Source organism: Novosphingobium sp. 18050, from assembly GCF_902706195.1.
GTDB lineage: Bacteria > Pseudomonadota > Alphaproteobacteria > Sphingomonadales > Sphingomonadaceae > Novosphingobium.
On record NZ_CACSJO010000012.1, the window covers coordinates 1 to 113,395 of the forward strand.

A 113,395-nucleotide genomic window follows, 5' to 3' on the forward strand; every position below is an offset into this window, starting at 1 on the left:
CTGCGCCCAAAGCGAGAAAGGAGAAGCCCGCATCTTGAACCTGCCGGTCAACGGCAGCACATAACTCATACCCACCCGGGTCAATTCTCAATGGTAATCCCGGGTCACATCTCAGTGGCAATCAACAGCCGAATGCGCTTGTTCTTCGCCAACCGTCTACATCCGGCGCATTTGGGGGCCAGATTGGGGGCCACATTAATTCTTGTGCCAAAGAAAACGTCCAAAAAGCTGGTCTTCTGGGCCATATTTCGATTCCCTCACGCTCCAATTCTCGATCTCAGCACATCCCATACAGCTTTGTAAACCGCTGAATTTTGAGGTATTTTTGGGTCATCCGGGCATTGTCGCGGCGATCGCTGGCGGCGTCCACTTCCTTCTGCTCGACGCGCAGGCCCCGGACCATGCGCAGGGCGCCGTCGCGCACGTCGAAGACGCGGTAGTAAGTCCGGCCGAAAATCCGCGTATATTGCCTACCGCGTTCTGGCGAAAAGCACTCAGGCGCTTTCTCACAGAAGGCCTCACGCCGAGACGCCAGTTATCGATTCGCTATGATATCAACGCTCGACAGGCTTTCCTCACCGCGCGTTGATAAAGGCCGAGCAGTGAGATCAGCCCGGCTTTTTTTCGGAAAACTCCCGACCCGCGACGCGCAGCAAAGGACACGTCGAACGACAATCCGAACTTGGCCGTCAGTTTTTTAAAATGCCGCTGCAACCAATGCAATTATCGCAACCCATAATGCGGCGTTAAACACCAGTATTACAGGGAGATCAAAGTATGGAGCATCGACGATCAACTCTCTGTCGTTAGACATAGCGAACCCATTTTCTGCGCCGTGCGTGGCAACCTCTCGATTCAAGAACCACGACTGCCCTGCAAAGTTTCTCATTTTCAGCGCAGGTTCAGCTTCGCGCGGCCTGCGAAATACTAATGCCGCGCAGGCTGCATCGCATCGTGCCACTCAGGGACAACGCCTAGGTGAATTCTCGCACAGCCCGATATTTCGTGTATTGGTACATGCTTAATGACTGGCGATGCCTGAGAAATGACGCAATCCGACGCTCTTTCCGAAAAAGTTTACATCGAGCTGGTTCGCAGTCTTTATGCGAACGTTCTGCCATCCAAGATCATGCTGGGGATCACCGGCCTGTACGTCTCGCTGATCGGACGCAGCGCGGGCAGCACTTTGCTGTGGGCCGTTGGGCTGGCCACCTTCTTCGCCTGCCTTATCCGCGTGGGCATCACCATCAGCCTGCGCAACCGGGCAATGACGGCGGCGCTCGATCGCCGATCGGCACGGCGGCTGGAGTTGAGCTACGCCGGACCGTATTATCTTTATGCAGCCCTGCTCGGCGCGCTTGGCGGCATCGTTTTCGCGGGGCCGGACCTTTCGTCGCATATGCTGACGATCTGTGTGCTCGTGGGCTATTGCGCCGGCGTAGCGACGGGCACCGGGCTGCGGCCGCTGGTTGCGATACCCAGCATGGTCATGGCGCTTGGGCCCTCCATCGCGGTGTCCGCGCTGCGGCTCGAGCCAGTCCATGCCGGGATGAGCCTGATCGCAGCGGCGTTCCTCTCCGGGGGGGCACAGTCGGTTCTTACCCAGCACCGGATGGTGATGACCGAGATCGGCAAGCGGCTTACCTCGGTGTCCCTGGCCCGGCGTGACGGGCTGACGGCGCTGCCCAACCGCCTGGCCCTGCGTGAGTATTTCGACGAGAATGCCTCACTGCTCGGCACCGGAAGCGTTGTGGCGGTACACTATCTCGACCTCGACGGGTTCAAGCCGGTCAACGACCGCTACGGCCACGCCGCCGGAGACGAACTCCTTGCCGCCGTGGCCGAGCGGCTGCGCGGTGCGGTGCGCGCCGGCGACATCGTCGCGCGGCTCGGCGGCGACGAGTTCGGGATCGTCCAGTTCGGCCTCAACCGGCACGAGGAAGCGGAACTGCTGGCACGGCGCATCATCGCGGCCATTGCCCAGCCCTTCCAGATCGGCGCGGACGGCATCAGCATCTCCGCCTGCGTGGGCACTGTCGTCTCCAGCGAGAGCGGGACGGACCTAGAAACCCTGCTACGCAACGCCGACGCCAAGCTCTACCAGGCCAAGCGCGAGCGCCCTGCGGCATCGCAGGTGCTGAGTTCGATGCTGTAAAGGGTCAGCCCTCGCGGATCATCCCGAAGCCGTAGAGCAGGTGATCCAACTGACCATCGGGGACGGGCGGGAAGGCCAGTGCATCGCCGCCCTCGCGGATGGCATCAATCTGGTCCGCCACGTCTTCCAGCGACCATTCGGGGCGGTAAAGGCCTGCGTTTTCGGTAATCCGGGCGCGGCCTAGGCGGCCTCCCATCGCTACGTACATTTCGCCGGTGGCCTGGCAGTCCTCGTGGCACAGATAAGCGACCATGGGGGCGACCTGCTCGGGCTCCATCGGCGGAAATTTGCTGGTGTCGATCCCTTCGGACATGCGGGTGACGGCAGCCGGGACGATGAGGTTAGAGCGAACGTTGCTATGCTGCCCTTCGATCGCGGCGGTGTTCGACAGGCCCATGAAGCCCGCCTTGCAAATCGCGTAGGTGACATTGTCGGACTTGCCGTAGAGCCCGTTGATCGAACTGGTCAGGACGATGCGGCCAAAGCCCTGCGCCATCATGTGCGGGAAGGCCTCGCGCACGACATGATAGGCGCCCTTCAGGTGCACGTCGAGAACCGCCGAGAAGTCCTCGTAACCCAGATTGCAAAGCGAGCCCCGCCGCACGTTGCCGGCCGAATGGATCAGAATGTCGATCCGCCCGAAGGCGTCCAGCGCGGCGTCGATAATGGCCTTGCCGCCTTGGGGTGTGGCGACGCTGTCGGTGTTGGCGATGGCCTCACCGCCAGCCGCGCGGATTTCGGCGGCGAGCGCTTCGGCAGGGCCTTCCAATGTGACATCGCCCGCCATCGACACACCGGGATCGTTGACCACGATCTTGCAGCCCCGGCTCGCCAGCAGCATTGCATGCGCCCGGCCAAGACCGCGGCCACCCCCGGTAATCACGGCGACGCGGCCATCGAAACGAAGCTCTGACATGATTATCTCTCTCCCGCTCCTGCTCGCAATGACGCAGGTTCGGCTATCAGGCAACGATACCCGACGCCCTTAACGCCGCGATCCGCTCGGGCGATAGATCGAGTACCTCGCCCAGGATCGCGTCGGTGTGCTGGCCCAACACCGGAGGCGCTTCGGGTACGGGTTGATCGGCATCGGTGAAACGGATCGAGCGGTTGACGATGGGGATGGCACCAAGCGCCGCGTGCTGCGCCTCCACCACCATCCCGCGCGCCATGGCCTGCGGCTGGGCCAGGGCTTCGGTAACGCCAAGTATCGGGGCATGCGGCACTTCCGCCGCCGTGAATATTTCCACCAGTTCGTCGACGCTATGGAGCGAGGTGAATGCCGCAACGATGGCATTGACCTCCTCGCGCGCATCGCGCCGCTTTTCCAGCGTGTCGTAGCGCGGGTCGGTGGCAAGGTCCGGCTGGCCGATGGACTTGCATATGCGGCCCCAGAACCCCGGCGTCAGGCAAGCGATGACGATGGAGCCCTCCCGCGCCGGAAAGATACCGTAGGGCACCAGATTGGGATGCTGCGAACCTACCCGCTGCGGGTCACTGCCGGTGAAGAAGGCAAGCTGGGCGATATAGCCCAGCATGCCCATCAGCCCGTCCATCAGACTGACGTCGATATGCCGGCCAAGCCCGGTCCGCTCCCGCTCGTAGAGCGCGGAGAGAATCCCGATCGGCCCGTTGATCCCGCCCACCAGATCACCCAGCGGAATGCCCAGCTTGGTAGGCAGCCCGTCCGGCTCGCCGTTCATCGACAGCGCGCCCGACATCGCCTGAAGCACGATGTCGAAGCTTGGCCGATCCTTCAACGGGCCGGTCTGGCCGAAGCCGGAAATCGAACAGTAGACGAGGCGCGGATTGACCTTGTGGAGTTCTTCCCAGCCCAGTCCCAGCCGCTCCATCACGCCGGGCCGGTAATTCTCGACCAGCACGTCGCAGTGCGCTGCGAGGTCCTTGACGAGGGCCAGTCCCTCCTCGCTCTTGAGATCGACGACGATGGACTTCTTGCCGCGATTGACGGCGAGGTAATAGTGGCTTTCCCCATCCCGGATCGGCGGGAAGCTGCGGGTTTCGTCGCCGGAACCGGGCGGCTCGATCTTGAAAACCTCGGCGCCCATGTCGGCAAGAGCAAGGCTGGCCGCAGGCCCGGCAAGCACGCGCGTGAAGTCGATCACACGAACGCCTGCAAGCGGGCCAGCCCAAGTCGAGGTCATAGAAAGACTTCTCAGTTCAGATGCGGGGGGTTTTCCCAGTCGAAATGCCTGGCCCCCTCGCGCTCCCATTAATGTCGAGGCTGCACCGCGCAGCTACGAGGTGCAAGTTCGACAAGTCCGGGAGCGCGAGGGCGATGGCCCTCGCACCTTCCCTTTTACCGTCAGCCCTTGCTCGGCAGTTCCGCCACCGAAGTGCCGAAGGCCGAAAGCTCACCGCGATGCGTGGTCGCCTTCTGGGCCACCTCGACGTAGCACTTGCCGTTCTCGACGAACTTGCGCGTCACTTCGCCGGTGAGGACCATGGCATCGCCGTCCGGGTTGTGGCGGCGGATCTGGCAGTTCGACTTGTGCAGGAAGCCGTCATCGCCGATCCAGTCGGTCATGTGGTGGGTCAGCCACGAGCAACGCTCCGGGCCGTAATCATAGGCGCCCGGCGCGCCGACTTCGAGAGCGAAGGCTTCGTCCCAGTGTACGCGCTCGGGGCAGTCCGGCACGTTGAAGCGGTTGCGGATGCCCAGGCCCGGGTGGGCCTTCTGCATCTTGTAGGCGAGCTTGTTGGCGCGGATGTAGAGGCCGCCCCAGCCCTGCGCGTAGCAGATGAAGCCCGTGACGGTCATCGGGCCCTTCATCATCGGCGGCAGCTTGTCGCCCACGTTCACGTCCTCGAAGTAGCGCGGGATCGCACCGCGCGTCTCTTCCTGGTCGTAGATTTCGTAGAACTCGTCGAGCTGCTCCTGGGTGAAGGGTTCGACGCGGCCGCGGGCCTCGGTGTATTTGGTGCCGCGCTCACGCGCTTCGTCGCGGTCGGTGCGGAAGACCCAGCTGTCGGCGCCGGCAACGTGGTCGCCCGACTGGTTGAAGAAGTCGACATGGTAGATCTGCTGGAACGAGCGTCCGGCGAACTTGGTCTGGTGTTCGACCAGGTCCTTGAGCGAAGCCACGGCACTGATCGTGTCATTGCGCAGCACCGGCTTGTGCCAGGTCCAGTCGGCACCCGCCCACATGGCGTGGACGCCCGACAGACCGCCGCAGTAGCCCGAGATGATACGGCTGGTGGTGAACAGGAACGAGGGCAGCGCGACGACGGTGCCGTACTTGGTCTTCGCCGCATATTCCGGGTCGCACCACAGCGGGTTATCGTCGCCGATGCCGTGGGCGTAGTGGCGAATGGCATCGCGGGTGGCTTCGTAGTTCCAGGGCTCGACGGTGTTCTCGATCTTCACGCCGATGCGCTTGCGCAGATCGTCGAGGCCCTCCTCGGTGATCTTGGGGAACTTGTTCTTCGGTTCTGCTGTGGTAGCCATTTCTCTACTCCTCAAACTTTCGAATCTTGTCAGGCGACGGCTTCGGCGGCTTTCGCCGCTTCGCGGTCGCGCAGCATCTTGCGGTGGACCTTGCCTGCGGGGTTCTTGGGCAGTTCATCGACGAACTCGACGATGCGCGGGAATTCGTGCTGGGCCAGGCGCTCACGGGTGAAGTCCTGCAGTTCGCGCACGAAGGCGTCGTCGCACGCGCGGTTGGCGACGACGAAGGCCTTCACCACCTGTCCGCGCTGCTCGTCGGGGACTCCGATCACGCCGCATTCCATCACGTTGTCGTGGCGCAGCATGGTGTTCTCGATCTCGACCGCGCTCATCGTCCAGCCGGCAGAGATGATCACGTCGTCAGCCCGGCCGCAGTGGTAGAAAGTGCCATCCTCATCGGTGCGGGCGCGGTCCTTGGTTGTCATCCACCCGCCCTCTTCGCCCTTTTTGGCTCTCCAGAGCATCAGTTCCCCGATCTCGCCGGGGTCGCAGATGGAGCCGTCGGCCCGGTGGACTTCCAGTTTCTGGCCCGGAACCGCCTTGCCCAGCGACCCCGGTTTTACCGTGAAGTCGGCTGCGCCGGGGTAGTTCACCAGCACCACGCCGATCTCGGTCGTGCCGTACATCGAGCAGGCGGGGACCTTGAACCACGCGTCGATCCACTCCAGCGTCGCCGGGTCGATCGGCTCTCCCGTGAAAGACAGCTTCTCGAAGTGAAACGCGAAGTCCGCCGCTTTCCCGCTGTTCTTCATCATGCGGTAATGCGTCGCGGCGGCCGACATGTTGGTGATGGCAAAATCGTCCAGCGCCTTCATCAACCGCACCGGATCGAAGCGGCCCGCAAAAGTGCCCGTGGTCACACCCAGCGCCAGCGGAGCCAGCGTGCCGTGCCACAGCCCATGCCCCCATGCGGGGCTTGAGGGGCAGAAGAATTCATCCCCCGGCCGGATGCCGGTGCCGTAAAGCGCCGCAAACATCAGCGTTACAAGCGTACGGTGCGAATGCTTGACCGCCTCGGGCAGTTCGCGCGTCGTTCCGCTGGTGTACTGGAACACCGCCATGTCATTGGCGCGGGTCCTGGGTACATAAGTGGTCGGCAGGTCCGCCAGCGAGGCGAGAAATACCTCGTCCGCCACGACCACGCGCGGCCATTTTTCTCCATTGGGGCCATCCACCGCGATCGAGCGGGCAAGATCCGCCTTTTCGGCATTGGTAATGAGGATCGAAGGTTCGCAGTCCCCCACCCGAAGCCGCAGCGCGTCCGGGCCGAACAGGGTGAACAGCGGCACCGAGATCGCCCCCGTCTGCATCGCCCCGAACAGGCAGACATAGAACGGCAGCGACGGCTCCAGCATGAAGGCAATCCGCTCGCCTGGCTGCACGCCCTCGGCATCGAGCCAGTGCGCAAACCGCGCCGCGCCGGTGGAAATCGTATCGAAACTGAGGATTTCGTCACTGCCGTCGGCATGGGCAATGCGCACAGCCGGACGGCCGGAGCCGTCAGCATGGCGCGTCACGCATTCATGCGCGATGTTGAGATGCTCCCGGTCGCCGTCAAACAACTCCCACAGCGCCGCCGACGAGGCACGGGCCTGCGCATCGGCATAGCTTGTGTAGTCGGTAAGCCCTGAGATCACCTTGGCCATCAACTGTCCCGTTCCCTCCTCTCGAATCGCGCCGAAAGGAATTTTCCTTGTGTTCAGCAAAGTCTGGCATGGGTTGCTTGTTTTTGTAAATATTGAATGTTATTCTATATATTGAATGACAAACCTCGACGACACCGTGAAGGCCAGCAAGGCCCCAGCCATCGCCCGTGCGGCCGCCGTCCTGCGCCTGCTCGGCAAACGCGGCTCCCCGATGGGGGTCCAGTCCATCGCCCGCGAACTCGGGCTGGTTCCCAGTACCTGTCTCTATGTGCTGCGCGCCCTGGTGGCCGAGGAACTGGTGGCTTTCGACGGCGACACAAAGCGCTACGCCCTCGATGCCGGCGTCCTCACGCTGGCCCGCGCATGGCTGCGACGCGACCAGTTCAACGACCTCGCCCAACCCGCACTCGACCGGCTGGCGCGCGAATTCGGGATCACCACTCTGGGGGTGCAGGTCTTCGGGCTGGATCACATCATCGTGACGGCGATGTCGCAGTCAGGGCAGAACTTCCAGCTCTCCACCCAGGTCGGCAGCCGCTTCCCGGCGCTGGTCTCCGCCACCGGCCGCTGCATCGCCGCCTTCGGAAACTACCCGGAAGGCGACCTCCGGCCCCGCTTCGAACACTTGCGCTGGGACGAAGCGCCCTCTTGGGAGAACTGGTGCGCCCAAGTCGAGGAAGCACGCGAAACCGGCGTCGCGGTGGACGCCGGGAACTACATTGCCGGCGTCACCGTGATCGCCGCTCCGGTATGGAAAGGTACAGGATCACCTAGCCACGCACTGGTCGCGATCGGGATCGGGGCAGCGCTGCGCAGCGAATTACCTCGATTAAAGGAGGTTCTTCGAGGGGCGGCAAGGTCCTTGAGCGAACAGTTGGAAGGGTGACGACCTGGGGCCATTGCCCCAGCCCCCGGGAACGTCGATGTCACGCGCGCAGCAGCCTCCCCCGCCCACGGTGAGCCGGGAGACAGTACAGCCTGCGGCAAGGAATGCGCGAGGTGGCTGCGCGCATGACGACGACAGTAACGGGGTCTGGGGCAATGGCCCCAGGTTTTCCCCTTCAAAACACCTTCACCCTCACATCAAACGCGGGTCAACGACCGTGCGAACCGGAGTCCCAGGCCCCGACAGATTGGCGATCGCTTCGGCCACTTCGCCCAGGCCAATCCTTCCCCCCAGCCACGGCGTTACGTCGATGCGGCCATCCGCGATGCTGCGCAAAGCGAGTTCCATGTCCTGCGGTTCCTCACCGCCGGCGAACTGGATGTTGAGACGCTTGTTCTGCGCGGCGAAGACATAAAGTGGCTCGGGTTCCATGCAGTAGCCGCCCATGACGATGCGCCCGTCGAAGGGGGCGCTCTCGATGATCCGCTGCAGCATTCCGGGCACGCCGACGTTTTCGTAGACGAGATTGACGCGCCGGCTGCCCAGGTCCGGCAGGGGGCCGTAGGGGTCTGTCTCGCGCGGATCGATGGCGATGTGGGCACCCATGCGCAGCGCCAGTTCGCGGCGGTCGGCATGGAAATCGGCGGCTACGATCGGGGCAACGCCCGCCAGCGCAAGGCCGGCTATCACGCCGAGTCCGATCGCACCGCAGCCAAGCACCAGCGCGACATCGTCCTTGTCCGGGCGCCCGCGCCTTGCGTGTTCGAGGCCTACGGCAAGGGGTTCTATCATCGCGGCGTGATCGTCGGGCAAGCCTTCGGGCACTTCGAGGAGGAAGTCCTCGTCGAGCAGCATCAGTTCGCCGCATCCGCCCGGGCAGGTATGGCTGAAGCCGACCACCGCATGTGCCCCGCCCTGCCGCATGATCGGCACCGAGGTGACCCGCCGCCCCGGTGTGACAGCGCGGCGACTGCCTGCGCCGTAGTCCAGCACTTCACCCACGAACTCGTGCCCCGGCACGAAGGCGCGGGTGTATTCCAGCGCGGCATAGGGCCCACCCATGCGACGCGAGAGGTCGATGATGTTCTGGCCGCCGGAGATGAAATGCGCGTCCGATGCACAAAGGCCGCAGGAGTGCGTGCGCACGAGGGCTTGCCCCTTGCCCGGTTCGGGGTCGGGCAGTTCGCGGACGTGGACCTGCCCGTTTTCGATGCAGGCGGCTTTCACGCCGAAATCGCCTTGCGCAGCGCGGGCATCGTCTTTTCAAGCAGCTTCAGGCTCTTCCAGCCCTGCTGCGGCGAGAGGCCGCCGAGGAGGGGCTGGAATCCGATGTTGCCGCCTTCCATTTCGGCCACCTTTTCCAGCAGCATCTGCGGGGTCCAGGCAGCGAACATCCCGGCGTGGCGCAGCACGGCCGGGTCGGTCAGGCCCTTGAAGGGCGAGCTGGATGCATTGCCTTCGGCCTCCGCCCACTTGGCATATTCGGTGATGACGTGGACGGCGTGGGGGGCGATGGCCTCCCACCCCTCATCCGGATCTTCGCATAAGTGGATCGCCAGCGGCATGCCGGGCCGAGGGCGAAAGTACGTGCGCGGGCGATTGCCGAGGCGTTCGCATTCGGCGAGGTAAATGTCGACGAGGTCGCCCTTCATCGGCCCGAACCCGACGCCGAACTTCGCTGCGCGCCGAGCCGAGGCCGGCACGCCGCCGCCGACGAGGACGATGTCCTCCGGCTCCTGCACTGGCAGCGGGCGCACGAAAATGGGGCGCGTTCCGGCATCACTGGTATGCTCGAAACGCTCACCCTTGAGGGCGCGCAGGATGATCTCCAGCCCCTCGTCCATCAGCTTTGCGCGGTCGCCCAGCGACTTGCGGAACATCGCGAATTCATAGGGGACATAGCCCGCGCCGAAGATCACGCCGAGACGGCCGTTCGACATGTTGTCCACCACCGCGATCTGTTCGGCCAGTTCCAGCGGATCGTGCAGCGGCAGGATCACCGCGCCAAGGAGGAAGCGGATCCGGCTGGTCACCGCCGCCATGCCGCCTGCCAGCGCGAAAGGCTGCGGCAGGTAGCCGTCGTCCGACCCGTGGTGCTGCATGAGGCCGATCTGGTCGGCGCCGATCCTGTCGACGAAGGCGGCCATCTCGATTGCGGCACGGTAGAGTTCGTGCGTCGGCGTGGCCCAATCTGGCGAACGCATGTCGAACGAGACGGAAATCTTGCAGTCCTTCACGACCGGCTCTCCAGTATGGCGTAAGACGGGTCGTCCTTCCCGCGCGTGGCGGTTTCATGCTTCTTCATCGGCGTGACCTCGCTGATCGCATCGAATTCGATGACGGTCTGGCGCCGGTCGATCGCCCAGTGGCCGCCCCGTTTCGACCAGGTGTCGCAGTAGCGCGCCCAGTTCTCGATCTGCATGGTGCGCCCCTCGCGCTCCATGCGCAGGGTGGCGGTGACATAGGCCTCGCTGGAAGCGCGCGTGCCCGCCAGTTCGATCAGGATATTGGAAACCTGATGAGTGTGGTGCAGCAGGTTCCCGTGCGCCTCGCATATCCAGTCGATCGCGCCGCGCCCCGGTCCGCTATACCCATGCGGGCCATAGTCGGCAGTGGCATCTTCGTGAAACACGCTGTGGCCGAGCGGCACGTCGAGCCGGTCGACGCTGCGGCAGTAGCGGTAGATCTGCTCGGTGATCGCCTGCTTGTCGGCAAGCTCGGCAAGGATATCGGTCACTGCGTCATCCCTTCACGGTGTAGGCAGCCGAAATCGCGGCGATCTGGCGAATGCGGGCCCGGCGCTGGGCAGCGGAGGAAGCGGACATCACCGCCTCGTCGTCGGCCTCGCCCCAGTTGCACACCGGGCCGAAAGGCAGGCGTTCGAGGCCAAGGCGGGCCACGTCGTCGGCATCGGCAAGCCCGGCCGGGACCGCCATGCCGCGCGCCTCCATCAGTTCGCGGTGGGCAGGCGTATCGGTTCGACCAAGCACATAGCTGAGGACATCGACCCCGTGCGGCTCCAGTTCGGCCCAGAGCGCTTCGCTCAGCACCAGATCGAACGCCTTGGTCGCGGCATAGACGTTGATGCCGGGCAGGCCGCCGTAACAGGCGCCCGATCCCACCACCATCAATCCGCCCCGCCCGCGCTGCCGCATCGGCGCGGCAAAGGCATGAAGCGCGCGCATCGTCGTCATGACATTGCGCATGACCAGCACGTCCCAGTTGGCGACGGCATTATCGAGGAACATCGCGCCGTTGGGATCGGCACCGGCGTTGAGGATCAGCAGCCCCACCTCGCGCCCCTCCGCCGCGCCGAGCAATTGCTGCGCGGCATCCTCGGCGGCGAGGTCGATGGTGGCGGTGATGCACTGCGTCCCGTGCGCCGCGCGCAGTTCCTGCGCCAGCGCGGCGAGCGGCCCTTCGCGCCGGGCGACGAGGATAAGGTTCAGGCCCTTCGCGGAGAGTTGCCGCGCGAAAGATGCGCCGGTTCCTTCCGACGCCCCGGCGATCAACGCCCAGGGGCCGTAACGGCGCTTGAATTCCAGGTCGTCCATCGCCTTGGTTCTCCCATTCCGCGCCCGGTTTTCCGCTGGCGTCTCGGCATCAAATTCAGTAAATACAGAATATGTCGAACATCAAGCCCACAAAGCAGGACGAAGCCTTTCTTGACGCCATGGCGATGTTGATGACCCCCTGGGGCTGGCCGCGGCCGGTCGGGCGCATCTACGCCTATCTCCTGCTGCGCGAGGAACCGGCGACGCTGGACCAGATCGCGGCGGACCTTGGCATGAGCAAAAGCAACGCAAGCGTCGCCGCCCGCACGCTGGAGCATTGCGGCAATGCCCGCCGTCAGGGCGAACCGGGCAGCCGCCGCATCTATTATTCGGTGCCGGGAGAGTTCAGCGGGCCCTTCGTCGCCAAGGCCGAACTGCTGGAGCGGCAAGTGCGAATGTTCAAAGGCCAGCGCGGCCGCGCCGTCCCGGACGTCGTCGCCGAGCGTTTCGATCGCATCTCCGAATTCTACACCGCCATGCGGGTGGCTATCGAAGGCGTGATCGCCTGTCAGGCCGGCTCCGCGATCCGTTCGGCGGCGGCAGCGGACGAGGACGAGAGCCCGGCGCGCAAGACCGCCACCCGCGCGCGGTAGGCGGCAACGCCGGCTTCTTTGACCGGGCCATAGCCGGCGATCAGGTCGGCCGAGGCTGCAAGTTCTATCGCGGCCTCCATCGACTGCGGCGTCACGCTGGCCGCGAGGTCCTCAATGAGGGCGCGGTATTCGCCGGGTAGCGCGCGTTCCATGCGCCGCTCAGCCGTGAAACCGAAGGGGTCAAGCGCCGTGCCGCGCAGGACTTTGAGCCGTGCCAGCACCTCAAAGACCGGAAATATCCAGCCGCCGAACGCGATCTTGCGCGGCCTCCCGGTGCGTGCATCCCTGCGCCATGCCAGCAGTGGCGGCGCAAGGTGGACCCTGAGCCGAGGGCTGCCGGCAAAAGTATCCGCCAATCCCTGACGAAAGGCGGGAGTGGTATAAAGGCGGGCTACTTCGTACTCGTCCTTGTAGGCCATCAACCGGCCAAGGCCGCCAGCAACCCGGGTCAGGAACGGCTGCGCATCAGTAATCCCGCGCGCGGCCAGAGTAGCTTCGATATCGCCAAGGAAAGCGCGGTACTGCGCGGCATAGCCCTCGTTCTGATAGGCTGTGAGCAGGCGGGCACGGTGCTCCACCAGCGCAGCATAGCCAGTTCCTTCCTGCGGCGCAGCGACAGGAAGGAACTCGCAGTCCACCCCCGCCGCCGCCAGCCTTCCCAGCGCGAGCGCCGCCAGGTTCGGGCGAACGGCCACACCGTTCAACCGCACCGCCTGCTCGATCGAATCCAGCCTGACCGGCAGCAGCCCCTTCTGCGCCGCGAAGCCCAGCATCATGAGGTTGGTGAAGATCGTGTCTCCCAGTAACCGGTTCGCCAATGTCCCGGCGCGCAGCGAGGCCACGTTCGCGGGATCGACGCGGCGGCCGATGGCAGTCACGAAACGGGTGGCAGCCAGATCGAGGTTTCGGTTCCGCTGAAACTCGCCGGTGGGAACGACGTCCTCATTGGCCAGCACGCGCGTTTCGGGCCGCGTCAGCGCCAGCACTTCCGGTCCAGCTGCGACGACGAGGTCGCAGGCGATCAGCACATCCACCTGCCCCGCACCCAGCCGCGCCGAGGGGATCGCGGCGATGTCCGTGCCGATACGGATATGGCTGGTCACCGCGCCGCCCTTCTGGGCCATGCCGGTCTGATCCAGCACCTTGGCCGCTTTGCCTTCGAGATGCGCGGCCATGGCGATGACCGCTCCAACGGTGAGCACACCCGTCCCGCCGATGCCCGCCACTGCGAGCGCGCAGGAGCCTTGTTCCATTTCCAGCACCGCCGGGACCGGCAAGACTGCTACGTGCGCCGCCAGCGCCGCATCGTCGATCCCGCGCTTCGCCAATGCTGCGCCCGAAACTTCGACGAAGCTGGGGCAGAAGCCCTTGATGCAGGAATAATCCTTGTTGCAGGTCGACTGGTCGATCGCGCGCTTGCGGCCAAGTTCGGTCTCGATCGGCACCACCGATAGACAGTTGGACTGCACCGAGCAGTCACCGCAGCCTTCGCAGACCGCCGGGTTGATCCAGAGCCGCTTGTCGGGGTCGGGATAGCCGCCCTTCTTGCGCCGCCGCCGCTTCTCGTTGGCGCAGGTCTGTTCGTAGACGATGGCCGATGTACCCAGCGTCTCGCGAAGTTCGCGCTGCACGGCGTCGAGGTGGTCGCGGTGCAGGACGCGGGTGCCGCGCGGCAGGTCGGCGTGGGCGAAACGGGACGGGTCCTCGCTCACCAGCACCACCGGATCGACGCCCTCGGTAACCAGTTCGCGCACGATCTGCTCGGGTGTCAGCGCACCTTCGGCGGGCTGGCCGCCGGTCATCGCCACGGCATCGTTGTAGAGTATCTTGAAAGTGACCCGGCTTTTCGCGGCTACCGCCGCGCGGATCGTCAGCAGGCCCGAGTGTGTGTAAGTGCCGTCGCCGAGGTTCTGGAACATGTGCGGCGTATCGACGAACGTCTGCGCGCCGACCCAGGGCATGCCCTCCTGCCCCATCGACACGGTCTGCATGGTATTGCGATCGGGCATGTAGTGGGCAAGGCCGTGGCACCCCGTCGCCCCCATCGCGGCGCTCCCTTCGGGCACCAGCGTCGAGGTATTGTGCGGGCAACCCGAGCAGAAATAGGCCGGCCGGATCGCCAGTCGCTGCAACGCGCCGGCCCCGCCTTCGAGCACGCAAAGGGCAGCATCACGCGCCGCTGTCTGCTCGTCCAGAATACCCAGAGCGGCGAGGCGGCTCACCAGAGCCCGGCGCACGCCCGCGGGGTCCAGCACCCCGGTTTCGCGCAGGAGCGGTGTGCCGTCGGGGAGAGTCTTGCCGGTAAGCACGGGCGCGTCGGCGCGGCCGTAGAAGATGCGGGCCAGCTGGTCCTCGATGAAGGCGCGCTTCTCCTCCACCACCAGGACTTCGGCGCTGCCGCCGCAAGCCTCGCGAACGAAGGCGGCGTCGAGCGGCCAGACGAGGCCCAGTTTCACCACGCGCAGGCCCAGGGCGCGGCGGCGCCCGTCGTCCAGCCCCAGGTCGGTAAGGGCCTGGCATACGTCGAGCCAGGCCTTCCCTGCGCTCACTATGGTCAGGCGGCGAGTGGAGGCATCGTGGCTCACCCGGTCGAGGCGGTTGAGCGCGGCAAAGTGCGGGACGATCGGCAGGCGCTGCTCGATCACGGCTGTCTCCTGATCCAGCGCCGACATGCCGAGCCGCAAGTTGGGGGAAATGCCGGGGATTTCAGGCATATGGATGGGGAAGGCGTCGCCGGGCAAGGTTACGGTAGTGGTCAGGTCCAGCGTGTCCGTCACCGCTTTCAGGCCCACGTAGAGCCCGCTGGCGCGTGAGAGCGCCCAGCCCAGTTGGCCCATCGTCAGGATTTCGTCGGTCGTCGCGGGATAGAGCACCGGCGCCATCGCGGTGACCAGCACGTGCTCGGACTGGTGCGCGGTGAGCGAGGACTTTGCGGCATGGTCGTCGCCGCACAGCAGCAGCGCGCCGCCCTTGCTGTGCGTGCCCTCGAAGTTGGCGGCCTTGATCGCCTCGCCCGCGCGCTCGACGCCCACGCCCTTGGCGTACCACAGCGAGAACACGCCATCGACACGGGGCTTGCCGTACCAGCCCAGTTGCTGGGTGCCGCGCACCGAAGTCGCCGCCAGTTCCTCATTGAGGCCGGGTTCGAAGCGGATGTCGTGCTCGCCCAGCAGCGTCTCGCTCGCCCAGAGCTGCGCGTCGAGCGTGGTGATAGGCGAGCCGCGATAGCCGGTGACATAGCCCGCAGTGTTCAGCCCTGCCGCCCTGTCCCGCCGGGCCTGATCGAGCAGCAGGCGCACCACGCCCTGCAGCGCCGAGAGCATTACCTGCCCTTCGGTCTGCACATATTTGTCATCAAGCGTGACGACCGATCTGGTCACTCATTTCCCCGCAGGTTTTCTGTTCCTGCGCCCGGCCTTTCAGATGCGGGCGGCCCGCGCAAGCGAGGCCTGGGTCTTGCGCCGCGCCGGTCAAGTGGCGTTGCGGGAGGGGGTCTGCCGGGCGGAGAGGACGGGCCCCCTATCCGCCAATCTTCGCTGCCAGTTCCGGCACGTCGGCCAGCGCACGCAAAGCGTCGTTGAGGTGGGTGCAGCCTTCCGGCCCGCGTAGCTGCGTCAACACCTCGTCGCGAATGTGGCCTAGGCCCCGGCCCACAAGACGCTGGGTGTTGTAGATCGCACCGGGGCATTCCGAGAACGGCAGGATGCGCGCCTCTGGCTCGATCGACAGCACTTCGAGCGTGGCAAGATCCGCCGTCGCCCGCAGGAGGTATTCGTGGATCGCGACGCGGCTGCCGTCGATGCGGGCGGCGCTGTCCTGAAACGCGGAATCGATGCGGATCACCCCGGCTGCCTCGTCTCTGGTCACGTCAATGCGGCGGGCACGGCGAAAGCCTGCGCCTTCGTGATCGGACAGCATGTGCCAGCCCTGCGGATCGAGCGGATTGCGCACATCGCCTGCATTGGCGCTGGCGACATCCTCCGGCGGGCCGCCGGGCTGGACGCCGCTGTTGCCTTCCTGCAAGCCCCAGCACACGTTGACCCGCTGGGCCATGAGCTGCTCATGCTGCTCCTCGCCGATGCGTTCGCGCAGCCGCTCGGCCCAGTCGGGATAGAACTGCGACCACGCAAAAGAGCTGACCAGCGCGGTGCCCGAAAGATCGTCAAGCACAAGATAGAGCGGGTGCGCCAGATCGGGCATGATCTCGCGTAGCAAGGCCCGCAAGTGGCCGCCTGCACGGGCACCGATCAGCCGCTCCGACCCGGCGGGAGCGGGGTCGGCAGTGATGGCGGTGATCGTCTTGTCCTCGGTCATCCGCACGTCGAAGCGCGCCTCGGCCAGGGTCAGGCCTTCGGTGCCCGCCAGCGGCGTCCACAAATCGCGCGCCGCGCCGATGAAGAGGCGCTGGCCCTCGATCCCGTCCGGCCACGACACGTCGATGCTGGTGGTGCGCCGCACCGAACCGGCGATGCGGGCCGGGGCGGGATTGGCGGTGCTGCGCGGCGGCGAAGCCAGAGGCGAGGACGGAGTCATGGTATTCATGCGAATCACGCTGGACCCCGCCGCGCGGCCAATCAAGCCTCGGGTGCGACGCGTACCAGCAGCTTGCCCACGTGATCATGGCCCGAGAACACGCTGGAAAAGGCCTGCGGGGCGGCTTCGATGCCCTCAACCATGGATTCGGCAAAACGGATTTTTCCTGCCTTCATCCACCCGGCGATGTCCTCCAGTCCCTTCTGGCCGCCGAAGATCCCCGCGAATCCCTTGATCTCAAGGCCCTTGGCCATGATCTGGCGGTAGAAGCCGGGCAGATGATCCGGGCCGGGGCCTTCCATGCCTACGCCGTAATAGGCGATGAAACCGCACATCGGCATACGCGCGCCTCGCTTGAGATGCGGCATCACCGCCAGCGTCACATCCCCGCCCACGTTGTCGAGATAGACATTCGCGCCTTCGGGCAGTGCGGTCTTGAGCTGGTCCGCAAAGTCCGGCGCCTTGTAATCGGCCACCGCGTCGAAACCGAGGTCCAGCAGCGCCGCGCACTTCACGGTGCCTCCGGCTATGCCGACCGCGCGGGCGCCCAGCACTTTCACGATCTGCCCCGCAATCGAGCCCACTGCGCCGGCAGCGGCGGAGATCACAACGGTCTCACCCGCCGCGACCCGGCCGACCTTGACGATGCCTTCATAGGCCGTCTGCCCGGGACCGCCCAGCGCGCCCAGCGCAGTGGAGACCGGCGCCAGTGCACGATCGACCTTGCGCGGGGGCCCGCGATAATCACTCTGATCCGGTGCGACGACGCTATATTCCTGCCAGCCGCTACGCCCCTCCACCACGTCTCCGGGGGCGTAATCGGGATGGTTGGAGGCCGCCACCTCGCACACGGTGGGACCGATCATGACTGCGTTTGGCACCATCCGGCTCGCACCCGAGAGTACCTTTTCGTCGAGCGAGAAACGGATCAGCGGGTCAAGCGCGATGTAAAGCGTCCTGAGCAGGATTTCCCGCGCCCCCGCCTCCGGGACCGGCACCTCCTCGATGCGGAAATCGGAAGGGCCGGGATTGCCGCAGGGATAGGCGGCGAGGACGACCTGTTTCATCGTATTGCTCATGGCTTCAACCTCCAGCCTTTCGCCCGGCGGACAGACCGCCGTCGACGGGCAGGTTCACCCCGGTGATGTTCGAGGCAAGGTCGGAGGCAAGGAACAGCGCCGCCGAAGCCGTATCGCGCGGGTCGATGGCCCGGCCCAGCGGATGCGCCTTGCCCATGCCTTCGAGGATGCGGCCGCGGTGTTCGCTGTCGGGGTCCATCCCGGCGTAATGGGTGAGCATCCCCGCCGGGCACACCGCATTGACGCGGATACCCTTGTCCGCGACCTCTATCGCCAAAGCGCGGGTAAGCTGAACGACCGCGCCCTTCGTCGCGCCATAAAGCACGCCGCCATACCCCATCAGCCCCGCGACCGAGGCGGTGGAGACGATGGCGCCGCCGCTGCCTTGCACCTCGAACTGGCGGATCGCCGCCTGGCAGCCGTAGACGACGCCGTTGATATTGACGTCCTCCACGCGCTTCATCTCCTCGGGATCGCACTCGACGAGGGAGCGCAGCCCCCTGCCGGGGACCGGGCTGATGGTAATGCCGGCATTGTTGTAAATCACGTCGAGCCGCCCGAACGCGGCCACTGCCGCCGCCACTGCTGCATCGACGCTGGCCGGGTCGGCGACATTGCAGGTGACAGCCACTGCCTCGCCCCCGGCGGCCTTGGCCAGCGCTGCGGTTTCCTCGGCATTGGCGCCGTTGATGTCGGCGGCGATGACCTTGGCGCCATGCTCGCAGAACAGCAGCACCGCCGCGCGGCCCACGCCGGAGCCCGCACCGGTGACGAGCGCCACTTTGCCCTGAACCAGTCCTTCCATCGTCCCTCTCCCTTATGTGCCCTGATCGCTCACCCGCCGATGTTCAACGTCGTGACCATCTGGAATTCGCGCAGGCCCTCGATCCCCCGCTCACGGCCAAGACCGCTCATCTTGATGCCGCCGCCACTGGCGTAGCTCGACATCACCGCACCGTTGATGTTCACCGCCCCGCTGCGCATCTTCAGGCCCACTTCGAGCGACTTCACCTTGTCGGCCCCATGCACCCAGCCCGACAGGCCGAAGCGGCTGTCATTGGCCATCTCCACCGCGTGATCGAGGTCGCGGTAACCGATCACGCCGACCACCGGACCGAAGATCTCCTCCTGCGCGGCGGGGTTGGAATTGTCGGGCAGGTCGAGCACGGTCGGCTCCCAGTAGAAGCCTTTGTCGATGCCCTCCGGCCGCTTGCCGCCGCAGACTACCCGGCCGCCCGCCTCGACGGCAGCCTGCGTGAAATGCGCGCAGCGGTCGCGCTGGGCAGCGCTGATCACCGGACCGAGCTGCGTCGCGGGATCGCTGGCCGGGCCGATCTTCACCTTTGCCAGCAGCTGAGCCATGCCGTCCAGCACCTCGGCCTTGCTCTCCTGCGGCACGAATACGCGCGTGCCCAGCACGCAGCCCTGCCCGGCATGAGAGGTGCAGACCGACAGGGCCGCCGACGGCGCACGCGCCACCGCATCGGGCAGATATATCTGCGCGGACTTGCCGCCCAGTTCCAGCACCAGCCGCTTGAGCGTAGGAGCGGCCTGCTGCGCCACCTTGGCCCCCACCGTGCACGATCCGGTGAACGAGACCATGTCGACGCGCGGATCGGTGGTCATGGCAAGGCCGCCCGCCAGCCCCGGCTCGACGATCACGTTCAGCACGCCGGGCGGAAGGCCTGCTTCCTCGGCCGCTTCGGCAAATATCATGGACGAGATGGGGGTCAGCGGATTGGGCCGCAGGATCACCGTATCGCCCGCCATGAGCGCCGGGATCACCTTCCAGAACGCGGTATAGAACGGCACGTTATAGGCCGAAATCGCCGAGACCACGCCCAGCGGCGACCAGCGCTTGAGGCTCTGCACCGTGAAATGCGGGTTGACCCGTTCGTGGATGGGCAGGGGGTTTTCCACCTGCTCGGGCAAGCGCAGGAACAGGTCGATGATCTCGTCCGTCATGCGCAGCGGAGCGTGGACCTGCGCGCCCATGACAGTAGCCGAAACCGGGCAACCGGCTTCGTTAACGGCGCATTCCTTCAGCCAGTCCGCGCGTTTGCGCATCGCCTCGCCGAAGCGGGTCATCGCCGCGCCCCGCGCTTTCATCGTCAGCCCGGACCATTCGCCGGAATCGAACGCCCGCCGCGCCGCGCCGATCGCCGCATCGGCCTGAGCGGCGGAAACACCCACCACTTCGGCGACCACCGATTCGTCTGAGGGGTTCTGCACCTCGAATCGCTCGCCTGCACCCCTGACGAAGGCGCCGCCGATGTACCCTGCGTATTCCAAAGCTGGACTCTCCCGCAAAATATTCGTATTTGCGAATTATTATTCTCTCATGAGACTAACCGACCAGCGGAAAGGCGTCAATCGCCCGACCTCGCGCTAATGCGAGGGGGTCGGTGCGCCTTGTCAGCGCTAGGGGTCGTGCCTATTCCAAGCCCGAACGTGCGGGCGTCCATCCGAGACGCCCCACCGGCAACCACGAGGAACCGCACGAAATGGCCTACACCGACTTCCTGAAGCAGCAGTGCTACATCGACGGCGCGTGGGTGGATGCCGATTCCGGCGCGACGTTCGAGGTTACCGATCCGGGCAGCGGCGCGGTGCTGGGCACGGTTCCCAAGATGGGCGCGGACGAAACCGCCCGCGCGATTGACGCCGCCGAAGCCGCCCTTCCCGCCTGGCGCGCCAAGACCGCCGGTGAGCGTTCCAGGCTGATGCGCAAGCTCTACGAACTTATGATGCTGCACCAAGACGACTTGGGCGAACTGCTCACCCGTGAACAGGGCAAGCCGCTGGCCGAAGGCAAGGGCGAGATCGCCTACGGCGCCAGCTTCATCGAGTGGTTCGCCGAAGAGGGCAAGCGCGCTTACGGCGACACCATCCCCGGCCACGCCCCCGACCGCCGCATCGTCGTCATCAAGCAGGGCGTCGGCGTCGTCGCAGCGATCACGCCCTGGAACTTCCCCAATGCGATGATCACCCGCAAGCTGGGCCCGGCGCTGGCGGCGGGCTGCACCATCGTCATCAAGCCCGCTTCGGCCACGCCTTATTCGGCACTGGCGATCGCGCAGCTTTGCGAAATGGCGGGCATTCCCAAGGGCGTCGTCAACGTGGTCACCGGCAGCGCGGGCCAGATCGGTTCGGCGCTCACCTCCAGCCCCAAGGTCGCCAAGCTGACCTTCACCGGCTCGACCGAAATAGGCCGCGACCTGCTTCGCGAATGCGCCGAGACGATCAAGAAGTGCTCGATGGAACTGGGCGGCAACGCGCCGTTCCTGGTGTTCGACGATGCCGACGTGGATTCGGCCATCGAAGGCGCGATGATCTCCAAGTTCCGCAATGGCGGGCAGACCTGCGTATGCACCAACAGGTTCTACGTGCAGGACGGCGTCTATGACCAGTTCGTCGAAAAGCTGGCCGCGCGCGTCAACGCGATGACCGTGGGTTACGGTATGGACAAGGGCACCGAGGTAGGCCCGCTGATCGACGAGAAGGCCGTCGAAAAGGTCGAGGAGCACCTCAAGGATGCGGTCGACGGCGGCGCAAAGGTTCTCGCCGGCGGTCAGCGCAACGAGCGCGGCGGCAGCTTCTTCAACCCCACCGTGATCTCCGGCGTGACGCCCGACATGAAGCTTGCCCGGGAAGAGACCTTCGGTCCGCTGGCAGGCGTGATCCGCTTCACCGACGAGGCCGAAGCGATCCGCATGGCCAACGACACCGAGTTCGGCCTTGCCAGCTACTTCTACGCCAGCGACCTGAGCCGCGTGTGGCGCGTGGCGGAAGCGCTGGAAGCGGGCATGGTCGGCATCAACACCGGCCTGATCTCCACCGAGGTCGCTCCGTTCGGCGGCGTCAAACAGTCCGGCCTCGGCCGCGAAGGTTCGCACTACGGTCTCGATGACTACATGGAGGTGAAGTACCTCTGCATGGGCATCAAACCGGCCTGAAGTTAGAGCAGACACTGCCCTCCCCCAAAAAGGAGAGGGCAGTGTCCCTTCTCAACCCAGCAGCTTCTCGATCTCGTCGATCGTCGCGCCGAAATCGGCAACCAGACCGCGATAGGGCTCCGGCCCGGTCATATCGAGGCCCGAAGCCTTGATGATGTCCACGGGATCGGCTGAGCCGCCCGCACGTAGCACATCGAGATACCGCTCCCGCTCGACCTTGCCGCCGTTCAGGATCGAGTGCGCGAACCACGTCCCCGCCGCGATCGAGGTGGCGTACTTGTAGACGTAGAACTGGCTGTAGAAGTGGGGGATATAAGCCCACTCGATGGCGTAAGGTGCATCGATCACGAAATTCGGGCCGTGGTAGCGCTTGAGCAGGTCCAGATAGACCCGCGTCAGGCTCTCGCCGGACAGGCCTTCGCCGGCTTCGGCCATCTCGTGCATCTTCAGTTCGAACTCGGCGAACATGGCCTGGCGGAAGAACGTGCCGCGCATCCCCTCGAGCCGCATGCCCAGGTAGTAGATCTTCTCTTCGTTGGTCTTCGCCTGCGCCAGCATGTACTCGGTCAGCAGCACCTCGTTGCAGGTCGAGGCGATCTCGGCGGTGAAGATCGGGTAGTCCGACAGTTCGAACGGCTGCGCCGAATCCGCCAGGATCGAATGCATCGCATGGCCCCATTCGTGGGCATAGGTGGACAGCCCCTCGTAGTTCTCGCCAAGGTTCAACAGCAGATAGGGGTGCACGCCGTAGGCCGAGCCGTTCATGTAGGCGCCGGGGCGCTTGCCGGGGCGGGGCAGCGGGTCCATCCACTTCGCCGCCGTCGCCGCGCCCAGCCGCTTGACGTAATCGGGGCCGAGCGGCGCCACCGCCTTCAAGGTGATGTTGCGCATGTCGGTGAGCGTGAACTTGCGCTCCATGCTGACCAGCGGCGGATAGATGTCGTAATAATGCATGTCCGGCAGCTTCAGCATCTTGCGGCGCAGCTCGAACGAGCGGTGCAGCTGCGGCAGGCCGGCGTCGGTTTCGGCAATCAGGGTGCGGTAGACGCTCTCGGGCACATTATCGCCAGACAGTGCCCCGGCCAGCGAACCGGGATAGCTGCGCATCCGCGCCTCGAACACATCGCCCTTGAGTTTGGCCGCCATCGCCGCGCCGAGCGAGCTTTCGAACTTGCCCATCTGCCCGAAGAAGCCGTCGAACACCGTCTTGCGGTCCTCACGGCTCGGCGCATCGCGGGTCAGTGTGTACCCTTGCGCATCGAGCCGCTGACTCCGCCCGTCCGAGAGGCTGACCGTGGGCCAGGGAATGTCTGAGTTGAACAACTGCTCACGGATGGTCTGCGGCCCGCCCAGCGGCGAGGAAGCGGCGGCAAGGATCTGCTCGCCCTTGGCATCCAGCGTATGCGCGGCCTGCCGCAGCGTCTTGCGCAGCGAATAGGCGAACCGACCCTTGAGCACGGCGTTGCCCGCGATGTAGCTCTCCACCTTATCCTTGCCGAGCGCCAGCACTTCAGGCGCAGTCCAGGCGGTGGCCTCGCCGAAGGAGGACCACAGATCCTCGACCTGCGCGTTGCGCTCCTGATTGGCGGAGACGCGCACGTCCTCGTCGGCGCGCAGCGAGGCGTGGACGTAGACGCGCATCATCTTGATGGTGACGGCGGAAATGTCCTCGAACGCCTTGGCCATGGCATCGGCGCCCTGCCCCAGCGTGCCCTTGTAGGCTGCGAGGCGCGGCAGCGCGGCGACCACGTCCTTGCGCGCCGCATCCCAGGCGGCAAGGTCGGGGAAAAGGTCGGTAAGATCCCAGGCGGCGCCGTTTGGTGCCGCGGCGGCATGGGCGGCGCCGGCAAACAGCGAAGGCAGCGCTGAGGCAAGCGGGAGCGCGGCGGCCAAGCCCAGGGCGCCCCGGCGGTCGGTTTCGATCATGGATGTGTCCCTTGCAGTTCCGCGCCCGGAAACGCGCGGAAGATGATGGGCCGAAGCTACCCAGAGATTTCGGCGAGGCAAGGCCGGACAAGCCGCCTGTCGACGCGCATATGTCGTTGGTCGAGCACCATTATCGCAAGGCCGGATACGAAAAGGCCGGACCGGGATTGCTCCCGGCCCGGCCTTTCATGTCCGGTGATCCTTCAGGACCCTATGGATCAGCCCAGCGCGGCCTTCAGTGCATCGGCGAGGTCGGTGCGCTCCCAGGGGAACAAGTCGCCCTCAGGCTCGCGGCCGAAGTGCCCGTAAGCGGCGGTCACGCCGTAGATCGGCTTGTTCAGGCCCAGGCCGACGCGGATGCCGCGCGGGGTCAGGCCGCCCAGCTTTTCAGCCGCAACCTTGGCGATCGCAGCTTCGAGGTCAGCGTCGCTGGCCGTACCCGTGCCATGGGTGTCGACGTAGAGCGAGAGCGGCTTCGACACCCCGATAGCGTAGGAAACCTGGATCGTGCAGCGCGTTGCAAGACCGGCGGCAACCACGTTCTTGGCGAGGTAGCGCGTGACATAGGCGGCCGAGCGGTCGACCTTGGTCGGGTCCTTGCCCGAGAACGCACCGCCGCCGTGCGGGGCTGCGCCACCGTAGGTGTCGACGATGATCTTACGGCCGGTCAGGCCAGCGTCGCCGTCAGGGCCGCCGATCTCGAACGAGCCGGTCGGGTTGATATGAAACACGGTTTCGGCCGTGACGAAACCTTCCGGCAGCAGTTCGGTGACGACCTGCTTCACGTAGCCCTTAAGCTCCGCTTCCTTGTCGCCCGTATCGTAGCCCGGCGCATGCTGGGTCGAGACGACGACAGCGGTTGCGGCAACCGGCACGCCGTTCTCGAAGCGCAGGGTGACCTGGCTCTTGGCGTCCGGCTCAAGGAAACGCGCCACGCCCGAATGGCGGTCGTCGGCCAGGCGATGGAGGATCTTGTGGCTGTAGTAGAGCGTCGCCGGCATCAGGTCGGGCGTCTCGTCGCAAGCGTAACCGAACATGATGCCCTGGTCGCCCGCGCCTTCATCCTTGTTGCCCGAGGCGTCGACGCCCTGGGCGATGTGGGCGGACTGCCCGTGCAGGCGATTGATGAACTCAAAGGTTTCCCAGTGGAAGCCGTCCTGCGCGTAGCCGATCTTCTTGACGACATCGCGGACGGTCTTTTCGATCTCGGCGAGCGCGCCCTCGGCCCACTCACCGTTCTCGTAGACACCCTTGCAGCGGATTTCGCCGGCAAGAACAACGAGCTGGGTCGTGGTCATCGTCTCGCAAGCGACACGCGCCTCGGGGTCCTTGGACAGGAAAAGATCGACGATGGCGTCGGAAATCTGGTCGGAAACCTTGTCCGGGTGGCCTTCGGAAACGCTCTCGGACGTAAAGACGTAGTTGCTGCGCATGAGAAACCCTGGGATATAAAGGAAGCTTTATGTGACGTCCCAGGTCTAGCCCTGTCGGCGCTTCAGTGCAACCACGCAAAGACTTGCAAAAAACAACATCGCGGCAAACCCCAGCGGTAGTACGTTTCCGTAACGGGCGAACAGCGTGGGTTCGTGCGCGAGCGGAATCATGCCATCGAGCCGCCCGGCCTGGTGGCGCGGTACGAAAGCGCGCACGATTCCGTCGGCGTCGACCACCGCGCTGATCCCGGTCGTGGTCGAGCGCAGGACCGGCAACCCTTCCTCAATCGCGCGCAGCCGCGCCTGCGCCAGATGCTGGGGCGGGCCCCAGGCGCCGAACCAACCGTCGTTCGAGGGATTGAAGATGTAGTCCGGCCGGTTCGCGGGGTCGACGACCTGGCCGCTGAAGATGATCTCGTAGCAGATCTGGATGCCGGCCTCACCGTAGACGCCGAAGTCGATGGTTCGCGGCCCCGGGCCTGGCCAGAAATCGAGTTGCCCGGCCACGAAGCGGCTGGCGCCCAACGGTTCCAGAATCCAGCGTAGCGGCAGGTATTCCCCGAAGGGAACGAGGTGCGCCTTGGAATATCCGGCAAGAATATCGCCGTCGCCGTCGAGCGCGGTGACTGAATTGCGCGCGGCCACATCCTCCCCATGTTCGATCACGACGTCCACCGCCCCGGTCAGGAGCAAACCGTAAGGTCCGATCACCCGGCCGATGCGCATCCGCGAGAGCGCGGGATCCCCGCCGTAGTTGTAGGCGCTGTAGACGTAGGCCGGATAGCCATCGCGCAGGAAGTCTGCGAGGCCCGACTCGGGCCAGAACACCACGCGCCGGTCACCTGTGCCGCGCGGCAGCGAGAGCATGGCGAGTTTGCGGAAGCTGGGCTCGAACTCGCGCGGGTCGTCGATGACCTCCTGCCTGAGGTCGGGCTGGACGAGGGTGTAGGGCACCGCACCTTCGCGCGCCGGTGGCCCCGGCATGATCATGACAAGAGCCAGTGCGCCCGCGAACGCCAGCACCGGCAGCCCCCAAAGAAGGCGGCCGATCCGGTCATGTCCGTCAGCCGCGCGTACGCAGAGGCCAGGCAATCCGGCCAGCAGGGCCAGCACGCCGGAAAGACCATAAGTCCCGATCCATGGGGTAATCAGCGCCAGGCCCCGGCTGTCGAACGGCCCCAGCAGAGCGACGCCCAATGGGTTCCAGGCGAAGCCACTGAACAGCCAACTGCGCGTCCATTCGGTGACGATCCAGGCGGCGGCGAAAGCGAGGAGGAAACTGGCGAACCGCCCGCGTCCCTGCGGCCGGGCGACCAGCCATGCGCCCAGCGCCGCCAGCGCGGGGAACAGCGCAAGGTAGACCGCGATCAGCGCCACCGCGATCATGCCCAACCATGCGGGTATGTTGGCCTGATACGTGAAGGCCGTCGCGATCCAGTTGTTGCCGAGGGTGAAGTGGCCGAGCCCGAAACACCATCCCAGTGCGAAGACCTGACGGCCTGTGCGGGCGCGGCTAATGAGTTCAAGCAGCCAGGCCACACCAATCAGTGTCAGGGGCCATAGAGCGAGGGGTTGGAAGCCGCAGGCAGCGGCAGCGCCGGCGACGATAGCCGCCAGGGCGCGGAAGGCCGGCCTTGGAGGAACCAGGGTCTGGTTCAGAAAGCGGGGAATGGGCGAAGCGCGCCGGTCTGACTGCATCGCCTAGGGCTTGTAAGCCCGGCCCGGCGCGACGCAAGTCACCTTGCGCCGCGCCGGGAAGAGATCAGCCGTTGACGGCTTCGGGCGTAGCGCCCGCATCGTCGGCCGCAGGCTTGCGAGCGCGGCGGCGGCGCGGCTTTTCCTCAGCCGCTGCTTCGGCAGGAGCTTCGGCCGAAGCCTCTGCGACTGCTTCGGCAGGCTGGGCTGCGGCAGCGCGGGGCTTGCGGGCAGGCTTGGCCGAGATCGCGGGGGGCAGCACGGCGGCATCGAAGTTGCCGCCGGGTTCTTCCGAAGCGACCTGCGACGGTGCTTCGGCGGAAGCCTCCTCAGAACCTTCATCACGGCGCGGGCCGCGCGGCTTGCGCTGCTTCAGGCCGCGGGTGCCGCGATTGTCGCGCACGAAAGGGTTCTCCGCCGGCTCGTAGACCGAACCGGGAACTTCCGGTGCGACTTCGGCTGGCGTTTCTGCCGCTGCGGCAGGTACTTCGGCTACGGCCTCGTCACCGCGTTCGGAATGCTGTTCCCGATCCTGACGTGGCTCACGCTCGGCGCGCGATTCGCGATCCTGGCGTGGTTCACGCTCAGGGCGTTGCTCACGGTCCTGACGCGGTTCACGGTCCTGGCGCGGGGCGCGTTCCGACGGCATCGGACGGTCGCCCGGCATCGAAGGGTTTTCGCCGTAGGGATCGTACTCCGAACCGAAGTCGTCGCCATATTCGGATGGACGATCGTTCGGACGCGGCTGACGCAATTCGTCCTGGCGCTGCTTCTGGTCGGCAATGACACGGAAGTAGTGATCGGCGAACTGGAGGTTGTATTCCTCCGTCACACGGTCGCCGTTCAGATGGGCGTCATGAGCCAGCTTGCGATACTTTTCGAGCATCTGGGGAGCGTTGCCGCGCGCCCTGCTGTCGATCCGGTTCGTCTGCTGACCACCCTGCTGGCGGTTGTTGTTGTTACCGCGGCCACGCCTGCGGTTGTTGTTGTTATTGTTGTTACCACGATTGTTATTCAAGGATAACGTTCCTCAAAACCCCTGGCATCCGCCCGAGCCCTACAGGCCGGTATGCCTAAATAATATGATCCCGACTGGCCCCCCGGCCGCCGTGAGCTTCACATCTGCCTTGCCGTGGAAACCCACGGCCGCTTGCAAATGCTGGAGGCGAGCCGGGTATGGGAAAACATCGTCCATAAGCCGGTTCGCTTCAATCTTTAGGCATTATAAAGCCCAATTCCAAGCGAAAACTTACGCCTCATGTATGTTTGTCCCCGAAAACGCGATGACCCGTGCCCGTCCGGCAAGGTCGTGATGGAGCCGGGCCGAAAGACCGCAGGCCTCGCCGATGGCGATGACGGCCTCTGCCTGCGTGTACCCGATCTCGACCAGCGCCGCTCCGCCGGGTGCCAGCAGGCCGGGAAGCTGCGGCACGAGGATGCGGTAGTCGTCGAGGCCGTGAGGCCCGGAAAACAGGGCCCCTGAAGGCTCGAAGGCCCTCACGGAAGCGTCCAGCGGAGCGTCGTCCTCGACATAGGGCGGGTTGGCGAGAATGAGGTCGAACGGTCCGCCGAGGGCTTCGCTCCAGCCCGGTGCGTGCCAGTCGGCGGCGATCATCGCGGCGCGATCCGCAAGGCCCAGCGCCTCGGCGTTGGCCGCTGCGATCGCCAGGGCGGCCGGCGAGCGGTCGATGCCGATGCCCCTTGCGCCGGGCAAATTAACCAATGTCGCCAGCAGCAGTGCGCCCGAGCCGGTGCCGCAATCGAGTACGGTGCGGGCATCAGGCCGGACGGCGAGAGCGGTGTCGACCAGAACTTCCGAATCGCCGCGCGGAATCAGCACATCGGGGCCGACCATAAAGGGCAGCGAAAAGAACTCCTGTTGCCCGATGATATAGGCAACCGGCTCATGGAGCGCTCGGCGCTCGACCAGCGCGGCGAAGGCCTCGGGCGCCGGGTCTCGCATCCGCCCGAGCAGGAGCTGCGAGCGGGTCACGCCCAGCGCGTGGGCCATCAGCACTTCGGCATCCAGCCGGGCGGTGTCGCTGGTTGCACTGAGATGCTCGGCGGCAGCGCGGATCGCTGCAGCGACGGTGGCGTCAATCATGCTTCGACAAGCTCAGCATGACCGGTGGCGGAAAACAGGTATGCCGCTGGCCCCACTCGCCCCTCACCCATCCATCGCCGCAAGGCGCTTGGCCTCGTCCTCGGCGATGAGGGCGTCGACCAGTTCGCCGAGGCCCGGTCCTTCGAGGATTTCGGGCAGGCGGTGGAGGGTCAGGTTGATGCGGTGGTCGGTGACGCGCCCCTGCGGGAAGTTGTAGGTGCGAATGCGTTCCGAGCGGTCGCCAGAACCGACCATGGCCTTGCGGGCCTCGGCTTCGGCGCCTTGCGCTTCGTCGCGCATCTTTTCGTAGAGGCGGGCGCGCAGGACCTGCATCGCCTTGGCCTTGTTCTTGTGCTGGCTGCGCTCGTCCTGGCAGATCACCACCAGACCCGAAGGCAGGTGAGTGATACGCACCGCAGAATCGGTGGTGTTGACGTGCTGGCCGCCCGCGCCGGATGCGCGGTAGATATCGATCTTGAGGTCCTTGTCGTCGATCTGGACGTCGACCTCGGTGGGTTCGGGCAGCACCGCGACGGTGGCAGCCGAGGTATGGATGCGCCCGCCCGATTCGGTCACCGGCACGCGCTGCACGCGGTGGACGCCGCTTTCGAACTTGAGCTTGGCGAAAACGCCCGAGCCATTGATGTTCGCGACCACTTCCTTGAAGCCACCCACATCGCTGGCATTGGCGCTGACCATCTCGATGCGCCAGCCCTGCTCGGCCGCATATTTCTCGTACATGCGGTAGAGGTCGGCAGCGAACAGCGCGGCCTCGTCGCCGCCGGTGCCGGCGCGGATTTCCAGCATTGCCGGACGCACGTCGGCCGCATCGCGCGGCAGCATGGCGATGGCGAGGCGGCGCTCGACCTCGGGCAGTTCACCCTTCAGGCGCGCGACTTCCTCGGCGGCCATGGCGCGCATCTCGGGATCGGGATCTTCCAGTTTCTGGAGCGATTCCAGCTCGCCGCGCATGGCTGCGATATCGGCGGCGACGCGCGCCACCGGCTCGATCTCGGCATAGTCGCGGCTGGCAGCGACAAAGGCCTCGCTGTCGAGCGTGCCCGAGGCAAGGCGCGCCTCCAGCTCGGCAAAGCGGGCGCCGAGCTGGGCAAGGCGGGCGTCGGAAATGCTCACGGCTGGATCGTCATCAGGACCTGTTCGACCGCGAGCCATTCCGCTGTCGGCTCACCAGCTCGCAGGTTTGCGGTCGGAACGCCGTCCTTCGCCACGAACGAGACGAGCACCTTGGCCCCGGCCTTCACCGCCTTGTCGAAGCGCTTGCGCGGGCTACCGGTGGCGATCATCTCGGCGTCGATGCCCTGATGGCGCAGCGCGGTGATGGCTTTTAGGGCGAACGACAGCGCCGCATCGTCCTCGACCGCGAGGATCGCCGTGAGTGCCGGCTCGGATGACTGCCCGGCATCAGCGACCAGCATCGCCAGACGCTCGATACCTGCGGCCCAGCCGACTGCCGGGGTTTCCGGACCGCCAAGCGCGCCCATGAGGCCATCGTAGCGGCCGCCGCCAAGCACGGTGCCCTGTGCGCCCAGCCGGTCTGTCACAAATTCGAAAGCTGTGTGCCTGTAGTAGTCCAACCCGCGCACAAGGGCCGGGGCGCGGACGAAGTCCACCGAGGCCGCTTCGAGCCCTTGTGTCACCGCACCGAAGAAGTCCTGTGCTTCGCCCGAGAGAAAGTCGTCGATTTTCGGAGCATCGGCGGTGAAAGGCTTGTCGCGCGGGTCTTTGGAATCGAGGATGCGCAGCGGGTTGCGCTCCAGACGGTCCTGCGAATCCTCGGACAGCGCATCCTTGTGGTCCCGGAAGTATTCGACCAGCGCGGCGCGCCAGGCATCGCGGCTGGCGGCGTCGCCCAAGGTGTTGAGCTGCAGCGTCACGCCGCCTGCTATGCCCAGTTCCTTGAGCAGCTGGTCGGCCATGACCAACAGTTCCACGTCGGCCATCGGCTCGGCGGCGCCGATCACTTCGGCGTCGATCTGGTGGAACTGGCGGTAGCGGCCCTTCTGCGGACGCTCGTAGCGGAACAGCGGGCCGTGCGTCGCGACCTTGAGCGGGGCGAACTGCTTCCAGCCATCGGTCAGATAGGCGCGGGCGATACCGGCGGTGAATTCCGGGCGCAGGGTCAGCGATTCGCCGCCCCGGTCCTCGAACGAATACATTTCCTTGGAGACGACATCGGTCGTCTCGCCCAGCGAGCGGGAGAACACGGCGGTCTTTTCGAACACTGGCATCTCGACCCGGCGGAAGCGGTAAAGCTTGCGCACGCGCTCGAACGTCTCGACGACGTGGGCGAAAGCCTCGGCCTCGGCGCCGAAGATGTCCTGGGTTCCCCGGATCGCCTGCGGGGTGGTCGGGGCGGTGGATGCTGCATTGCTCATGGTGCGCGCGCTTAGCCCGATTGGCGCGGCGGGGAAAGTGGCCCTGAGGAAACCGGGCGATTGGATGGTTGCCAAACGCGGCAACAAGCGCAAAGAACCACGTAATGAAGTATCGGTTCGCGGCTACAACGCTCTTCGCCTCCCTGTTCCTCTCCACTTCGGCGCTGGCCCAGGATCCTACCCGCACGACCCCGATGGCGCCCCCGCTGCCACCGGAAATTCCCGCGGCGCGCGATGTGCCCTATGCCGGCACGGTAATACTGGGGATCGACGCCAGCGACATTGACCGCGGCGTCTACAAGGTGACGCAGAGTTTCCCGGTCGCGGCCGGCACCAAGTCGCTCACCCTGCTGCAGCCCGGCTGGCTGCCCGGCAATCACTCCGAAACCGGCCCCTATGCGATGCTGGCGAACATCCATTTCTTCGCGGACGGCAAGGAAATCGCATGGGTGCGCGACACTGTGGCCGTCAACGCCTTCCACCTCGCCCTGCCCGATGGCACGAAGGAGGTCACCGCCCGCTTCGTCCACACCTCGCCGCTGCAGACCAGCGAGGGCCGCGTGACGATGACGCGCGAGATGCTCAACCTCCAGTGGGAGAAGATGAGCCTCTACCCCGCCGGCTATTACGTGCGGCAGGTCAAGGTAAAGCCGACCGTCACCTTCCCCAAGGGCTGGAGCGTCTACACCGCGCTCGACGGCATGGCGCGCAGCGCGAACACCGTCACCTGGAGCACGATCGACTATGAGCGCCTGGTCGATTCGCCGATCTTCGCGGGCATCTACACGCAGCGCTGGGATCTGGGCGAAGGCGTCTGGATGGACGTCGTCGCCGACGAGCCGGACCAGCTGAAGATCGCGCCCAAGAACCTCGAAAGCTATCGCAACCTCGTTTCCGAATCGCTGGCGACGTTCGGCGCGAAGCACTTCGACCACTACGACTTCCTGCTGGCCCTGACCGACCGCATGGGCGGTATCGGCCTGGAGCACCACCGCTCCAGCGAGAACCAGATGGAGCCCAAGTCCTGGACCGACTGGGACGCCATGGCGTGGGACCGCAACGTCGTTCCGCATGAATTCGTGCACAGCTGGAACGGCAAGTTCCGCCGCGGCGCCGATGCCTGGACGCCCGATTACCAGCAGCCGATGCAGAACACCCTGTTGTGGCTCTACGAAGGGCAGACCCAGTTCTGGGGCTATATCCTTTCCGCGAGGTCGGGCGTGCAGTCACGCGAGACGATCCTTGGCTCGCTGGCCGGCATCGCCGCCAAGTTCGCGGAAGGCACGCCGGGGCGCGGCTGGCGCTCGGTCGAGGACACCACCGCCGGTCCGCAGCTCAACCGTCGTCGCCCGCTGCCCTACCTGTCGCTCACCCGCAGCGAGGACTATTACACCGAGGGCGCTCTGACCTGGCTTGAGGCGGACCAGATCATCCGCCAGGGTACGCGCGGGGCCAAGGGCCTCGACGATTTCGCCAAGGCCTTCTTCGGCGTGCGCGACGGCGACTGGGGCGAGCTGACCTACGATTTCGACGAGATCGTCACCACGTTGAATGGCGTCTATCCCTATGACTGGGCCAGCTTCCTGCGCACCCGCCTTTATGGGACGGGCCAGCCCGCACCGCTCAAGGGCATCGAAATGGGCGGCTACAAGCTGACCTGGCAGGACAAGCCCAATCCCTACGACAAGGGCGTGTCCGATTCGCGCAAGACGCTCGACCTGACCTATTCGCTAGGCATCAACCTCAATAAGGACGGCGAAGTCACTTCCACCTTGTGGGACGGACCTGCCTACAACGCCGGTATCGTCAACACGGCCAAGATCGTGGCGGTGGGCGGGCGCGCCTATAGCGAGGACGTGATGAAGGATGCGGTAACCGCCGCAAAGTCTTCGAAAGCACCGATTGCCCTGCTGATCCGCCGTGACGATCGCTATCAGACTATCGAAATCGACTACCATGGGGGCCTGCGTTACCCATGGTTGGAAAGCACCACACCGGGCAAGACGAACGGCCTGGACCGCCTGCTGACGGCCCGCCGAAACTAAGTTCCGTTCATTCCAATAGGCGGTTGCAGTGCAATAGTTGCAACGCTAAGCCCGCGCGCATCGTGATCCAACCGGCGCGTATGTATCGCGCCAGTTAAAGTAAGGACCGTTATGCGCATCGACATGATCCCCGTTGGCGACAATCCGCCTGAAAGCCTCAACGTCGTCATCGAGGTTCCGGTCGGCGGCGAGCCGGTCAAGTACGAGTTCGACAAGGCCTCCGGCGCACTGTTCGTCGATCGCATCCTGCACACGCCGATGCGTTACCCGGCGAACTACGGCTTCGTGCCGCACACCCTCTCGCCCGATGGCGATCCGCTCGACGCACTGGTCGTCGCGCGCTCGCCGTTCATCCCGGGCTGCGTGGTGAAGGTGCGCCCGATCGCCGTCCTCAACCTCGAGGACGAGCATGGCGGCGACGAAAAGCTGCTGTGCGTACCCGTCAATTCGACCTTCCCGTACTATTCGCACGTGAACGAGAAGGAAGACCTGCCCGACATCGTCTACCAGCAGGTTGAGCACTTCTTCACCCACTACAAGGACCTGGAGAAGGAAAAGTGGGTTCGCGTCGGCACCTGGGGCAACGCCGCAGATGCCCGCCGGATCGTACTGGAAGCCATCGAACGCTACGAGGCCGACAAGAAGGCCTGATCGTCCGGTCGACGATTTCCACTCCCCATGTGGACGAGGGGCCGATGGCGCAAGCCGTCGGCCCCTTTTTCGTTTTGCGGACCAGGCAGACCGGCTTCGACAAGCTCAGCCTGAGCGGGAGTTTCCGCCCATCCCGCCCATTCCGAGCCTGCCGAAGGATCAGCTCACCACGCGCCCGCCATTGACGCCGATGGTCTGGCCGGTGACGTAGCCCGAGGCCTCGTGGCACAGCCAGGCGCAGGCATTGGCGATATCGTCCGGCTCGCCCATGCGGCGCACCGGAATCGTCTGCAGCAGCACTTCGGTCGGGATCTGGAAGCGGTCGCGGTTGGCCTCGGACATGATCGTGCCCATCACCGATCCGGGCGGGATATTGTTCACGGTGATCCCGTAAGGACCGAATTCCTGCGCCATCGACCGCGTCATGGTCACCACCGCGCCCTTCGACGAGGAATAGCAGATCATGTTGATCGCCCCCGTCTGCGCCGATGACGACGAGATGTTCACCACCCGACCCCAGGCCGCCGCCTTCATATCCGCCAGCACCATCTGCGTCATGATCATCGGACCGCGCACGTTGATCGCATAAACGAAGTCCCAGCGCTCGTCGGTCAGGTCCTCGAACGGGGTGAAGTCGGTGACGCCGGCGTTGTTGACGAGGATCGAGATCGGCCCGAACGCGTCGCGGCATTTCGCAACGGCAGCGGCCGCCTGTTCGCGGTTGGAGATATCCGCGCCCAGTGCGATGGCGCTGCCGCCCGCATCCTTGATGGACTTTACCGTCTCGGCGCAGCGCTCCTCGTCGAGGTCGAGCACGCCCACCGCGATCCCGTCCTGCGCGAGACGCCTGGAGCAGGCGGCGCCGATGCCGGCGGCGGCGCCGGTGACGATGGCAACTCTGTAGGTCATGGCTATTCTCTCCCAAGGTTATGGTGCGAGAGGCTTACCCACGATCGCCTTCAGCGGAAGCCGCGCCTGTCCAAGCCGCGCAAAATCCGCCCCGGCGACGTGCGCGCGGCGGCCCCGGCGCTTCGGGTGATCACGAACTGCCAGCATGATCCGCTGCAGTATTACGGTATGTGTCCGAGGCAACCCTCCCCCGCGCCGCTCGTTTCCCCTCGGTCCCAGCCGAACGGCGCGATCCCGCCCGCATTTGATCCCGGTCATGGAACCAGCGGCCGCCCGGGACTAGGTTCAAGGCTGCACGTAAGGGAGAAAAGATCATGCGCTCGATACTCGTGAATGCTGACCGCAAGCCCGGCAAGGACGCCCGGATTGCAACCGCAGCAGACATCGCCCGACGCGCCGATGGCCACGTCACGGTTCTCGTCGACACGCCCGTCTCGCGCTACATCGCGATGGACCCGATGGGCGGCAGCTACGTCCTGTCCGACGCCCTCGAAAAAGCGCGTGAGGATGACGATGCCGTCGCTACCGCCGCCGAAGTGCAACTCGCAGGCAGCGGCGTGGCCTTCGACGTCATCCGTTGCGAGGACGATCCCGTCACCGCGCTTTCCCATGCCGCACGGCTGACCGACCTCGTCGTCGTATCCCGCTCTGGCGGGCTCGCCGGGAACCTTGCCCTCACCTCGCGCACGCCGATCCTTGTCCTGGCCGACGACCGGCCGCTGAGCCTCCCGCTCAGACAGGCCTGCATCGCCTGGGACGGCGGTGAACAGGCCGCCGCCGCACTGCGCGCCTCGTTGCCGCTGCTGGTGGCCTGCGAATCCGTGAAACTGATTTCGGTGATCGAGAAGCGAGGCGGATTTCCTACCACCGACGCCCTGAGCTACCTCGCCCGGCACGGCGTCAACGCCGAATACGAAGAGCACGAACGCCGCGATTCGACCGAAAAGACGCTCGCCATCGCGGTCACCCAGGCACGTGCTGACCTGCTGGTCATGGGCGCCTATGGCAGAAGCCGCCTGCGCGAGTTCCTGTTCGGCGGCGTCACAGCCTACTTCCTCGGCGAAGAAGGTGGGCCGACCCTGCTGCTTGCGCACTGAACAGGCAATACTTCCGACACGATTCGCCGGACATGATTCGGCCGAATCGCATCCGGCGCCGGTCCTACCCAGGATCGGCGCCGCTTTTGCGACGGGAAATGCTTACCTTAGCAAGTAAATGGCGCGTCGCAGCAGGCAAACGTTTGCGCCCATCGCCCCGGCGGCGTGATTGAACCCGTTATTACGGCAAAACCTGAACATCGGTTCATTATCATACAAGGCGGATTTCTTGGGTTTTTCCGCGAAATTCGACAATTCATGCAGCAATATGCAACTTAAATTGCATTTTTCACAACCGTTCATCATCACTTCGCACTTGCACAAAAGGGCGATCAAAGTCATACAGACAGTGCCTTTCAGGCATCCTCTCCCAAAACTTCCACGGCCTGGTCGGCAACGACCGGGCCTTTTTTTGTCCTGCGCTGGCGTACTCGCCAGCAACCGCACGGACACTTTTCTCCGCCCTCCAGCCCTTCCTCTCCGGCCTGTTTCACACGGCCGCTGACTGGAACCGCTGCCCCGCACAGGGGTTGGTTTGCAATCGGGCCTTTGAAAACCAGGTAGGCGATACCTAGCTTTCGATCTCGCCGCCCGATCAAGCCCACGCGCATCTGACGTCGGGGGAAATCAGGGACAGGACCGGAGAAGGAAAGCGCGATGGTGGATACGGAAACCAGGACAGACGAGCGCACGGTCAAGCTGCAGGTCGCAGCCGCCCGTCAGGAAGAGAGCGGCCAGGGCATCGCCCGCCTCTCACGCGGCGCGCTGTCCGAACTCGGCGCGCTGGAAGGCGACGTACTGGAGATCACCGGCAAGGCGGTCACCGTGGCGCGCGCCGTTCTGGCCTATGACGAGGACGAAGGACTGCAGGTCATCCGACTGGACGGCCTCCAGCGCGGCAACGCCGAAGTCGGCTCGGGCGATCACGTTGTCGTCCGCAAGGCCGAATCGCGCCCGGCGCAGCGCGTGGTCTTCGCGCCCGCGCAGAAGGATATGCGCCTGCAGGGCCCGGCGGCCGCGCTGAAGCGCAACTTCTTCGGGCGCCCGATGGTGCAGGGCGATCTCGTCGCCACCACCGGCCAGCAGCAGGTCGCGGACATCCCGCCCCAGCTCAGCCGCATGTTCAACACGCCGGCCTATGCGCTGACGCAGATCCGCCTCAACGTGGTCTCCACCACCCCGCGCGGCATCGTCCACATCGACGAGAACACCGAGGTGGAACTGCGCGAGGTATTCGAGGAAGCTCACGATGCGCGCGGCGATGTCAATTACGACGACGTCGGCGGCATGGGCGACACTATCCGCCAACTGCGCGAGATGGTGGAATTGCCCCTGCGCTATCCCGAACTGTTCACGCGCCTCGGCGTCGCCCCGCCCAAGGGCGTGCTCCTCCACGGCCCGCCGGGCACCGGCAAGACGCGCCTCGCGCAGGCCGTCGCCAATGAGAGCGAGGCCAGCTTCTTCTCGATCAACGGCCCCGAAATCATGGGTTCCGGCTACGGCGAGAGCGAGAAGCACCTGCGCGAGATCTTTGAGGAAGCGACCAAGGCCGCGCCCGCGATCATCTTCATCGACGAGATCGATTCGATCGCCCCCAAGCGCGACCAGGTCCACGGCGAGGCGGAAAAGCGCCTCGTCGCGCAGCTGCTCACGCTTATGGACGGGCTGAACAGCCGCGCCCACGTCGTCGTCATCGCCGCCACCAACCGGCCCGATGCGATCGACGAGGCGCTGCGCCGTCCCGGCCGCTTCGACCGCGAGATCGTCATCGGCGTGCCGGACGAATCGGGCCGCCGCGAGATCCTGGGCATCCACACCCGCGGCATGCCGCTGGGCGAGCGGGTGGACCTGGGCGAACTGGCCCGCACTACCCACGGTTTCGTCGGCGCCGACCTCGCCGCCCTCGCGCGCGAGGCAGCGATCGAGGCTGTGCGCCGGATCATGCCGAGGCTCGACCTCGAAGCGCGCACGATCCCCAACGACGTGCTTGAAAGCCTTCAGGTCACGCGTGAGGACTTCCTCGCCGCCCTCAAGCGCGTCCAGCCTTCCGCCATGCGCGAAGTCATGGTGCAGGTGCCCAATATCGGCTGGGCCGACATCGGCGGTCTGGACGATGCGCAGCTCAAGCTGAAGGAAGGCATCGAGCTGCCGCTGAAGACCCCCGAGGCGTTCCACAAGCTGGGCATCCGCCCGGCCAAGGGATTCCTCCTTTATGGCCCGCCCGGCACCGGCAAAACCCTGCTGGCCAAAGCCGTCGCCAAGGAGGCCGAGGCGAATTTCATCTCGATCAAGTCCTCAGACCTGCTCTCGAAGTGGTATGGCGAAAGCGAACAACAGATCGCCCGGCTGTTCGCCCGCGCCCGCCAGGTCGCGCCTTGCGTGATTTTCATCGACGAGATCGACAGCCTCGTGCCCGCACGCGGCATGGGCGGAGCCGGCGGCGAACCGCAGGTGACGGCCCGCGTGGTCAACACGATCCTCGCCGAGATGGACGGCATGGAGGAACTGCAGTCTGTTGTCCTGGTGGGCGCTACCAACCGCCCGGCACTGGTCGACCCCGCGCTCCTGCGTCCGGGCAGATTCGACGAACTGGTCTATGTCGGCACCCCCGATGCACCGGGGCGGGAGCACATCCTGGGCATCCACACCAGCAAGATGCCGCTGGCCGAGGACGTTTCGCTCGCCAGCATCGCCGAACGTACCGAGCGCTTCACCGGCGCCGATCTGGAAGACGTGGTCCGCCGCGCCGGCCTGATCGCCATCCGCAAGCGCGGTGCGGCGGTGGAGCAGGTGACCGCCGCGGACTTCGAGGATGCGCTCGAAGACAGCCGCGCCACGGTGACCGAGGAGATGGAGTCCGAATATATGCGCATGAAGGGCGAGCTGAAGAAGCGCGCCATGGAAGTGACGCCGATCGGCTTCATCGCCCCCGGCATGGTCGCGCCGACGCGCGAGAGAAAGCACGGCGACTGACAGGAATGTTTTCTCCCCGAGCTTGTCTCGGGGAGAAACTCAGGCCGCTTTTACGCGCCCACACCTGTCCGCCGTGCGGCAAGGTCGCTTTCGACCCGCTTCAACCCCTCGAGCGAAGCCGTTGCGAGATCAAGGGGACGTCCACCAAGGCTTTCGCTGTCGAGATTGAGATAGGCAATCGCCCCGTCCTTCCCCAGCATTTCAAACGCCAGCTTGGTGATGGCGCCCTGCCGGCTGGCCGCATCCGGCGTCAGCTTGGGCCCGTCGGACCGGCGGAAATGGGTGCGCCGGGGCTTGGTTTCGGGGCTGTCGTCGTCTTCAGTGCCTGTCATGCATTGTCCTCAAGAAGAGTGATAGCGTGTCGCCACAGGGCGAATCGCAAGGCTGACCTGGAAACTGGCCCAAAGCCGGAGGCCAGTGGCGTTCTCATGAAACCGAACAGTGAATGATCGAGAAAATCGGGCACCGCCCGCCGCCGGCATGGGACCGGCGCATCAAATCCAGCCGGTCGGGAAAAAGAGGCTGGTCGAGGTCCATGGCGGCGCTCCTGATTGCGGGAGCTCGAAGGGTCTCGCAGTCACCGATGTGCAAAAACGTCTCGGCAATGTGGCCAGCATACGCCATTTCCGGCAAGCTGGCTAGGCACGTGCACCCCGTGCCGGTTTCTCAGCCGATCCTTATCGCGGAAGTTGCAATTTTCGCGAGGACGCTCTATATGCATGTCGCTGCGTCGCCTGCGACGGGACATTTGTGCAGCCGCTTCACGCGGTGTCGCCTCCCTTTTCTAGCTGCTTGGCTCTCAAGGCTTGCCGTTGCAACAGCGCGGTCGGCAGGGGGCAACGCTTTTTTCGGAATTGAAGACTTGGCCAAGGAAGAACTGCTTACGATGGAAGGCTACATCGAGGAAATCCTCCCCGATGGTCGCTTTGCCGTACTGCTCGACAACGAACACAAGATCATTGCCTACACCGCCGGCAAGATGCGCAAGTTTCGCATCCGCTCGGTCGTCGGTGATCGCGTGCACGTCGAAATGACTCCGTACGACCTTACCAAGGGTCGCATTGTGTTTCGTGAGCGCACGCCCGGCCAGGGTGGTCCTCCGGGCCAACGACGCGGTAATTTCAGACGATAGGAACCAGCGGCCGATTGCCGCGATTATAGGATATCATGCATACAAATATCATGGGCGGCTCGGACCGCCCCAAGACCAATGCCTTCAACCCCAGCGCCTTCGCATGCGACATGGCCCTGCCCGCTTCCCTACGGAAGTCCGGCCCGGGCCTCCTGACCAGGGAAGACCTTCGTCACCTGGTCGCCGCGATGGTCGACTGAAGGCAAAAAAAACGAGAGGTACACCCCTTTCCCGCGCTTCGGCCGGGAAAGGGCCTCGGGACCACCGGTCCTTTCAGGCAGTTCTCTCAGGCTCCGGCCACCAGCCCCCACACCATTAGAATCATGATCACGCGCCAGGCGAAGCTGGCCGACTGCGGCTTTGCGCCCGGCTGGCCAGCTTCGCCTGGCGCGCGATCATGATTTACGGCGCCGGATCAGCGCGATACCGCATCGATCCAGCCAGAAACCACCGCCGGGTCAATCGACCACGCGGGCGGCATCCTTCGCGACGCGGGCTTCTTCGGTCTGTCGGATACGCTCTGACATAGCGCGCCATGCGGCTTCGGATCGCAGTTCGCGATCGCGCACGTTGTCGAGCTTCGCGGTGTCTGCGGCCATGGCGGCTTCCGCTGCGCGACCGTCACAGAATTCACGGCTGAATGACATGCTTGAACTCCTGACGAATTTTTGAACGCCGGGGAGCGAGCAATGCCCGCACCCCGGAAAAACGTCCGCGTCAGGCCGAGCGCAGGTTGACGGCCGAAGCCTTGCCGTTGCGACCCACTTCGACTTCGTAGGAAACGCGCTGGTCCTTATCCAGCGTCCGCATGCCTGCGCTCTGCACGGCAGAGATGTGCACGAAGCTGTCCTGGCCGCCATCTTCCGGAGAAATGAAGCCATAGCCCTTGTCGGCGTTGAAGAATTTCACGGTGCCGGTCGGCATGTCTGTTCCCTTTCAAGAAACGGTAGTGGTGGCGTGCAAGTGCAGCGCCGGTCGTGCGTCAAGTCGGCTAGTGAAAGGAAATCGTCGCAAGAAGGAGGAATTGCAGGAAGTTTCTTCCGGCGCAAAGTCCCAATATTGCCGAAAACCGTCGCAAAATTCGACGTCAGCGGCCCTTACGGTAGCACGATTGAAGAATTAAACCCATATTTAATTGACTGCCGACATGTTGCCCGGCCCGGAACGGCCTCCTGTCGACGCACTCACGGCCAGCGCCTCGGCCATCGAAGGCGCCGCTGCAAGCTCCATCGGCGTCACCTGCATGTGACGGCGCCGAGCCAATGCCTCGGGCATTTCGCGGCGAATCCAGTCCATCATCCCCTCGCGGATTTCGCAGCGCAGGTCGAACAGGATCGGCCCGTCGCGCGCGCTCATCAGCAGGCGCACTTCCAGGGTCTGGTCGCGGCAGTCGGTCACTTGCAGTATCTGGGCCCGCCTGTCCCAAAGGCGGTGTGAGGTGATCTGGCGGGTATATTCCTCGCGGATAGGGCCGATCTCCGCGCCGTGGTCGAGGTAGAGGAACACCGTCCCTAGTAATTCCGAACTGGTCTTGGTCCAGTTCTGGAAAGTGTCCTCCAGAAAGCGATTGGACGGCACCACCAGCCGCCGGTCGTCCCACACGCGTATGACCACGTAAGTCGTACGAATATCCTCGATGCGGCCCCATTCGCCATCGATGATAACGACGTCGTCGATGCTGATCGGCTCGGTCATGGCCATCTGGAAGCCGGCGATCAGGGCCTTCAGCGCTGGCTGAGCGGCCGCGCCGACCGCCAGCGCGGCAACGCCGGCCGAAGCCATAAGCGTCACCCCCACCTCGCGCACGCCGGGGATCGAGGCGAGCATACCGGCGATCGTCAGGAACACGATCAGGAAGGTGCCAATACGCGCGAAGATCGACAGACGCGTGCGGCGGCGGCGGGCGTTGCGGTTGTTCTCTATCGAAATGTCGGCGCGCACGATCATGGCCTCTACGAAGGCCTGCAGGATGGTGATCGCGATCCAGCCCGTCAGCAGCGGCATGATGAAGCCGGCAAAGCGCAACCATATCGCCTCCAGCACCGGCGTCTCACGCGCGGCAAGGATAATGCCCAGCGACACGAAGGCCCAGCGCGTGGGGCGCTGCAACCGGTTGACGACGATGTCGTCCGCGTCGCTGGCGCTGGAGCGGGCGATGCGGTTGAGAATTCGGAAAAGCAACGCATGGGCTGCCACCGCGATGACAACGCCCAGAACGGCGGCAAGAATCGCGAGCAGCGGCCGCTCGGCCCAACCGGGCAGGCCCGTGACGTAGCGTTCGATGAAATCGATCATGGGGGTAGAACCATGCTGCAGTGCAGCAGGTTCCCATCACGGCACGGAATGTCGTACCGAGAAGGCAGCGCGCCTCTTGTCCTCCCCCGCCCGGGGAGGACTCAATCACCCGGCAATGTCAGTGGGCGGCGCCCCAGCTTGATCCGAAGCCGATTTCCACACCCAGCGGCACGTCGAGGCTGACCGCGGGCGTCGCTGCCTGGGCCATCACCCGCTCGATCACCGGCTTGGCCGCGGCAACGTCGCCTTCGGGCAGTTCGAACACCAGTTCGTCGTGCACCTGCAGCAGCATCCGCACATGGCCGAGCCCGGCCTCGGCCAGCGCCGGGTTCATGCGGACCATCGCGCGCTTGATGATGTCGGCGCTCGTGCCCTGGATCGGAGCGTTGATCGCCGCGCGCTCGGACCCTTGGCGCTCGGCCTGGTTCTTCGCATTGACGCGGGGGAACCAGGTCTTGCGGCCGAACAGCGTTTCCGAATAGCCATTGGTGCGCACGCCCTCCAGCGTTTCGTGGATATAGCGCTGGATGCCCGGGAAACGTTCGAAATAGCGGTCGATCATCGCCTGCGCCTCGTCCGCCGGCACGCCCAACCGCCCGGCAAGGCCCCAGCGCGAGATGCCGTAAAGGATTGCGAAGTTGATCGTCTTGGCCCGCCCACGCGTGTCGCGGTCGACCACGCCGAACATCTCCATCGCCGTGCGCGAGTGGATGTCCTCGCCGTTCGCGAAGGCTTCCTTGAGGCTGGGCACATCGGCCATGTGCGCGGCAAGGCGCAGTTCGATCTGCGAATAGTCGGCCGAAAGCAGGACATTGCCGGTATCCGCCACGAAACAGTCGCGGATCTGGCGGCCGATCTCGGTGCGGATCGGGATGTTCTGCAGGTTCGGATCGGTGGACGAAAGGCGCCCGGTCTGCGCGCCGACAAGGCTGTAGCTGGTGTGGACGCGCTGGGTGGCGGGATTGATCGCCGCCTGCAGCGCCTCGGTGTAGGTGGAGCGCAGCTTGGACAGCTGCCGCCATTCCAGCACCTGCGTCGCAACTTCGGCGCCCTGCCCGGCCAGACCTTCGAGGATCGACTGGTCGGTGGAATACTGGCCGCTCTTGCCTTTCTTGCCGCCCTTGTAGCCCAGCTTGTCGAACAGGATATCGCCCAGCTGCTTGGGGCTGCCGATGGTGAATTCCTGGCCGACCCTGGCGAAGATTTCCTTCTCCAGCGTGCCGATGGCCTCGGCGAACTGGCTGGAGAGACCCGCCAGCTTCTCGCGGTCCACCTTGATGCCGTGGCGCTCCATCTGCGCAACCACCGGGATCAGCGGGCGGTCTACCCGCTCATAGATCCGGGTGCCCCCTTCGTAGGACAGGCGCGGCTTGAGGGCGCTGTGCAGGCGCCATGTGACGTCAGCGTCTTCGGCGGCGTACTGCGTCGCGCGGTCGAGCGGGACTTCGCCGAAGGGAATCGCCTTCTTGCCGGTGCCGCAGATCTCCTTGAAGGTCAGGGTGGTGTGCGCAAGGTGGCGCTGCGACAGCTCGTCCATGCCGTGGCCACCGCCGATCCCGTCGAGCGAACGCCCGGCATCAAGACAGAAACTGACAATCATGGTGTCATCAACCGGCGAAACCTCGATGCCGTGCCGGGCCAGCACATTGAGGTCGTACTTGATGTTCTGGCCGACTTTGAGGACCGCATCGCTTTCGAGCAGCGGCTTGAGCCGTGCCAGTGCTTCGGCCAGTGGGATTTGCTCGGGCTTCTCGGCGAACATGTCGTTGCCGCCGTGGCCCAGCGGGATGTAGCAGGCCTGGTTGGCGCCCACCGCAAGGCTGATCCCGGCAAGGTCGGCGCGCATTGCATCGAGCGCCGAAGTCTCGGTATCGATGGCGACGAGGCGCGCGGCAGCGGCGCGCGCGATCCACTCATCCAGTTGCGCCACGGTGGTCACGCACTCGTAGGCGGTACGGTCGACAGCGGGCCATTCGGGCAGCGGCTGGCGCGAGGCGCCTGCGATGCCGCCCACGCCGGTGCCGTCGCCATTGGCCTTCACGCCGGCGGTAGCGGCCTTGGCCGGATTGAGCTGGGTCGCCCGCTCAGGGCTGCCTGAGCCGAGGTCGAGCCGCTTGAGCAGGCTGGTAAAGCCGTGGAAACCCAGGAACGCGGCGAGCGGCTCGGGCGGAATCGCGGCCAGCTTGAAGTCATCCAGCGCCATCGGCAGCGCGCAATCTTCCTTGAGCGTTACCAGCACCTTGGAGAGGCGAGCCTGCTCGGCCTGCTCGATCAGGCGCTCCTGCAACTTGGACTTCTTCATCGCCGGCGCGGCAGCCAGCGCGGATTCAAGGTCACCGTAGTCCTGGATCAGCTTGGTCGCGGTCTTGGGACCGACTCCGTAGACGCCCGGCACGTTGTCCACCGCATCGCCCATAAGCGCCAGCACGTCGCCGACCTTATCCGGAGCGACGCCGAACTTTTCGAGCACTTCGGGGATGTCGATGCGCTGGTTCTTCATGGTGTCCAGCATGTCGACGCAGCCACCGCCGATGCCGCACTTGCCGACAAGCTGCATGAGATCCTTGTCGGAAGATACGATTGTCACGTCCCAGCCCACTGCGGTCGCCGCGCGGGCGTAGGAGGCGATGAGGTCGTCCGCCTCGTAACCCAGCTCCTCGATGCAAGGCAGCGAGAAGGCGCGCGTGGCATCGCGGATCAGCGGGAACTGCGGGACCAGATCCTCGGGCGGCGGCGGGCGGTTGGCCTTGTAGTCGGCATAGATATCGTTGCGAAACGACTTGCTGGAGGCGTCGAGAATCACCGCAAGGTGGGTGGGGCCGTCCGCTTTGTTGAGGTCTTCGGCCAGCTTCCACAGCATCGTCGTATAGCCGTAAACCGCACCCACCGGCGTCCCTTGCGGGTTGGTGAGCGGCGGCAGGCGGTGATAGGCGCGGAAGATATAGGCCGAGCCGTCGACGAGATAGAGGTGCTGCTTGGAATCCATGAGCGATCCCTAGCAGCGCCGGGGCCGGTCGTCAGCAGGGCAGTGGATTTCACCGGGCATGGAACCGATCGCGCCCGCAGGAGTTTTGGCACCGCGCTTGAAACCTCGCGCGGCGCCTCCTACCCACGGGCCAGAGCCCGACGAAGGAGGCTCACGCGGCGTTTCGCCGACGGGGTTATTTCGCAGCTAAGAGGGATACACAGACACTATGCGCAAGATTATTTTCGCCGCCGCAGCAGCCGTGACCGCCATGTCGCTGGGCGCCTGCTCGGAAAAGACCCAGGACGCCACCGAAACCATGGCTTCTTCGGCCGGAGACGACATCCAGGCCGCTGCCACGGACGTGGGTGATGCCATGGGTAACGCGGGCGACAAGGCCTCGCAGGCTGCCGACGACACCGCCGACGCCGCCAAGGACGCTGCCAAGAGCGCAGAGAAGACCACCGACGACATCGCCGCAGACGCCGAGAAGGCCGCGAACGATGTTGCCAACGAGATGGCCAATCACACCGATGGCGATCCGAAGACCAACTGATCTTTCGCTATCGCGGAACGGAAAAGGGGCCTCGCGGCCCCTTTTTTGTGTCTGCCCTCGGCTCTTTGACTGCCTCAGCGCGAGGAGGCGGTGCGCCGCATGCCAGGGGCTTCGGTGAGGTAGCCGTTGTAGACAGTACGGGCGATGCTCGCGATGCGCGATTCGCGGCCCGGGCGCCCGCCCTGCCCCGTCACATAGATGGCAACGGCAAAAACCCGGCCATCGGGCGTCTGGACAATGCCGACGTCGCTCGACGTGTTGTTGAGCGAGCCGGTCTTGTGCGAAACCTGCGCACCTTCGGGAAGACCTGCGGGAATGCGGCGCTTGCCGGTGACGCAGCGGCTCATTGCGCCAAGAATCACACTGCGACTCGACGGGCTCAGCCACTTGCCCTGGTAGATGCCCGAGAGAAGCTGGACCATGGCGTAAGGCGTCGCGCTGTCGCGCGTGTCGACCACGCGGGCAGGATCGATGGCGCCGTCGTCACGGACCAGCGTGGCGATGTCGCGGTCGATGTGCCAGTCGTCGATACCCGCGCGCCCGACCCAAGCATTGACCGCCTTGGGGCCGCCCACGACCTTGAGCAGGGCATCGGTGGCATAATTGTTGGAGCGCGTGATCATCAGTTCGATCAGGCGCGAGGCGGTCATGTATTCGCCCGCGCGGACCGGCGCGACCGCGCTGGAGAACGGAGCCGAGCCGACCGGGACCATCAGCGGGAATTCGCTGGTGAGGCTCCATTTGCCCTTGTCGACGCCTTCGAGGAAAGTTGCGGCAATGGCGATCTTGCTTGTGCTGGCCATCGGGAAGCGCTGGTTGCCCAGCACATCGACCATGCGGCCGCTGGTAAGGTCCATCGCGGCGACGCCGATGCGCCCCTGCGAGGCATTGGCGACGGCTGCCAGCTGCTGGCCAAACGGTGAGGAATAAGTACGCGGCCCACGCTGTTCGGTGCCGAACATGTCGTCGAAGCTGTTCTGAACTTCGACCACCTGGTCGGTCGCCCGCGCTGCGGGTGCAATGGGCTGAAGTTGTTCGGCATAAGCCGCGCCCAGCGGCAGCAAAGCTGCTGCAGCGGTCATCGCCGTAGTTGCGAAAGTGCGCCAAATGCCAGCACGGCACCGCGCAAAAAGTTGGCCTGCCCCGGTCATGCAGTCCCCACCATAAAGTCGTCCACGTTCCCAAACGGTTAACGGAGTAGAGATAAAACGCCACTCCCTAGCGACGAACCGCATCGGGTTTGCGGCAATTTCCCGAATGCGCACTTTCCTTTCGCGCAGATGAATGAATCTGGCACGTTGGCTCGACTGCGCATCAACATCCTTCAACAGGCTAAGTCCGGGCGGCGTGCGCTCGTCCTAGACTTCCGTTCAGCCTGAATTTTTCGAAGGCCCCGCGATCGCACGCGGCACACGAACCTCAAAAGAAAAGGGCCGGGAGATTGCTCTCCCGGCCCCTTCATGTCCGTCGATGAGATCGACGGGCTTCTTATCAGAAGCCCATGTCACCCATGCCGCCCATGCCGCCACCCATGGGGGGCATGGCAGGCTTGTCGTCGGCGCGCTCAACGATCGCCGCTTCCGTGGTGATCAGCAGGCCAGCAACCGAAGCTGCGTCCTGGAGTGCGATGCGAACGACCTTGGTGGGGTCGATCACGCCGGCAGCCTTGAGGTTCTCGTAGACGTCGGTCGCGGCGTTGAAGCCGATGTTCTCGTCGGTCTGGTCGAGCAGCTTGCCTGCAACGACAGCACCGTCGCTGCCGGCGTTCTCGGCGATCTGCTTGACCGGAGCGAGGATCGCCTTGCGGACGATGTCCACGCCGCGGGTCTGGTCCTCGTTCGCGCCGGTCAGACCGTCGAGAGCGCGGGTTGCGTACAGCAGAGCCGTACCGCCGCCGGGGACGATGCCTTCTTCAACGGCAGCGCGGGTAGCGTGGAGAGCGTCGTCGACGCGGTCCTTGCGCTCCTTGACTTCCACTTCGGTCGCGCCGCCGACCTTGATGACAGCAACGCCGCCAGCAAGCTTGGCGAGACGCTCCTGCAGCTTCTCGCGGTCGTAGTCCGAAGTGGTGACTTCGATCTGCGAACGGATCTGCTCGACGCGGGCCTTGATTTCGTCGTGCGAACCGGCGCCGTCGACAATGACGGTGTTGTCCTTGTCGATGGTGACCTTCTTGGCTTCGCCAAGCATGCCGAGCGTGACGCTCTCAAGCTTGATGCCGAGGTCTTCCGAGATCATCTCGCCAGCGGTCAGCGTGGCGATGTCGCCCAGCATGGCCTTACGGCGATCGCCGAAGCCCGGAGCCTTGACGGCTGCGATCTTCAGGCCGCCACGCAGCTTGTTGACGACGAGCGTGGCCAGAGCCTCACCCTCGATGTCCTCGGCGATGATGAGCAGCGGACGGCCCGACTGCACCACGGCTTCCAGGATCGGAAGCAGCGCCTGGAGCGACGAGAGCTTCTTTTCGTGGATGAGGATGTAGGGGTTGTCGAGCTCGACGGTCATCTTCTCGGGGTTGGTCACGAAGTAGGGCGACAGGTAACCACGGTCGAACTGCATGCCCTCGACGACGTCGAGTTCAAACTCGAGACCCTTGGCCTCTTCGACGGTGATGACGCCTTCCTTGCCGACCTTGTCCATGGCTTCGGCGATCTTCTCGCCGACTTCCACGTCACCGTTGGCGGAAATGATGCCGACCTGGGCGATTTCCGAGGTGCCGGCGACCGGGGTCGACCGGGCCTTGAGGTTCTCGACGACCTTGAGGACTGCGAGGTCGATGCCGCGCTTCAGGTCCATCGGGTTGATGCCGGCGGCAACCGACTTCATACCTTCGCGAACGATCGCCTGGGCGAGAACGGTCGCGGTGGTGGTGCCGTCGCCGGCCTTGTCGTTGGCCTTCGAGGCCACTTCGCGCAGCATCTGCGCGCCCATGTTCTCGAACTTGTCCTTGAGTTCGATTTCCTTGGCGACCGAAACACCGTCCTTGGTGATGCGGGGAGCGCCGAAGCTCTTCTCGATCACGACGTTGCGGCCCTTGGGACCCAGGGTTACCTTGACTGCGTTGGCGAGGGTGTCGACACCGGCGAGAATGCGCTCGCGAGCGTCACGCGAAAAGCGTACGTCCTTGGCTGCCATTGTAGAATTCCTTTAGTAAAATCAGCTAGATGGATGCGAAAATCTTAGGCGATGACGCCCAGGATGTCCGATTCCTTCATGATCAGCAGGTCTTCACCCGAAACCTTGACCTCGGTGCCCGACCACTTGCCGAACAGAACGCGGTCGCCGACGGTGACGTCGAGCGGGGTGATGGTGCCGTTTTCAGCGCGGGCGCCGGTGCCGACGGCGACGATTTCGCCCTCAGCCGGCTTTTCCTTGGCGCTGTCGGGGATGATGATGCCACCGGCCGTCTTTTCTTCGGCCTCGACGCGGCGCACGAGAACACGGTCGTGCAGCGGGCGGAAAGTCATTGGGAATCTCCCTAATATCCAACGAACATAAAACTGGATTGGCACTCGACAGTAAGGAGTGCCAACGGCCGTGGATATGGTCTCCGCCCCGGGGAGCGTCAAGCGGCGTGTGCTAGAAAAAATTCACCGGCGCACTGCCCCCGCGATGAGGTGGTGCCGCAGAAGGGTAGGCGCAATGGATGACTAAGCAATGACTGCGTGGATCACAGGTGCGGAAGACGGTTGAACCGCCGACTCGGGCACCAGCCGGAAACGGCCACGCCAGTGCCAGCGCGCCAGCAGCAGGATCGCCGCTACGGTCAGCCCTACGGCAAGGCCGATCCATACGCCCACCCCGCGAAGGGGCGTGAACAGGCCCAGCGCAACCGATGTCGCAAAGCCCGCTGCCCAGTAACCCAGAACCGCGATCACCGCCGGAATGCGCGTGTCCTGAATGCCGCGCAGCGCTCCGGCGACGACGGCCTGCAGCCCGTCGGTAAGCTGGAACACGGCGGCGACGAACAGGTACTGCATCGCCAGGATCACCATGCCCGCGTTTTCAGGCGCCGAAATATCGACATAGGCCGAGATGATGGCCTTCGGGAACAGCAGCATCGCCAGCGCCGAAACGCCCACGAACGCCAGTCCGATCACGATCGCCGCCCAGCCTGCATGCCCGATCGCCGCCTTGTTGCCCGCACCGTAGTGATAGCCGACCCGGATCGTCGCCGCCTGACCGATACCGTAAGGCACCTGAAACGCGAAGGCCGCGATCTGCAGCGCCACGGTATGCGCGGCCAGCTCCGTCTCGCCAACGCGGCCCATCAGGAAGGCGGCGCCGCTGAACAGCCCGCCTTCGGCGATCAGCGTCGCAGAGATCGGCAGGCCAAGGCTGAGCATCTGACGCAGACGGCTCCATTCCGGCCGCCACCAGCGTCCGAAGATATGGAAACGGCGAAGCTGCCGGTCGCCCCGGATCGCCAGAACATAGGCCAGCACGGTGACGCAGGCGGTAATGACACTCGCCGTCGCAGAGCCGTTGAGGCCCAGAGCGGGCGCACCGAAATTGCCGAAGACGAGGGCATAATTGCCCAGTGCATTCACAAGAATGGCGAGCGCGGTAATCATCGTCGCGAAGACCGGCCGGCCCAGCGCCGAGACAAAAGTGCGCAGCACGTTGGCCACGGCCATCGGCACCAGCGCCAGCGAAACCACGCGGATAAAGCTGCCCGACAGCGCGGTGACATGCGGGTCCTGCCCGGTCGCCAGCATGATCGTCTCACCCAGCGAACACACACCGACCGCGCCAAGACCCAGCGCCAAGGCCAGCCACAGGGCCATGCGCACCGAACGGCGCACCTCGCGGATCGAATTGCGCCTGCGCCCGACCTCCGCCGCGATCAGTGGAGCCACTGCGCCGGTCACGCCGTTCAACCCCATCATCACGACCGCAACGATGGCCACCGCGAGGCTCGACGCCGCCAGAGATTCCTGCCCCAGCCGCGCCACGAAAATCACGTCTATCGCGAAAACCGCCATCTGCAGCATGTTGGCAAGCGCCAACGGCACGGCAAGTCGCAAGGTCGCGCCGAGTTCGGCGCGGAACGGATGGTGGTGGCTCTCCCTCATTTGAGGGGCGCGATAGGGCTTCGGGTGCTGGCAGGAAAGCGATTCGTGAAAAGGGAAGGACTGGGGCGATGGCCCATGGTCTTCCTTAACCCTTGGGTCCCTTGACCGGTGCCTGTTCCAGCAAGTCCGCAAACTCGCCCGCCGGACTGGCCGAAGGGATCGCCGCCATCGCCTGAGCCAGCTTCCCGGAATCGACAGCGCCCGGTGCTCCAGTCAGCATCTCGAATACCGGCGCCGAGGGCAGTCCCTTGAACGCCGCGCCGTAGCGCCGGTGCAGTCCGGTAAGCCCTTCCTCGCGTCCCAGCATCGCCAGCGAGATCGCGTGGCGCAGCACTTCCGCCTGCGCCACCGTGTCCAGCCTGCGGCCATTCGGCAGGGCACCGGCGGACATTTCAGCGTAGCGCGACCAGCTGCGCTTCTGCCACAGGATCTCGGACTGCATCGCGCCCGCGTTCGGCAAGTCCTGCAATACGGCGAGCGCTTCGTCGATGCGGCCGACCTGCGTGAGCGCGGCGGCTTCCACCTTCGCGCGTTCGGCCAGCATGATGTCGGGCAGGTTGGGGTCGTTGGTATCGCGCAGCGTCTTGAGCGCGCGTTCCGGCCTGCCGGCAAGGATGTAGAGGCTGGCCACACGCGCCGAGAGCGGCCCGCGTGCAAGGTCGCCGGCGCGTACGGTCAGCTGGTACGAGAGCAGGTCCGCGGCCCGTTCGAACAGGCCCGCCTGCTGCAGGCGTTCGGCGAGGCGGCTTGCCATGAGGTCGCCCTCGGCACCGGATGGGGCGAGGTCGCGGTAATCCCAGTATAGCCCCGCCGCGCGGTCGAGCGGCAGCTTCCGAGCGGGGTCCAGCGCCTCCAGAAGCTTGGCGCGCAGGGACGGGAGGAAATCCGCCCCCTGCTTCGCCGGATCATGGTAGCGGATCAGCGCCGACCCGGCCGAAAGCGCGGCAGGCAGGTCGCCCCGCGCATCGGCAAGGCTATAACTGAGGCGCAGTGCGCGCTCCTCGATCGTATCGCCCCGCCAAGTGTAGCGGATAGTGTCGAGCTTCTTGAGCGCCGCTTCGGGGCGGATCGCCTTGCGGGCGACTTCGCCTTCCAGTTCGCTAAGCTGTGCGTCGATGCGCTGCTCCGGCGTGCCCGAGCGGGCGACGCGGGCGAAGCGCAGCCGGGCATCGTCGACTTTGCCAAGCGCCAGTTGTGCCCGCGCGCGAAGGAGGTTGGCGGCGGGATCGCGGTCGGGCAGCCAGGACAGCCAGTGCAGCGCCTTGTCGGGCGCGCCGCCTTCGACCCCGGCGCGCGCGGCGGCAAGGACGAAGGGCGCGGCGCGCGGCTTGGCCAGCGCGGGACCGGCACAGGCGAGCTGCTGCAGCGCCTGTTCGGCAAGGCCCGCCTGCGCCAGCGCCCGCAGGCGCCACAGGCAGGCTTCCGGGTCGGCGCGAAGGCCCGGCATGTCGAGCGCGGCGACCGCATCCTCGGCGCGGCCGAGCTGGGTGAGCGCCGCCCCGCGTGCAAGGCGATAGGCATCCACCATGCCCAGATCAGGGTCGTCCAGACGCATGACATCCAGCACGCCGAGCGCCTCGGGTCCGCGCTCATCCGCGATCAGGCTGCGGGCGAAATCCCAGCGCACGCCCTGCCGCTCGGGCGTGGGAGCGGCGGCGAGGCGCTTCCACGCCTCGCGCTCGGCCATGGGCGCCCATGCCGAAGCGCCGGTAAGTGCGGGCCGCTGGGCCAGTTCCGCTGCAAACCCGGGCAGGCGCGGCGCGTAAGTAGGCGCAGGTTCCGGCGCAGGCTCGGTCACCGCAGACAGCAGTACGGCACCGGGCAGCAGAGCGACGCGGGCAAGCAGGCGCGCACGGCTCACAGCTGCGCACCCCCGGCCAAGCCGGACAGCACGAACACCGCGCCGCCGATGGCGCAGCCGATAAGGAACAGCAACACGCTGCCGACGACCCACAGCAGACTTCCGCCCTGGCGCGCCTGAGCGGCGGCTACGGCGGACGGCGCCTGGTCTTCGTCATCCTGCGCATGATCGCTGCGGCGTCGCGCGGGCACGGCCTGCACAGCGCTGGAGTTAACGACCCGCACTTTCGCCGGACGCCGATCGCTGCTCATTGGTAGGGGATTCCTTAAGTTTCATCCTATTATAGAAGAGCGGCACGCCTTGCGGACAAGGCGAAGCCGATCTGCGGAGTCCCTGATGCCCTCTTGCGTCCCCTATCGCCGCGCTGCTGCGGCGCTGCTGCTGGCGGCAGCGGTGCCGGCGCACGGCACCAACACAGAGCCGCGCAAGGCCGCCGAAGTGCCTCCAGCCGATCCGAGCTTCGTTACGATGCAGTCGATCGACGCGCCGATCGTCGACGCCGGGAGGGTGGACGGCGTGCTGCACGTTACCATCACGGTACAGGCCAAGTCCGAGGAGGAGGCCGCCGCTTTGACCAAGCGCATGCCCGAACTGCGCGCGGCAGCGCTGCCGGCAACGATCGAGTTCGCCCGCCTGCGCGCCTCGCGCTTCGCGCCGGTGGACGTGGAACACCTTGCCGCGACGATCACCCAGCCGGTCAAACTGGTGGACGCTACCGTCGATAAAGTGCTTATCGTAAAAGTGTCTGCGACGGAGGGCTGAGGGAGCGGCAGGGTTGGAGCCGATGGTTAGTCGGGTCGTATCGAACCGTGCAGCCTGCCTTGGTCCTACTTCCCCGCCTGCTTCGCCCCGCCAGCGCCCTTGATCACTTTGCGCCCCGCAAGCGCCATCGACAGTTCCACGGCGCCTGCCGGTGACATGTTGGCCATGATCTGCGCGGTGGCGCGTTCGCGCATGCGGGTGGCGACTTCCTTTTGCACTTCGATGTCGAGCTTCTCGAAGATCGGCCCTGCGCGGTTCGGCTTCATCGTCTGGTAGATCCGCGCGAGGTTATCGTAAGGCACCGACGGCCCCCCCGCTCCGCCCGCCGCATCGGCGCCGGCAGGCTTGGCGGCGGCTTCGGCCTGTTGCTGCTTCACCTGCCCGGCAAGGCGTGCCTCGCCCGCGCGAACGGCCTGTTCGCGCATTTCGAGCTTACGGCGGTTCGCCGCCGCAGTGCGATCCCGCTGCGCCGCTGCGTCCTGCAGCGAGGCGCCGAGGCGGCTCGTTTCCGGCCCGGCGGCACCGGCCATCTCGGGCGGGGCCGCGAGCGCGATCGCATTGGCAACCGCTGCCACTGCCGCGACGCCCAGCATCAGCCGCGTCGGCCGGGTCAGGGCCTTGAGGCCGATCATGCCACGGCGCTGCCACGCGGAACGTGTGCGGACAGGATGTCGAACACCCTGCTGCTCAGCTCCGTAGTCCGGGCGGAGGCAAGGGCATCCGCGCTTGCCCGACTAGCCTGCCCGGCAGGACTTTCAGCGGACTCGATCTGGGCGGTCCGGGGGCTGCGCGACCTTGCAGCCACTTCTGCTGCCTGCGCTTCGCTTGCGGCGTCCGATATGCGCTCCGCCACCGAATTGCCGATGTCGACCATCATCGCCAGCTCTTCACGCAGGGCCTCGGCCGCAGCTGCACCTTCCGCGCGTGCAGCCACGTCGTTGGCGAGGACGAACCGCAGGTCGTCCAGCACCAGGCGGGCCTGCTGGGTCGCACGGTCAAGGCGGAAGACCGCCTCGCCCAGGTTGTTGTCACGCAAAGTGCGGATGCGGCGGTCCATGCGCACGCTCTGCACCAGCACGCACAGGCACAGCACCACGAGGACAAGGTTGATCGCGGCGGCGGCAGTCAGTCCTGCGGTCATTTCGGATATCCCTTGGAGATGTCGGTTGCCATGCGGATGGCGATGTTGCTGGAACGCTGGCCGATATGCGCGCGGCCCAGTGGCACCCCGCCACAGTGGACCTGCAGCGCGTCTTCCGGGCTATGGCTGAGCGCAATGGTCTGTCCCACCGCAAGGCTGCGCACTTCGCGCAGGGACATCATCTTTTCGCCCAGCACGACGTCGACGGTGACCTCGGTATTGTACAGTTCACTGGCCATGTGCGCCGACCAGATGTGATCGCGGCCCAGCTTCTCGCCCATGAAGCGCTGGAGCAGCTTGTCGCGCACCGGCTCGATCGTCGCATAGGGCAGCAGGATCGAGAACACCCCGCCCCCGCCTTCCATGCTGATTGTGTAGCTGGCGACGGCGGCGGCATTGCTCGGCTCGGCGATGGCAGCGAAGCGCGGGCTCGATTCCATACGCTCCAGCCCCATCGTGACGGCGGCGATCTCTTCGAAGGCGGAGGCCAGATCGTCGAGCGCCATCTGCACCACGCGGCTGACGAGGCTCATCTCGATGGTGGTAAAACTGCGTGCCTCGGATTGCTGGGTGCGGGCGCCGCCGCGCCCGCCAAGCAGGGCATCGACGATGGCGTAGATCAGCCCGGCATCGACGGTGACGACGCCGTAGCTTTCCCAGGGTTTCACCTGGAATACACCGAACAGCGAGGGCAGCGCCATGTTGCCCATGAAATCGCCGAAGCGCACCGAAGTGATGGACTCAAGGTTCACGTCGATGGCATCGGACGTGAGGTTGCGCATCGAGGTGGCGAAATTGCGCACCATCCTCTCGCAGACCACTTCCAGCATCGGCAGCCGTTCGTGGCTGATGACATTGGATTCCAGCACGGCCTTCAGGCCCCGGCGAGGCACGGTATCACCGTCCACCGCGGCAAGGCGGATGGTTTCCGGGCGAGGTGCGGAAGAAGCCGGGTCGTCGCGCTCGCCGGTCATTGCTGGATCAGGTCCTGAATCAGCACGTCGCGCACCATGCCTGCGCCCAGAGCCTGAGTGGAGCGGCGCAGCATTTCTTCCTTGATGCGGAACACCGCCGCCGCGCCGTTGAGGTCGTCGGGGCGCAGTTCGCGCACGAAGGGTTGCAGCGCGTCGAGGATCACCGGCAGGCGCGCCTTGACGGCATCGGTCTTGCCATCGGCGGCGACGATGATGAAGCGCAGCTTGATGAACTTGGCCTGGGCCCCGCCGCCGCGCAGGTTCACCATCATCGGCGGAACCTCTATATAGGCGGCCGAAGGGTCGGCGTTCGCCGTGCCCTCGTGCTCAGGCGCTTCCGCCGGAGCTTCGGCTTCCGTTTCCGGCTTCGCATGTCCGGCGCTGCCTTGCATGTACCACCAGACCCCGCCCGCGCCGGCCAGCATCCCGACCACCACAACGGCAATCGCGATCAGACGGCCGCGCTTTTTCTTTGCCGCTACGGCCGCGCCGTCGGCTGCCCCTTCGGACACCTCGGCCGACGCAACGTCGCTCACTTCGCTGGACACGCAATCACCCCTGACACCCGGCCATTAAATCTTGCCCGCACATCCGCGCACACGATTTCATTCCTATATATAGGATTGTTTCCCGGTCAGGGCCCCTTCCCTGCGGGTTATACCGAACTTTTTCGTGAAGGTGCCGCCATGGACGTCTCCTCCTTCGTTCTGCTGAGCCATGAGCAGGCCCTGCGCCGCCAGTTGGACGTTGCCGCGAACAACATGGCGAACGTTTCGACCACGGGGTACAAGCGCGAACAGGCGCTGTTCCACGAATACGTCGAAAACGCGCAGGACGCCCCCGTGCAGGATGCGCGCAAGACCTCTTTCGTGCTCGATTACGGCGCCGTCCATGACACCGCGCAGGGTGCCTTCCAGTCCACCGGCAACGCGCTCGACGTGATGATCGACGGGCCGGGCTACCTCAACGTCCAGCTTCCCGACGGTTCCACCGCCTATACCCGCGCCGGCTTCATCAAGGTACTCGACACCGGCGAGCTGGCTACTTCGGGCGGGCAGCGCCTGCTCGATGAGAACGGCCGGCCGATCACCGTTCCCACCGATCAGCTCGGCAGCCTGACGATCGCGCCGGACGGCTCGGTCATGTCGGGCGAGGAAGCGGTGGGCCGCCTCGCCGTCACCAGCTTCGCCGACGAGAACATGCTGGAGGCGCGCGGCGACGGAGTGCTGACCGGCAGCGGCGGCCAGATGATGACCGCCGCCCAGACCAAGCTGCGCAGCGGCGGCGTAGAAGGCTCCAACGTCGAGGCGATTTCGGAAACCACCCACATGGTCGAGATTCTGCGTTCTTACCAGACGAGCCAGCGCCTTTCTTCCGACCTCGCCGACATGCGCCGCAACGCCATCGGCCGCCTCAGCAAGCTCACCTGACCTGCGTTGGCCTGACGCCAGCACCCCAACCTTACGAAGGAGTCCCCCATGCGTTCGCTCTCCATCGCCTCGACCGGGATGCTTGCCCAGCAGACCAACGTCGACGTCATCTCGAACAACATCGCCAACATGAACACCACCGGCTTCAAGCGCCAGCGTGCCGAGTTCGAGGACCTGCTTTACCAGCAGGTTTCGCGCCCCGGCGCGGCGACCAGCCCGGACGGCACCAAGGTTCCCACCGGCATCCAGATCGGCGCGGGCGTGAAGACCGGCGGCGTCTACCGCATCACCGAACAGGGCGCGCTGACCAGCACCGGCAATGCCTATGACATGGCGATCGACGGCCCCGGCTACTTCCAGGTCTCGCTCCCCTCGGGCGATATCGGCTATACCCGCGCCGGCTCGTTCCAGCTCTCCGACCAGGGCGAACTGGTGACCACGGACGGCTACCGCGTGCAGCCGGACATCACCATCCCGCAGGGCGCGCTCAGCGTCACCGTATCGAAGACCGGCGAAGTGCAGGTGAAGCTGGCGGGCCAGGCGGAAATGCAGACCGTGGGACAACTCGAACTCGCCACCTTCATCAATGAGGCGGGCCTTGAGGCGATCGGCTCCAACCTGTTCCTGGAAAGCGGCGCTTCGGGCCAGCCCAATGTCTCCACCCCCGGCCAGCCCGCGTTCGGCACCCTGAGCCAGGGCTTCATCGAGGCTTCCAACGTCAACCCGGTGTCGGAAATCACATCACTCATTACCGCGCAGCGCGCGTACGAGATGAACAGCCGCGTCCTCAAGACCGCAGACGAGATGCTGCAGACCTCGACCCAGACGGTCTGACGCCGATGCTTGCCGCCCTGCTCCTCGCCGTTGCCGCCGCGACTGCGCCCGCCCCCGGGACCGAGTTCGCGCCGGTACTGGCGCGCGCGGTGGAGCGGGGCGAAGTGCTCTCGAAAGCCGATTTTGAAACCGCGCGGGTGCTGCCCGCCGTCGCCCGCAACGCACTCAGCCCGGCCGAAGCGGCAGGACAGGAAACCACCCGCCGCCTGAATGCAGGCGCACCGGTGCGGGCCGCCGACGTCACTTCCGCGCGGGTCGTGCGCCGGGGCGAAACGGTGACGATCTCGCTCGTTTCGGGGGGGCTTCGGATCACCTCCTCAGGCCGTGCGCTCAGCGATGCGGGCCGGGGCGATCCGGTGCGCGTGATAAGCCTTGCCACCAACCGCACGCTGGAGGGGGTCGCCATGGCCGCCGGCGAAGTGCGCATACAGGCGCCCTGAGGAAATGCTGTCCATGAAGTCCCGTCTTGCCGCACTTACCTGCCTTCTTGCATCGGCCTCGCTGCTGGCTGGCTGCGGCTCGGTCGGCCGTCTCAAGAACGTGGGCAAGGCGCCGAAGCTGACTGAGGCGGGCGAGCCTGTCGCCCCTCGCATCGAACCATCGCTCGGCAACCATTCCGTGGCAGGCCGCACGGCTGACGGCGGTGATCCGCAGGCGGAAGAGGCCGCGCGCGGCGCCTCACTGTTCCGCACCGGCGGCGGCGCCTTCTTCCGCGACCAGCGCGCCTCGCGCGTAGGCGATATCGTCACGATCCGCATCAACATCGCCGACAACGCGCAGGTCGCCAACACCACCACCCGCACCCGCAACGGCAGCGAAAGCAGCGGTATCGCCGCCCTGCTCGGCCTGGAAAGCCAGATCGGCAAGGTGCTGCCGGGCAATCCCGACCCCGGGAATCTCGCCAGCACCAATTCGAAATCGAGCGCCGTGGGCGCGGGTAACACCTCGCGTTCGGAACAGATCAACATGACCGTCGCCGCCACCGTCACCGGCGTTTTGCCTAACGGCAACCTGGCGATCCGCGGCAAGCAGGAAGTGCGCGTCAACTTCGAGCTGCGCGAACTGGTCGTCTCCGGCGTGATCCGCCCCGAGGACATCGCCCGCGACAATTCCATCCGCCACAGCCAGATCGCCGAAGCACGCATCAGTTACGGCGGACGAGGCCAGTTGACGGACGCCCAGCAGGCCCGCTGGGGCCAGCAGATCTACGACGCGCTCTTCCCGTTCTAAGGGCTTCCAGCGCCTCCCATCGGCGCTACCCTACCGGCACATGGAGAAGCCGCTGCCCTAACGCAGGGCGGCGGCTTTTCCATGTGTGTCGAACGCCGTCACAAAGCTAATTTTTCAAGGATTAAACCGTCACGCCCAGAGTCCTCCTAGAATAATCATGCACCCGTCTTTTTCGGGATTGCACGGACGACAGCGTTTCTGTCGCCGGACCGCAGAATCGGTCTGTAACCTAGAAGGAAACTTGAAATGGCGTTTTCGGTAAACACCAATGCTGGTGCCATGGCAGCTCTCCAGAGCCTCAATGCCACCAACCGTTCGATGGAAACCACGCAGGCACGTATCACCACGGGTCTGAACGTGGCGTCCACGAAGGACGACTCGGCGAAGTACACTGTCGCCCAGACGCTCCGCGGCGACCTCGGCAAGTTGAACGCTGTCACCAGCTCGCTCAACAACGCCAAGAGCGTCACGGACGTTGCCGTCGCTGGCGGCGAGCAGATCTCCGACCTCCTCAACCAGATGAAGTCGAAGACTCTCGAAGCCTCGGACGCAGGCCTCGACGTTGAAAGCCGCACCGCAATTTCGAAGGATCTGGTCTCGCTCAAGAAGCAGATCAACACGATCATCGATGGTTCGGACTTCAACGGCGTCAACCTGCTGAAGGACGGCGGCACCACGGATGGCGCAGTGAGCGCCCTGCAGTCGATCTCGAGCGATGAAACGCTCTCGATCGCCAACCAGGGTTACACGACGAAGGCGACCACCGCTTTCGGCGATTCGACCGACGATGCCACGATCACCGCGCTCGCAGGTACGGACTCGGCTGCAGCTGCCACGGCAGCTTCGGACCTGTCCGCAACTCTCGACACGTTCTTCGACGAAGTGAAGACCAGCCTGAGCGAGCTCGGCGCTGGTTCGCGCCAGATCGACGGCCAGCTTGCCTTCAACAGCAACCTGACCGACGTTGTCACGACCGGTATCGGCAGCCTCGTCGACGCTGACCTCGCCAAGGAATCCGCGAACCTTCAGGCCCTTCAGGTCCAGCAGCAGCTGGGCGTGCAGGCTCTGTCGATCGCCAACCAGGCACCGCAGACGCTCCTGTCGCTCTTCCAGTAAGCGGAACGAACGACTGGCCTTTTCCGGCTTGCGGGAAGGGAATTTCGGATGGGCCGGGACGACTTGTCGTCCCGGCCTTTCTTTATGGTCGGCGGCGCCGATCGCGGGCTACCCATAGAACAGCGCCCAGCAGCATCCATCCGCGTTCACCGCGATCGGACGTCATCTAAATAAACTTTGGCGAGAAGCCCGGCATCGGTGGCGAATAACGCAAGGCATGACGGATGACCGCTCGCAATCGCGCGCCATCCACACCGAAAATTATTGCAAAAGCGCCGGCAGCGACTTCGTTATCCAGCGATGTGTGGAAGCGGTTCTGCCTGAGAACCATTCTGGCTAATCCCGCTTATCACCCTGAGTGACGAGGGAAAAATCTCTGGATGCCCCGCGAGGATTCGAACCTCGATAGGCGGTATCAGAAACCGCAGTCTTACCATTAGACGACAGGGCACCGGAGAGGCGCCCCCCTTAGATGCGGCTTTGATTCGCGTCAAGTGCCTTGGTGAAGGTTCTGAAAGTAGCGCCCCTTGTGCCTTTGCCCGCAGGGCGTTAGCATCGCGGTCAGGTGTCCGCCGATCCGGCGGAATGATATGTGAACGAGAATTGAAATCATGGCGGAGCAAGATCCGCCGGCAGCGAAAGTCGATGTGTCGGGCCGTCCGGGACGGCGGCGAAAAGGTCGTAAGGGCAAGGCGGGTTCGCCTGGCAGCCCACAGACCGCCGGCACAGCCAAGGGCAAGGCGCGCCCGTCAGGGAGCGCGCGAGGGCCCGAGGCCGGCAAAGCGCCGCGCGCAGAAAACAAGTCCAGAACTGCGGCCGCAGCAAAGTCTCCTGCCGTGGCAAAAGTGGCCACAGCCCCCGCCAAGGTGGTCGACCAGCCCGCCGGGAAAATCGCGCCTGTCGTCTCGGCACCGGCAATTCCGGCCCCTGCCGCACCGCCTTCGGGCGCGCCCTATCCGCGCCAGGCCTATGCCGCGATCGATCTTGGCACCAATAATTGCCGCCTGCTAATCGCCCGTCCCTCGGGAGAGAATTTCACCGTGATCGACGCCTTCAGCCGCGTGGTGCGGTTGGGCGAAGGGCTTGCGCAATCGGGCCGGCTTTCCGATGCGGCGATGGAGCGCACGCTTTCGGCGCTGCGAATCTGCGCGGACAAGCTGATGCGCCGCAACGTTTTTCTCGCCCGCTCGGTGGCAACGGAAGCCTGCCGGCGCGCCACCAACGGCACCGAGTTCATCGAACGGGTCCGCGAAGAAACCGGCATTGCGCTCGACATCATCAGCGCACGCGAGGAAGCGCGGCTGGCAGTGCTTGGCTGCCATGTCCTGCTTGAGGAAGGGCTGGGCCCGGCGATGATCTTCGACATCGGCGGCGGTTCCACCGAACTGGTCCTGATCGAAAGCACCGGCACCGTGCCGCGCATCCTCGACTGGCAGAGCGTACCCTGGGGCGTCGTCTCGCTGACCGAAAGCTGCGCGCCCGAAGGCGCCACGCGCGAGGACCGCCTGACCCGCTATCGCCACATGCACAGCCTTGTCGCGGAGAGTTTCGCGGCATTTTCCAAGCGCGTCGCCCCGGCCCGGGAGAGCGCGGGGCAGGACGGCCCGCTGCGCCTGCTGGGTACCAGCGGCACCGTCACCACGCTTGCCAGCCTGCACCTCGAACTGCCGCAGTATGATCGCCGCATGGTCGACGGGCTGATCGTTCCAGCCGAATCGATGCGCGACATCAGCACGCGTCTATCCTCCATGTCGCTGGAGGAACGCCGCGAGGTGGCCTGCATCGGGCGTGAGCGCGCCGATCTCGTGGTAGCGGGCTGCGCCATTCTCGAGGCGATTCTCGATCTGTGGCCGGCCGCACGCCTTGGCGTGGCCGACCGGGGCATCCGCGAGGGTATCCTGCGCAGCCTGATCGCTTCCCACAGTCCTTCCCACGGCCATGTTCGCGCGCCCGGCGTGCGCGACGCCGTACATAACGCAATAGGTGCAAGATGAGCCGTTCAGGAAAAGACCCCGGCGAGCGCCTGCGCACCGCCAAGAAGCGCACGACCAGTTCGGCGCGCTGGCTGACGCGCCAGATCAACGATCCTTACGTCAAGAAGGCCAAGGCCGACGGCTATCGCAGCCGCGCCGCCTACAAGCTGATCGAACTGGACGAGAAATTCGACCTGTTCAAAGGCGTGACCCGCGCGGTCGACCTCGGCATCGCGCCGGGCGGCTGGAGCCAGGTGCTGCGCATGAAGGCCCCCAAGGCCAAAGTCGTGGGCATCGACCTTCTGCCCACCGATCCGATCGAGGGCGTGACCATCTTCGAGATGGACTTCATGGCCGACGAGGCCCCTGCCGCGCTGGAAGGTGCGCTGGACGGGCCGCCGGACCTGGTGCTGTCGGACATGGCGGCGAACACCGTTGGCCACAAGCAGACAGACCACCTGCGCACCATGGGCCTGGTCGAGACGGCGGTGGACTTTGCCATCCATTCAATGGCGCCGGGCGGCACATTCGTCGCCAAGGTGCTGGCGGGCGGCACCGACACGGAACTGCTGTCGCTGCTCAAGCGCCACTTCACCAGTGTGAAACATGCCAAGCCGCCTGCGAGCCGCAAGGACTCCTCGGAGTGGTACGTGATCGCGAAGGGTTTCAAGGGCCAGGGCTGACCGTCAGGTTGGCCAAGGCTGGAATGGCGGCAGCGTTTTAGCTGCGCCTGCCAGCCGCACCATATCCCCGAAAGACGAAAACGGCCCGCTAGCGACTCGGCGGCGCTAGCGGACCGTTTTCAACCGGCAGAGCCGGATGCTGTTGTTACTGCGCGGCAGCCTCGCTCGCTTCGGGAGCAGCTGCTCCTTCGGCGGCGGGGGCGGCAGCAGCGTCCGCAGCAGGTGCTGCATCGGCGGCCGGAAGCGGCAGGTTAGAGCCTTGCGTGTTCAGGTACGCGATGATGTTGGCGCGGTCTTCCGGCTTCGACAGGCCGGCGAAGGTCATCTTGGTCCCCGGCGCATAGGCCTTGGGGCTCTTGAGCCAATCGTTCAGCGCATCGAACGACCAGTTGCCACCCTTGCTCTTGAGAGCGTCGGAGAACGCGAAGCCGCCCACGCCCTGGCCGATCGCCTCGCCGACGACGCCGTGGAGATTCGGGCCGATGCCGTTGGCGCCGCCCGAATTGATCGTGTGGCACGAGGTGCACTTGGCGAAAGTCGCCTGGCCCTTCGCCACGTCGGCGCTGGCCAGAAGCGTTGCGATCGGCACGTCTCCGCCGCCTTCGCCCTTCTCGGCTACGCCTTCGACCGGATAGCCCGCCGTCTCGGGTGCGTGATGCTTGTCAGCCTGAAAGTACATTCCGCTGGCAATGCTCAGCCCCAGGCCGACGATGCCCGAGAATAGAGTCCAGCCGGCGATAGTATTGAAACGATCGTCCATTCGTGCATGCCCCTGCGGCTTATTTAAGCTCATCCTGTGGCTCGGGGTCCTAATGGGCGCCTTGATCTAGCGCAAGAGCCATTGCGGATATCGCGATTGCCGCCTAATCGCGCGCAAGTCATGAATGCCTATCCCCAGCCCGCAATCGCCCTTGTCGGCGAAATGGAAGCCGCCACCCTCGCCGACCCCGCGCGGGCCGTCGCTTTGCAGGGGGCGCCCGGCTGTAATGGCCACCGCGCCGCCCTCGAATATGACGATGGCTGCCTGCCGCTGCCGTGCTTCTCGTTCGAGGATGCGCTGGACGCGGTGAAGGAAGGCCGCGCCGCCCGCGCGATCATTCCGATCGAGAATTCGCAGCATGGCCGCGTTGCCGACATCCACTTCCTGCTGCCCGAAAGCGGGCTGTCGATAGTGGGTGAGCATTTCATGTCGATCCACCACGCGCTGATGGCGCTGCCCGGTGCGAAGGGTCCGTTTTCGGCCGCCTACAGTCACCCGCAGGCGCTGGGCCAGTCGCGTCATTACCTTCGCGAACGCGGCATCGTGCCGATGGCCTATGCCGACACCGCCGGCGCCGCCGCGCTGGTCCGCGAGGCCGGCGACCCCAATGCCTGCGCCATCGCGCCGAAGCTGGCGGCGCAGCTTTACGGCCTCGACGTGATCGAGGAGAACGTCGAGGACGCGGCCGACAACACCACCCGCTTCGTGGTGCTGGCGCGCGAACCGCTGGACCCCTTCGAGCTGCAGGACCAGCCGGCGATGACGACGTTCATCTTCGAGGTGAAGAACATTCCCGCCGCGCTTTACAAGGCGCTGGGCGGGTTCGCCACGAACGGCGTCAACATGACCAAGCTGGAAAGCTATCAGGCCCGCGCCAGCTTCGCGGCGACGACCTTCTACGCCGATATCGAAGGCGCGCCCGGCGAGGCGCGTGTCGACATGGCGTTGCAGGAACTGGCGTTTCACTGCAAATACGTGCGCCCGCTGGGCACCTATCGCCGGGCACGTGCTCGCGGCTGACGGGGTGATCCCGCAAAGGCCGCGTCGGCGCAGTCGGTGCGACGGGCGATTAACACATAGTAGCAACCGCTTGCACCGCCTGAGCGCGCATGCAATCCTTTCCTGGTGACGGTTGGCGGAGGTCAAGGCGCGGGTTCGGCCGCAGGGTCCTCTGCGGCTGGATTGGCCAATGGTGGGGCCGATGACTGGAAGGCGGTGCGCGATGTCGCCGATATCCAGTATGCCCCGCTTCCAGAGCCCCGGCTGCCCGATCCGCAGACGATGCCCGAATGGCTCAAGGCGCTGGGACGGCTTCTCGAAAAGATTTTCGGACCCATCGGCGAACTGCTCGGCATGTCCTGGCCGGTGTTCCAGTATGTCCTGATCGGGATCGGCGTGCTACTGGCGCTGTTCCTGCTTTGGCGGATCGCCATCGAGCCGCTGATGGACAAGTGGCGCATGCGCCAGCCCGCGCCGGAGGAGGTCCACTGGACGCCAGACCGGGCAGAAGCGACGGCTTTGCTGGAAGATGCGGACCGGTTGGCCGCACAGGGGCAGTTCGGCGAAGCGGCCCACCTGTTGCTGCGGCGTAGCGTCCGCCAGATTTCCGATGCCCGGCCCGATTGGCTGAATGCCGCCTCCACCGCGCGCGAAATCGCCGTGCTGCCGATGCTGCCCGATGCCGGGCGCCGCGCTTTCGCGGTGATCGCCGAGCGGGTCGAACGGGCGGTATATGCGCTGCGCGATCTCGACGCGGGTGACTGGGAAGCGGCGCGCGCCGCCTATGCCCGGTTTGCGCAGATCGAACTGCGCGCATGAGTCCGCGCCGGGACACCTCCATTGCCGGCGGCATCGCTGTCGGCGCAAATCCGTTTTCGCGCTGGGCAGTGCTGGCGATCGTCCTGCTGGGCGGGGCGCTGTTCGTGGCCCTGCTCTGGATGATCGCGACGGGCACCGGCATGGGGTCTGCCAACGACGGGCAGGCTCATGCCGAGGGCAAGGGCCTCAACGGCTATGCCGCCTTCGCCGACTATCTCGAACGGCGCGGCTTCCAGGTGAGCAACGTGCGCAACGAAGGCGCGCTGGACAAGCCGGGCCTGTTGGTGCTGACCCCGCCCGCCTTTGCGGACGGCAAGGAAATCGAGAAGATCGTCGCCAACCGCCGTTATACCGGCCCCACGCTCGTCATTGCGCCCAAGTGGATGCCGGCCAAGCCCACGCGTGAGCAGAAGAAGGACGCCAAGACCGGCTGGGTACGTCTGTCCGGCACCATGCCGCCCGAATGGCGCGGTTTCCTTGATACGCTGTCTGTAAAGGTCACTGCGCTGCCCGAGAGGGCTGCCGCATGGCAGGGCGCGGGTCTTTGGGGTACGCTGCCGGACGGTCGATTTGTGCTGTCCGGTCAGGGGGAGGGTCTTGTGCGCATCGTCGGCAGCCGGGACGGGAAGCTGACATTGGCAGGCTTCATGAGCGACGGCGGATACTACGCCGAACTGGAAGCCATGGCGCAAGGTCCGATCACGTATCCTGACGAGGAAGACGAGGAGCGTTACCCCGTCATCATCGTCTTCGAACCCGACCTGCTCGACAACTACGGCATGGCCCGGATCGAGAATGCCCGCCTGGCCGAGGCGCTGGTCCGCGCCAGCGGTGTGGAGCCGGGCGCTGCGGTCAGCTTCGACATGACGCTGCCCGGTTACGGCCGCTCGCAGAACCTGCTGACGTTGGCCTTCACCCCGCCGTTCCTGGCGGCGACACTGTGCCTGCTGCTGGCGGCGCTGGTAGTCGGCTGGCGGGCATTCATGCGCTTCGGCCCGCCGCTTGTGGAAGGGCGGGCAATCGCGTTCGGCAAGCGCGCGCTGGTATCGAACGCCGCCGGCTTCGTGCGCCGCACCCGCCGCTGGCATCTTCTGGGCAGGCCCTATGCCGATCATTCGCGGGAGCGGCTGGTGCAGGCCCTGGCCCTGCCGCGCACGCTCGACCCCGAGCGCGCCGACGCCGCCATTGACCGTGCGCTTGCCGCCCGCCGCCATGAGGGTGAGCCTTTTTCCGTTATCGCCGCCCGCCTGAAAGCGGCACGGCGTCCGCATGACCTTCTGAAAGCCGCGCGCGACCTTCATGCGCTCGAAAGGATGCTGATCCGATGACCGACACCCCCCTTTCAGATTCGGGCCTTTCCGATCAGGTCCTTTCCGAACAGTCACCGCAGGGTAACGCCGGTATCGCAGCCGTCGCCGTCCTGGCCCAGGCCATCCGCGTCGAAGTCGCCAAGGGCGTGGTCGGTCAGGCCGACACCGTGGAGCATCTGCTGATCGCACTGATGGCGCGCGGCCATGTGCTGCTGGAAGGGCCGCCGGGCACCGCCAAGACCTTCCTCGCCCAGTGCTTCGCGGCGACGCTGGGCCTCGATTTCGGGCGCATCCAGTTCACCCCGGACCTGATGCCGGGCGACATTCTCGGCTCCAACCTGTTCAACTTCCAGACCAGCCAGTTCACCCTGACCCACGGGCCGATCTTCTGCGACATGCTTCTGGCAGACGAGATCAACCGCACTCCGCCCAAGACCCAGGCGGCGCTGCTGGAAGCGATGCAGGAACGCCGCGTCACGCTGGACGGTACCGCCCACGCGCTCCCGGCTCACTTTACCGTAGTGGCGACGCAGAACCCGATTGAAAGCCAGGGCGTCTATCCCCTGCCCGAGGCGCAGCTCGACCGCTTCCTGTTCAAGCTCCTGGTGGATTATCCCAGCGCCGACGAGGAACACCGAATCGTTGCGCGCTACGGTGAAAACCGGGGCGCGCCCACGCCTGCCGAAGTCGGCATCACCGCGATCATCACCCCCGCCCAGCTGGAAGGCGCGACCCGCGCGGTCGCCTCGGTGACGCTGGCGGACAGCGTGATCGACTATATCGTGCGACTGGTGCGCGCCACGCGGGAGAGTGCGGACCTGTCATCCGGCGCCTCGCCGCGTTCGGCGGTTCTGCTGGCCGGCGCGGCGCGGGCGCGGGCCGCGCTCGACGGACGCGACTACGTGGTGCCCGACGATGTGAAGGCGCTGGCAACGGCAGTTCTGCGCCACCGCCTGCTCCTCAGCCCCGCTGCCGAGATCGAGGGCAAGCAGGTGGAGGCGCTGGTGCGCCAGCTGGTCGAACAGACCGAAGCGCCGCGCTGAAGGTGCGCAGTCGCCCTCCCGTATTTTCAGGCGCGCCGATCGTTCCGACAGCCCGCGCGGCAGTTCTGCTGGCGCTGGCCGCGCCGGTAGCGCTGCTGATCGCGGCGGCGCAGCCCGTCCTGTGGGTGATCGCGCCGGTGGCATGCCTGGCCATTCTGGTGCTGGTGATCGCCGACGCGCTGCTGCCCGGTCGGGTGGAGGACCTTCGGGTTGCCGTCCCCGTCGACGTCGAGGTGGGCCACGAAGAGGCGATAGGAGCGCAGCTGCAGTTTCGCGGCGGTAGCCCCTCACGCGCGGAAATGGCGCTGGAGTGCGATCCGCGACTGGCTCCCGGGGGCCGGTTGGTCTTTCCGCTTGCCAGGGGCGATGAGGGCTGGAGCGGCAGCGGTGCGTTCACCGCATCGCGCCGCGGCACGGGCAAAGTGGTGCGCGCGTGGCTGCGCTGGACCGGGCCGCTGGGCCTCGGCGCGCGGCAGATGACGGGCGATCTGGACGAAGCGGTGCGGATCTGGCCGAACATCGCCGCCGTCCGCTCCCCGGCTTTGCAGACATTCCTCAAGGACGCCCAATACGGATTGCTCGCCCGGCGCATCCGGGGCGAAGGCACACAGTTCGAATCGCTGGCCGAATATCAGCCCGGCATGGACCGCCGCCGCATCGACTGGAAAAGCTCGGCCCGCCACGTCCATCTCTACGCCAAGGAATACGAGACCGAGCGCAACAACCAGATCGTCTTCGCCTTCGACTGCGGCCAGGCGATGTGCGAGCCGATCGCGGGGATGCCCCGGCTCGACCGCGCGGTTTCCGCCGCGCTGGCGACCGCCTTCGTCGCGCTCAAGGGCGGAGACCGGGTCTCGCTGTTCGGCTTCGCCTCGCGGCCCGAAGTCTCCACCCCGTTCATCGCCGCCAGCGCCGAATTCCACCGTCTGCAGCGCGCCGCCGCCGGGCTGGAATACCGCTCGGAGGAACCCAATTTCACCCTGGCGCTGGCGACTTTGGCCAGCCGTCTGCAGCGCCGCTCGCTGATAGTGGTATTCTCCGACTTTGCCGACCCGACCAGCGCCGAATTGATGATCGAAAGCGTGGGCCGCCTCGTTTCCCGCCATGTCGTCCTGTTCGTGACCATGGCCGACGAGGAACTGGAGGGCCTTTCCGCCGCTACGCCGGACGATCTGGAAACGCTGTCAATGGCGGTTTCGGCCGACCAGCTGCTGCGCCAGCGTGCGCTGGTCACCCGGCGGCTGCGCCAGATCGGGGTCGACGTGCTGGAAGCGCCCTGGCAGAATGTGGGCACGCGCCTGCTCGACGCCTATCTTGCCATCAAGCGCGCCGGAGCGATCGGATGAACGCCATTTCCGCCCCGTCCCCCACTTCGGCCAGCGCAATCGAGATCGCCGCATTGCGCTCCGACCGTTTCCGTATCGAGCGCGAGGCTGACTGGCAGCGGCTGGAAGCCATCGTCACGCGCATGGAGAAAGGCCGCCTGCGCCGTATCTCCGACGAGGACCTGCTGGCATTGCCCGGCCTTTACCGCACCGTCGCCTCCAGCCTGTCGATCGCGCGCGAGACTTCGCTGGATGCGGCCACGCTCGCCTATCTCGAAGCGCTGGTGCAGCGGGCCTGGTTCGTCGTCTACGGGCCGCGCTCGTCGCTGGCCGAATGGCTGGGCAGCTTCTTGGGCGGCGGCTGGAGCGCGGCGGTAAGGGCGATCTGGCTCGACGTCCTCGTCGCGCTGGCAGTGATGGTGGCGGGCGTGGCGGTCGGCTGGCTGCTCGTCTCGCACGATCCCGAGTGGTATTTCTCCCTGATCTCGCGGGACATGGCCGGGGCCCGCGTACCGGGCGCCACGGCGGAGGCCCTGAGGGGTACGCTGTTCGGCGAACAGGAGCGGGACGGGTTGAGCGTGTTCGCCGCCCAGCTGTTCAGCAACAATGCGCAGGTTTCCATCCTCGCCTTCGCGCTCGGCTTCGCCTTCGGCATCCCGACGCTGCTGCTGCTGATCCACAATCTCGCGCTGCTCGGCGCGATGGCATGGCTATATCACGGTGCGGGCCTGCTGACCGATTTCGCGGGCTGGATCTTTGTGCACGGCACCACCGAACTGTTCGCGATCCTGCTGGCGGGCGCGGCGGGGCTGCACATCGGCCGCGCGCTGGCGTTCCCCGGCGATCGCCCGATCCTTGAGGCCACCGCCGAGGCGGGACGCCGTGCGGCCGTGGTGATGACCGGGGTGGTGCTGATGCTGGTGATCGCCGCGCTGCTCGAAGGCTTCGCGCGCCAGCTCGTCGACAATACCTTCGGCCGCTTTGCCATCGGCGGCTTCATGCTGATGCTGTGGTGCGCCTATTTCTTCGCCTTCCGGGGCAATGCGCGCACCGGGGCTCGCCGATGAAGGCTACCACCGCCGCCATCCGCCGCCCTCGCGCGCGCAAAGAACGCATCCTCGTCACCCCCGAAGGGATTTCGCTGCCGGTGATGGTGGCAGGGCGCGGGGCGCGGCTGGGCGCTTTGATCCTCGACCTGATCTTCATAGCCGTGCTGATGGTCTGCTCGACGCTGGCGCTGGCCCAGATAGCCGGGGGCGTCGGCCAGTTCATGCGCGAGGCCGAGGGCAAGGGCGCCACGGCGCAGGCGCTGCAGTTCCTGATGATCGTGTGGATCGTCATCATGTTCCTGTTCCGCAACGCCTACTTCCTCTATTTCGAGTTAGGCCCGCGCGGGGCGACGCCGGGCAAGCGGCTGACCGGCATCCGCATCGCCGCGCGCGACGGTGGCCGCCTGACCGCCGAGATGGTGATCGCCCGCAACTTGCTGCGCGATATCGAGCTGTTCCTGCCGATCCCGCTGATCCTGATGGCCGGCGCGGACAGCGGCATGGCATGGCTGGCGGCGGCGGGCTGGCTGAGCATCTTCATGCTGTTCCCCCTGTTCAACCGCGACCGCTTGCGCGCCGGCGACGTGATCGCGGGGAGCTGGGTACTGGAACGCCCGCGGCAGAAGCTGGAAGCCACGATGACGGCGGTGCAGACCCCGGTGGGCGAAGAAGCGCCCTCGCCCACGCTCAAGTACCGCTTCAAAGAGGCCGAACTGGCAGTCTACGGCGAATTCGAATTGCAGTCTCTCGAACGCGTGCTGCGCGATGACCGTACCGAATCGATCGAAACCGTCTACCATACCATCGCCGCAAAAATCGGGCGCAACGACGGCTGGGGCGACGAGCGGCGCTTCCTGTCCGAATATTACACCCAGCTGCGCGCGAGGCTGGAGGCGGGGATGCGCATGGGCCGGCGCAAAGCCGACAAGTATTCGGGATGACAACGCGATGACCGAACCCCTGCGCATCGTACCCGACGACCTGACCGGCGAAGCCGTACTCGCGCTGCTCCAGTTGCACCTCGACGAAATGCACCAGTGGTCGCCGCCAGGCAGCGTCCACGCAATGCCTGCCGCGCGCCTGCGCCAGCCGGACGTCGCGTTTTTCTCGGCGTGGGATGGTGAGACTCTCGCCGGGTGCGGCGCCATCAAGCACCTTGACGATGGCCACGGCGAACTCAAATCGATGCGCGCTACGCCTGCATATCGCGGGCAGGGCGTCGGCAAGGCTATCCTCGCGCGGCTTCTGGCCGAGGCGCGCAGGCGAGGCTATACCCGCGTCAGCCTCGAAACCGGGCGCCGGCGGCCTTCCAGCCTGCCCACAACCTCTACCGCGCCCACGGTTTCGCCGAGTGCCCGCCTTTCGGCGATTACATTTCGGACGAGTTCTCGATGTGCATGACGCTGCAACTGTAGTGTCCGGCAGATACGGACATGGTGATTGACGCTGGCCGCGCGGCGACGATAACTGCCCCAATGGACATTCGTTTCGCGCAAGGCTCCGATGCCGCTCCGCTGGCCCGCCTGGGCACCGACAGTTTCGTCGCCAAGTTCGGCCACCTCTATCGCCCCGAGGATCTGGCGAATTTCCTAGCCCAGTCGCACAGCGAAGAGAAAGTCGCGAAGGAAATCGCCGATCCTGCCCTGCGTGTCGTACTTGCCGAGGATGATGGCCAACTGCTTGGCTTCTGCAAGCTCGTGATGGACTGCGGCTGGCCCGAACATGCCCGCGGCACCAAGGTAATCGAACTCAAGCAGCTCTACACGGCCCCCGGAGCGACTGGACAGGGCATCGGCGCGCGGCTGATGGACTGGGCGCTGGCGGAAGCCGCCGGTTTCGGTGCCGACGAAGTCCAGCTCTCGGTCTATTCCGACAATCCCGGCGCGCAGAAGTTCTACGCGCGCTATGGCTTCGGCAAAGTCGCGGACATCCACTTCATGGTCGGCGAAAAGCGCGATGAGGAGTTCCTCTTCGCTGCGCTCCTGCCGGACTAACCGGCACCTTCAGACCCACTTCAAACGGCGCAGCAGCAGGACTTCGACGACCAACAGCCCCGCGCACAGCCCGCTGATGATCCAGAACCCGTGCGACCCGGTCTGCGCCAGCGGAATGTCGCCTACGTTGATGCCCAGCAGCCCGGTAATGAAGGTCAGCGGCAGGAAGATGCCAGCAACCACGGCCAGCACATATTGCGTGCGCTGGCTGTTGGCGGCAGCGCGGGCGCGGATGTCGTCCTGCAGCACAATCGCGGATTCCTTACTTATATCGAGATCGTCGAGATAGCGGCGCAGGCGATCGATCGATTCGGCAATCTCGCGGCGGTCAAGGTCCTCGAACCACGCCGGCGCACCGTGGGCGATGGCCAGCAGCGCCTCGTGCTGGGGCGACATGTGCCGCTTCAGGGCCAGGCAATTGCGCCGAATCTGCACGATCTTGTCGAGCGTTTCGACCGCGTCGCTTTCGATCGTCTGATCCTCCAGCTTGTCGATCACCGCGTTCATGTCGAGGATGGCATGACTCATGCGTTCGATCAGGTGTTCGGTCAGCGCGGTGACGAGCGAGCCGGCGTCGACCGGGCCGAGACCTGCGTCGAGATCGCCCCGCACCAGCCGGGGCGTCTGCAGCGGGTCGCGCCGCAAGGTAATGACGCGCGACCCGTCGCTCCACAACTGTATCGAGAGCATGTCCTCGGGCGCGGCGCCGGGATTGAAGTTGATACCCCGCAGCGTGGCGACGAGAGCCTGGCCTTCGCGGAACGCACGCGGACGGGTGGCGTCGCTGGTGAGCAGTTCGGCGGTCGGCTCGGAGATGGCGAGGCAGTCCATCAGCCATGCCTCGACGCTGGGATGGGTGCGCAGCAGGTGGACCCACAGGACCTCGCCTTCGCGAACGGGCTGCCAATCCTGCGCCGCCTCCCAACCGATTTCGCGCGCGCCGCCTTCGCCGTCCAGTACCCGGCCGAACAGGAGGGGCAGTTCGCGGTGGTCATCGTCGGTCAGCATTTCGTTCGTCATCGCGCCTCAATGCCTCAATTCGCATGACGGCAAAAGCCGCACAGGATTCGGCTTCAATACGTCATCCGCAGCGCCTATAGGGGAGCCATGTCTTCCATTCGTCCCTGGCGCGATATCGAGCGCCGCAAGAGCCGCCAGATCATGGTCGGTGCCGTGCCCGTCGGCGGCGATGCACCGATCACGGTCCAGACCATGACCAACACCCTCACGTCCGATGCCGGCGCCACGATCGACCAGATCCGGCGCTGCGAGGACGCCGGGGCGGACCTGATCCGCGTCTCCTGTCCCGATGTGGAAAGCACTGCTGCCTTCCGCGAGATCGCCCGAGCGGCTCGGGTGCCGCTGATCGCGGACATCCATTTCCACTACAAGCGCGCGCTGGAAGCGGCGGATGCAGGCGCTGCCTGCCTGCGCATCAATCCCGGCAACATCGGCTCGGCCGAGCGTGTGGCTGAAGTGGTGCGCGCCGCCAAGGCCAATGGCTGCGCGATCCGCATCGGCGTCAACGGTGGCAGCCTGGAGCGCCATCTCCTCGAAAAGTACGGCGAGCCGTGCCCCGATGCGCTGGTCGAATCGGCGATGGACCACATCAAGCTGCTGCAAGACCACGACTTCCACGAATTCAAGGTGGCGGTGAAGGCCAGCGACGTGTTCCTCGCCGTCGCCGCCTACCAGGGGCTGGCCGATGCAGTGGACTGCCCGCTCCACCTCGGCATCACCGAGGCGGGCGGGTTGATCGGCGGCACCGTCAAGTCCTCGATCGGCATGGGCATGCTACTGTGGTCGGGCATCGGCGACACCTTGCGCGTTTCGCTTTCGGCAGAGCCGGAAGAAGAAGTGCGGGTCGGCTTCGAGATGCTCAAGGCGCTGGGCCTGCGCACGCGCGGCGTGCGCGTCGTCTCCTGCCCCTCCTGCGCGCGGCAGGGCTTCGACGTGATCCGCACCGTTGAGGCGCTGGAAGAGCGCTTGCAGCACATCAAGACACCGCTCTCGCTCTCGGTCCTGGGCTGCGTCGTCAACGGCCCCGGCGAAGCGCGCGAAACCGACATCGGCCTGACCGGCGGCGGCAACGGCAAGCACATGGTGTATCTCTCCGGCGTCTCCGACCACACCATCCAGAGCGAGACGATGCTCGATCACATCGTGTCGCTGGTGGAAGCCAAAGCCGCCGAGATCGAAGCCGCCGAAGCAGAAGCGGCCGCCGTCGCGGCGGAGTGATCCAGGTTTAGGCAGCGCGAGGGTCATTACCCTCGCGCCGCCGGGTCTTCCGGCGCAGCAACGGGGGGATTATCGAGCCCTCCCTTTCATCCCGCTCAGGCTGAGCCTGTCGAAGCCCCCGAAGCAGGATGCCAAGCCCGCCCCCTTCCACAAGCGGTGTAGCTCAAAAGCAAAAAGCCCCGCCGGATCGCTCCGGCGGGGCTTTTCGTTTGCCTGTCAGGCGGGAGACGTAAGGCTTACGCCTCGTTGCCGTCCGCTGCCTCGGGGTTCAGGTAGTCGCCTGCATCCGCGTCGGTGCCGTGGGTCTCGCCCTCGACTGCCGCGAGCGGGCTGTCGCCGAGGTCGTCGGCGGCATTGCGGGCCAGTTCAGCCTTGTGCTCTTCCTCTGCCGTGCTGGCGAGGATCATGGCTTCCTGCACGCGGCGGGTCGCCGCACGCAGCGCCACATCGCGGCTGGTAGCCGCCACGCGCACGCGGTTCATGCCTGCACCCGTACCGGCCGGGATCAGACGGCCGACGATGACGTTTTCCTTCAGGCCGATCAGCGAGTCGGTCTTGCCCTCGACCGCCGCCTGCGTGAGCACGCGGGTGGTTTCCTGGAACGAGGCCGCCGAGATGAACGAACGGGTCTGCAGCGAGGCCTTGGTGATACCCAGCAGCACCGGCTTGCCCTCTGCCGGCTTCTGGCCGGGAGCGAGCTTGGCGTTGTACTCGGCCATTTCCTCGTAGTCGACCTGCTCGGCCGCCAGCAGCGTGGTATCGCCGCCGTCGGTGATCTCGACCTTCTGCAGCATCTGGCGAACGATCACCTCGATGTGCTTGTCGTTGATCTTCACGCCCTGGAGACGGTAAACTTCCTGGATTTCCGCGACGAGGTATTCCGCCAGCGCTTCCACGCCGAGGACTTCCAGAATGTCGTGGGGATCAGGCGAGCCCGAAACCAGGTTGTCGCCCTTCTTGACCCAGTCACCTTCCTGAACGTCCACGACCTTGGACTTCGGGATCAGGTACTCGACGGGCTCACCCTCCTCGGGGATGATCGCGATCTTGCGCTTGGCCTTGTAGTCGCGAACGAATTCGACGCGGCCCGAGACCTTGGCGATGACCGCATTGTCCTTCGGCTTGCGAGCCTCGAACAGTTCGGCAACGCGCGGCAGACCACCCGTAATGTCGCGGGTCTTGGCGGCTTCGCGCGAAGCACGGGCAACGATGTCGCCGGCTTCGATCGTCTGGCCATCCTCGACCGAGAGCGTGGTGCCCGGCGCCAGCATGTAGCGCGCGGTTTCGCCCGATGCGTCATCGAGAAGGGTAATGCGCGGACGCAGGTCCTCCTTCTTCTTGGCGCGGCTGGACGAACGGTCCTCGGTAACGACGCGGCTGGTCATGCCGGTCGCATCGTCGACGTGCTCGGTCAGCGTGCGGGTGTCGATCAGGTCCTGATACTTCACCACACCCGAGGTTTCGGTGATGATCGGGAGCGTGAACGGATCCCACTCTGCCAGGCGTTCGCCCTGCTCGACCTTGGCGCCGTTCTTGTGGAGCAGCACCGTACCGTAAGGCACGCGGTGGATTGCGCGTTCGCGGCCCTCGGTGTCGAACAGGATGATCTCGCCGTTGCGGGCCAGCGACAGGAGACGGTTGCGCTTGTCGACGATCGTCGGGATGTCGCGGTATTCAACATGGCCCGCGCTGATCGCTTCGAGGTGCGAGGTCTCGTTGAGCTGCGCCGCACCGCCGATGTGGAACGTACGCATGGTCAGCTGCGTGCCCGGCTCACCGATCGACTGCGCGGCGATGACGCCGACAGCTTCACCGATGTTCACCGGAGTACCGCGGGCAAGGTCACGCCCGTAGCAGGTGCCGCAGACGCCCTGGGTGGCTTCGCAGATCAGCGGCGAACGGATGCGTGCGTTCTGCAGGCCGGTGGCCTCGATCGCGGCAACTGCCGGCTCGTCGAGGAGCTGGCCCTTCGACGCGATGACGTTGCCTTCCTTGTCGACGATGTCCTCGGCCAGGGTACGGCCCAGGATACGCTCGGCGAGCGAGGCGATAACCGAACCGCCCTGAACGATCGAACGCATTTCCAGCGCGCGCTCGGTGCCGCAGTCGTCGACGACGACGACGCAGTCCTGCGACACGTCGACGAGACGGCGGGTCAGGTAACCCGAGTTTGCCGTCTTGAGCGCCGTATCCGCCAGGCCCTTACGGGCACCGTGGGTCGAGTTGAAGTACTCAAGAACGGTCAGACCTTCCTTGAAGTTCGAGATGATCGGGGTTTCGATGATCTCGCCCGACGGCTTGGCCATGAGGCCGCGCATACCGGCAAGCTGCTTCATCTGCGCCGGAGAACCACGCGCACCGGAGTGGCTCATCATGTAGATCGAGTTGATCTGGGCCATGCGGCCCGTCTCGGGATCGATCGGCTGGGCCTTGATCTCGTCCATCATGGCGTTCGCCACCTGGTCGCCGCAACGGCTCCAGGCGTCGATCACCTTGTTGTACTTTTCCTGCTGGGTGATCAGACCGTCCTGGTACTGCTGCTCGTAGTCCGCGACCAGTTCCTTGGTCTCGGCAACGAGGGCAACCTTGCTGTCCGGGATGATCATGTCGTCCTTGCCGAACGAGATGCCGGCCTTGAACGCGTGGCGGAAGCCCAGCGACATGATCGCGTCGGCGAACAGCACCGTGTCCTTCTGGCCGGTGTGACGGTAGACCTGATCGATGACGTCCCCGATTTCCTTCTTGGTGAGAAGGCGGTTGACGACGTCGAAGGGCACCTTGTGCGACTTGGGCAGGCACTCTGCGAGCAGCATGCGGCCCGGCGTCGTGTGGAAGCGCGCCATGTACTGCTGGCCGTTCTCGTCGGTCTGCGGCACGCGCGCCTCGATCTTCGAGTGCAGCGTCACGGCAGCGACGTGAAGCGCCTGGTGCACTTCGGCCATGTCGGCAAACTTCATGCCCTCGCCCGGCTCGCCGTCGCGGTCGAGCGACAGGTAGTACAGGCCGAGAACCATGTCCTGCGAAGGAACGATGATCGGCTTGCCGTTGGCAGGCGAGAGGATGTTGTTGGTCGACATCATCAGCACGCGCGCTTCGAGCTGGGCTTCCAGAGAAAGCGGCACGTGGACGGCCATCTGGTCACCGTCGAAGTCGGCGTTGAAGGCCGAGCAGACGAGCGGGTGCAGCTGGATTGCCTTGCCCTCGATCAGCACGGGCTCGAAAGCCTGAATGCCGAGACGGTGAAGCGTCGGTGCGCGGTTCAGCATGACCGGGTGTTCGCGGATCACCTCGTCCAGGATGTCCCAGACTTCCTTGCGCTCCTTCTCGACCCACTTCTTGGCCTGCTTCAGGGTCATGGAGAGACCCTTGGCGTCCAGACGGGCGTAGATGAACGGCTTGAACAGCTCGAGCGCCATCTTCTTGGGCAGGCCGCACTGGTGCAGCTTGAGTTCCGGTCCGGTCACGATGACCGAACGGCCCGAGTAGTCGACGCGCTTGCCGAGCAGGTTCTGACGGAAGCGGCCCTGCTTGCCCTTGAGCATGTCGGACAGCGACTTCAGCGGACGCTTGTTGGCGCCGGTGATGACGCGGCCGCGGCGGCCGTTGTCGAACAGGGCGTCGACGGCTTCCTGCAGCATGCGCTTTTCGTTGCGTACGATGATGTCAGGCGCGCGCAGTTCGATCAGGCGCTTCAGGCGGTTGTTGCGGTTGATGACGCGGCGATACAGATCGTTGAGATCGGACGTCGCGAAGCGGCCACCGTCCAGCGGCACCAGCGGGCGCAGCTCTGGCGGGATGACCGGAACGACGTCGAGGATCATCCATTCCGGGCGGTTGCCCGAATCGATGAACGATTCCACGACCTTGAGACGCTTGATGATCTTCTTGGGCTTGAGTTCCGACTTCGTCGTCTCAAGTTCCTGGAGAAGGTCGGCACGCTCCTGCTCGAGGTCGAGGTTCATCAGCATGTGCTTGACGGCCTCGGCGCCGATGCCGGCCGAGAAGGCGTCTTCGCCATACTCGTCCTGGGCGTCGAGCATCTCGTCTTCGGTGAGCATCTGGTACTTCTCGAGCGGGGTCAGGCCCGGCTCGGTAACGATGTAGCTCTCGAAGTAGAGGACGCGCTCAAGCAGCTTGAGCTGCATGTCGAGCAGCAGGCCGATGCGCGAAGGCAGCGACTTGAGGAACCAGATGTGCGCGACAGGCGCAGCCAGTTCGATGTGGCCCATGCGCTCGCGGCGCACCTTGGTCACGGTGACTTCGACGCCGCACTTTTCGCAGACGACGCCCTTGTACTTCATGCGCTTGTACTTGCCGCACAGGCACTCGTAGTCCTTCACGGGGCCGAAGATGCGCGCGCAGAACAGGCCGTCACGCTCAGGCTTGAACGTGCGGTAGTTGATGGTTTCCGGCTTCTTGATCTCGCCGAAGGACCAGGAGCGGATGCGCTCGGGCGACGCGAGACCGATCTGGATCTGATCGAAGGTCTCAGGCTTGGCCATCTGGTTCGTGAACTTGGTCAGGTCGTTCATAGTTTCATTCCCCTGGGGGTGAATTCTCTAGGCGGTGTGAAAGAGCGCTGTCTTCGGGAGACAGCGCTCCGAGGTTCACTCCGCCGCGATCGCGATGCCGTCGTCGTCCCTGTCGACGGACGACAGTTCGACGTTGAGGCCCAGCGAGCGCATTTCCTTGACGAGCACGTTGAAGCTCTCGGGAATGCCGGCTTCGAAGGTGTCGTCACCCTTGACGATCGCTTCGTAGACCTTGGTGCGTCCGACAACGTCGTCCGACTTCACCGTCAGCATTTCCTGCAGAGTGTACGCCGCGCCGTAGGCCTGGAGTGCCCAGACCTCCATCTCACCGAAGCGCTGGCCACCGAACTGCGCCTTACCGCCCAGCGGCTGCTGGGTGACGAGGGAGTACGGACCGATCGAACGGGCGTGGATCTTGTCGTCGACAAGGTGGTGCAGCTTCAACATGTAGATGATGCCCACGGTGACCATACGGTCGAACTTGTCGCCCGTGCGGCCGTCGTAGAGGTGCGACTGGCCCGACTTGTGCAGACCTGCCAGCTCCAGCATGTCCGCCACGTCGGCCTCGACCGCGCCGTCGAACACCGGAGTGCCCATCGGAACGCCCTTGGTGACGTTGTTGGCCAGTTCGAGCAGCGACTCGGTGTCGCGGTTCTTGATGTCCTCTGCGTAGTGCTCACCGTAGATCGTCATCAGACGCTCGCGAACCGCTTCCGGCGGCGCTGCGGCTTCCGGATCGGGGTTGGCGTGGCGCCAGTCTTCCAGGGCCTGCTTAACCTGCTGGCCCAGACCGCGTGCGGCCCAGCCCAGGTGGGTCTCGAAGATCTGACCGACGTTCATGCGCGAAGGCACACCCAGCGGGTTCAGCACGAGGTCGACCGGCGTACCGTCCTCGAGGAACGGCATGTCCTCGACCGGCAGGATGCGCGAAATGACACCCTTGTTACCGTGACGGCCGGCCATCTTGTCGCCCGGCTGCAGCTTGCGCTTCACCGCCACGAAGACCTTGACCATCTTGAGCACGCCCGGAGCCAGTTCGTCGCCGCGCTCCAGCTTCTCCTTGCGATCCTCGAACTTCTCCTGGATCGCCTTCACGGTGGCGTCGTACTGGGCCTTAACGGCTTCCAGCTGCGACTGCATGTGATCGTCCGCAACGGCGAACTTCCACCACTCATGACGCTCGGCTTCACCCAGGAGTTCCTCGGTGATCTCGACGCCCTTCTTCAGACCCTTGGGGGCCGAAGCGGCGGTCTGGCCGATCAGCATGTCGCGCAGACGGTTGTAGGTGGCGCGGTTGAGGATCGCACGCTCGTCCTCGCGGTCCTTGGCGAGGCGTTCGATTTCCTCGTTCTGGATGGCGCGGGTACGGTCGTCGATCTCGATGCCGTGGCGGTTGAAGACGCGAACGTCGACAATCGTGCCCGACACGCCCGGCGGCAGGCGAAGCGAGGTGTCACGCACGTCGCTGGCCTTTTCGCCGAAGATCGCGCGCAGCAGCTTCTCTTCCGGGGTCATCGGCGATTCGCCCTTGGGCGTGATCTTGCCGACGAGGATGTCACCCGGGTGCACTTCGGCGCCCACGTAGACGATGCCCGCCTCGTCGAGGTTGCGCAGGGCTTCCTCGCCGACGTTCGGGATATCGCGGGTGATGTCCTCAGGCCCCAGCTTGGTATCGCGGGCCATCACTTCGAACTCGTCGATGTGGATCGACGTGAACACGTCGTCCTTCACGATCCGCTCGGAGATGAGGATGGAGTCCTCGTAGTTGTAGCCGTTCCACGGCATGAACGCGACGAGGCTGTTGCGGCCCAGCGCCAGCTCACCCAGCTCGGTCGAGGGACCGTCGGCGAGGATGTCGCCCTTCTGGATGATGTCGCCCACCTTCACCAGCGGACGCTGGTTGATGCAGGTCGACTGGTTGGAACGCTCGAACTTCTGCAGGCGGTAGATGTCGACGCCGGACTTGCCGGCTTCGATGTCGCCCGAAGCGCGGATGACGATACGCGTCGCGTCGACCTGATCGACCACGCCGGCGCGGCCTGCCGAGATCGCAGCGCCCGAATCGCGTGCAACGGTCTCTTCCATGCCGGTGCCCACGAAGGGAGCGTCGGCCTGCACGAGCGGCACGGCCTGACGCTGCATGTTCGAGCCCATGAGTGCGCGGTTGGCGTCATCGTTTTCCAGGAACGGAATGAGCGATGCGGCGACCGAGACGAGCTGCTTGGGCGAAACGTCCATCAGGGTGACCTGATCGCGCGGGCTCATCACGAATTCGCCGTTCTGACGGGCCGAGACGAGTTCTTCCGCGAACGAGCCGTCCTCGTTGGTGCCGGCCGAAGCCTGCGCCACCGTGTGCTTCTGCTCTTCCATGGCGGAGAGGTAGACGACCTGCCCGGTCACCTTGCCGTCGATCACCTTGCGGTACGGCGTCTCGATGAAGCCGTACTTGTTGACGCGGGCGAAAGTCGACAGCGAGTTGATCAGACCGATGTTCGGGCCTTCCGGCGTCTCAATCGGGCAGATGCGGCCGTAGTGGGTCGGGTGAACGTCGCGGACTTCGAAGCCGGCGCGCTCACGGGTCAGACCGCCCGGGCCCAAGGCCGAAACACGGCGCTTGTGGGTGACTTCCGAAAGCGGGTTGGTCTGGTCCATGAACTGCGAGAGCTGCGAGGAACCGAAGAACTCACGCACTGCGGCCACGGCGGGCTTGGCGTTGATGAGGTCGTTCGGCATGACCGTCGACACGTCGACCGACGACATGCGCTCCTTAACAGCGCGCTCCATGCGGAGCAGGCCGACGCGGTACTGGTTTTCCAGCAGCTCGCCCACCGAACGCACACGGCGGTTGCCGAGGTTGTCGATGTCGTCGATTTCGCCCTTGCCGTCCTTGAGGCCGACCAGTTCCTTGACGACAGCGAGGATGTCCTCGTTGCGCAGGGTGGTGACCGTGTCCTCGGCGTCGAGGCCAAGGCGCATGTTCAGCTTCACGCGGCCCACGGCCGAGAGGTCGTAGCGGTCGGCGTCGAAGAACAGGCCGTCGAAGAGGGCTTCGGCGGTTTCCTTCGTCGGCGGCTCGCCCGGACGCATGACCTTGTAGATGGCCTCGAGGCCCATCTCGCGGTTCTCGGCCTTGTCGGCCTTCATGGTGTTGCGGATCCAGGGGCCGGTGTTGACTTCGTCGATGTCGAGCAGAGCGATTTGGTCGATGCCGGCATGGTCGAGCGCTTCGAGGTTCTCAGGCGAAACTTCGTCGCCTGCCTCGATGTAGATGCGGCCCGTGGACTCGTCGATCAGGTCGACGGCCGAGTAGCGACCGAAGATTTCGTCGGTCGGGATCAGCAGTTCTTCCAGACCGTCCTTGAGCGCCTTGTTGGCGGCGCGCGGGGAGATCTTGGTGTCGGCGGCGAAGATCACTTCGCCCGACTTGGCGTCGACCACGTCGAAGGTCGGCTTCGCACCGCGCCATGCCTCGGGGGTGTAGGGCAGGCGCCAGCCGCCATCGCCGCGCTTCCACGTGATGGTCTGGTAGAAGTGATCGAGGATCTGCTCGGAATCGAGACCCAGGCCGTACAGCAGCGCGGTGACCGGCAGCTTGCGCTTGCGGTCGATACGCACGTTGACGATGTCCTTGGCGTCGAACTCGAAGTCGAGCCACGAACCACGGTAGGGAATAACGCGCGCGGCGAACAGGAACTTGCCCGAAGCGTGGGTCTTGCCGCGGTCATGGTCGAACAGGACGCCCGGCGAACGGTGCATCTGCGAAACGATGACGCGCTCAGTGCCGTTGATGAAGAAGGTGCCGTTTTCCGTCATCAGGGGCATGTCGCCCATGTAGACGTCCTGCTCCTTGATATCGAGGACCGAGCGGGTCTCGGTCTCGGCGTCCACTTCGAACACGATCAGGCGCAGCGTGACCTTCATCGGCGCGGCGTAGGTGATGCCGCGCTGGCGGCACTCGGTCACGTCGTACTTGGGGTCTTCCAGCTCGTAGTGGACGAAGTCCAGCTCGCTGGTGCCCGCGAAGTCGCGGATCGGGAAAACCGAGCGCAGGGTCTTCTCCAGGCCCGACACGTAGCCGGTTGCCGGATCGGAGCGCAGGAACTGTTCGTAGCTCTCGCGCTGAACCTCGATCAGGTTGGGCATCTGGACGACTTCGTGGATGTCGCCAAAGATCTTGCGGATGCGCTTCTTGGGCGATCGCGCTGCGGTGTCGATGGGCTTGGTGGCCATGAGCTGGTCTTGCCTCTTCGCTTCTTTGAGGACCGATTCGCGAATGGAACCGGGCCGGAAAATTTCGTCGTCGCGAGAACGATGCACCTGCCGCAAAGCAGGCTATCCGAAACGCGAAAAGGCCGCCCGGCACGCGGAATTCCTGGATAGGAGGTCCCTGCGGCCAGCAGCCTTACACGTCGGATAAATCCCGGACCGCTTCCTTCCGTGGCCTGTCCCCGCGCATGGACCTGCCTTGCTCGAAGCGACCGAGCGAGGCCGCCATATAGGATCGGGCAGGGGCCGTGTCAAACGCGTGATGCTGGCGCAGCAGCGCAATGAGGCAGGATTGCGTTCCCAACCTCGTGAAACCATGCCTTTGCCCACGAACACTATGAAGCAGTTGCAACTTGAGGATCCAAGGGCGCGAAAGGCGACACGCCGGCACCCCCTCCACAAGCTGTACGCCAGATGAACACCAGTCAATTTCGTTCATCTGGCGTAAATGCAGCAATTACAGCCAACAACCCGGACATAACCGAAAGTATCAACTCGTCGCACTTAACAGTTCGACTTGGCCTGTATTGCGCGATGTGAAGGGCCCGACAGTGCATTTCGCGCATTGTCTCTCGCATGAAAAACGATCCCATCAACCATTCGCCCCGCGCAGTGACTGCGATTGCCGCTGTCCTCGCGCTTTCCGCCATCCCGGTCGCTTCGGGCGTCGGCGCACAGGAAACGCAGGCTCCGGCCGCGCCTTCGCTGTCGCAGGACGTCACCACGGGATCGCCAGCACAAGTCGCGACGACCGCCCCGACGGTGACTCTGCCGCCCGAGGCTACCGCGCCGACCAGCGCACCGAACCCGGCAACTACGGCGGGCACCGCACCCCAGACGACGATGACCTCCTCGCCGGTCGTTCAGGCAATCCCGCAGCAGGAAGCCCAGACGACAACGACAGCCCCGCCGCCGGCCACGCCCGCTGATGCCGAGGCCGCGCTTGACGCTGCCCCGGCAGCCGCATCGCCCCGGACGATCACGCGCGCGCCCGCCCGCAGCGCACCCGGCCCAGCGGCCGAAACCGCACAGATCGCACCCAGTGTTCCTACCGCTGGTAACGGCGCAGCCGCGGATGATGGCGCTCTCGCCGACGGCGCCATTCCCCCTGCCACAACCGCGCAGCCCCGCGTCGACACTCCTTCGGCGCCTGCCGCAGCGGCACCGACGCCAGCACCCGCCAACGCAGGCGGCAATCTGCCGGTGGCCGGTATTGCCGGCCTGCTCGCCGCCCTCGGCCTGGCCGGTATGGGTATAGCCGCGATGCGCCGTCGCCGCAGCAGCGAGCCCAGATATGAAGAAGATGACTATGCCCCCGAGCCCCTGCCGCCCACCTATGTCGCCCAGCCGGTTCCCCCACTCGCTCCGGTTGCTCCGCCGTCAATGGCACAGCCCGGCATGACCCCGGCAGGAGTGGCAGCCGGTTCCGCCAGCGCCGTGCTTGCCGCCTCGCCGCTGCCGCAGGACGCAGACGAACGCCGCGAACTGCTTGACCGCATGGTCGATGCCAAGCCGGACGAGGACAATCCCTTCACCTCGCGCAAGGGCCGCATGCGCCGCGCCCGCGTGCAACTCCAGCACCACGAGCACCAGGCGGAGCAGGGCAATGCCTTTGATTTCCGCACTTACAGGCCGTCGACCCGGACTACGTCGGGAACCCCCTCCCCCCAGCGTACTCCGAATCTGATCGACGCCTGACCTGCCGGCTGTCACGCCCGGCACCGAGGGGCGGCTCCACCCGGAGCCGCCCCCTTTTTTATGCCCGCATTGTATGTCGATATATGACATATCGTTTTTCAATATTATTGTTTGACAGTAAATTTCCTCGGACTTATTGAATTTCGATATGACGCATATCGGAGAACGAACAATGATTCGGTTGGTAAAGGCTCAGCGCCCGCTAGTCGCCGCTTTCGCGCTCACCGCGATGGCTGCAGTTTTTCTGTCCGCCCCGGCCGCCCATTCGCTGCGACCCTCCCTTTCGCCGTTCTCCGGTACAAAGGTGCCCGCATCCGCCACTGTGCGGCTTGTCGGCCTCGGCCCGGTGCTGATGTGAGCATGGCTGCCAAAGGCGGCGCGATGCGCTCCATCACCCACGATCCGCTGCTCGCCCTGGCGCGCGGGGTGATCCTCGTCTCGATGGGCGTCACGGCGCTGATCGGCGCGCTGTTCCTCGTCCTCTCGCCGTTCATGGTGTTCGGCCGTTTCGATATCATGGCCCGCATTTCGGGCGATGGCCCCGATGGACTGACGACCGACACCTTCATTGCCATCGGCGGAGTACTGATCCTGATCGCGGCGATGGCGGCCTGCGCCTTCCTGTTCCTGCGCCATCTGCTGCGGATCATCGATTCGGTGGGCCAAGGCGATCCGTTCAACCCGGTCAACGCCGGACGCCTTGCAGCGATGGGCTGGCTGGCGCTTGCGATCGAGGGCATCAGCTTTCCCACCGGACTGGTCGCGGCGTGGATCGCCCGGACCGTGAAGGACAGCCACATCGGCATCGGCTTCTCGCTTGGCGGAGTGCTGCTGGCGATCATCCTGTTCATCCTCGCCCGGATCTTCCGCAAGGGCGCAGAGATGCGCGCCGAACTGGAAGGCACCGTCTGATGGGCGACGATGGCAGCGAAGCAAGCCGGATCGTGGTCCGGCTCGACGAACTTCTCCACCAGCGCCGCATGACGCTGACCGAACTGGCCGAACGCATCGGCATCACCCTCGCCAATCTGTCCATCCTCAAGACGGGCAAGGCCAAGGCGATCCGTTTCTCCACCCTCGAGGCGATCTGCCGCGAACTGGAATGCCAGCCCGGCGACCTCCTAGGCTATGCTGAACAGGTCTGAAAAGAAGGGGCCGAATGACCGGGGAACGACGCCGAGCCTCAGGCTCCCGCTTGCCCCGCCCCCCGGCGTCCGTTTAGGAACGCGCCTGATGCAATCGGGGAGCGGCAGGGCATGACCACGAAACGCGGCTGGCGGCCCTTCGGCGCACGCGACCCGCATGAGACGCACCGGGTGTCGACGCCGCTCGAATTGCTGTTCGACCTCGTCATCGTCATCGCCGTCGCCTCGGCCGCCGAGGGTCTGCACCATGCCATTGCCCAGGGGCATGCCGGCATGGGCGTGGTGACTTTCGCCATGGCCTTCTTCGCGACATGGTGGGCCTGGGTGAACTTCACCTGGTTCGCTTCCGCCTACGACAACGACGGGCCGATCTACCGGCTGGTCACCTGCTGGATCATGGCCGGCGCGCTGACCATCGCCGGCGGGATACCCCGGCTGTTCGTAGGGCTGGACCTGTCGCTGGCGATCCTGGGTTATGTCGTGATGCGGGTGGGCATGATCGTGTTCTGGCTGATCGCCGCGCGCAGCGATCCCGCCCACCGCTCCACCGCACGGCGCTATGCGCTGGGGATCGCGCTGGTGCAGGTCTACTGGACCACCGCACTGATGCTGCTGCGGCCCGAGGGGCAGGGCGCGGTCATGGCGCTGTTCGGCCTCGGCGTACTGCTTGAACTGGCAGTCCCGCTGCTGGCGGAGCGCCGGGGCCCCACGCCCTGGCACCAGCACCACGTCACCGAACGGCACGGACTGCTGGTGATCATCGTGCTGGGCGAGGTCCTGCTCGCCAGCGCCGCAGCCTTTACCCTTTCGGACGGGCCAGGCGGCCATTCCGCGCAGTTGGTGGTGCTTGCGATCTCCGCACTGGTGATCACCTTCGCGATGTGGTGGCTCTACTTCTCGCAGGAAGGGCCGCTGGACCACGGCCGCTTCGCCAGTGCATTTCAGTGGAGCTATGCCCATGCCCTGATCTATGCTGGCGGTGCGGCGACCGGCGCCGGTTTCTCGGTGGTTATCGATGCTGCGGCAGGCGAAGGACACCATGTTCCGCCGCTCACCGGCAATCTGGCCGTAGCCGTACCCTTGGCGATCTATATGGCGGCCCTGTGGCTGGTGCGCGACCGGCTGATGCTTACCGGGCCGCTGCGCCACGGCTTGCTGGTCTTCGCGGCCGCCGTGCTGGGCGCGGCCTTCCTGGGTGAAGCCGCGCTGCCGGTGACAGCGGTGATCGCCGTGGCATCGGTGGCGGCACGCAGCCGTGTGCCGTGTCGTTGAGGCGCAAGCGGAGCCTCGTCAGGCTTGACTCCGCTCGGCGTTTGCTCCATTGGCCCGCTCCGACCGACGGGTGAATTCTCGTCGTTCAGCCGTCCGAGACAGTTGCTGGGGGTTTCCCCCTTAATTTGCAGCCTAGACGGGGAACAGGAAATTTCCGGCCCTAGCTCCTTGGAGCGTGGTGCCAACCTCGTGTTTCGACACGATACTCCTTCCCCATCGAACGGAATCGCCCACGGTGTGCTTTGCGCACCATGGACTACGTAGCCGGCTGCGGGGGGCCTCCTCCCGTGGCCATTGTGAAGGAGTAAGGCATGGATCGTTCGCAGAAAGCCGATTCGGTCGCCACTCTCAACGCGGTCTTCAACGAGGTCGGCGTGGTGGTTGTCACCCGCAATCTCGGCATGTCGGTGGCTCAGTCCACCGCCCTGCGCGGTAAGATCCGTGATGCGGGTGCGACCTATAAGGTAGCGAAGAACCGTCTTGCCAAGCTTGCCATCGTGGATACCGACTTTGCCGGTATCAGCGACTTCCTGACCGGCCCGACGGCCATCTCGACCTCGGTCGATCCCGTCGCAGCCGCCAAGGCTGTCGTCGAATTCGCCAAGACGACCGACAAGATCGAGATCGTCGGCGGCTCGATGGGTACGCAGGTTCTGAACGCAGAAGGTATCAAGGCTCTCGCCTCGATGCCCTCGCTCGACGAACTGCGTGGCAAGCTCATCGGCCTCATTCAGGCTCCGGCGACGAAGATCGCCCAGCTCGCAACCGCTCCGGCGGGCAAGCTGGCGCGCGTCTTCTCCGCCTACGCCGAGAAAGACGCCGCCTGAGCGCAAGCTTAAGCAACACGTTTTCTAACGATTTATCCCGGTGGATCGCATCCAGCACCCCGGGACCACAGATCAGGAGTGAATTATCATGGCAGACATCGCCAAGCTCGTCGAAGAACTCTCGAAGCTGACCGTCCTCGAGGCCGCTGACCTCGCCAAGGCTCTCGAAGAAGCATGGGGCGTTTCCGCCGCTGCTGCTGTTGCTGTTGCTGCTCCCGCAGCCGCTGCCGAAGCCGTTGAAGAGAAGACCGAATTCGACGTCATCCTCACCGGCGACGGTGGCAAGAAGATCCAGGTCATCAAGGAAGTCCGCGCCATCACCGGTCTGGGCCTCGCTGAAGCCAAGGCTCTCGTTGAAGGCGCTCCCAAGGCCGTCAAGGAAGGCATCAACAAGGCTGAAGCCGAAGATATCAAGAACAAGATCGAAGCAGCCGGCGGTACCGTCGAGCTCAAGTAATCTTGTTCCGGTTTCTTGCCGGTACAGTTCAGGAAAGGGCGGCTCCGCAAGGGGCCGCCCTTTTCGTTTGCGCGCCCGCGCTATTACATCGACGCCGCCATTTCGCCCGAGTATAGGCCCGCAGTGTCCACCAAGTCACACGTGCGAAGGATTCGATGGCTTACGAAACGCTGATCGGTGTCGATGCGCTCAAGGACATGGTGGCCTCAGGCGCCGACGTGTTCCTGCTCGACTGTGAGTTCGAACTGGGTACGCCCGAAAAAGGCCCCGCGATTTACGCAAAGGGCCATATTCCCGGTGCCCGCTACGCCCATCTCGACGATGATCTCGCCTCACCCCCTGACGGCAGCAACGGCCGCCATCCGCTCCCCGCCCCGGTGGCACTAGCCGCATGGCTACGTTCGCAGGGCCTGAAAGCCGGACAGCAGATCGTCGCCTATGACAGCAGCGGCGGCGCCTGGGCGGCCCGCGCGTGGTGGCTGATGCGCTGGTTGGGCCATGCCCCGGTCGCGGTGCTCGACGGCGGCAAGCCCGCCTGGGTCGCGGCGGGCCTGCCGCTGGAAACCGGACTGCCGCTACCGGCCCCCTCGGGCGATTTCGAGCCGGCCGAGCCACTGGTTCCCGCCCCCGTCTCCGCCGCCGACGTGCTTGCCAATATCGACACGCGCGCCGCGCAGGTCCTCGACGCACGCGACCCCTCGCGCTTCGCGGGCGAGCCGAACCCGGTCGATCCGGTCCCCGGCCACATACCGGGCGCGAAAAATCGCTTCTTCCGTGACAACCTGGCTCCCGACGGCCGCTTCCGCCCTGCCGGGGAACTGGCTGCTGCCTTCACCGCACTTCTGGGCGAGGAGCCGGCCATCCTCCAGTGCGGCTCAGGCGTAACCGCCTGCCACAATGCCCTGGCCATGGCCGTCGCCGGCATGCCCGCCGGGCGGCTCTATCCCGGATCGTGGAGCGAATGGATCGCCGATCCCGCGCGCCCGGTGGCGACCGGGGCTGAGTGAAACAGACGCGCTCGCCGCGTCATTACAGAACTTGTGAATTGCATTAACGGGCAAAAACGCATCTGCTCCGCTCTCGGGCGAGGCCACTGGCGGCGCCCGCATTCGCCCGAGGGGCCGGGGACAGGAAGGGGCTGGGACAGGAATGCGCGAGACCTGGTGCGCGGTGGTACTGGCGATTGCTCTCACCGCTTCCGCGCAGGGGGGCGCAGCACCGATCGCGCCTCCCCCTTCCGCCCTACCTTCCGCTACGGCCGAACTGCGCGCCTTGCGCGGCAATGACACCAGCGGAGATCCGCAGGCCGCCTTGCAGCATGTCGACGAAGTGCTTGCCCGCGCCGCGCTCGATCGCCGGGTCGATCCCGTCGACCTGCTTTATGCCCGCGCAGTGCGGGGCCGCGCACTCTCGTCACTTGGCCGCACTCAGGAAGCGCTGGCGCTGTTCCAGCAGGTTGATGCCGGGCTCGATGCCCGCAGGGTCCCGCCCAGCCCCGACCGCGCCGCCCTGCTGCTTCACATCGGCACGGAACTGGGAGCCCTGGGCAAACTGGACGAAGCGCAGGCCTACACCGAACGCGCTCTCGACCTTGCCATCCGCCTCGCCGGGCGGGAAAGCCCGGAATATGCGGAAAGCCTCTATGGTCTCGGCCTGATCGACTACCAGCGCGGTCGGCAGCCACAGGCCGTTCCCCGCATCGCCGAGGCCCTGTCCATTGCCCGCGCCCATTCGCTAGGCACAGGCGAGAATCTGGACATTCCCGTCAGCTACGGCATGAGCCTGGCGGCGCTGCAACTCAACGTATCGGACGCCGAAACCGCCGTCGTCACCGCGCGCGAGGCGGTGACCTGGGCCGAAGCGCACCTGCCTGAAAACCACCGCGAACGGGTGGCAGCCACTCAGCAACTGGGCGCGATCCTTTCCGAGGCGGGGCAATATGGGCAGGCGATCCCGATCCTGCGCGCAGCGCTGGACAAGCGCCGGGCGATCCTGCCCCCGGACAGCCCGCAACTGGCAATGTCGCTCCACGCGCTGGCTTACGCGCTGGACAACGCCGGGATGCGGGTCGAGGCCGGTCCGCTCTACGACCGTGCAGTGGAGATCTTCGAGGCCAACCCGGACAAGATACAGGCCAACGGGCTGGCCACGATGATCGGCCAGCAGGCCCGCATGGCGCAGTGGGAGGGCGATCCCGCCAAGTCGCTCGCCCTGCGCGAAAAGGCGCTTGCCGCCGCGCGCCGCTATTCCCGCTCCCCCGACGATCAGGTGGTGCTGACGGCCGAATACAACCTCGCCTCCGTCCTCGTCACCGCCGGGCGCACTGCCGAAGCCGCGCCGCTGCTAGCCCATGCCCGCGAAGGCTTCATCAAGGGCACCAGCGAGGTGAACAAACGGCGCATTACCGCCACCGCGTTAGCCGCCCGGATCGCCGCGAGCGAGGGCAGGCCGGACCAGGCGCTGACGATGCTTGCCGATGGCCTTGCCCCGCTGCGCACGCGCCTGCTGGACCGCGCCACCGCGCGGCGCGACGTGGTGGCGATGGCGGGCGAATTTCGCTCCGCCTTCATGCAGTTGGCGCGCATCGCCTCCCGCAGCGGCGCGCAGGAACAGGCCTTCGATGCCCTGCAGATGGCGAACCTGGGCGACCTGCAAGGGGTGTTCTCCTCGCTGGCGGTGCTTCAGGACAAGTACGGTCCACAGGCGCGCGAGGCGATCCGCAGCTACCTGTCGCTCTCCGCCCGTAGCCGTCAGCTACGCAAGGCGCTCGACCGGGCGCTGATCGCGGGCAACGACACGCAGACAGGCCCGCTCTCCGCGCAAGTCGCCGCGATCGACATGGAACTGCGCGAGGCAGACGCGCAGGTCGCCGCGCTGGTGCCCGGGTATCAAGCGCTGACTGCTGTGGAGCCTGCCCGCCTCGCCGACGCCCGCACAAGGCTGCGGCCAGGGCAAGCCTTGCTGCTGATCGGAAGCGACGACATCGGGCTCGTCACTCAACTCGTCACCCGCGACGCGGTGATTTCTGGCGAGGCGGCCGTCGCACCGCGCCGCCTGATGAGCCTGCAGCAGCGCCTGCGCGCCTCAGTGGATGCCGGACTGATCGACGAGGACCATGCTGGCTTTGATCGTCAGGCCGCTTTCGAACTCTATCGGCTGGTCTTTCCCGATGCGGTGCGTGCCGGTCTGCACTCCGTCCGCGAACTGGAAATCCTCGCGCCGGGTAGCCTTTCGACCGTGCCGTTCGCCGCATTGGTAAGCCGCCGTCCCGAGGGCAGCGACGCCGATCCCGCAGCGCTGCGCGGGACCCACTGGCTGCTGCGCGACCATGCCGTGAGCGTGATGATCAGCGCCGTCCCCCTGCCGAGCCGCGCTGCGCGGGCCAAGGCCAAACTGACCTTTGCCGGAATTGGCGCACCGGTGCTGGGGCCGCCGGGGGCGCTGGCACTGCGCTCGGCGCCGCGCATCCAGGCGGGCGATGTCGGCGTGGATGCGCTTGCCCAGCTTGCCAGCCTGCCAGACGCCGCACGCGAACTGCGAGACATGGCCAGCCGGTTTCGCGGGACCAGCCAGCTGCTGATCGGCACACAGGCGACGGAGACGGCGGTAAAGCAGGCGCCGCTGGAACAGGCCCGGGTTATCGCATTCGCCACCCACGGCCTTGTCGGCGGAGCGCTGCGCGGCATGGTCGAACCGGCGCTGGTGATGACCCCGCCAAGCGTGCCGACGCCGCTGGACGATGGGCTGCTGACCGCTTCGGAAGTAGCGCAGCTGCGGCTCGACGCGGATTGGGTGATCCTCTCGGCGTGCGATACCAGCGCGGGCGACAGCGAGAATGCGCCGACCTACTCGGGGCTGGCGCGAGCCTTCATTTCGGCGGGATCGCGGGCGCTGCTGCTTTCGCACTGGCCGGTGCGCGACGATGTCGCCGGCCGCCTGACGCTGCGCACGCTGGAAGGCGCACGCTCGGGCATGTCACGGGCCGAGGCACTGCGGCGCGCGCAACTGGAAGTACTGCGGGACCCGAAAGTCCCCGGCGGCGCCCACCCCGCAAGCTGGGCGCCGTTCGTTCTGGTAGGCGGCTGATTACTTCGCCAGTTCGGCCTCAATTGCGCCAACCAGCGCCGGATCGGCAGGCTCGGTGCCGGGGGCGAAGCGACCCACAACCGAACCGTCGCGTGCGACCAGGAACTTCTCGAAGTTCCACAGCACTTCGGGGTCCTGCGTTGGGGTCATGCCGTAACCCTTCAGGCGCTCACGAAATTCCTCCGCCGGCCCCTGCTTGGTGGGCACGGCTTCGGTCAGCGCAGCGTAAAGGGGCTGCTTGCCCTCGCCCGTGACGTCGGCCTTGGCGAAGAGCGGAAACGAGACGCCGTAGTTGATCGAGCAGAACTCGGCGATTTCCTCATGCGTGCCGGGTTCCTGCGCGCCGAAGTCATTGGCCGGAAAGCCGAGCACTTCAAAACCTTTGGCCTGGTATTCCTTGTAGAGCGCCTCAAGGCCCTCGTACTGCGGGGTGAGGCCGCATTTAGAGGCGACGTTGACAACCAGCAGCACGTTGCCGGCATGGTCGGCGAGGCTGTCGGACGCGCCGTCGAGGCGTTCGAGCGGGATGGAAGCTAGGTCGGCCATTCAGGATTCTCCCAATGTGTTCGAACGGATTATGGGGCGTGCATCCGACGGCGGCAAGATACTCAAGATGACCGTAAGGGCAGTTGCCCGAGCACCGGCGAAATCCATTCGGGATCGTGCGCGAAAGGCATCTCGGCCCCGCTGCGCAAGGCGTCGAGTATGGCCGCGAAGTCGGTCTGCGCACGCCATCCCAGCAGGCGTTCGGCCTTGGCGGGATCGTAAACCCGCTCGATCCGTTCGGGCAGCACCCAGCCCGCCTTGGCGTAGAGCGCCTCTGCATCCGGGAAACTCCGCGCGATCACGGCGCGGGCATCGAGGGCCAGTTCCGCTGCATCCTCGCGCGCGAAGGGCGGCGGGGCGGAAAGGACGAAAGTTTCGCACCCTTCTATCCGCTCCAGCGCGGCCAAATGCGCCAGCGCCGCGTCGCCCACGGTGAGGCGGCGGTTCAGGAATTCGTTGGCCTTGAGATTGGGACCAGAGGGCACCGCATGGGTGTCGTCGTCCTCAGGGAAGAACCGGCCGGTACGCAGGATCGCGACTCCCATCCCGCTCTCTCGCGAGACGAGGCGGCACATGTCCTCCGCCGTCCGTTTGGTAATACCGTAGACATTGCGCGGAGCGATGGGGCCGAAGCTCTCGTCCATCCACCAGGCGCCCGCCTGCCCTGCTCCGGCGCGGACATCGTCGCGGACCATTAGCGAGGTGGTGGAAGTGAATACGAAGCGCGGATGGCCAGCCTGCACGGCGGCCTCAAGCAGGTTGAGCGTGCCGGTCACATTGACGTCGACGAAGGCCTGACGCGGGAAGCGGGCGATGTCAGGCTTGTGCAGTGCGCCCGCGTGGATCACCGCCTCGATCCCGTGATGGGCCACGACCTGGAACACGAGATCCCGGTTCGCCGCCGAACCCACGATCGTCGTCGCGGCGCCCGGCGAAACGTCCAGTCCCACGACCTCATGCCCGCGCGTTGCCAGCAGCGGTGCGAGATGCCTGCCAAGCCAGCCCGACGAGCCTGTCAGCAGGATGCGCATCGTCAGGCCCCGGTGCGATAGTCGGCGACGATCTCGCCTGCCTCGGCCAGTTCGGCTTCGTGGCCTTCCTCGCGCCAGTCCTCGGCCAAGGCTTCCTCTTCCCACTGGCGCATGGCCGGATGGGCCAGAACCGCATCGACCCAGGCCTGTCCGCGCCCCACGTCCAGCCCGTAAGTGCGGATGCGAAAGGCGACCGGAGCGTAGAAGGCATCGAGCGCGGTGAACTGCGCCCCGGCCAGCCACGGACCGCCGAAGCGGGACAGCCCCTCCTCAAAAATCTCGCGGACGCGGTAGACTTCCCGCACCAGCTGGCCGCTCATCGGGCGGGGCTTCACACGCACCCCCACGTTCATCGTGAAGGTGCCGCGAATGTTCAGAAAACCGCCGTGCATCTCGCAGACCGCGCTCTGGGCGAAGGCGCGCGCCGCCTCTTCCGCCGGCCAGACGCCGGGGTGACGATCGGCAAGGTACATGGCGATACCCAGCGAGTCCCACACGGTGCGGTCCTCATCGATCAGCGCAGGCACCTGCCCGGTGGGTGAAAAACTGCGGAAGGCGTCGTAGTTCACCGGCATGGTGAAGGGTTCCAGCTCGTCCTCGAAGGCGATGCCCAGCGCCTTCATCAGCACCCAGGGCCGCAGCGACCAACTGGAATAGTTTCGGTTCGCGGTGATCAGCGTATAGGTCAAAACCATTCCCTCTCAGCGTGGAGCGCGGGAAGGAATAGGGGCTGGTCGCCGCGATGGCGAGCCGATTTCGCCATGCGCCGTCCCGGGTATCGCCCGGGACGGCGTAGGCTCAGCTTACGTAGTGGGCGGTGGTCTTTGCGGCGATTTCCTCGGCGGTTACGCCGGGCGCCATTTCCACCAGCCTGAACGGGCTGTCGTGGTCGGGGCGCTGGAACACGGCGAGGTCGGTAATCACCATGTCCACCACGTTGCGGCCCGTCAGCGGCAGAGTGCACGCCGGGATGAACTTGGGGTCGCCGTTCTTGGAGGTATGCTCCATCACGACGATGATCTTTTTCACGCCGGCGACGAGGTCCATCGCGCCGCCCATGCCCTTGATCATCTTGCCGGGGATCATCCAGTTGGCGATGTCGCCGTTCTCGGCCACTTCCATCGCGCCCAGCACCGTCAGGTCGATATGGCCACCGCGGATCATGCCGAAGCTGGCCGCGCTGTCGAAGTAGGCGGAGTGCGGCAGTTCGCTGATCGTCTGCTTGCCGGCGTTGATGAGGTCGGGATCGACTTCGTCCGGGTAAGGGAACGGGCCGATGCCCAGCATCCCGTTCTCGCTCTGCAGCGTGACGGTAATGTCCTTGGGCACGTAGTTCGCCACCAGCGTAGGGATGCCGATGCCGAGGTTCACATAGAACCCGTCTTGCAGTTCCTTCGCCGCGCGGGCGGCCATTTCGTTGCGGCTCCAGCCCTTCGATGCCTCGGACATCAGACAGCCTCCCTTTCGCGGGTCGTCGTGAATTCGATCTTCTTGTCGTAGGGCGCGCCCACGACGATGCGCTGGACGAAAACGCCCGGCAGGTGGATCGCATCGGGATCGAGGCTGCCCACCGGCACGATCTCCTCGACCTCCACCACGCAGACCTTGCCGCAGGTGGCGGCAGGCACGTTGAAGTTGCGCGCGGTCTTGCGGAACACGACGTTGCCGGTTTCATCGGCCTTCCAGGCCTTGATGATGGAAAGGTCGGCAAAGATGCCTTCCTCAAGGATATATTCCTCGCCGCCGAAGACCTTCACTTCCTTGCCCTCGGCGACCTGCGTGCCGACGCCCGTCTTGGTATAGAAGCCGGGGATGCCCGCGCCGCCGGCACGCATGCGCTCGGCCAGCGTGCCCTGCGGGCAGAACTCCACCTCAAGCTCTCCGGCCAAGTACTGGCGTTCGAACTCCTTGTTCTCGCCCACATAGGACGAGATCATCTTCTTGACCTGCTTCGTGCGCAGCAGCTTGCCGATGCCTTCGTTGTCGATGCCGGCATTGTTCGAGGCGAACGTCAGGTCCTTCACGCCCGAATCGCGCATTGCGTCGAGCAGCCGTTCCGGGATTCCGCAAAGGCCGAAGCCGCCGCTCGCGACTAGCAGGCCGTCCTTCAGCACGCCTTCCAGCGCAGCCTCGGCACTGGGATAGATCTTGTTCATGAGGCAAATCCTCTTCCGATTGCGGCGACGAGGCTAGTCTTGCTCTATCATTACGAATAACGATTATTTTTTATCAATTCTGATAAGCATAATCTATGATTTGAGCCATGAAGCGCATTGCCCTGTTCCATCTCGAAACGCTGATGTGGATCGACCGCCTCGGCACATTCGCCGCCGCCGCGCAGCGCCTCAACACCACCCAGCCCGCCATTTCGGCCCGCGTTCGCGAAATCGAGGAACAGCTTGGCGTCCCCCTGTTCCAGCGCGAGGGGCGGCGCATGGTGCTTTCCGCGCGCGGGCGGCGGCTGGTGCAGGCCAGCGAGCCGCTCTACCACGGCTTGGAGCAGGTGCTGCTGGAGGCGAGCGATTTCGCCGGGGCCACGGCGGCGGTGCGCATCGGCTCGGGCGAGATCGCCGCGGCAAGCTGCCTGCCCGCGTTCATACAGGCGATCGAGCACGACCGGCCCGGCGTGACCATGGAACTGGAAATCGACCTCACCGCGCCGCTGCTGCAGCAATTGCTGGCGGGCACGCGCGACATCGTGTTTCTCGCCGGGCCCGTCGCCAGTCCGGGAATGCGCACCGCGCCGATCGGCTCGGTGGAACTGGTCTGGGCGGCGGGCCCGGCGGTGGCGGCGGCCGGAGGTTTTGCGCGGGGCCTGCCGGTATGGTCGCTGCCCGAACACTCGCCTCTGCACGCGGTCATGCACGAGGGTCTTGAGGCCCACGGCATCGCCCCGCGCGCGCTGCACACCTGCAACAACGTGCGCACCCTTATAGAAATCGTCGCCGGTGGACAGGGCGCCGCCGTCCTGCCCGAGACGATGGTGCGCGGCGCGCTCGCCGCCGGGACCTTGCATGAGATCCTGCCGCGCCCGGCCCAGCACGTTCACTTCGAGGCCGCGATCCGCACCCGCGAACGCGACCCGGTGATCCTCGACCTCTTCGCACGGGCGTCCCGGCTCACCATCGACCCTTCGACAGGCTCAGCCTGAGCCTGTCGAACGCCACGGCTCAAAAACCGTAATCTCAGGTTCAGCTTCGCAGCGGCAGCATCGGCAGTGCAAAGGGTCGAGTCACGAAGGAGCATCATCCCAATGCGAATGCCCCAGAAGAAGTACCTCCTTGGCGCTGCCGCGCTTGCCCTGCTGGGCGCGGGCGTAGCCGAAGCCGCTACTGCCAGACTTCACACCATGAACGTGGAGGCGCCCGATGGCTCAGTGGTCCACGTCCAATATACCGGCGAGGTTGCACCCCGGGTCCGGGTAGTCCCTGCCGATGCCGTGACGCCTGCGGACATGCCCATGATGGGCGATCCCTTCGCCCATATGGACCAGATTTCGGCGATGATGGATGCGCAGGTGAATGCCATGATGCAGCGCGCTGCCCTCATGCAGCAGCAGGCGGCAGCAAATGGCAATGCCGCCGGCGCACCGGGCTTCACCGCCGCATCCGATACGCCGCAAGGCATGCAGATGACCTATTATTCAACCTCGACCGACGCCAATGGCTGCACCCGCTCGGTGTCGTACAATTCTGACGGTTCGGGCGAGGCGCCGAAGATGACGCAGGCCGCATCGGATGGCTGCGATGCCGCCAGGCCCGGCAGCCAGGCGATTCCCGCGAAGGCCGAAGTCCCGGTCGGCCAGCAGGCTCCCAAGGAGGCCCTCGGCCCCAAGGTCTGAATTTTTCCAGAGCGTCCTTTCGTCCCCTTGGGACGCCTGGAATGACAGGGCCTTGCGCACGAAAGCGCGCAAGGCCCTTTTTCATGCCTGCGCGATTCCTATTTCAGCGTCTCGAGATAATCGATGATCGCCTTGCGCTTTGCCGGGTCGGAAACCGGCAACACCATCTTCGTCCCCGGAACCATCTTCATCGGCCCCTGCAGCCAGGTATCGAGGCTGGCCCGGTCCCAGGTGATCCCGGAATTTTTCAGCGCCGGGCTGAAGGCATAACCCGGCACGTCCCCCGCCTTCGACCCGCCGATGCCCGCAAGCGTGGGCCCGATCCCGTTCTGGCCGGGCTGGGTGGAATGGCACGAGCGGCACACTGCAAAGGCAGGCGGCGCCGGGTCGACGATCGCAGACGCGGGCGTAGGGGATGCGCTGGGCGTTGCGGCCTCGTCAGGGGCGCTGCCGCCGCAGGCCGTCAGCAGCAGGGACAGCGGAATCGCCAAAACCGAGGCTTTGCGTGTCGTCGTCATAGGGCATCTCCTTGCCGGAGCGGGGTAATATAGGCAAGCCGGCAAGGGAAGCGTTCGGTTGGACGGGGCCCTCGACAAGGCCGGAAGCCCAGCCCCCGGATCAGTCGAGGAAGTTCACCAGAGACATCGAACTAAGCTGCGAGAAGACCGAGTAGCTGGCCTGGAGGATGGTCTGGCGCTGGGTAATGTCGATGGCGACCTGCCCCAGGTCGGCGTCTTCGACCGAGCCGATCACACTGGTCAGCAGGTCCACGCGGTCTTCCGCGCGGGTGGCGAGCGTCTCCACTTGTGCCTGCTTGCGGCCATTGGAAGCATTGACCGAACGTACGCCGGTAATGCCGGTGTCCAGCAGGTCCAGCGCGGCGGTGATGGCGGCCTTCTGGTCGTCGGTCAGGGTTTCGCCGAAGGGCCCGGCTTCCGCCAGCGCGCGGAAAGCGGGGATGAGCTTGCCTGCAACGTCACTGGCGCCGATGCCGTATGCGACGTCCACACCCTCGCCCGCACGGGTCGACTGGCGCACGCCGTCGTTCCCGAATGCGTCCGCCGCGTCGAGACCGATGGTGTCCTGAAGGGTTTGCGGGATGAACGGCGTGTCCGAGGTCTGGGAGCCGGCGAACATGGGGACGCCGCCTTCCTTGGCATTGAGCGAGGCGCGCAGGCCCGAAAAGGCGTCCTCGATCATTTCCTGAAGGCCGGGGGAGTTGCCCGTGCCCACCGCGCTGAACAGTTCCTCGCGCAGGTCCGCCATCGAGCTGTCGATCTGCTCGAGGTTCGCCTGGTACAGCGAAAGCGTGGTAGAGACGCGGCTGATGTTGGTCTTGTAGGTTTCCTGCGTCGCCAGCATCGAACGCGCGGACAGGGTGCGCACCGCATCGAGGCCCAGCCCGGCGTAATCGTTCACCTTCTTTTCGGTGGCCAGCTGCAACTGGCTGGTGGCGAGGCTCTGCTGCGAGCGCTGGATCGCGCTGGAAAGCGTCTGTTGCAGCGGAACGGTGGCTACGCGGGTCATCGTCGTGTCCTCAGAGCATGTTCAGCAGGGTGTCGTACATCTGCGAGGCGGTGGTCATCACCCGCGCGGCGGCGGAATAACTGTTCTGCAGCACGACCATTTGCGCCAGTTCCTCGTCGATGTTGACGCCGGAGTAGGAATCGCGCCGGTTCACCGTGTCGCTCAGGCGGGCCGAGGCGTCGTCCGCTGCGGTCTTCGCCAGCGAGGCGGCAGACCCGGCGCTGCCGAGCAGGCGGCTGGCGAAGCTGGAGATCGTGGAACTGCCGTCCTTGCCGAAATCGGCGGTGGCAGCGAGCGCGTCGACGAAGGCATTGGCGCCGCGGATATCGCCCGCGCCGATCGCCTTCGTACCGATCGCCGCGTCCAGCTGCAGCCGGGCCAGCGGCAGGCGCGTGGTGTCGTTCAGGATCGCGGCGGGCACTTCGGCGGTACGCAGTCCGCTTGCCGCCCCGGTCAGGCCCGAGAGCGCCGAGAACGAAAGGCCGGTGCCGTTGCGGTCTGTCGAATCCGAGGGGATCGAGATTGTCGCCCCCGCGCTGGAGGTCTTGGCGGTGAAGGCAACGCGGCCCCGGTCGTCGAGCGCGAACGTACCAAAGGCGCCCAGCGTGCCTGAATTCAGGTCGCCGATAAGGTCGCCCCAGGTAGAGCCGGTGTCTCCGCTCAGCGTCTGGGTGGCAAGGACTTTGCCCGAAGCATCGCGCAGCACGATCTGGGCGGTTTCGCCTGCGCCGAAGCCGTGGGGATCGGTAGCGGTGAAGCCGGACGGGGCGAGCGCGCTGTCGCTCGAACGAACGAGGTTGTTGAGGCCGAAGAACTGCGAGAAGCCCACCCCGGCGCGGTCGCTCGGGGCATCCGCGTCCTGCGCGACGGCAACCCCGTAAGCGCTGGACGCAGCAGCGATGGAAAGCACCCCGTCCTCGATGCTGGCAGTGGCCATGGGCGAGAGCCCGGCGTTAATCGCCGCTACCGCGTCATCCACCGTGGCGCCGGAACCCAGCGCATCGAAATCGACGGTGGTCCTGGCCACCAGCGTCCCGTCCTTCGCCAGCACCGCGAACGTCGCCTTGCCGGTGAAGCCGAGCCGGTCGCTGCCGATCAACCCGTTGGCCTGCCCGGTGAGGGTCTGCGGCGGGGGCAGCGTGGTGCCCTCGTTGGCGACCTTGTTGAGCGTTTCGGCAAGGCCGCTGAACAGCTGGCCCAATTGCTCGGAGAAATTGGGCAGCGCGCGGTCGCGCATGTCGAGCAGGCCGCCCAGCTTGCCGCCGACAGCCGTGGAATCGATCTTCTCGCCAGTGGAGGCGCCCATCGAGCCGTCGGCATTGGTAAAGCGGATGTCGATCGGCGCATAGCTGGCCTGCGAGACGGCGACGCCCGAGGCATAGCTCAACTGGCGCAGGCGCTTGTCGAGCAGGACCTGACCCGAGGCCGTGTCGATGGTGACGCGGCCGTCGGGCTGCTCGCGCACGCTGACGTCTACCAGGCCGCTCAGTTCCTCCAGCGCCGACATGCGCGAATCCGCCGCGCCGGACGTGGTGAGGCCAAGGCCCTGCAGGCGCGATACTTCGTTGTTGAGGTCGTGGATCTTGCTCAGCAGCACGTTGACCCGGCCGACCGTGTCCGAAACCTCGCTCTCGACATCGGCCTGCAGATTGGCGACGTCGCCCTGCAATCCGCTCAGCGTGTCGATGGTGTCGGAAACAGTACCAGTGAACTGGGCAATCGCCTCGGGCGAGCCTTGCAGCCCGGCGATCTCGGAAACCGAACTGGAGATCGCGGTCAACCGCGCCGCCAGCCCCGAGGCACTGCTGGGCGAGCCGAGCAGCGACTGCAGGCGGTCGAGATAATTCGACACCGCGTCCGTTCGCCCGGCGGTTCCCGCACGGTCGTAGACCGCGTTTTCGAGAAACTTGTCCGCCACCCGCGACGGTTCGCCGACGACCACGCCGTTGACGTTGCCGCCTGCCACCGACGCGCTCTGCGCCAGCTTCTGCCGCGCATAGCCGGGGGTGTTGACGTTCGCGATGTTCGTCGAGACCGTCTGCATCCCGGCCTGCGAGGCCGAGAGCCCCGACATGGCGGAACTGAGGATCGAGTTGATGGACACGGGTCAGGCCGCCTTGATCGCCGCCGGGCTCAGCGCTTCAGGTTGCTCACTTCCTGAAGCATGTCGTCGACCGTGGTGATGATCTTGGACGAGGCCGAGTAAGCGCGCTGGAACAGGATCATGTTCGAGAACTCCGCCGCCAGATCAACGTTCGAGGCTTCGAGCATGCTGGCAGAAAGCGTGCCGCCGCCGACCGTGCCCGGCTCGTTGATGGCCACGTTGCCCGACTGTTCGGAAACGAGATAGGCATTGCCGCTGATGCGCGTCAGCCCGTCCGGGTTCTGGAAGGTGGCGAGCGGAAGCTGGTAGATCGGGCGCGAGGTGCCGTCGTCGAACACGGCACTGACCACGCCCTTGTCGGAGATCTTCACCGAGGCGACCGTGCCCAGCATGCCGCCGTCGACCGTCGAGGAAAGCAGCGCCGAGGTGCTGCCGAACTGGGTCAGCCCATCAAGCCCGCCATTGCGGCCCATGTTGAGGCTGATCGGGGTGGAACCGGCACCGTTGGACCAGGTGATGTCGAGATCGCCCAGCAGCGACTGCGCCGTACCCAGGTTGAGGCTGCCGTCGGCATTGAAGCTGATCGAGCCGCTGGCAAGCAGGCCGGAGGCAGGTACCGCGTTGCCGTCGATCGTGGTGATGTCGGCCGGATCGCCGGTAACTTCGGTCGCCCAGGTGTTCGCGCCGGTCTTGGCGAAGTTGAAAGTCAGCGAGTGCGAGGTGCCCTGCGCGTCATAGACTACTACCGAGCGCGAGAACTGCGGGCTGAGAGTGCCGCTGCTCATGTCGCCTGCCGTGTAGGCAGCGACCGGCTCTGCGGTAGAATCGAGGTTCGCGCGCAGCTGGATCGCGGTGGTCGGGGTTGCCGCACCGGTCAGCGCGTTGGGGCGGATCGGCTGCAGCGCAGCCTCGCTGCCGTTGTTGACGTAGGATGCGTTCGCATCGAGCGGCCAGCCCATCAGGTAATAGCCGGCGGTGTTGCGCAGATAGCCCGAGGAGTCCGTGGTGAACGATCCGGCGCGGGTATAGGCAGTGGTGCCGCCCGCATCCGGGCTGGAGCGCACGACGAAGAAGCCCGCGCCGTCGATGCCGATGTCGGTCAGGCTGCTCGACGCCTGAAGCAGGCCCTGCTTGGAAATCAATGCCTTGGGCGTCGCGGTGACGCCGCCGGCGGAATAGCTGCTGCTGAGCGAACCACCGGTGACCAGCGTCTCGAACTGGGCGGAGACGCCCTTGTAGCCGATCGTGTTCACATTGGTGATGTTGTCCGCAACCGTGGCCATGGCGCTCGACTGCGCGCTGAGACCGGAAACGCCGGCATAAAGAGCGGAATAGAGGCTCATGTATATTCTCCTGTGCGTGCGGACGGGCAGCAGCCTCGCGGGACCGGACACAGGCATTGTAGGATGAAAACCTATCTGGCGGTCCCTTCCCGCAGGAAAATGAAGGATGCGGCAAAATTTGCCCACCTGCCATGCACAGAGGTGTTTTCTATCCTATAATGCGGAAGTCTAAAATTAGGGCTTGGCTGGACATGACGCTTCGCATTTCGCTTCGCAACGGAGAGCCGGTGATCGTGAACGGCGCGGTCCTGCGCGCGGTCGGCCGCACCGATCTCGTCCTCGAGAACGGCGCGACGATCCTGCGCGGGCGCGAGGTGATGAAGCCGCAGGATGCCGATACCCCGGCCAAGCAGCTCTATTTCGCCTGCATGATGGCCTATATCGACCCCGCCGACATCGCCCGTCACCAGCAGACCCTGCTCCAGCGCCTCGAAACGCTGATGACGGCGCTGGAATCGCCAGAAGCCAAGGGCGTGTGCGTCCACTTCGCGGAGAAGGTCGCAATCGGCCAGTTCTATCAGGCGCTGGGTGAATGTCGCTGGCTGATCGCCTACGAGGCCGACGCCCTGGCCCGCGTCCCCCCTGCCCCGGCCCCCGAAGCAGCCACGCCCGCCGCCTGACGGGAGCGCCCGGGGGATGATCCGCCTTTCGTCATTGCCAGCGGCAACGCAGGCACCATGAGCACTCTGGCCTCCGCCGCCGAAGGCCTGCGCATGCAGGCACCCGACCAGCGCTACGGCCGCGTCGTCGCGGTGCGCGGCGCGTTGATCGAGGTCGACGGCCTCGCCGGAGCCGCGCGCATCGGCTCACGCGTGACGCTGCGTTCGCACGCCGGCAATGTCGAGGCCGAGGTGATCGGGCTCGACCACGGCATCGCCCACTGCATGCCCTTCAACGAGCCTGAGGGCATCGCCTCGGGTTCGCGCGCCGATCTTTCCGCCGGACAGGCCGCGCTGCGACCTTCCGCGGGATGGCTTGGCCGCGTGATCGACGGGCTTGGCCGGCCGGTCGATGGCAAGGGACCATTACCGCAAGGCCCCGTCCAGCGCCGCATCAAGGCCGCGCCGCCGCCCGCTTCGTCACGCGCCAGAGTGGGGTCGCGCATCGAAACCGGCGTGCGTGCGCTCGACCTGTTTGCGCCGCTGTGCCGTGGTCAGCGCCTGGGCCTCTTCGCGGGCTCGGGTGTGGGTAAATCCACCCTGCTCTCGATGCTGGCACGCTGGACGGAGTGCGACGTCGCGGTGATCGGCCTGATCGGCGAGCGCGGCCGCGAAGTGCAGGAATTCATCCAGGACGACCTTGGCGAGGAAGGCCTCGCCCGCAGCGTGGTCGTCGTTGCGACCTCCGACGAGCCGGCCCTGCTGCGCCGTCAGGCCGCGTGGACGACACTTGCGGTGGCCGAGCATTTCCGTGACGAAGGCTCCGAAGTGCTGTGCCTGATGGACTCGGTCACCCGCTTCGCCATGGCCCAGCGCGAGATCGGCCTGGCCGGCGGCGAACCGCCCGCGACCAAGGGCTACACCCCCACCGTCTTCGCAGAACTGCCGCGCCTGCTGGAACGCGCCGGGCCTGGCGTCGCCGTGGACGGATCGGCACCCCAGGGCACGATCACCGGCCTGTTCACCGTGCTGGTGGACGGCGACGACCACAACGAGCCGGTCGCCGACGCGGTACGCGGCATCCTCGACGGTCACGTCGTCATCACCCGCCAGATCGCCGAGCGCGGGCGCTATCCCGCGATCGACGTGCTGCGTTCGGTCTCACGCACCTTGCCGCATTGCCTGAGTGCGGAAGACAATGCCCTGCGCCTTGCGGCCCGCCGCGAATTGTCGACGTGGAAGGACATGGAGGAGATGGTGCGCCTCGGCGCTTACCGTGCAGGTTCCAGCGTGGAAGTCGACCGCGCCGTCGCCATAGCTCCTCGTATCGAAGGCTTGCTGCAGCAGGATCGGCTGGCACGCAGTTTCGCCGCGCAGGACTTCGCGGCGCTGGCCGCAATTCTGGAAGGCTCGCCATGAAGACGCCTTACGACGCCGCGATGCGCGTGCGCCAACGCGAACTGGACGAAGTCAGCACCGCGATCCGCGCCGAATCCGGAACGCTGAGCGTGCTTGAGCAGGAGCGCGAACGGCTGCGGGCAGCGCTGCGCAGCGAGGCCCAGGTCGCGGCGGAACTCGCGCTGTGTTCGCAGGCATGGCAGGGCCGGATGCGCGGCCAGGGCCGCCAGCTCGGCGTCCTTCAGGCGCAGGTACAGGAACGGATTGAGCAGCTGCGCGAAGTGGCCATCGATGCTTACGGTACGTTGCGCAGCATCGAAACTGCGGCAGAAGACTACCGCCGCGATGCCGCCCGCATCGAGGCCACCGCCGAACAGTCTGCGAGCGACGATCTGGGCGCCGTCGCCTTCATCAAGGCGCGCCGCTTGATCCAGCGTGAAGGCCCGCGATGATCGACGGGCCGCAGTCCTCCGGCGTCGGCGCGTCCAACCTGACGGCGGCGCAGAAGGCGAACCTTATCTACAACGAGGCGCGCAGCGAGCTTTCGGGCCGGCTCTGGCGCGCCGCCCTCGGTTCTGCCGAGGACGATGGGCGCGCCCAGCCAGTGCCCGGGCAGATGGCTGCGGGAACGACGGGCGAGCCCATCGGGCTGGACCGGCTGCTGGCGATGCTCGCTCCCGCAACCCATGCCGAGGCGGCCGCTTCAGCGGCGGTAACGCCCCAGACCGCAAACGAGCCCCCTGCCATCCCCGTCAGCGACGATGCCGTGATCGCGATGCAGGACGGGCCGAACGCGCGCTATGCCGGGATGCTCGATGCCGCCGCCGCACGCACCGGAATTCCCGCTTCCGCGCTCGCCGCGATCGTCGATGCCGAGGCGGCCAAGGGCGCCGGAGGCACCTGGCAACCCTATTCGCGCAACCCCCGATCGAGCGCGGCGGGCCTCGGCCAGTTCCTGAACAAGAGCTGGGAAGGCGAGGCCGAACGTGCCGGCACCTGGCTCAACACTACCGCGCACGCCAACGGATGGCTCAACGCGAAAGGGCAGATAAAGTCAGAAAGCCGCTCTGCGCTGCTGGCGCTGCGGTATGATCCGCGCGCCTCGATCGAGGCGGTGGCCGACTACGCCAGCGCCAATGTCGAGGCACTGCGCGGATCGGGTGTACAGATCGGCGGCGAGGTTTCAGAGGTGGCACGGGCTGCCTATCTCGGCCACCACCTCGGCCTCGGCGATGCGCGGCGCTTCCTTGCGGGCGGCCTGGCACCGGAGCGCGCGCGCAGGCTGCTCAATGCGCAAGTCGGCGGGACGGATACCGAGCGGCGCATCGCGAAAGCGGGCGGCGCGGTGGCAGCCCACCGGACATGGCTGCTCGATTACGTAGGACGCCACGTGCGCCCGGAAAAGTTCGCCTGACCGGCCATAACGCCGTCGCTGCTTGTGGCGGCGGAAAAAGGCCCCCTCACCCCGATCCCCAGCTCCCGCGAAGGCAGAAGTCTTCGCTTTTTTCGCAGCCGGCATCGGGAAGGAAATCCGCCTTCCCGGCACCTTCAAAAGCCTTTGATTGAGGGCAAACCAGCACCGCGCCGAAGGTCAAATCCGACCCGTTGGACGGCTCCAGGGGAGCGGCACGTTATCGCACGCTAGTGGATAACTCCGATATAGGATTGTTGGTTCCCGAATTATAGGAATATATTCTGACTTCGTGGACGTGGTGCAAGGGGCCCCGCGCGCCGCAGGGGTTCTTCATGTCTAAGATCACTGCCGCCCTCGAGGCATCAGTCGCGACGGTCAGGGACAACACACCGCCGGAAGGCACCGCACAGACCCGGCGCCAGCGGGCCTGTGTCGACCATGCCTTCGCCCGGATTCTCAAACTGATCGCGCCGCGAATCCGCCATTTCATCCGCCAGTACGGGCTTGCCGGGCACTGGGACGATGCCGAGCAGTGCTGCGCCATCGCCGTCCACCGCGCGATTCTGGGTTACGAGCCGGAGAAGGCACAGTTCACTACGTTCGTGAACTGGCAGATCCGCGGCGAACTGCAGAGTCTGCGCTTCCGCGTCATGACCGACCAGCGCCCCTCGGCCCGCAAGGTCGAGGCAACCACCGTCTCGCTCGACGCGATCACCGGCGGCGAGGATGGCGAAGGCCTGTCGATCCTTTCCGCCATCGCCGATGAAGACGCGCTCGGTCGCACCGAGGCCGGGGCGTCAGACTACCTTGCCCAGGCAGCGATGAATGCGCTGACCGAAAGCTATGTCGAGCATCTGCGCAATTCCGGCCTAGAACGTATTCGCCGCCGCGCTCACAACGCCCAGCCCAAGCCGGTGAAGGCCAGCAAGCGCCCGGAGAATTCCGCCGCGGCCCCGCCGGTTCGGCGGCCGGGCCGACCGCCGCTCGATCCTGCGGAATTGACTGAATTGGAACAGCGCCTCGAACACAATCGGCAGGTCGTCGAGGGCCGCCTGTTCGAGTCTGCCCCGCCGCTCGATCTGGGCGAGGACGAAACCGGCCTGGCCCGCGAACGCGTGCGTCAGGTCGCCAAGCGCGCAGCCAAGACCATGAGTGACCTTGCCGTCTGCGACCCGCGCTTCTCGCTCATGGCCGAATACCGGCAAGCGATGCTCGCCGCACACTGACCTTTCAGGCTGCGGATTTCAGGCTGGAGCGCCGCCGTTTTCATTGGACAGTCCGTCAATCACGGCGCGGTTGACGGAGATCAGTTCATCGATCGCCTCGCGTCCGGTGATCACCAGCGAAGTGTACTTGTCCACCCACAGGCCGAGCGAGATGATCCCGGCGCGCAGCTCGGCGGGCAACCCGTTTTCCGGGGACTGGCACAAGTTGCGGAAGATCGTCCACGCCTGCCGGTTGCGGTGAAGCGCGGGGGCCAGCTTCACTCCGGCAAGACCGGCATCTCGCGCGGCGATCATCTCGCCGGTGATTTCGCTCATCAGCCGGTATTCCGTGCTGCGCGGCGTGGCAGCGACTTTCTGAGCGCGGACATAGGCATTGACGGACATCGCGGGGGCTCCGGCTACGACATGGCCGTTCCGAGAGGGGCACTCGGGCCGGCGCCTCTTCCATATAGGATGATCGAAGGCGAAGCGGTCGCGCCTTGCACATCGGCGGCGGAAAATGCGCTCGTCGCACCGCATCTCAGCACACCGTCCTATAACTAAGCCTACAGACCGCGCGCGCGGTCCCCCTATTTGCGGACTTCCTTTTCATGCTGAACATCGTCGGCCTTGTCGTCATCCTGCTGTGCGTCTTCGGCAGCTTCCTGATGTCGGGCGGCAGCATGACGGTCATCTTCCACGCGCTGCCGCACGAGATGATGGCCATCGCCGGCGCTGCGCTGGGCGCCTTCGTGCTCGGTAATTCGGTGACGACGCTGAAGAAGAGCTGGGCCGGCGTGGTCCGCGTGTTCAAGGGTAACCGCTGGAAGGAGGCCGACTTTCGCGACCTCCTCGCCCTGCTCTACACCCTGCTGGCGACGTTCCGCAAAGGCGGCGCCAATGCCATCGAACCGCATCTGGACGCGCCTGCCGAAAGCCCGATCTTTTCGCGCTATCCCAGCCTGCTGAAGGACCATGAACTGATCGAGTTCATCTGCGACTACCTGCGCATGATGACCGTCAACTTCGAAGACCCGCACCAGCTGGCCGAGGCGATGGAAGGCGACATGGAGCGCCACCACCACGAAGAAATGGCGCCGCAGCACGCGATCCAGATGATGGCCGACGGCCTGCCCGCCATCGGCATCGTCGCCGCCGTTCTGGGCGTCATCAAGACGATGAGTTCGATCGACCAGCCCACCGAAGTCCTGGGTGCGATGATTGGCGGCGCGCTGGTCGGCACGTTCCTGGGCGTGCTTCTGGCCTACTGCCTCGTCGGCCCGATCGCGCAGAAGCTGCAGCAGATCATCGATGCCGACTTCAAGCCATTCCTCATCGTCAAGACGGCGATCATCGGCCATGCGCAGGAGCAGCCCACCGAAGTGGCCATCGAGCTGGCCCGCCGCATGACGCCGTCGCCTTACGCGCCCAGCTTCCAGCAGATGGAAGCGGCGCTGGAGGCGGTGAAGGATCAGCTCAATGCCGCTCCGGCCTGACCGGGCGCGCTAGGCCATGGCTGGAAAAGACCCCAACAAACGCCCGATCGTAATCCGCAAGGTTAAGAAGGTGGTCGGCGGCGGCCATCACGGCGGCGCATGGAAAGTCGCCTATGCGGACTTCGTGACCGCCATGATGGCCTTCTTCATGCTGCTGTGGCTGCTGGCCAACCCCGACGAGGTACAGCTCAAGGGACTGGCCGAATACTTCTCGCCGGAAACCCAGAAGACAAGCCTCTCGACCACGCTAAGCGACCGCCCCGGCGCGCAGCCGGGCGCGGGCGGGCATGGCCGCAACAACCAGTCATCCGACAGCGAAGCTCACGGGCAGCCCGCTGCCGAAGCGGGGGCCGAAGGCGTCTCGCGCGGGGGTACGGCCGACGTGCCCGAAGCCGCGCTGCGGGTCATGGCGGAGGAGATGAGGGTCGAGTTGGAGCCGCCGCTCGATTCCAACCAGGGAAATCATAACATCGACGTGCGCCCCAGCCGCGAAGGCATGCGCATCCATCTGATCGACAGCCCGCAACGCTCGATGTTCAAGGGCAGCACCGCACAGCTCAACGACTTCGCCAAGGCCATGCTGGCCCGCGCCGCCCGCAAGCTGGCGGGCATCGACGCGCGCATCGCGATCGAGGGTCACACCGACGGCAGCGGCGGCAACAGCGAAGCCAACTGGAACCTCTCGGCCCAGCGCGCCCTCGCGGCGCGATCGGCGATGGTAGCGGCAGGGCTGCCGGCGGACCACTTTTCGGAAGTCGTCGCCAAGGCGGGCACCGAGCCGGTCTATCCCGAGGCCCCCGACCGTCCGGAAAACCGGCGGATCACCATCGTCGTCATGGCTCAGGCGGGCGCTCTGCCCCGCGACGCCAGTTTCAAGTTCTGAGGCCATGATAAAGCGCATCGGCATAGGTATCGCAGCGGTGATCGCAGGCCTTGGCGTCGGCGGGGCCGGGGCGTGGGGCGTCTCGCACTATCTGCCGCAGTTCGTCGGCGGCGCCGCGCACGGCAAAGCCGAGACGAAAGTCGAAACCGCGTTCGTGCCTGCGGGCGAGATCCTTGCACCGCTGGTCTTCGCAGACGGGCGACTATCGGGCTACGTCACCTTCGAATGCCAGCTGGAAGTGCCCAGGGACGCGAGCGAGGAGGTCGGCGCGAAGCTGCCTCTGCTGCTCAATGCGATCAATCTGCGTACCTACCGCAGTCCGCTCGCCAGCGGACCGGACGGGCTGGTCCCCGGCCTGGACGCCTTCCGCAAGGTGGTGATGGAAGCCGCGGTGGAAGTCTACGGCAAGGGCGTGGTGCGTTCGGTCGCGGTGACGCGGGCCTCTCCGGCGTAGCTGGAGCGCTCCCCCTGAGGGAAAGAGCCGTTTAACCCGGCCCGCCGAAACTCTTCACCAGCGAACCTGCGACCAGCGCCCACCCGTCCACCAGCACGAAGAAAATGATCTTCATCGGCAGCGATATCGTCGCCGGAGGGAGCATCATCATGCCCATCGCCATCAGCACGGCGGCCACGGCAAGGTCGATCACCAGGAACGGCAGCAGCAACAGGAAACCAATCTCGAAAGCGCGGCGCAGTTCCGAGATCATGAAGGCAGGCATCAGCGTCGTCATCGGTAGCTCCGCACGGGTCCGCGGGGTCTTGCCGGAGAGACGCACGAACAGCTTCACGTCGTCCTCGCGCACTTGCCTGAGCATGAAGGAGTGGAACGGCCGGCTTGCCCGTTCGAGCGCCTGCGTCTCGTTGATGGTGCCGGCGTTGTAAGGCTCCATGCCCTGCTTCCATGCGGCGTCGAAGGTCGGCGCCATGACGAAGAAACTCAGGAACAGCGCCAGGCTGATAACGATCGGGTTCGGCGGCACACCCTGCACGCCCAGCCCTGAACGCAGCAGCGAAAGCGCGACAACGATCCGCGTGAACGAGGTGATCGTCATCAGGATGCCGGGCGCGAGGCTGAGCACCGTCATGATCATGACGAGCTGGAGCACCCGGTTCGTCATGCCGCCGCCCCCGCCCGCAAGCGCCGCCGCGGCCTGTGCCAATGCGGCCTCGGGCAGGGCGAGGAGCAGCGCGGCCCCGGCAAGCGCGGCGCAGCGCTTCACGCTCCAGACCGGGCGGAATTTGCAGGCAATGGCTTCAGGCATCAGGGGTAATCTCGGGGCTGCGCAGGACGCGATTCAGGGAGGCGCCGACTATCCGGCCGAAACTGGTCGGCGCAGGATCGGGTAGGTCGCTTTCCTTGAACCCGACTTCGGGCAGAGTGGAAATTTTGGACATGAAGGACGCATCCTCCGCCTTCGGAGCCGCAACGGCAGGCGCCTCCGGGGCGCGGCAGGTGTCCAGCACCACGACGCCTTCCGGGCCGATCACCAGGCTGAATTCGGTATCATCGCGGCGCAGCAGGATGACCGAGCGCCGCTGGTCGATCGCCAGCCTCTCGACCACCTTGAGACGGCGCTCAGGCCCGGCGTTGCCGAACTTTTCCAGCCACTTGCCAAGGCCCTTGCCGTCCACCGTCAGGTCGAACCGACGCACCGCCCACAGTGCGCCCCAAAGCGCCCCCAGAACGACGCCAAGCGCGCCTAGCGTGCGCAGGAGCGACCATGCGTCCACGCCTCAGCGTTCCCGCTCGACGACGTGGGTGATCTCCAGCGACATCGACTCGCCATTGACGAGGATACGGCCCTCGGCGACGAGGCGGTCGTTGACGTAGACGCGCGTCGGATCGTCCTGCCCGCAGTCGAGCGGGATCATCGCGCCGCGGCTCATCTTGAGGACCTGACGGATCGGGATGCTCGTCGATCCGAGCACGATCTGCAGGTCGATGGGAATGCCTTCGAGGACGGACACAGCGCGTCTCCTTTCATGGCGGATTATAGGAAATAAATTATAGGAGCGATCCGCCACTAGGAAAAAATTGCCTATAAGGATGCGAGGGGCCCCGCCAAAGGTGGGCGGGCATTGCGGGCAGGAGCGCGTTCGTGGCGGAACTGGGCAATTCGATCGACGTCTCGGCATCGGGACTGCGGGCGCAGGCGCTGCGCATGCGCGTGATCGCCGAGAACCTTGCCAATTCGGACTCCGTGGCGAAAACGCCGGAAGGCGATCCCTATCGCCGCCGCGTCGCCACTTTCGCCGCCGAAGTCGACCGTGCCAGCGGAGCCACCCAAGTTTCGGTCAAGTCCATCGAGGCTGACAAAAGCGCCTTCGGACGCATCTACCAGCCCGGCAATCCGGCAGCGGACGGGCAAGGCTATGTCGAGCAGCCCAACGTCAATCCGCTGATCGAAGCGGCCGACATGAAGGCGGCCCAGCGCTCCTACGAGGCCAACCTCAACGCCATCGAATCCGCGCGCGGCATGACCATGCGCACCATCGATCTGCTGAAGTAAGGATAGACGGCGATGTCCATCGGAGCACTCGACGCTGCCTCGGCCTATGGCCGGGCGATGCGGGCAGCCTCGCCGCTTTCGGGCGGCACGCAAGGCGCAGCAGGACTGGGCGCCGGTTCGGCAACCGGAGGAAGCGCGGGCCTCTCCAGCATCGGGCCGGGCCTTGCACCGGGCATTTCCGGGGGGATTTCGGGCGGCCTTGGCGGCACGCTGGGCACCCAGACCGGCGGTAGCAGCTTCGGCGGCATGATCGAATCCATGGTCTCCGAAACCGCAGGCTCCCTGCGCGCGGCAGAGACCCAGAGCGTCAAGCAAATCGGCGGCAAGGGCGATCTCATCGACGTCGTCACCGCCATCGGCGCAGCGGAAACGGCGCTGGATACCGTGGTTGCCGTGCGTGACCGGGTTGTCTCTGCCTATTCCGACATCATGCGGATGCAGATCTAGCATCATGTTCCCATTCCGCTTCGTCCTTGCGAACGAGAGCGCCGTCACGCCATGAATCCCGAACAGGCCATCGAACTGGCGCGCGCGGCGCTGATGCTGATGCT

General features: G+C 65.5%; 104 protein-coding genes, 1 tRNA gene and 1 pseudogene (1 of these 106 cut by a window edge). 51 read left to right on the forward strand and 55 right to left on the reverse strand.

The features are described from left to right. Positions 1 to 277 precede the first annotated feature (277 nt). The gene (locus GVL61_RS12935; protein WP_159980670.1) at positions 278 to 424 is read right to left on the reverse strand and encodes a hypothetical protein; all 147 of its coding nucleotides are present in this window, start codon (positions 422 to 424) and stop codon (positions 278 to 280) included. A gap of 621 nt (positions 425 to 1,045) precedes the next feature. On the opposite strand from GVL61_RS12935, the gene GVL61_RS12940 reads away from it, so the two are divergent. Continuing rightward, positions 1,046 to 2,155 (forward strand): GGDEF domain-containing protein, encoded by a 1,110-nt coding sequence (locus tag GVL61_RS12940; RefSeq protein ID WP_159980680.1) that lies wholly within the window; start codon positions 1,046 to 1,048, stop codon positions 2,153 to 2,155. Between the two features lie 4 nt (positions 2,156 to 2,159). Here GVL61_RS12940 and GVL61_RS12945 read toward each other — a convergent pair whose 3' ends face one another. From GVL61_RS12945 to GVL61_RS12960, 4 genes are all read right to left on the reverse strand, one after another. Next, complete coding sequence (locus GVL61_RS12945) at positions 2,160 to 3,071, reverse strand: SDR family NAD(P)-dependent oxidoreductase (RefSeq protein WP_159980682.1); 912 nt, start codon at positions 3,069 to 3,071, stop codon at positions 2,160 to 2,162. Positions 3,072 to 3,117: 46 nt separating this feature from the next. Continuing rightward, the gene (locus tag GVL61_RS12950; protein ID WP_159980684.1) at positions 3,118 to 4,320 is read right to left on the reverse strand and encodes a CaiB/BaiF CoA-transferase family protein; all 1,203 of its coding nucleotides are present in this window, start codon (positions 4,318 to 4,320) and stop codon (positions 3,118 to 3,120) included. Positions 4,321 to 4,481: 161 nt separating this feature from the next. Continuing rightward, entirely contained in the window at positions 4,482 to 5,624 is a 1,143-nt protein-coding gene (locus GVL61_RS12955) for a MaoC family dehydratase N-terminal domain-containing protein (RefSeq protein WP_159980686.1), read from the reverse strand. A gap of 29 nt (positions 5,625 to 5,653) precedes the next feature. Next, on the reverse strand, positions 5,654 to 7,270 hold the full coding sequence (locus tag GVL61_RS12960; RefSeq protein ID WP_200844822.1) for an acyl-CoA synthetase: 1,617 nt from the start codon (positions 7,268 to 7,270) through the stop codon (positions 5,654 to 5,656). A gap of 115 nt (positions 7,271 to 7,385) precedes the next feature. Between GVL61_RS12960 and GVL61_RS12965 the strand changes: the two genes are divergently transcribed. Continuing rightward, positions 7,386 to 8,156, forward strand: coding sequence for an IclR family transcriptional regulator (locus GVL61_RS12965; RefSeq protein ID WP_159980688.1), 771 nt, complete (start codon positions 7,386 to 7,388; stop codon positions 8,154 to 8,156). Between the two features lie 192 nt (positions 8,157 to 8,348). On the opposite strand, the gene GVL61_RS12970 is transcribed toward GVL61_RS12965, so the two are convergent. From GVL61_RS12970 to GVL61_RS12985, 4 genes are read right to left on the reverse strand one after another with little or no spacing between them, the layout of a single operon-like run. After that, positions 8,349 to 9,383: a zinc-binding dehydrogenase gene (locus GVL61_RS12970; RefSeq protein ID WP_159980690.1), complete on the reverse strand. Its 1,035-nt coding sequence runs from the start codon at positions 9,381 to 9,383 to the stop codon at positions 8,349 to 8,351. Continuing rightward, a complete protein-coding gene (locus tag GVL61_RS12975) occupies positions 9,380 to 10,393 on the reverse strand; it encodes an LLM class flavin-dependent oxidoreductase (protein ID WP_159980692.1) in 1,014 nt (337 codons plus the stop codon). Before GVL61_RS12975 ends, GVL61_RS12970 begins: the two co-directional genes overlap by 4 nt. After that, a complete protein-coding gene (locus tag GVL61_RS12980) occupies positions 10,390 to 10,893 on the reverse strand; it encodes a nuclear transport factor 2 family protein (RefSeq protein WP_159980694.1) in 504 nt (167 codons plus the stop codon). Before GVL61_RS12980 ends, GVL61_RS12975 begins: the two co-directional genes overlap by 4 nt. 4 nt (positions 10,894 to 10,897) lie before the next feature. Then, entirely contained in the window at positions 10,898 to 11,710 is an 813-nt protein-coding gene (locus tag GVL61_RS12985) for an SDR family oxidoreductase (protein ID WP_159980696.1), read from the reverse strand. A 71-nt stretch (positions 11,711 to 11,781) separates the two neighbouring features. Between GVL61_RS12985 and GVL61_RS12990 the strand changes: the two genes are divergently transcribed. Further along, positions 11,782 to 12,303 carry a GbsR/MarR family transcriptional regulator gene (locus GVL61_RS12990; RefSeq protein WP_159980698.1) on the forward strand — a complete coding sequence of 174 codons (522 nt, stop codon included), beginning with the start codon at positions 11,782 to 11,784 and terminating at the stop codon, positions 12,301 to 12,303. On the opposite strand, the gene GVL61_RS12995 is transcribed toward GVL61_RS12990, so the two are convergent. The 5 genes from GVL61_RS12995 to GVL61_RS13015 all read right to left on the reverse strand — a co-directional run bounded on the left by GVL61_RS12995 (position 12,219) and on the right by GVL61_RS13015 (position 20,207). After that, positions 12,219 to 15,683 (reverse strand): indolepyruvate ferredoxin oxidoreductase family protein, encoded by a 3,465-nt coding sequence (locus tag GVL61_RS12995; protein WP_159980700.1) that lies wholly within the window; start codon positions 15,681 to 15,683, stop codon positions 12,219 to 12,221. The genes GVL61_RS12990 and GVL61_RS12995 overlap by 85 nt on opposite strands. A gap of 139 nt (positions 15,684 to 15,822) precedes the next feature. Further along, on the reverse strand, positions 15,823 to 16,845 hold the full coding sequence (locus GVL61_RS13000; RefSeq protein WP_235037677.1) for a DUF2889 domain-containing protein: 1,023 nt from the start codon (positions 16,843 to 16,845) through the stop codon (positions 15,823 to 15,825). Positions 16,846 to 16,877: 32 nt separating this feature from the next. Then, positions 16,878 to 17,915, reverse strand: coding sequence for an NADP-dependent oxidoreductase (locus GVL61_RS13005; RefSeq protein WP_235037678.1), 1,038 nt, complete (start codon positions 17,913 to 17,915; stop codon positions 16,878 to 16,880). A gap of 4 nt (positions 17,916 to 17,919) precedes the next feature. Continuing rightward, the gene (locus GVL61_RS13010; protein WP_159980702.1) at positions 17,920 to 18,720 is read right to left on the reverse strand and encodes an SDR family NAD(P)-dependent oxidoreductase; all 801 of its coding nucleotides are present in this window, start codon (positions 18,718 to 18,720) and stop codon (positions 17,920 to 17,922) included. A 29-nt stretch (positions 18,721 to 18,749) separates the two neighbouring features. Beyond that, positions 18,750 to 20,207, reverse strand: a complete 1,458-nt coding sequence (locus tag GVL61_RS13015; protein WP_159980704.1) for an aldehyde dehydrogenase family protein — start codon at positions 20,205 to 20,207, stop codon at positions 18,750 to 18,752. 212 nt (positions 20,208 to 20,419) lie between these two features. Between GVL61_RS13015 and GVL61_RS13020 the strand changes: the two genes are divergently transcribed. After that, the gene (locus GVL61_RS13020; RefSeq protein WP_159980706.1) at positions 20,420 to 21,871 is read left to right on the forward strand and encodes an NAD-dependent succinate-semialdehyde dehydrogenase; all 1,452 of its coding nucleotides are present in this window, start codon (positions 20,420 to 20,422) and stop codon (positions 21,869 to 21,871) included. A 51-nt stretch (positions 21,872 to 21,922) separates the two neighbouring features. On the opposite strand, the gene GVL61_RS13025 is transcribed toward GVL61_RS13020, so the two are convergent. From GVL61_RS13025 to hisS, 7 genes are all read right to left on the reverse strand, one after another. After that, a complete protein-coding gene (locus GVL61_RS13025; RefSeq protein ID WP_159980708.1) occupies positions 21,923 to 23,797 on the reverse strand; it encodes a M3 family oligoendopeptidase in 1,875 nt (624 codons plus the stop codon). Between the two features lie 218 nt (positions 23,798 to 24,015). Continuing rightward, complete coding sequence (metK, locus tag GVL61_RS13030; RefSeq protein WP_159980710.1) at positions 24,016 to 25,230, reverse strand: methionine adenosyltransferase; 1,215 nt, start codon at positions 25,228 to 25,230, stop codon at positions 24,016 to 24,018. A 45-nt stretch (positions 25,231 to 25,275) separates the two neighbouring features. Beyond that, entirely contained in the window at positions 25,276 to 26,928 is a 1,653-nt protein-coding gene (lnt, locus tag GVL61_RS13035) for an apolipoprotein N-acyltransferase (protein ID WP_159980712.1), read from the reverse strand. A 64-nt stretch (positions 26,929 to 26,992) separates the two neighbouring features. Further along, entirely contained in the window at positions 26,993 to 27,943 is a 951-nt protein-coding gene (locus GVL61_RS13040; protein WP_159980714.1) for a DUF4167 domain-containing protein, read from the reverse strand. Between the two features lie 231 nt (positions 27,944 to 28,174). Then, positions 28,175 to 29,029: a peptide chain release factor N(5)-glutamine methyltransferase gene (prmC, locus tag GVL61_RS13045; RefSeq protein ID WP_159980716.1), complete on the reverse strand. Its 855-nt coding sequence runs from the start codon at positions 29,027 to 29,029 to the stop codon at positions 28,175 to 28,177. Between the two features lie 63 nt (positions 29,030 to 29,092). Beyond that, positions 29,093 to 30,163 carry a peptide chain release factor 1 gene (gene prfA, locus GVL61_RS13050; RefSeq protein ID WP_159980718.1) on the reverse strand — a complete coding sequence of 357 codons (1,071 nt, stop codon included), beginning with the start codon at positions 30,161 to 30,163 and terminating at the stop codon, positions 29,093 to 29,095. Beyond that, positions 30,160 to 31,425, reverse strand: a complete 1,266-nt coding sequence (gene hisS / locus GVL61_RS13055) for a histidine--tRNA ligase (RefSeq protein ID WP_159980720.1) — start codon at positions 31,423 to 31,425, stop codon at positions 30,160 to 30,162. The genes prfA and hisS overlap by 4 nt, the downstream gene beginning before the upstream one ends. 104 nt (positions 31,426 to 31,529) lie before the next feature. On the opposite strand from hisS, the gene GVL61_RS13060 reads away from it, so the two are divergent. Both GVL61_RS13060 and ppa read left to right on the forward strand, forming a co-directional pair. Continuing rightward, positions 31,530 to 33,470 (forward strand): M61 family metallopeptidase, encoded by a 1,941-nt coding sequence (locus tag GVL61_RS13060; protein WP_159980722.1) that lies wholly within the window; start codon positions 31,530 to 31,532, stop codon positions 33,468 to 33,470. Positions 33,471 to 33,581: 111 nt separating this feature from the next. After that, positions 33,582 to 34,121, forward strand: coding sequence for an inorganic diphosphatase (gene ppa / locus GVL61_RS13065; protein ID WP_159980724.1), 540 nt, complete (start codon positions 33,582 to 33,584; stop codon positions 34,119 to 34,121). A gap of 159 nt (positions 34,122 to 34,280) precedes the next feature. On the opposite strand, the gene GVL61_RS13070 is transcribed toward ppa, so the two are convergent. Then, on the reverse strand, positions 34,281 to 35,030 hold the full coding sequence (locus tag GVL61_RS13070; protein WP_159980726.1) for an SDR family NAD(P)-dependent oxidoreductase: 750 nt from the start codon (positions 35,028 to 35,030) through the stop codon (positions 34,281 to 34,283). A 314-nt stretch (positions 35,031 to 35,344) separates the two neighbouring features. On the opposite strand from GVL61_RS13070, the gene GVL61_RS13075 reads away from it, so the two are divergent. Continuing rightward, positions 35,345 to 36,127: a universal stress protein gene (locus GVL61_RS13075; RefSeq protein WP_159980728.1), complete on the forward strand. Its 783-nt coding sequence runs from the start codon at positions 35,345 to 35,347 to the stop codon at positions 36,125 to 36,127. Between the two features lie 657 nt (positions 36,128 to 36,784). Further along, a complete protein-coding gene (locus tag GVL61_RS13080; RefSeq protein ID WP_159980730.1) occupies positions 36,785 to 39,100 on the forward strand; it encodes a CDC48 family AAA ATPase in 2,316 nt (771 codons plus the stop codon). A gap of 50 nt (positions 39,101 to 39,150) precedes the next feature. Here GVL61_RS13080 and GVL61_RS13085 read toward each other — a convergent pair whose 3' ends face one another. After that, the gene (locus GVL61_RS13085) at positions 39,151 to 39,432 is read right to left on the reverse strand and encodes a hypothetical protein (RefSeq protein WP_159980732.1); all 282 of its coding nucleotides are present in this window, start codon (positions 39,430 to 39,432) and stop codon (positions 39,151 to 39,153) included. 530 nt (positions 39,433 to 39,962) lie between these two features. On the opposite strand from GVL61_RS13085, the gene infA reads away from it, so the two are divergent. Together infA and GVL61_RS13095 are read left to right on the forward strand one after the other, a co-directional pair. Next, the gene (gene infA, locus GVL61_RS13090; protein WP_043973776.1) at positions 39,963 to 40,232 is read left to right on the forward strand and encodes a translation initiation factor IF-1; all 270 of its coding nucleotides are present in this window, start codon (positions 39,963 to 39,965) and stop codon (positions 40,230 to 40,232) included. A gap of 35 nt (positions 40,233 to 40,267) precedes the next feature. After that, positions 40,268 to 40,432, forward strand: coding sequence for a hypothetical protein (locus tag GVL61_RS13095; RefSeq protein ID WP_159980734.1), 165 nt, complete (start codon positions 40,268 to 40,270; stop codon positions 40,430 to 40,432). Positions 40,433 to 40,690: 258 nt separating this feature from the next. On the opposite strand, the gene GVL61_RS13100 is transcribed toward GVL61_RS13095, so the two are convergent. The 4 genes from GVL61_RS13100 to polA form a co-directional block, all read right to left on the reverse strand. Then, the gene (locus tag GVL61_RS13100) at positions 40,691 to 40,879 is read right to left on the reverse strand and encodes a hypothetical protein (RefSeq protein ID WP_159980736.1); all 189 of its coding nucleotides are present in this window, start codon (positions 40,877 to 40,879) and stop codon (positions 40,691 to 40,693) included. A gap of 70 nt (positions 40,880 to 40,949) precedes the next feature. Continuing rightward, positions 40,950 to 41,156, reverse strand: a complete 207-nt coding sequence (locus GVL61_RS13105; RefSeq protein ID WP_159980738.1) for a cold-shock protein — start codon at positions 41,154 to 41,156, stop codon at positions 40,950 to 40,952. A 207-nt stretch (positions 41,157 to 41,363) separates the two neighbouring features. Next, a complete protein-coding gene (locus GVL61_RS13110) occupies positions 41,364 to 42,527 on the reverse strand; it encodes a mechanosensitive ion channel family protein (protein ID WP_159980740.1) in 1,164 nt (387 codons plus the stop codon). 118 nt (positions 42,528 to 42,645) lie between these two features. Further along, positions 42,646 to 45,513: a DNA polymerase I gene (polA, locus tag GVL61_RS13115; RefSeq protein WP_159980742.1), complete on the reverse strand. Its 2,868-nt coding sequence runs from the start codon at positions 45,511 to 45,513 to the stop codon at positions 42,646 to 42,648. 208 nt (positions 45,514 to 45,721) lie between these two features. On the opposite strand from polA, the gene GVL61_RS13120 reads away from it, so the two are divergent. Further along, positions 45,722 to 46,048, forward strand: a complete 327-nt coding sequence (locus GVL61_RS13120) for a hypothetical protein (protein WP_159980744.1) — start codon at positions 45,722 to 45,724, stop codon at positions 46,046 to 46,048. Positions 46,049 to 46,122: 74 nt separating this feature from the next. On the opposite strand, the gene GVL61_RS13125 is transcribed toward GVL61_RS13120, so the two are convergent. The 6 genes from GVL61_RS13125 to GVL61_RS13150 all read right to left on the reverse strand — a co-directional run bounded on the left by GVL61_RS13125 (position 46,123) and on the right by GVL61_RS13150 (position 53,235). Beyond that, the gene (locus GVL61_RS13125) at positions 46,123 to 47,010 is read right to left on the reverse strand and encodes a serine hydrolase (protein WP_235037687.1); all 888 of its coding nucleotides are present in this window, start codon (positions 47,008 to 47,010) and stop codon (positions 46,123 to 46,125) included. A 529-nt stretch (positions 47,011 to 47,539) separates the two neighbouring features. Next, the gene (gene groL / locus GVL61_RS13130) at positions 47,540 to 49,183 is read right to left on the reverse strand and encodes a chaperonin GroEL (protein WP_159980748.1); all 1,644 of its coding nucleotides are present in this window, start codon (positions 49,181 to 49,183) and stop codon (positions 47,540 to 47,542) included. 44 nt (positions 49,184 to 49,227) lie between these two features. Further along, positions 49,228 to 49,515 carry a co-chaperone GroES gene (gene groES, locus GVL61_RS13135; protein ID WP_056768022.1) on the reverse strand — a complete coding sequence of 96 codons (288 nt, stop codon included), beginning with the start codon at positions 49,513 to 49,515 and terminating at the stop codon, positions 49,228 to 49,230. A 183-nt stretch (positions 49,516 to 49,698) separates the two neighbouring features. Continuing rightward, positions 49,699 to 51,123, reverse strand: coding sequence for an MATE family efflux transporter (locus GVL61_RS13140; protein ID WP_159980749.1), 1,425 nt, complete (start codon positions 51,121 to 51,123; stop codon positions 49,699 to 49,701). 85 nt (positions 51,124 to 51,208) lie between these two features. Then, positions 51,209 to 52,984, reverse strand: a complete 1,776-nt coding sequence (locus GVL61_RS13145) for a hypothetical protein (protein WP_159980751.1) — start codon at positions 52,982 to 52,984, stop codon at positions 51,209 to 51,211. Continuing rightward, positions 52,981 to 53,235 (reverse strand): hypothetical protein, encoded by a 255-nt coding sequence (locus GVL61_RS13150; RefSeq protein WP_159980753.1) that lies wholly within the window; start codon positions 53,233 to 53,235, stop codon positions 52,981 to 52,983. Before GVL61_RS13150 ends, GVL61_RS13145 begins: the two co-directional genes overlap by 4 nt. 85 nt (positions 53,236 to 53,320) lie before the next feature. Here GVL61_RS13150 and GVL61_RS13155 point away from each other — a divergent pair, with 85 nt between their 5' ends. Further along, positions 53,321 to 53,746 (forward strand): hypothetical protein, encoded by a 426-nt coding sequence (locus GVL61_RS13155; protein ID WP_159980755.1) that lies wholly within the window; start codon positions 53,321 to 53,323, stop codon positions 53,744 to 53,746. 65 nt (positions 53,747 to 53,811) lie between these two features. On the opposite strand, the gene GVL61_RS13160 is transcribed toward GVL61_RS13155, so the two are convergent. Genes GVL61_RS13160 through GVL61_RS13175 form a run of 4 tightly spaced genes read right to left on the reverse strand, consistent with a single transcriptional unit; the run spans position 53,812 to position 56,409 of the window. Beyond that, positions 53,812 to 54,378, reverse strand: coding sequence for a MotE family protein (locus tag GVL61_RS13160; RefSeq protein ID WP_235037679.1), 567 nt, complete (start codon positions 54,376 to 54,378; stop codon positions 53,812 to 53,814). Continuing rightward, complete coding sequence (locus GVL61_RS13165) at positions 54,375 to 54,887, reverse strand: hypothetical protein (RefSeq protein ID WP_159980757.1); 513 nt, start codon at positions 54,885 to 54,887, stop codon at positions 54,375 to 54,377. Before GVL61_RS13165 ends, GVL61_RS13160 begins: the two co-directional genes overlap by 4 nt. Next, complete coding sequence (fliM, locus tag GVL61_RS13170) at positions 54,884 to 55,861, reverse strand: flagellar motor switch protein FliM (protein WP_159980759.1); 978 nt, start codon at positions 55,859 to 55,861, stop codon at positions 54,884 to 54,886. The genes GVL61_RS13165 and fliM overlap by 4 nt, the downstream gene beginning before the upstream one ends. After that, the gene (locus GVL61_RS13175) at positions 55,858 to 56,409 is read right to left on the reverse strand and encodes a flagellar basal body-associated FliL family protein (protein ID WP_368667123.1); all 552 of its coding nucleotides are present in this window, start codon (positions 56,407 to 56,409) and stop codon (positions 55,858 to 55,860) included. The genes fliM and GVL61_RS13175 overlap by 4 nt, the downstream gene beginning before the upstream one ends. 138 nt (positions 56,410 to 56,547) lie before the next feature. On the opposite strand from GVL61_RS13175, the gene GVL61_RS13180 reads away from it, so the two are divergent. The 5 genes from GVL61_RS13180 (at position 56,548) to GVL61_RS13200 (ending at position 60,471) form a co-directional block, all read left to right on the forward strand. Continuing rightward, positions 56,548 to 57,291, forward strand: a complete 744-nt coding sequence (locus tag GVL61_RS13180; RefSeq protein ID WP_159980761.1) for a flagellar hook-basal body complex protein — start codon at positions 56,548 to 56,550, stop codon at positions 57,289 to 57,291. 48 nt (positions 57,292 to 57,339) lie between these two features. Continuing rightward, complete coding sequence (gene flgG / locus GVL61_RS13185; protein WP_043973866.1) at positions 57,340 to 58,125, forward strand: flagellar basal-body rod protein FlgG; 786 nt, start codon at positions 57,340 to 57,342, stop codon at positions 58,123 to 58,125. A gap of 5 nt (positions 58,126 to 58,130) precedes the next feature. After that, positions 58,131 to 58,565: a flagellar basal body P-ring formation chaperone FlgA gene (flgA, locus tag GVL61_RS13190; protein ID WP_159980763.1), complete on the forward strand. Its 435-nt coding sequence runs from the start codon at positions 58,131 to 58,133 to the stop codon at positions 58,563 to 58,565. A gap of 13 nt (positions 58,566 to 58,578) precedes the next feature. Beyond that, the gene (gene flgH / locus GVL61_RS13195; protein WP_159980765.1) at positions 58,579 to 59,355 is read left to right on the forward strand and encodes a flagellar basal body L-ring protein FlgH; all 777 of its coding nucleotides are present in this window, start codon (positions 58,579 to 58,581) and stop codon (positions 59,353 to 59,355) included. A gap of 246 nt (positions 59,356 to 59,601) precedes the next feature. Further along, positions 59,602 to 60,471, forward strand: coding sequence for a flagellin (locus GVL61_RS13200; protein WP_159980767.1), 870 nt, complete (start codon positions 59,602 to 59,604; stop codon positions 60,469 to 60,471). A 377-nt stretch (positions 60,472 to 60,848) separates the two neighbouring features. Here the strand turns inward: GVL61_RS13200 and GVL61_RS13205 are convergent. Next, a tRNA-Gln gene (locus GVL61_RS13205) sits at positions 60,849 to 60,922 on the reverse strand. A gap of 160 nt (positions 60,923 to 61,082) precedes the next feature. On the opposite strand from GVL61_RS13205, the gene GVL61_RS13210 reads away from it, so the two are divergent. Together GVL61_RS13210 and GVL61_RS13215 are read left to right on the forward strand one after the other, a co-directional pair. Continuing rightward, complete coding sequence (locus GVL61_RS13210; RefSeq protein ID WP_159980769.1) at positions 61,083 to 62,465, forward strand: Ppx/GppA phosphatase family protein; 1,383 nt, start codon at positions 61,083 to 61,085, stop codon at positions 62,463 to 62,465. After that, on the forward strand, positions 62,462 to 63,127 hold the full coding sequence (locus GVL61_RS13215) for an RlmE family RNA methyltransferase (protein ID WP_159980771.1): 666 nt from the start codon (positions 62,462 to 62,464) through the stop codon (positions 63,125 to 63,127). Before GVL61_RS13210 ends, GVL61_RS13215 begins: the two co-directional genes overlap by 4 nt. A gap of 145 nt (positions 63,128 to 63,272) precedes the next feature. Here the strand turns inward: GVL61_RS13215 and GVL61_RS13220 are convergent, their stop codons facing one another. Continuing rightward, positions 63,273 to 63,887 carry a cytochrome c family protein gene (locus tag GVL61_RS13220; RefSeq protein ID WP_159980773.1) on the reverse strand — a complete coding sequence of 205 codons (615 nt, stop codon included), beginning with the start codon at positions 63,885 to 63,887 and terminating at the stop codon, positions 63,273 to 63,275. A 120-nt stretch (positions 63,888 to 64,007) separates the two neighbouring features. On the opposite strand from GVL61_RS13220, the gene GVL61_RS13225 reads away from it, so the two are divergent. The 9 genes and pseudogenes from GVL61_RS13225 to GVL61_RS13265 all read left to right on the forward strand — a co-directional run bounded on the left by GVL61_RS13225 (position 64,008) and on the right by GVL61_RS13265 (position 72,426). Further along, positions 64,008 to 64,907: a prephenate dehydratase gene (locus GVL61_RS13225; protein WP_159980775.1), complete on the forward strand. Its 900-nt coding sequence runs from the start codon at positions 64,008 to 64,010 to the stop codon at positions 64,905 to 64,907. Positions 64,908 to 65,069: 162 nt separating this feature from the next. Next, positions 65,070 to 65,705, forward strand: a complete 636-nt coding sequence (locus tag GVL61_RS13230; protein WP_159980777.1) for a hypothetical protein — start codon at positions 65,070 to 65,072, stop codon at positions 65,703 to 65,705. Further along, on the forward strand, positions 65,702 to 67,033 hold the full coding sequence (locus tag GVL61_RS13235) for a DUF4350 domain-containing protein (protein WP_159980779.1): 1,332 nt from the start codon (positions 65,702 to 65,704) through the stop codon (positions 67,031 to 67,033). The genes GVL61_RS13230 and GVL61_RS13235 overlap by 4 nt, the downstream gene beginning before the upstream one ends. After that, complete coding sequence (locus GVL61_RS13240; protein ID WP_235037680.1) at positions 67,030 to 68,058, forward strand: MoxR family ATPase; 1,029 nt, start codon at positions 67,030 to 67,032, stop codon at positions 68,056 to 68,058. The genes GVL61_RS13235 and GVL61_RS13240 overlap by 4 nt, the downstream gene beginning before the upstream one ends. Before the next feature lie 2 nt (positions 68,059 to 68,060). Next, entirely contained in the window at positions 68,061 to 69,404 is a 1,344-nt protein-coding gene (locus GVL61_RS13245; RefSeq protein ID WP_159980781.1) for a DUF58 domain-containing protein, read from the forward strand. After that, positions 69,401 to 70,450, forward strand: a complete 1,050-nt coding sequence (locus GVL61_RS13250; RefSeq protein ID WP_159980783.1) for a stage II sporulation protein M — start codon at positions 69,401 to 69,403, stop codon at positions 70,448 to 70,450. The genes GVL61_RS13245 and GVL61_RS13250 overlap by 4 nt, the downstream gene beginning before the upstream one ends. Continuing rightward, on the forward strand, positions 70,447 to 71,373 hold the full coding sequence (locus GVL61_RS13255; protein ID WP_159980785.1) for an RDD family protein: 927 nt from the start codon (positions 70,447 to 70,449) through the stop codon (positions 71,371 to 71,373). Before GVL61_RS13250 ends, GVL61_RS13255 begins: the two co-directional genes overlap by 4 nt. Positions 71,374 to 71,380: 7 nt before the next feature. Further along, positions 71,381 to 71,847 (forward strand): annotated as a pseudogene (locus tag GVL61_RS13260) (GNAT family N-acetyltransferase). Between the two features lie 60 nt (positions 71,848 to 71,907). Further along, entirely contained in the window at positions 71,908 to 72,426 is a 519-nt protein-coding gene (locus tag GVL61_RS13265; protein ID WP_159980934.1) for a GNAT family N-acetyltransferase, read from the forward strand. A gap of 9 nt (positions 72,427 to 72,435) precedes the next feature. Here the strand turns inward: GVL61_RS13265 and GVL61_RS13270 are convergent, their stop codons facing one another. Further along, positions 72,436 to 73,446, reverse strand: coding sequence for a CorA family divalent cation transporter (locus GVL61_RS13270; protein WP_159980787.1), 1,011 nt, complete (start codon positions 73,444 to 73,446; stop codon positions 72,436 to 72,438). A gap of 87 nt (positions 73,447 to 73,533) precedes the next feature. Here GVL61_RS13270 and ispG point away from each other — a divergent pair, with 87 nt between their 5' ends. Continuing rightward, entirely contained in the window at positions 73,534 to 74,664 is a 1,131-nt protein-coding gene (gene ispG, locus GVL61_RS13275; RefSeq protein WP_159980789.1) for a flavodoxin-dependent (E)-4-hydroxy-3-methylbut-2-enyl-diphosphate synthase, read from the forward strand. Positions 74,665 to 74,900: 236 nt separating this feature from the next. Here the strand turns inward: ispG and rpoC are convergent, their stop codons facing one another. Together rpoC and rpoB are read right to left on the reverse strand one after the other, a co-directional pair. Further along, complete coding sequence (rpoC, locus tag GVL61_RS13280; RefSeq protein WP_159980791.1) at positions 74,901 to 79,196, reverse strand: DNA-directed RNA polymerase subunit beta'; 4,296 nt, start codon at positions 79,194 to 79,196, stop codon at positions 74,901 to 74,903. Positions 79,197 to 79,271: 75 nt separating this feature from the next. Then, positions 79,272 to 83,426, reverse strand: a complete 4,155-nt coding sequence (rpoB, locus tag GVL61_RS13285; RefSeq protein ID WP_159980793.1) for a DNA-directed RNA polymerase subunit beta — start codon at positions 83,424 to 83,426, stop codon at positions 79,272 to 79,274. A gap of 612 nt (positions 83,427 to 84,038) precedes the next feature. On the opposite strand from rpoB, the gene GVL61_RS13290 reads away from it, so the two are divergent. The 9 genes from GVL61_RS13290 (at position 84,039) to GVL61_RS13330 (ending at position 92,947) form a co-directional block, all read left to right on the forward strand. After that, entirely contained in the window at positions 84,039 to 85,160 is a 1,122-nt protein-coding gene (locus tag GVL61_RS13290; RefSeq protein ID WP_159980795.1) for a hypothetical protein, read from the forward strand. Positions 85,161 to 85,332: 172 nt separating this feature from the next. After that, positions 85,333 to 85,518, forward strand: coding sequence for a hypothetical protein (locus GVL61_RS13295; protein WP_159980797.1), 186 nt, complete (start codon positions 85,333 to 85,335; stop codon positions 85,516 to 85,518). A gap of 2 nt (positions 85,519 to 85,520) precedes the next feature. Then, on the forward strand, positions 85,521 to 86,072 hold the full coding sequence (locus tag GVL61_RS13300; protein WP_159980799.1) for a DUF2975 domain-containing protein: 552 nt from the start codon (positions 85,521 to 85,523) through the stop codon (positions 86,070 to 86,072). After that, positions 86,072 to 86,305, forward strand: a complete 234-nt coding sequence (locus tag GVL61_RS13305) for a helix-turn-helix transcriptional regulator (RefSeq protein WP_159980801.1) — start codon at positions 86,072 to 86,074, stop codon at positions 86,303 to 86,305. Before GVL61_RS13300 ends, GVL61_RS13305 begins: the two co-directional genes overlap by 1 nt. Positions 86,306 to 86,416: 111 nt before the next feature. Further along, positions 86,417 to 87,577: a low temperature requirement protein A gene (locus GVL61_RS13310; protein ID WP_159980803.1), complete on the forward strand. Its 1,161-nt coding sequence runs from the start codon at positions 86,417 to 86,419 to the stop codon at positions 87,575 to 87,577. 311 nt (positions 87,578 to 87,888) lie between these two features. Then, a complete protein-coding gene (gene rplJ / locus GVL61_RS13315) occupies positions 87,889 to 88,404 on the forward strand; it encodes a 50S ribosomal protein L10 (protein ID WP_159980805.1) in 516 nt (171 codons plus the stop codon). An 88-nt stretch (positions 88,405 to 88,492) separates the two neighbouring features. Beyond that, positions 88,493 to 88,861 (forward strand): 50S ribosomal protein L7/L12, encoded by a 369-nt coding sequence (rplL, locus tag GVL61_RS13320; protein ID WP_159980807.1) that lies wholly within the window; start codon positions 88,493 to 88,495, stop codon positions 88,859 to 88,861. 155 nt (positions 88,862 to 89,016) lie between these two features. Continuing rightward, a complete protein-coding gene (locus tag GVL61_RS13325) occupies positions 89,017 to 89,868 on the forward strand; it encodes a sulfurtransferase (RefSeq protein ID WP_159980809.1) in 852 nt (283 codons plus the stop codon). 142 nt (positions 89,869 to 90,010) lie between these two features. Then, on the forward strand, positions 90,011 to 92,947 hold the full coding sequence (locus GVL61_RS13330; RefSeq protein WP_159980811.1) for a CHAT domain-containing tetratricopeptide repeat protein: 2,937 nt from the start codon (positions 90,011 to 90,013) through the stop codon (positions 92,945 to 92,947). Here the strand turns inward: GVL61_RS13330 and GVL61_RS13335 are convergent, their stop codons facing one another. The 5 genes from GVL61_RS13335 to GVL61_RS13355 form a co-directional block, all read right to left on the reverse strand. Then, positions 92,948 to 93,493, reverse strand: a complete 546-nt coding sequence (locus GVL61_RS13335) for a glutathione peroxidase (protein WP_159980813.1) — start codon at positions 93,491 to 93,493, stop codon at positions 92,948 to 92,950. It abuts the gene before it with no gap. Between the two features lie 62 nt (positions 93,494 to 93,555). Beyond that, positions 93,556 to 94,524 (reverse strand): NAD(P)-dependent oxidoreductase, encoded by a 969-nt coding sequence (locus GVL61_RS13340; RefSeq protein WP_159980815.1) that lies wholly within the window; start codon positions 94,522 to 94,524, stop codon positions 93,556 to 93,558. A 2-nt stretch (positions 94,525 to 94,526) separates the two neighbouring features. Then, positions 94,527 to 95,213 carry a glutathione S-transferase family protein gene (locus tag GVL61_RS13345; protein WP_159980817.1) on the reverse strand — a complete coding sequence of 229 codons (687 nt, stop codon included), beginning with the start codon at positions 95,211 to 95,213 and terminating at the stop codon, positions 94,527 to 94,529. A 109-nt stretch (positions 95,214 to 95,322) separates the two neighbouring features. After that, positions 95,323 to 95,973, reverse strand: coding sequence for a CoA transferase subunit B (locus GVL61_RS13350; RefSeq protein WP_159980819.1), 651 nt, complete (start codon positions 95,971 to 95,973; stop codon positions 95,323 to 95,325). Further along, on the reverse strand, positions 95,973 to 96,680 hold the full coding sequence (locus GVL61_RS13355; RefSeq protein ID WP_159980821.1) for a CoA transferase subunit A: 708 nt from the start codon (positions 96,678 to 96,680) through the stop codon (positions 95,973 to 95,975). The genes GVL61_RS13350 and GVL61_RS13355 overlap by 1 nt, the downstream gene beginning before the upstream one ends. Positions 96,681 to 96,787: 107 nt before the next feature. Between GVL61_RS13355 and GVL61_RS13360 the strand changes: the two genes are divergently transcribed. Together GVL61_RS13360 and GVL61_RS13365 are read left to right on the forward strand one after the other, a co-directional pair. Beyond that, entirely contained in the window at positions 96,788 to 97,675 is an 888-nt protein-coding gene (locus GVL61_RS13360) for a LysR family transcriptional regulator (protein WP_159980823.1), read from the forward strand. Positions 97,676 to 97,777: 102 nt separating this feature from the next. After that, a complete protein-coding gene (locus GVL61_RS13365; protein WP_159980825.1) occupies positions 97,778 to 98,365 on the forward strand; it encodes a hypothetical protein in 588 nt (195 codons plus the stop codon). Positions 98,366 to 98,463: 98 nt separating this feature from the next. Here GVL61_RS13365 and GVL61_RS13370 read toward each other — a convergent pair whose 3' ends face one another. From GVL61_RS13370 to flgE, 4 genes are all read right to left on the reverse strand, one after another. Next, the gene (locus GVL61_RS13370; protein ID WP_159980827.1) at positions 98,464 to 98,883 is read right to left on the reverse strand and encodes a cytochrome c family protein; all 420 of its coding nucleotides are present in this window, start codon (positions 98,881 to 98,883) and stop codon (positions 98,464 to 98,466) included. Between the two features lie 100 nt (positions 98,884 to 98,983). After that, the gene (locus tag GVL61_RS13375; RefSeq protein WP_159980829.1) at positions 98,984 to 99,892 is read right to left on the reverse strand and encodes a flagellin; all 909 of its coding nucleotides are present in this window, start codon (positions 99,890 to 99,892) and stop codon (positions 98,984 to 98,986) included. A gap of 10 nt (positions 99,893 to 99,902) precedes the next feature. Continuing rightward, entirely contained in the window at positions 99,903 to 101,996 is a 2,094-nt protein-coding gene (gene flgK / locus GVL61_RS13380; RefSeq protein WP_235037681.1) for a flagellar hook-associated protein FlgK, read from the reverse strand. Positions 101,997 to 102,025: 29 nt separating this feature from the next. Continuing rightward, entirely contained in the window at positions 102,026 to 103,339 is a 1,314-nt protein-coding gene (gene flgE / locus GVL61_RS13385) for a flagellar hook protein FlgE (RefSeq protein WP_159980831.1), read from the reverse strand. 191 nt (positions 103,340 to 103,530) lie between these two features. Here flgE and GVL61_RS13390 point away from each other — a divergent pair, with 191 nt between their 5' ends. The 5 genes from GVL61_RS13390 (at position 103,531) to GVL61_RS13410 (ending at position 107,976) form a co-directional block, all read left to right on the forward strand. Next, on the forward strand, positions 103,531 to 103,959 hold the full coding sequence (locus GVL61_RS13390) for a flagellar biosynthesis repressor FlbT (RefSeq protein WP_159980833.1): 429 nt from the start codon (positions 103,531 to 103,533) through the stop codon (positions 103,957 to 103,959). A gap of 57 nt (positions 103,960 to 104,016) precedes the next feature. Then, positions 104,017 to 105,357, forward strand: coding sequence for a flagellar protein export ATPase FliI (fliI, locus tag GVL61_RS13395; RefSeq protein ID WP_159980835.1), 1,341 nt, complete (start codon positions 104,017 to 104,019; stop codon positions 105,355 to 105,357). Next, complete coding sequence (locus GVL61_RS13400) at positions 105,354 to 105,788, forward strand: flagellar FliJ family protein (protein ID WP_159980837.1); 435 nt, start codon at positions 105,354 to 105,356, stop codon at positions 105,786 to 105,788. The genes fliI and GVL61_RS13400 overlap by 4 nt, the downstream gene beginning before the upstream one ends. Continuing rightward, on the forward strand, positions 105,785 to 106,750 hold the full coding sequence (locus tag GVL61_RS13405) for a peptidoglycan-binding protein (protein WP_159980839.1): 966 nt from the start codon (positions 105,785 to 105,787) through the stop codon (positions 106,748 to 106,750). Before GVL61_RS13400 ends, GVL61_RS13405 begins: the two co-directional genes overlap by 4 nt. Before the next feature lie 332 nt (positions 106,751 to 107,082). Then, the gene (locus tag GVL61_RS13410) at positions 107,083 to 107,976 is read left to right on the forward strand and encodes a sigma-70 family RNA polymerase sigma factor (RefSeq protein WP_159980841.1); all 894 of its coding nucleotides are present in this window, start codon (positions 107,083 to 107,085) and stop codon (positions 107,974 to 107,976) included. Between the two features lie 18 nt (positions 107,977 to 107,994). Here GVL61_RS13410 and flaF read toward each other — a convergent pair whose 3' ends face one another. Then, positions 107,995 to 108,360 carry a flagellar biosynthesis regulator FlaF gene (gene flaF / locus GVL61_RS13415; RefSeq protein WP_159980843.1) on the reverse strand — a complete coding sequence of 122 codons (366 nt, stop codon included), beginning with the start codon at positions 108,358 to 108,360 and terminating at the stop codon, positions 107,995 to 107,997. A gap of 206 nt (positions 108,361 to 108,566) precedes the next feature. On the opposite strand from flaF, the gene motA reads away from it, so the two are divergent. From motA to GVL61_RS13430, 3 genes are read left to right on the forward strand one after another with little or no spacing between them, the layout of a single operon-like run. Beyond that, positions 108,567 to 109,451, forward strand: coding sequence for a flagellar motor stator protein MotA (motA, locus tag GVL61_RS13420; protein ID WP_159980845.1), 885 nt, complete (start codon positions 108,567 to 108,569; stop codon positions 109,449 to 109,451). A 16-nt stretch (positions 109,452 to 109,467) separates the two neighbouring features. Further along, positions 109,468 to 110,334 carry a flagellar motor protein MotB gene (locus tag GVL61_RS13425; protein WP_159980847.1) on the forward strand — a complete coding sequence of 289 codons (867 nt, stop codon included), beginning with the start codon at positions 109,468 to 109,470 and terminating at the stop codon, positions 110,332 to 110,334. A gap of 4 nt (positions 110,335 to 110,338) precedes the next feature. Further along, positions 110,339 to 110,788 carry a hypothetical protein gene (locus tag GVL61_RS13430; RefSeq protein ID WP_159980848.1) on the forward strand — a complete coding sequence of 150 codons (450 nt, stop codon included), beginning with the start codon at positions 110,339 to 110,341 and terminating at the stop codon, positions 110,786 to 110,788. A 31-nt stretch (positions 110,789 to 110,819) separates the two neighbouring features. Here GVL61_RS13430 and fliP read toward each other — a convergent pair whose 3' ends face one another. The 3 genes from fliP to GVL61_RS13445 are packed head-to-tail and all read right to left on the reverse strand — an operon-like array spanning position 110,820 to position 112,302. Beyond that, positions 110,820 to 111,596, reverse strand: coding sequence for a flagellar type III secretion system pore protein FliP (gene fliP / locus GVL61_RS13435; RefSeq protein ID WP_235037682.1), 777 nt, complete (start codon positions 111,594 to 111,596; stop codon positions 110,820 to 110,822). After that, positions 111,589 to 112,065 carry a flagellar biosynthetic protein FliO gene (locus GVL61_RS13440; RefSeq protein WP_159980850.1) on the reverse strand — a complete coding sequence of 159 codons (477 nt, stop codon included), beginning with the start codon at positions 112,063 to 112,065 and terminating at the stop codon, positions 111,589 to 111,591. The genes fliP and GVL61_RS13440 overlap by 8 nt, the downstream gene beginning before the upstream one ends. Before the next feature lie 3 nt (positions 112,066 to 112,068). Next, on the reverse strand, positions 112,069 to 112,302 hold the full coding sequence (locus GVL61_RS13445) for a FliM/FliN family flagellar motor switch protein (RefSeq protein WP_159980852.1): 234 nt from the start codon (positions 112,300 to 112,302) through the stop codon (positions 112,069 to 112,071). A gap of 131 nt (positions 112,303 to 112,433) precedes the next feature. Between GVL61_RS13445 and flgC the strand changes: the two genes are divergently transcribed. The 3 genes in view from flgC to GVL61_RS13460 are tightly spaced (at most 51 nt apart) and all read left to right on the forward strand, a layout consistent with a single transcriptional unit that may run on beyond the window. Beyond that, positions 112,434 to 112,844, forward strand: coding sequence for a flagellar basal body rod protein FlgC (flgC, locus tag GVL61_RS13450; protein WP_059152733.1), 411 nt, complete (start codon positions 112,434 to 112,436; stop codon positions 112,842 to 112,844). A 12-nt stretch (positions 112,845 to 112,856) separates the two neighbouring features. Next, positions 112,857 to 113,291 (forward strand): flagellar hook-basal body complex protein FliE, encoded by a 435-nt coding sequence (locus tag GVL61_RS13455; RefSeq protein ID WP_235037683.1) that lies wholly within the window; start codon positions 112,857 to 112,859, stop codon positions 113,289 to 113,291. 51 nt (positions 113,292 to 113,342) lie between these two features. Then, on the forward strand, positions 113,343 to 113,395 hold the beginning of the coding sequence (locus GVL61_RS13460; RefSeq protein ID WP_159980854.1) for a flagellar biosynthetic protein FliQ. The gene runs 211 nt beyond the window's last position; the window shows 53 of its 264 coding nt (coding positions 1-53); the start codon lies at positions 113,343 to 113,345; its stop codon lies off the right edge, out of view.

Coding starts and splice junctions, on each gene's coding strand:
- GVL61_RS13365 (WP_159980825.1), top strand. CDS start 97,778: ATGCGAATGCCCCAGAAGAAGTACCTCCTTGGCGCTGCCGCGCTTGCC.
- GVL61_RS13165 (WP_159980757.1), bottom strand. CDS start 54,887: ATGACCGCAGGACTGACTGCCGCCGCCGCGATCAACCTTGTCCTCGTG.
- GVL61_RS12990 (WP_159980698.1), top strand. CDS start 11,782: ATGTCGAACATCAAGCCCACAAAGCAGGACGAAGCCTTTCTTGACGCC.
- GVL61_RS13325 (WP_159980809.1), top strand. CDS start 89,017: ATGGCTTACGAAACGCTGATCGGTGTCGATGCGCTCAAGGACATGGTG.
- GVL61_RS13220 (WP_159980773.1), bottom strand. CDS start 63,887: ATGGACGATCGTTTCAATACTATCGCCGGCTGGACTCTATTCTCGGGC.
- ppa (WP_159980724.1), top strand. CDS start 33,582: ATGCGCATCGACATGATCCCCGTTGGCGACAATCCGCCTGAAAGCCTC.
- GVL61_RS13020 (WP_159980706.1), top strand. CDS start 20,420: ATGGCCTACACCGACTTCCTGAAGCAGCAGTGCTACATCGACGGCGCG.
- flaF (WP_159980843.1), bottom strand. CDS start 108,360: ATGTCCGTCAATGCCTATGTCCGCGCTCAGAAAGTCGCTGCCACGCCG.
- groES (WP_056768022.1), bottom strand. CDS start 49,515: ATGACTTTCCGCCCGCTGCACGACCGTGTTCTCGTGCGCCGCGTCGAG.
- GVL61_RS13310 (WP_159980803.1), top strand. CDS start 86,417: ATGACCACGAAACGCGGCTGGCGGCCCTTCGGCGCACGCGACCCGCAT.
- GVL61_RS13300 (WP_159980799.1), top strand. CDS start 85,521: ATGGCTGCCAAAGGCGGCGCGATGCGCTCCATCACCCACGATCCGCTG.
- GVL61_RS13410 (WP_159980841.1), top strand. CDS start 107,083: ATGTCTAAGATCACTGCCGCCCTCGAGGCATCAGTCGCGACGGTCAGG.
- GVL61_RS13370 (WP_159980827.1), bottom strand. CDS start 98,883: ATGACGACGACACGCAAAGCCTCGGTTTTGGCGATTCCGCTGTCCCTG.
- GVL61_RS13100 (WP_159980736.1), bottom strand. CDS start 40,879: ATGTCATTCAGCCGTGAATTCTGTGACGGTCGCGCAGCGGAAGCCGCC.
- flgG (WP_043973866.1), top strand. CDS start 57,340: ATGCGTTCGCTCTCCATCGCCTCGACCGGGATGCTTGCCCAGCAGACC.
- GVL61_RS13105 (WP_159980738.1), bottom strand. CDS start 41,156: ATGCCGACCGGCACCGTGAAATTCTTCAACGCCGACAAGGGCTATGGC.
- GVL61_RS13235 (WP_159980779.1), top strand. CDS start 65,702: ATGAGTCCGCGCCGGGACACCTCCATTGCCGGCGGCATCGCTGTCGGC.
- GVL61_RS13080 (WP_159980730.1), top strand. CDS start 36,785: ATGGTGGATACGGAAACCAGGACAGACGAGCGCACGGTCAAGCTGCAG.
- GVL61_RS13405 (WP_159980839.1), top strand. CDS start 105,785: ATGATCGACGGGCCGCAGTCCTCCGGCGTCGGCGCGTCCAACCTGACG.
- fliP (WP_235037682.1), bottom strand. CDS start 111,596: ATGCCTGAAGCCATTGCCTGCAAATTCCGCCCGGTCTGGAGCGTGAAG.
- GVL61_RS12955 (WP_159980686.1), bottom strand. CDS start 5,624: ATGGCTACCACAGCAGAACCGAAGAACAAGTTCCCCAAGATCACCGAG.
- rpoC (WP_159980791.1), bottom strand. CDS start 79,196: ATGAACGACCTGACCAAGTTCACGAACCAGATGGCCAAGCCTGAGACC.
- GVL61_RS13200 (WP_159980767.1), top strand. CDS start 59,602: ATGGCGTTTTCGGTAAACACCAATGCTGGTGCCATGGCAGCTCTCCAG.
- motA (WP_159980845.1), top strand. CDS start 108,567: ATGCTGAACATCGTCGGCCTTGTCGTCATCCTGCTGTGCGTCTTCGGC.
- GVL61_RS13290 (WP_159980795.1), top strand. CDS start 84,039: ATGAAAAACGATCCCATCAACCATTCGCCCCGCGCAGTGACTGCGATT.
- GVL61_RS12945 (WP_159980682.1), bottom strand. CDS start 3,071: ATGTCAGAGCTTCGTTTCGATGGCCGCGTCGCCGTGATTACCGGGGGT.
- GVL61_RS13025 (WP_159980708.1), bottom strand. CDS start 23,797: ATGATCGAAACCGACCGCCGGGGCGCCCTGGGCTTGGCCGCCGCGCTC.
- GVL61_RS13070 (WP_159980726.1), bottom strand. CDS start 35,030: ATGACCTACAGAGTTGCCATCGTCACCGGCGCCGCCGCCGGCATCGGC.
- GVL61_RS13355 (WP_159980821.1), bottom strand. CDS start 96,680: ATGAACAAGATCTATCCCAGTGCCGAGGCTGCGCTGGAAGGCGTGCTG.
- GVL61_RS13095 (WP_159980734.1), top strand. CDS start 40,268: ATGCATACAAATATCATGGGCGGCTCGGACCGCCCCAAGACCAATGCC.
- GVL61_RS13225 (WP_159980775.1), top strand. CDS start 64,008: ATGAATGCCTATCCCCAGCCCGCAATCGCCCTTGTCGGCGAAATGGAA.
- GVL61_RS13085 (WP_159980732.1), bottom strand. CDS start 39,432: ATGACAGGCACTGAAGACGACGACAGCCCCGAAACCAAGCCCCGGCGC.
- GVL61_RS13305 (WP_159980801.1), top strand. CDS start 86,072: ATGGGCGACGATGGCAGCGAAGCAAGCCGGATCGTGGTCCGGCTCGAC.
- GVL61_RS13250 (WP_159980783.1), top strand. CDS start 69,401: ATGAACGCCATTTCCGCCCCGTCCCCCACTTCGGCCAGCGCAATCGAG.
- GVL61_RS13295 (WP_159980797.1), top strand. CDS start 85,333: ATGATTCGGTTGGTAAAGGCTCAGCGCCCGCTAGTCGCCGCTTTCGCG.
- fliI (WP_159980835.1), top strand. CDS start 104,017: ATGAGCACTCTGGCCTCCGCCGCCGAAGGCCTGCGCATGCAGGCACCC.
- GVL61_RS13155 (WP_159980755.1), top strand. CDS start 53,321: ATGCCCTCTTGCGTCCCCTATCGCCGCGCTGCTGCGGCGCTGCTGCTG.
- GVL61_RS13120 (WP_159980744.1), top strand. CDS start 45,722: ATGCGCAAGATTATTTTCGCCGCCGCAGCAGCCGTGACCGCCATGTCG.
- GVL61_RS13180 (WP_159980761.1), top strand. CDS start 56,548: ATGGACGTCTCCTCCTTCGTTCTGCTGAGCCATGAGCAGGCCCTGCGC.
- GVL61_RS13075 (WP_159980728.1), top strand. CDS start 35,345: ATGCGCTCGATACTCGTGAATGCTGACCGCAAGCCCGGCAAGGACGCC.
- GVL61_RS12940 (WP_159980680.1), top strand. CDS start 1,046: ATGACGCAATCCGACGCTCTTTCCGAAAAAGTTTACATCGAGCTGGTT.
- lnt (WP_159980712.1), bottom strand. CDS start 26,928: ATGCAGTCAGACCGGCGCGCTTCGCCCATTCCCCGCTTTCTGAACCAG.
- rpoB (WP_159980793.1), bottom strand. CDS start 83,426: ATGGCCACCAAGCCCATCGACACCGCAGCGCGATCGCCCAAGAAGCGC.
- GVL61_RS13430 (WP_159980848.1), top strand. CDS start 110,339: ATGATAAAGCGCATCGGCATAGGTATCGCAGCGGTGATCGCAGGCCTT.
- GVL61_RS13060 (WP_159980722.1), top strand. CDS start 31,530: ATGAAGTATCGGTTCGCGGCTACAACGCTCTTCGCCTCCCTGTTCCTC.
- prmC (WP_159980716.1), bottom strand. CDS start 29,029: ATGATTGACGCCACCGTCGCTGCAGCGATCCGCGCTGCCGCCGAGCAT.
- GVL61_RS13215 (WP_159980771.1), top strand. CDS start 62,462: ATGAGCCGTTCAGGAAAAGACCCCGGCGAGCGCCTGCGCACCGCCAAG.
- GVL61_RS13010 (WP_159980702.1), bottom strand. CDS start 18,720: ATGGAAGGACTGGTTCAGGGCAAAGTGGCGCTCGTCACCGGTGCGGGC.
- GVL61_RS13350 (WP_159980819.1), bottom strand. CDS start 95,973: ATGTCCGAGGCATCGAAGGGCTGGAGCCGCAACGAAATGGCCGCCCGC.
- fliM (WP_159980759.1), bottom strand. CDS start 55,861: ATGACCGGCGAGCGCGACGACCCGGCTTCTTCCGCACCTCGCCCGGAA.
- flgE (WP_159980831.1), bottom strand. CDS start 103,339: ATGAGCCTCTATTCCGCTCTTTATGCCGGCGTTTCCGGTCTCAGCGCG.
- groL (WP_159980748.1), bottom strand. CDS start 49,183: ATGGCAGCCAAGGACGTACGCTTTTCGCGTGACGCTCGCGAGCGCATT.
- GVL61_RS12985 (WP_159980696.1), bottom strand. CDS start 11,710: ATGGACGACCTGGAATTCAAGCGCCGTTACGGCCCCTGGGCGTTGATC.
- flgA (WP_159980763.1), top strand. CDS start 58,131: ATGCTTGCCGCCCTGCTCCTCGCCGTTGCCGCCGCGACTGCGCCCGCC.
- GVL61_RS13400 (WP_159980837.1), top strand. CDS start 105,354: ATGAAGACGCCTTACGACGCCGCGATGCGCGTGCGCCAACGCGAACTG.
- polA (WP_159980742.1), bottom strand. CDS start 45,513: ATGGATTCCAAGCAGCACCTCTATCTCGTCGACGGCTCGGCCTATATC.
- metK (WP_159980710.1), bottom strand. CDS start 25,230: ATGCGCAGCAACTACGTCTTTACGTCCGAGAGCGTTTCCGAAGGCCAC.
- rplL (WP_159980807.1), top strand. CDS start 88,493: ATGGCAGACATCGCCAAGCTCGTCGAAGAACTCTCGAAGCTGACCGTC.
- GVL61_RS13110 (WP_159980740.1), bottom strand. CDS start 42,527: ATGATCGATTTCATCGAACGCTACGTCACGGGCCTGCCCGGTTGGGCC.
- GVL61_RS13265 (WP_159980934.1), top strand. CDS start 71,908: ATGGACATTCGTTTCGCGCAAGGCTCCGATGCCGCTCCGCTGGCCCGC.
- GVL61_RS13125 (WP_235037687.1), bottom strand. CDS start 47,010: ATGTTCGGCACCGAACAGCGTGGGCCGCGTACTTATTCCTCACCGTTT.
- flgH (WP_159980765.1), top strand. CDS start 58,579: ATGAAGTCCCGTCTTGCCGCACTTACCTGCCTTCTTGCATCGGCCTCG.
- GVL61_RS13140 (WP_159980749.1), bottom strand. CDS start 51,123: ATGAGGGAGAGCCACCACCATCCGTTCCGCGCCGAACTCGGCGCGACC.
- GVL61_RS12960 (WP_200844822.1), bottom strand. CDS start 7,270: ATGGCCAAGGTGATCTCAGGGCTTACCGACTACACAAGCTATGCCGAT.
- GVL61_RS13255 (WP_159980785.1), top strand. CDS start 70,447: ATGAAGGCTACCACCGCCGCCATCCGCCGCCCTCGCGCGCGCAAAGAA.
- GVL61_RS12950 (WP_159980684.1), bottom strand. CDS start 4,320: ATGACCTCGACTTGGGCTGGCCCGCTTGCAGGCGTTCGTGTGATCGAC.
- GVL61_RS13455 (WP_235037683.1), top strand. CDS start 112,857: ATGTCCATCGGAGCACTCGACGCTGCCTCGGCCTATGGCCGGGCGATG.
- GVL61_RS13150 (WP_159980753.1), bottom strand. CDS start 53,235: ATGAGCAGCGATCGGCGTCCGGCGAAAGTGCGGGTCGTTAACTCCAGC.
- GVL61_RS13425 (WP_159980847.1), top strand. CDS start 109,468: ATGGCTGGAAAAGACCCCAACAAACGCCCGATCGTAATCCGCAAGGTT.
- GVL61_RS13160 (WP_235037679.1), bottom strand. CDS start 54,378: ATGATCGGCCTCAAGGCCCTGACCCGGCCGACGCGGCTGATGCTGGGC.
- GVL61_RS13240 (WP_235037680.1), top strand. CDS start 67,030: ATGACCGACACCCCCCTTTCAGATTCGGGCCTTTCCGATCAGGTCCTT.
- GVL61_RS12965 (WP_159980688.1), top strand. CDS start 7,386: ATGACAAACCTCGACGACACCGTGAAGGCCAGCAAGGCCCCAGCCATC.
- GVL61_RS13005 (WP_235037678.1), bottom strand. CDS start 17,915: ATGAGCAATACGATGAAACAGGTCGTCCTCGCCGCCTATCCCTGCGGC.
- GVL61_RS13340 (WP_159980815.1), bottom strand. CDS start 94,524: ATGCGCATCCTGCTGACAGGCTCGTCGGGCTGGCTTGGCAGGCATCTC.
- ispG (WP_159980789.1), top strand. CDS start 73,534: ATGTCTTCCATTCGTCCCTGGCGCGATATCGAGCGCCGCAAGAGCCGC.
- GVL61_RS13375 (WP_159980829.1), bottom strand. CDS start 99,892: ATGACCCGCGTAGCCACCGTTCCGCTGCAACAGACGCTTTCCAGCGCG.
- GVL61_RS13335 (WP_159980813.1), bottom strand. CDS start 93,493: ATGGCCGACCTAGCTTCCATCCCGCTCGAACGCCTCGACGGCGCGTCC.
- GVL61_RS13360 (WP_159980823.1), top strand. CDS start 96,788: ATGAAGCGCATTGCCCTGTTCCATCTCGAAACGCTGATGTGGATCGAC.
- hisS (WP_159980720.1), bottom strand. CDS start 31,425: ATGAGCAATGCAGCATCCACCGCCCCGACCACCCCGCAGGCGATCCGG.
- rplJ (WP_159980805.1), top strand. CDS start 87,889: ATGGATCGTTCGCAGAAAGCCGATTCGGTCGCCACTCTCAACGCGGTC.
- GVL61_RS13210 (WP_159980769.1), top strand. CDS start 61,083: ATGGCGGAGCAAGATCCGCCGGCAGCGAAAGTCGATGTGTCGGGCCGT.
- GVL61_RS13270 (WP_159980787.1), bottom strand. CDS start 73,446: ATGACGAACGAAATGCTGACCGACGATGACCACCGCGAACTGCCCCTC.
- GVL61_RS13330 (WP_159980811.1), top strand. CDS start 90,011: ATGCGCGAGACCTGGTGCGCGGTGGTACTGGCGATTGCTCTCACCGCT.
- GVL61_RS13390 (WP_159980833.1), top strand. CDS start 103,531: ATGACGCTTCGCATTTCGCTTCGCAACGGAGAGCCGGTGATCGTGAAC.
- GVL61_RS13000 (WP_235037677.1), bottom strand. CDS start 16,845: ATGAATACCATGACTCCGTCCTCGCCTCTGGCTTCGCCGCCGCGCAGC.